Annotated in this window: 97 protein-coding genes (1 of these 97 cut by a window edge); 41 read left to right on the top strand and 56 right to left on the bottom strand. The window is 36.6% G+C overall.

Annotation, left to right across the window (positions count from 1 at the left end; translation table 11 throughout):
• Nucleotides 1-103: 103 nt before the first annotated feature.
• From ACL9RH_RS02315 to ACL9RH_RS02295, 5 genes are all read right to left on the bottom strand, one after another.
• Nucleotides 104-832, bottom strand: a complete 729-nt coding sequence (locus tag ACL9RH_RS02315) for a hypothetical protein (protein WP_422691713.1) — start codon at nt 830-832, stop codon at nt 104-106.
• 165 nt (nt 833-997) lie between these two features.
• Complete coding sequence (gene carB, locus ACL9RH_RS02310) at nt 998-4,180, bottom strand: carbamoyl-phosphate synthase large subunit (protein WP_422691712.1); 3,183 nt, start codon at nt 4,178-4,180, stop codon at nt 998-1,000.
• Nucleotides 4,181-4,239: 59 nt separating this feature from the next.
• Complete coding sequence (locus tag ACL9RH_RS02305) at nt 4,240-4,593, bottom strand: four helix bundle protein (protein ID WP_422691711.1); 354 nt, start codon at nt 4,591-4,593, stop codon at nt 4,240-4,242.
• A gap of 41 nt (nt 4,594-4,634) precedes the next feature.
• Nucleotides 4,635-5,708, bottom strand: coding sequence for a carbamoyl phosphate synthase small subunit (locus tag ACL9RH_RS02300; protein ID WP_422691710.1), 1,074 nt, complete (start codon nt 5,706-5,708; stop codon nt 4,635-4,637).
• Between the two features lie 81 nt (nt 5,709-5,789).
• Nucleotides 5,790-6,680, bottom strand: coding sequence for an aspartate carbamoyltransferase catalytic subunit (locus ACL9RH_RS02295; RefSeq protein WP_422691709.1), 891 nt, complete (start codon nt 6,678-6,680; stop codon nt 5,790-5,792).
• 241 nt (nt 6,681-6,921) lie between these two features.
• On the opposite strand from ACL9RH_RS02295, the gene ACL9RH_RS02290 reads away from it, so the two are divergent.
• Nucleotides 6,922-7,383, top strand: a complete 462-nt coding sequence (locus ACL9RH_RS02290; RefSeq protein WP_422691708.1) for an Lrp/AsnC family transcriptional regulator — start codon at nt 6,922-6,924, stop codon at nt 7,381-7,383.
• A gap of 361 nt (nt 7,384-7,744) precedes the next feature.
• On the opposite strand, the gene argH is transcribed toward ACL9RH_RS02290, so the two are convergent.
• From argH to ACL9RH_RS02250, 8 genes are all read right to left on the bottom strand, one after another.
• Complete coding sequence (argH, locus tag ACL9RH_RS02285) at nt 7,745-9,049, bottom strand: argininosuccinate lyase (protein ID WP_422691707.1); 1,305 nt, start codon at nt 9,047-9,049, stop codon at nt 7,745-7,747.
• Nucleotides 9,050-9,306: 257 nt separating this feature from the next.
• Nucleotides 9,307-10,389: a M20 family metallo-hydrolase gene (locus tag ACL9RH_RS02280; protein ID WP_422691706.1), complete on the bottom strand. Its 1,083-nt coding sequence runs from the start codon at nt 10,387-10,389 to the stop codon at nt 9,307-9,309.
• Complete coding sequence (gene argB, locus ACL9RH_RS02275) at nt 10,364-11,158, bottom strand: acetylglutamate kinase (protein WP_422691705.1); 795 nt, start codon at nt 11,156-11,158, stop codon at nt 10,364-10,366. Before argB ends, ACL9RH_RS02280 begins: the two co-directional genes overlap by 26 nt.
• Nucleotides 11,159-11,226: 68 nt before the next feature.
• Complete coding sequence (locus ACL9RH_RS02270; RefSeq protein ID WP_422691704.1) at nt 11,227-12,183, bottom strand: N-acetylornithine carbamoyltransferase; 957 nt, start codon at nt 12,181-12,183, stop codon at nt 11,227-11,229.
• A 229-nt stretch (nt 12,184-12,412) separates the two neighbouring features.
• Entirely contained in the window at nt 12,413-13,552 is a 1,140-nt protein-coding gene (locus ACL9RH_RS02265; protein WP_422691703.1) for an aspartate aminotransferase family protein, read from the bottom strand.
• Nucleotides 13,553-13,663: 111 nt separating this feature from the next.
• Nucleotides 13,664-14,629 carry an N-acetyl-gamma-glutamyl-phosphate reductase gene (gene argC / locus ACL9RH_RS02260; protein WP_422691702.1) on the bottom strand — a complete coding sequence of 322 codons (966 nt, stop codon included), beginning with the start codon at nt 14,627-14,629 and terminating at the stop codon, nt 13,664-13,666.
• 52 nt (nt 14,630-14,681) lie between these two features.
• On the bottom strand, nt 14,682-15,878 hold the full coding sequence (locus tag ACL9RH_RS02255) for an argininosuccinate synthase (protein ID WP_422691701.1): 1,197 nt from the start codon (nt 15,876-15,878) through the stop codon (nt 14,682-14,684).
• On the bottom strand, nt 15,850-16,449 hold the full coding sequence (locus ACL9RH_RS02250) for a GNAT family N-acetyltransferase (protein WP_422691700.1): 600 nt from the start codon (nt 16,447-16,449) through the stop codon (nt 15,850-15,852). Before ACL9RH_RS02250 ends, ACL9RH_RS02255 begins: the two co-directional genes overlap by 29 nt.
• Before the next feature lie 160 nt (nt 16,450-16,609).
• Between ACL9RH_RS02250 and ACL9RH_RS02245 the strand changes: the two genes are divergently transcribed.
• The 12 genes from ACL9RH_RS02245 (at nt 16,610) to nhaA (ending at nt 32,003) form a co-directional block, all read left to right on the top strand.
• Entirely contained in the window at nt 16,610-17,026 is a 417-nt protein-coding gene (locus tag ACL9RH_RS02245) for a transposase (RefSeq protein ID WP_422691699.1), read from the top strand.
• Between the two features lie 170 nt (nt 17,027-17,196).
• On the top strand, nt 17,197-18,576 hold the full coding sequence (locus ACL9RH_RS02240) for a porin (RefSeq protein ID WP_422691698.1): 1,380 nt from the start codon (nt 17,197-17,199) through the stop codon (nt 18,574-18,576).
• Between the two features lie 62 nt (nt 18,577-18,638).
• Complete coding sequence (locus ACL9RH_RS02235; protein WP_422691697.1) at nt 18,639-20,219, top strand: MFS transporter; 1,581 nt, start codon at nt 18,639-18,641, stop codon at nt 20,217-20,219.
• 43 nt (nt 20,220-20,262) lie between these two features.
• A complete protein-coding gene (locus ACL9RH_RS02230) occupies nt 20,263-20,490 on the top strand; it encodes a DUF6814 family protein (RefSeq protein ID WP_422691696.1) in 228 nt (75 codons plus the stop codon).
• Between the two features lie 77 nt (nt 20,491-20,567).
• A complete protein-coding gene (locus tag ACL9RH_RS02225; RefSeq protein ID WP_422691695.1) occupies nt 20,568-20,762 on the top strand; it encodes a hypothetical protein in 195 nt (64 codons plus the stop codon).
• Nucleotides 20,755-23,457: an ATP-binding protein gene (locus ACL9RH_RS02220; RefSeq protein WP_422691694.1), complete on the top strand. Its 2,703-nt coding sequence runs from the start codon at nt 20,755-20,757 to the stop codon at nt 23,455-23,457. Before ACL9RH_RS02225 ends, ACL9RH_RS02220 begins: the two co-directional genes overlap by 8 nt.
• A 9-nt stretch (nt 23,458-23,466) precedes the next feature.
• The gene (locus ACL9RH_RS02215) at nt 23,467-23,826 is read left to right on the top strand and encodes a response regulator transcription factor (RefSeq protein WP_422691693.1); all 360 of its coding nucleotides are present in this window, start codon (nt 23,467-23,469) and stop codon (nt 23,824-23,826) included.
• A 59-nt stretch (nt 23,827-23,885) separates the two neighbouring features.
• Nucleotides 23,886-25,772 carry an AMP-binding protein gene (locus ACL9RH_RS02210; protein ID WP_422691692.1) on the top strand — a complete coding sequence of 629 codons (1,887 nt, stop codon included), beginning with the start codon at nt 23,886-23,888 and terminating at the stop codon, nt 25,770-25,772.
• 61 nt (nt 25,773-25,833) lie between these two features.
• Nucleotides 25,834-27,741, top strand: coding sequence for an acetate--CoA ligase (acs, locus tag ACL9RH_RS02205; protein ID WP_422691691.1), 1,908 nt, complete (start codon nt 25,834-25,836; stop codon nt 27,739-27,741).
• Between the two features lie 399 nt (nt 27,742-28,140).
• Nucleotides 28,141-28,503, top strand: coding sequence for a hypothetical protein (locus ACL9RH_RS02200; protein WP_422691690.1), 363 nt, complete (start codon nt 28,141-28,143; stop codon nt 28,501-28,503).
• 108 nt (nt 28,504-28,611) lie between these two features.
• Nucleotides 28,612-30,822: a RelA/SpoT family protein gene (locus tag ACL9RH_RS02195; protein WP_422691689.1), complete on the top strand. Its 2,211-nt coding sequence runs from the start codon at nt 28,612-28,614 to the stop codon at nt 30,820-30,822.
• 2 nt (nt 30,823-30,824) lie between these two features.
• Nucleotides 30,825-32,003 (top strand): Na+/H+ antiporter NhaA, encoded by a 1,179-nt coding sequence (gene nhaA / locus ACL9RH_RS02190; RefSeq protein ID WP_422691688.1) that lies wholly within the window; start codon nt 30,825-30,827, stop codon nt 32,001-32,003.
• Here the strand turns inward: nhaA and ACL9RH_RS02185 are convergent.
• Entirely contained in the window at nt 32,000-33,010 is a 1,011-nt protein-coding gene (locus ACL9RH_RS02185) for a YihY/virulence factor BrkB family protein (protein ID WP_422691687.1), read from the bottom strand. The two genes, nhaA and ACL9RH_RS02185, sit on opposite strands and share 4 nt — an antisense overlap.
• A gap of 231 nt (nt 33,011-33,241) precedes the next feature.
• Between ACL9RH_RS02185 and ACL9RH_RS02180 the strand changes: the two genes are divergently transcribed.
• A complete protein-coding gene (locus tag ACL9RH_RS02180; protein ID WP_422691686.1) occupies nt 33,242-33,715 on the top strand; it encodes a 23S rRNA (pseudouridine(1915)-N(3))-methyltransferase RlmH in 474 nt (157 codons plus the stop codon).
• 77 nt (nt 33,716-33,792) lie between these two features.
• On the opposite strand, the gene ACL9RH_RS02175 is transcribed toward ACL9RH_RS02180, so the two are convergent.
• The 7 genes from ACL9RH_RS02175 to secD form a co-directional block, all read right to left on the bottom strand.
• Nucleotides 33,793-34,248: a tRNA (cytidine(34)-2'-O)-methyltransferase gene (locus ACL9RH_RS02175; RefSeq protein WP_422691685.1), complete on the bottom strand. Its 456-nt coding sequence runs from the start codon at nt 34,246-34,248 to the stop codon at nt 33,793-33,795.
• 120 nt (nt 34,249-34,368) lie between these two features.
• Nucleotides 34,369-35,181, bottom strand: a complete 813-nt coding sequence (locus ACL9RH_RS02170; RefSeq protein ID WP_422691684.1) for a tetratricopeptide repeat protein — start codon at nt 35,179-35,181, stop codon at nt 34,369-34,371.
• Entirely contained in the window at nt 35,178-35,744 is a 567-nt protein-coding gene (locus tag ACL9RH_RS02165) for a phosphatase PAP2 family protein (protein ID WP_422691683.1), read from the bottom strand. The genes ACL9RH_RS02170 and ACL9RH_RS02165 overlap by 4 nt, the downstream gene beginning before the upstream one ends.
• 6 nt (nt 35,745-35,750) lie before the next feature.
• Nucleotides 35,751-36,086, bottom strand: coding sequence for a Sec-independent protein translocase subunit TatA/TatB (locus ACL9RH_RS02160; protein ID WP_422691682.1), 336 nt, complete (start codon nt 36,084-36,086; stop codon nt 35,751-35,753).
• Nucleotides 36,087-36,202: 116 nt separating this feature from the next.
• Complete coding sequence (locus tag ACL9RH_RS02155) at nt 36,203-37,012, bottom strand: arylamine N-acetyltransferase family protein (RefSeq protein WP_422691681.1); 810 nt, start codon at nt 37,010-37,012, stop codon at nt 36,203-36,205.
• Between the two features lie 123 nt (nt 37,013-37,135).
• A complete protein-coding gene (locus ACL9RH_RS02150; RefSeq protein ID WP_422691680.1) occupies nt 37,136-38,356 on the bottom strand; it encodes a TCR/Tet family MFS transporter in 1,221 nt (406 codons plus the stop codon).
• A gap of 167 nt (nt 38,357-38,523) precedes the next feature.
• Nucleotides 38,524-41,433, bottom strand: a complete 2,910-nt coding sequence (gene secD / locus ACL9RH_RS02145) for a protein translocase subunit SecD (RefSeq protein ID WP_422691679.1) — start codon at nt 41,431-41,433, stop codon at nt 38,524-38,526.
• A 216-nt stretch (nt 41,434-41,649) separates the two neighbouring features.
• On the opposite strand from secD, the gene ACL9RH_RS02140 reads away from it, so the two are divergent.
• Nucleotides 41,650-43,017: a PQQ-dependent sugar dehydrogenase gene (locus tag ACL9RH_RS02140; protein WP_422691678.1), complete on the top strand. Its 1,368-nt coding sequence runs from the start codon at nt 41,650-41,652 to the stop codon at nt 43,015-43,017.
• An 87-nt stretch (nt 43,018-43,104) separates the two neighbouring features.
• Here ACL9RH_RS02140 and hemN read toward each other — a convergent pair whose 3' ends face one another.
• From hemN to ACL9RH_RS02125, 3 genes are all read right to left on the bottom strand, one after another.
• Nucleotides 43,105-44,463, bottom strand: coding sequence for an oxygen-independent coproporphyrinogen III oxidase (gene hemN / locus ACL9RH_RS02135; protein WP_422691677.1), 1,359 nt, complete (start codon nt 44,461-44,463; stop codon nt 43,105-43,107).
• A gap of 174 nt (nt 44,464-44,637) precedes the next feature.
• Nucleotides 44,638-45,648 (bottom strand): WD40/YVTN/BNR-like repeat-containing protein, encoded by a 1,011-nt coding sequence (locus ACL9RH_RS02130; RefSeq protein WP_422691676.1) that lies wholly within the window; start codon nt 45,646-45,648, stop codon nt 44,638-44,640.
• A 39-nt stretch (nt 45,649-45,687) separates the two neighbouring features.
• The gene (locus ACL9RH_RS02125) at nt 45,688-47,205 is read right to left on the bottom strand and encodes an amino acid permease (RefSeq protein WP_422691675.1); all 1,518 of its coding nucleotides are present in this window, start codon (nt 47,203-47,205) and stop codon (nt 45,688-45,690) included.
• A 165-nt stretch (nt 47,206-47,370) separates the two neighbouring features.
• Here ACL9RH_RS02125 and pnuC point away from each other — a divergent pair, with 165 nt between their 5' ends.
• The 5 genes from pnuC to ACL9RH_RS02100 all read left to right on the top strand — a co-directional run bounded on the left by pnuC (nt 47,371) and on the right by ACL9RH_RS02100 (nt 53,339).
• Nucleotides 47,371-48,048: a nicotinamide riboside transporter PnuC gene (gene pnuC / locus ACL9RH_RS02120; protein ID WP_422691674.1), complete on the top strand. Its 678-nt coding sequence runs from the start codon at nt 47,371-47,373 to the stop codon at nt 48,046-48,048.
• The gene (locus ACL9RH_RS02115; protein ID WP_422691673.1) at nt 48,045-48,746 is read left to right on the top strand and encodes a hypothetical protein; all 702 of its coding nucleotides are present in this window, start codon (nt 48,045-48,047) and stop codon (nt 48,744-48,746) included. Before pnuC ends, ACL9RH_RS02115 begins: the two co-directional genes overlap by 4 nt.
• A gap of 91 nt (nt 48,747-48,837) precedes the next feature.
• Nucleotides 48,838-49,605 carry a diaminopimelate epimerase gene (dapF, locus tag ACL9RH_RS02110; RefSeq protein WP_422691672.1) on the top strand — a complete coding sequence of 256 codons (768 nt, stop codon included), beginning with the start codon at nt 48,838-48,840 and terminating at the stop codon, nt 49,603-49,605.
• Nucleotides 49,606-49,637: 32 nt separating this feature from the next.
• Nucleotides 49,638-50,663 (top strand): endolytic transglycosylase MltG, encoded by a 1,026-nt coding sequence (mltG, locus tag ACL9RH_RS02105; protein ID WP_422691671.1) that lies wholly within the window; start codon nt 49,638-49,640, stop codon nt 50,661-50,663.
• Nucleotides 50,664-50,795: 132 nt separating this feature from the next.
• Nucleotides 50,796-53,339: a TonB-dependent receptor domain-containing protein gene (locus ACL9RH_RS02100; RefSeq protein WP_422691670.1), complete on the top strand. Its 2,544-nt coding sequence runs from the start codon at nt 50,796-50,798 to the stop codon at nt 53,337-53,339.
• A gap of 44 nt (nt 53,340-53,383) precedes the next feature.
• On the opposite strand, the gene ACL9RH_RS02095 is transcribed toward ACL9RH_RS02100, so the two are convergent.
• The 3 genes from ACL9RH_RS02095 to ACL9RH_RS02085 form a co-directional block, all read right to left on the bottom strand.
• Complete coding sequence (locus ACL9RH_RS02095; protein ID WP_422691669.1) at nt 53,384-53,836, bottom strand: adenylyltransferase/cytidyltransferase family protein; 453 nt, start codon at nt 53,834-53,836, stop codon at nt 53,384-53,386.
• 142 nt (nt 53,837-53,978) lie between these two features.
• Nucleotides 53,979-55,001, bottom strand: a complete 1,023-nt coding sequence (galE, locus tag ACL9RH_RS02090) for a UDP-glucose 4-epimerase GalE (protein ID WP_422691668.1) — start codon at nt 54,999-55,001, stop codon at nt 53,979-53,981.
• Between the two features lie 461 nt (nt 55,002-55,462).
• Entirely contained in the window at nt 55,463-56,587 is a 1,125-nt protein-coding gene (locus tag ACL9RH_RS02085) for a DegT/DnrJ/EryC1/StrS family aminotransferase (RefSeq protein WP_422691667.1), read from the bottom strand.
• Between the two features lie 89 nt (nt 56,588-56,676).
• Between ACL9RH_RS02085 and ACL9RH_RS02080 the strand changes: the two genes are divergently transcribed.
• Nucleotides 56,677-58,278 carry a S8/S53 family peptidase gene (locus tag ACL9RH_RS02080; protein ID WP_422691666.1) on the top strand — a complete coding sequence of 534 codons (1,602 nt, stop codon included), beginning with the start codon at nt 56,677-56,679 and terminating at the stop codon, nt 58,276-58,278.
• A gap of 61 nt (nt 58,279-58,339) precedes the next feature.
• On the opposite strand, the gene ACL9RH_RS02075 is transcribed toward ACL9RH_RS02080, so the two are convergent.
• A complete protein-coding gene (locus ACL9RH_RS02075) occupies nt 58,340-60,874 on the bottom strand; it encodes a phosphoenolpyruvate carboxylase (RefSeq protein WP_422692649.1) in 2,535 nt (844 codons plus the stop codon).
• Between the two features lie 127 nt (nt 60,875-61,001).
• Here ACL9RH_RS02075 and ACL9RH_RS02070 point away from each other — a divergent pair, with 127 nt between their 5' ends.
• From ACL9RH_RS02070 to ACL9RH_RS02045, 6 genes are all read left to right on the top strand, one after another.
• Nucleotides 61,002-61,727 (top strand): hypothetical protein, encoded by a 726-nt coding sequence (locus ACL9RH_RS02070; RefSeq protein WP_422691665.1) that lies wholly within the window; start codon nt 61,002-61,004, stop codon nt 61,725-61,727.
• 304 nt (nt 61,728-62,031) lie between these two features.
• Nucleotides 62,032-62,598, top strand: a complete 567-nt coding sequence (locus tag ACL9RH_RS02065; protein ID WP_422691664.1) for a Crp/Fnr family transcriptional regulator — start codon at nt 62,032-62,034, stop codon at nt 62,596-62,598.
• 56 nt (nt 62,599-62,654) lie between these two features.
• Nucleotides 62,655-63,233 carry a peptide deformylase gene (gene def, locus ACL9RH_RS02060; protein ID WP_422691663.1) on the top strand — a complete coding sequence of 193 codons (579 nt, stop codon included), beginning with the start codon at nt 62,655-62,657 and terminating at the stop codon, nt 63,231-63,233.
• Between the two features lie 147 nt (nt 63,234-63,380).
• Entirely contained in the window at nt 63,381-64,049 is a 669-nt protein-coding gene (locus ACL9RH_RS02055; RefSeq protein ID WP_422691662.1) for a hypothetical protein, read from the top strand.
• Between the two features lie 49 nt (nt 64,050-64,098).
• Nucleotides 64,099-64,503 (top strand): hypothetical protein, encoded by a 405-nt coding sequence (locus ACL9RH_RS02050; RefSeq protein WP_422691661.1) that lies wholly within the window; start codon nt 64,099-64,101, stop codon nt 64,501-64,503.
• Between the two features lie 34 nt (nt 64,504-64,537).
• Nucleotides 64,538-65,143 (top strand): hypothetical protein, encoded by a 606-nt coding sequence (locus ACL9RH_RS02045; RefSeq protein WP_422691660.1) that lies wholly within the window; start codon nt 64,538-64,540, stop codon nt 65,141-65,143.
• 175 nt (nt 65,144-65,318) lie between these two features.
• Here ACL9RH_RS02045 and lpdA read toward each other — a convergent pair whose 3' ends face one another.
• Nucleotides 65,319-66,719, bottom strand: coding sequence for a dihydrolipoyl dehydrogenase (gene lpdA, locus ACL9RH_RS02040; protein WP_422691659.1), 1,401 nt, complete (start codon nt 66,717-66,719; stop codon nt 65,319-65,321).
• Nucleotides 66,720-66,819: 100 nt separating this feature from the next.
• Here lpdA and ACL9RH_RS02035 point away from each other — a divergent pair, with 100 nt between their 5' ends.
• The 5 genes from ACL9RH_RS02035 to ACL9RH_RS02015 all read left to right on the top strand — a co-directional run bounded on the left by ACL9RH_RS02035 (nt 66,820) and on the right by ACL9RH_RS02015 (nt 70,977).
• The gene (locus ACL9RH_RS02035; protein ID WP_422691658.1) at nt 66,820-67,224 is read left to right on the top strand and encodes a winged helix-turn-helix transcriptional regulator; all 405 of its coding nucleotides are present in this window, start codon (nt 66,820-66,822) and stop codon (nt 67,222-67,224) included.
• A 128-nt stretch (nt 67,225-67,352) separates the two neighbouring features.
• The gene (locus ACL9RH_RS02030; protein ID WP_422691657.1) at nt 67,353-68,516 is read left to right on the top strand and encodes an iron-containing alcohol dehydrogenase; all 1,164 of its coding nucleotides are present in this window, start codon (nt 67,353-67,355) and stop codon (nt 68,514-68,516) included.
• Nucleotides 68,517-68,810: 294 nt separating this feature from the next.
• Complete coding sequence (locus ACL9RH_RS02025; RefSeq protein WP_422691656.1) at nt 68,811-69,272, top strand: lipocalin family protein; 462 nt, start codon at nt 68,811-68,813, stop codon at nt 69,270-69,272.
• 64 nt (nt 69,273-69,336) lie between these two features.
• Nucleotides 69,337-69,993, top strand: a complete 657-nt coding sequence (locus ACL9RH_RS02020) for a GDSL-type esterase/lipase family protein (RefSeq protein ID WP_422691655.1) — start codon at nt 69,337-69,339, stop codon at nt 69,991-69,993.
• Nucleotides 69,994-70,002: 9 nt separating this feature from the next.
• Complete coding sequence (locus tag ACL9RH_RS02015; RefSeq protein ID WP_422691654.1) at nt 70,003-70,977, top strand: tetratricopeptide repeat protein; 975 nt, start codon at nt 70,003-70,005, stop codon at nt 70,975-70,977.
• Between the two features lie 36 nt (nt 70,978-71,013).
• Here the strand turns inward: ACL9RH_RS02015 and ACL9RH_RS02010 are convergent, their stop codons facing one another.
• The 3 genes from ACL9RH_RS02010 to ACL9RH_RS02000 all read right to left on the bottom strand — a co-directional run bounded on the left by ACL9RH_RS02010 (nt 71,014) and on the right by ACL9RH_RS02000 (nt 74,722).
• Complete coding sequence (locus tag ACL9RH_RS02010; RefSeq protein WP_422691653.1) at nt 71,014-72,366, bottom strand: DEAD/DEAH box helicase; 1,353 nt, start codon at nt 72,364-72,366, stop codon at nt 71,014-71,016.
• Nucleotides 72,367-72,495: 129 nt separating this feature from the next.
• Nucleotides 72,496-73,005 carry a hypothetical protein gene (locus ACL9RH_RS02005; RefSeq protein ID WP_422691652.1) on the bottom strand — a complete coding sequence of 170 codons (510 nt, stop codon included), beginning with the start codon at nt 73,003-73,005 and terminating at the stop codon, nt 72,496-72,498.
• Nucleotides 73,006-73,072: 67 nt separating this feature from the next.
• A complete protein-coding gene (locus ACL9RH_RS02000; RefSeq protein ID WP_422691651.1) occupies nt 73,073-74,722 on the bottom strand; it encodes an ABC1 kinase family protein in 1,650 nt (549 codons plus the stop codon).
• An 86-nt stretch (nt 74,723-74,808) separates the two neighbouring features.
• Between ACL9RH_RS02000 and ACL9RH_RS01995 the strand changes: the two genes are divergently transcribed.
• Entirely contained in the window at nt 74,809-75,621 is an 813-nt protein-coding gene (locus ACL9RH_RS01995) for a tetratricopeptide repeat protein (RefSeq protein ID WP_422691650.1), read from the top strand.
• A 128-nt stretch (nt 75,622-75,749) separates the two neighbouring features.
• Nucleotides 75,750-75,920, top strand: coding sequence for a hypothetical protein (locus ACL9RH_RS01990; protein ID WP_422691649.1), 171 nt, complete (start codon nt 75,750-75,752; stop codon nt 75,918-75,920).
• Nucleotides 75,921-75,978: 58 nt separating this feature from the next.
• Here ACL9RH_RS01990 and ACL9RH_RS01985 read toward each other — a convergent pair whose 3' ends face one another.
• On the bottom strand, nt 75,979-77,481 hold the full coding sequence (locus tag ACL9RH_RS01985) for a nitrilase-related carbon-nitrogen hydrolase (protein ID WP_422691648.1): 1,503 nt from the start codon (nt 77,479-77,481) through the stop codon (nt 75,979-75,981).
• Nucleotides 77,482-77,535: 54 nt separating this feature from the next.
• On the opposite strand from ACL9RH_RS01985, the gene ACL9RH_RS01980 reads away from it, so the two are divergent.
• Nucleotides 77,536-78,030, top strand: a complete 495-nt coding sequence (locus ACL9RH_RS01980) for a hypothetical protein (protein ID WP_422691647.1) — start codon at nt 77,536-77,538, stop codon at nt 78,028-78,030.
• Nucleotides 78,031-78,156: 126 nt separating this feature from the next.
• Here the strand turns inward: ACL9RH_RS01980 and guaA are convergent, their stop codons facing one another.
• The 10 genes from guaA to ACL9RH_RS01930 form a co-directional block, all read right to left on the bottom strand.
• Nucleotides 78,157-79,704: a glutamine-hydrolyzing GMP synthase gene (gene guaA, locus ACL9RH_RS01975; RefSeq protein WP_422692648.1), complete on the bottom strand. Its 1,548-nt coding sequence runs from the start codon at nt 79,702-79,704 to the stop codon at nt 78,157-78,159.
• A 155-nt stretch (nt 79,705-79,859) separates the two neighbouring features.
• Nucleotides 79,860-81,098: a phosphoribosylamine--glycine ligase gene (gene purD / locus ACL9RH_RS01970; protein ID WP_422691646.1), complete on the bottom strand. Its 1,239-nt coding sequence runs from the start codon at nt 81,096-81,098 to the stop codon at nt 79,860-79,862.
• 89 nt (nt 81,099-81,187) lie between these two features.
• Nucleotides 81,188-82,705: a bifunctional phosphoribosylaminoimidazolecarboxamide formyltransferase/IMP cyclohydrolase gene (gene purH, locus ACL9RH_RS01965; protein WP_422691645.1), complete on the bottom strand. Its 1,518-nt coding sequence runs from the start codon at nt 82,703-82,705 to the stop codon at nt 81,188-81,190.
• Between the two features lie 138 nt (nt 82,706-82,843).
• Nucleotides 82,844-83,407: a phosphoribosylglycinamide formyltransferase gene (purN, locus tag ACL9RH_RS01960; RefSeq protein WP_422691644.1), complete on the bottom strand. Its 564-nt coding sequence runs from the start codon at nt 83,405-83,407 to the stop codon at nt 82,844-82,846.
• 75 nt (nt 83,408-83,482) lie between these two features.
• Nucleotides 83,483-84,475 carry a phosphoribosylformylglycinamidine cyclo-ligase gene (gene purM / locus ACL9RH_RS01955; RefSeq protein WP_422691643.1) on the bottom strand — a complete coding sequence of 331 codons (993 nt, stop codon included), beginning with the start codon at nt 84,473-84,475 and terminating at the stop codon, nt 83,483-83,485.
• Between the two features lie 282 nt (nt 84,476-84,757).
• Complete coding sequence (locus tag ACL9RH_RS01950; RefSeq protein ID WP_422691642.1) at nt 84,758-85,309, bottom strand: NADPH-dependent FMN reductase; 552 nt, start codon at nt 85,307-85,309, stop codon at nt 84,758-84,760.
• A gap of 37 nt (nt 85,310-85,346) precedes the next feature.
• The gene (locus tag ACL9RH_RS01945; protein WP_422691641.1) at nt 85,347-86,075 is read right to left on the bottom strand and encodes a pirin family protein; all 729 of its coding nucleotides are present in this window, start codon (nt 86,073-86,075) and stop codon (nt 85,347-85,349) included.
• Between the two features lie 444 nt (nt 86,076-86,519).
• Nucleotides 86,520-87,902 (bottom strand): MFS transporter, encoded by a 1,383-nt coding sequence (locus tag ACL9RH_RS01940; RefSeq protein WP_422691640.1) that lies wholly within the window; start codon nt 87,900-87,902, stop codon nt 86,520-86,522.
• Between the two features lie 15 nt (nt 87,903-87,917).
• Nucleotides 87,918-88,439, bottom strand: coding sequence for a nuclear transport factor 2 family protein (locus ACL9RH_RS01935; RefSeq protein ID WP_422691639.1), 522 nt, complete (start codon nt 88,437-88,439; stop codon nt 87,918-87,920).
• A gap of 8 nt (nt 88,440-88,447) precedes the next feature.
• Nucleotides 88,448-90,307, bottom strand: coding sequence for a glycoside hydrolase family 13 protein (locus tag ACL9RH_RS01930; RefSeq protein ID WP_422691638.1), 1,860 nt, complete (start codon nt 90,305-90,307; stop codon nt 88,448-88,450).
• 190 nt (nt 90,308-90,497) lie between these two features.
• On the opposite strand from ACL9RH_RS01930, the gene ACL9RH_RS01925 reads away from it, so the two are divergent.
• The gene (locus tag ACL9RH_RS01925; RefSeq protein WP_422691637.1) at nt 90,498-91,493 is read left to right on the top strand and encodes a sterol desaturase family protein; all 996 of its coding nucleotides are present in this window, start codon (nt 90,498-90,500) and stop codon (nt 91,491-91,493) included.
• A gap of 258 nt (nt 91,494-91,751) precedes the next feature.
• Here the strand turns inward: ACL9RH_RS01925 and ACL9RH_RS01920 are convergent, their stop codons facing one another.
• The 4 genes from ACL9RH_RS01920 to ACL9RH_RS01905 all read right to left on the bottom strand — a co-directional run bounded on the left by ACL9RH_RS01920 (nt 91,752) and on the right by ACL9RH_RS01905 (nt 99,425).
• Nucleotides 91,752-93,908 carry a glycoside hydrolase family 97 protein gene (locus ACL9RH_RS01920; protein ID WP_422691636.1) on the bottom strand — a complete coding sequence of 719 codons (2,157 nt, stop codon included), beginning with the start codon at nt 93,906-93,908 and terminating at the stop codon, nt 91,752-91,754.
• Nucleotides 93,909-93,988: 80 nt separating this feature from the next.
• Nucleotides 93,989-95,065: a SusE domain-containing protein gene (locus ACL9RH_RS01915; protein ID WP_422691635.1), complete on the bottom strand. Its 1,077-nt coding sequence runs from the start codon at nt 95,063-95,065 to the stop codon at nt 93,989-93,991.
• A gap of 19 nt (nt 95,066-95,084) precedes the next feature.
• Nucleotides 95,085-96,683 (bottom strand): RagB/SusD family nutrient uptake outer membrane protein, encoded by a 1,599-nt coding sequence (locus ACL9RH_RS01910; RefSeq protein ID WP_422691634.1) that lies wholly within the window; start codon nt 96,681-96,683, stop codon nt 95,085-95,087.
• 6 nt (nt 96,684-96,689) lie between these two features.
• Complete coding sequence (locus ACL9RH_RS01905; protein ID WP_422691633.1) at nt 96,690-99,425, bottom strand: SusC/RagA family TonB-linked outer membrane protein; 2,736 nt, start codon at nt 99,423-99,425, stop codon at nt 96,690-96,692.
• 333 nt (nt 99,426-99,758) lie between these two features.
• On the opposite strand from ACL9RH_RS01905, the gene metG reads away from it, so the two are divergent.
• The gene (gene metG, locus ACL9RH_RS01900; RefSeq protein WP_422691632.1) at nt 99,759-101,795 is read left to right on the top strand and encodes a methionine--tRNA ligase; all 2,037 of its coding nucleotides are present in this window, start codon (nt 99,759-99,761) and stop codon (nt 101,793-101,795) included.
• Nucleotides 101,796-101,859: 64 nt separating this feature from the next.
• Nucleotides 101,860-102,525, top strand: a complete 666-nt coding sequence (locus tag ACL9RH_RS01895; protein WP_422691631.1) for a hypothetical protein — start codon at nt 101,860-101,862, stop codon at nt 102,523-102,525.
• Here the strand turns inward: ACL9RH_RS01895 and ACL9RH_RS01890 are convergent.
• From ACL9RH_RS01890 to ACL9RH_RS01865, 6 genes are all read right to left on the bottom strand, one after another.
• The gene (locus tag ACL9RH_RS01890; RefSeq protein WP_422691630.1) at nt 102,498-103,202 is read right to left on the bottom strand and encodes a class I SAM-dependent methyltransferase; all 705 of its coding nucleotides are present in this window, start codon (nt 103,200-103,202) and stop codon (nt 102,498-102,500) included. The two genes, ACL9RH_RS01895 and ACL9RH_RS01890, sit on opposite strands and share 28 nt — an antisense overlap.
• Nucleotides 103,203-103,390: 188 nt before the next feature.
• Entirely contained in the window at nt 103,391-105,601 is a 2,211-nt protein-coding gene (locus ACL9RH_RS01885) for a TonB-dependent receptor (protein ID WP_422691629.1), read from the bottom strand.
• 338 nt (nt 105,602-105,939) lie between these two features.
• Nucleotides 105,940-107,532, bottom strand: a complete 1,593-nt coding sequence (locus ACL9RH_RS01880; RefSeq protein ID WP_422691628.1) for an MFS transporter — start codon at nt 107,530-107,532, stop codon at nt 105,940-105,942.
• A 94-nt stretch (nt 107,533-107,626) separates the two neighbouring features.
• Nucleotides 107,627-108,739 (bottom strand): HlyD family secretion protein, encoded by a 1,113-nt coding sequence (locus tag ACL9RH_RS01875; protein WP_422691627.1) that lies wholly within the window; start codon nt 108,737-108,739, stop codon nt 107,627-107,629.
• A 24-nt stretch (nt 108,740-108,763) separates the two neighbouring features.
• The gene (locus tag ACL9RH_RS01870; RefSeq protein ID WP_422691626.1) at nt 108,764-110,074 is read right to left on the bottom strand and encodes a TolC family protein; all 1,311 of its coding nucleotides are present in this window, start codon (nt 110,072-110,074) and stop codon (nt 108,764-108,766) included.
• Between the two features lie 89 nt (nt 110,075-110,163).
• Nucleotides 110,164-111,009 (bottom strand): helix-turn-helix domain-containing protein, encoded by an 846-nt coding sequence (locus tag ACL9RH_RS01865; RefSeq protein WP_422691625.1) that lies wholly within the window; start codon nt 111,007-111,009, stop codon nt 110,164-110,166.
• A 72-nt stretch (nt 111,010-111,081) separates the two neighbouring features.
• Between ACL9RH_RS01865 and ACL9RH_RS01860 the strand changes: the two genes are divergently transcribed.
• Nucleotides 111,082-111,555: a DUF962 domain-containing protein gene (locus ACL9RH_RS01860; protein WP_422691624.1), complete on the top strand. Its 474-nt coding sequence runs from the start codon at nt 111,082-111,084 to the stop codon at nt 111,553-111,555.
• 14 nt (nt 111,556-111,569) lie between these two features.
• Here ACL9RH_RS01860 and ACL9RH_RS01855 read toward each other — a convergent pair whose 3' ends face one another.
• From ACL9RH_RS01855 to dnaA, 3 genes are all read right to left on the bottom strand, one after another.
• Nucleotides 111,570-112,268 (bottom strand): SAM-dependent methyltransferase, encoded by a 699-nt coding sequence (locus ACL9RH_RS01855; protein WP_422691623.1) that lies wholly within the window; start codon nt 112,266-112,268, stop codon nt 111,570-111,572.
• 127 nt (nt 112,269-112,395) lie between these two features.
• Complete coding sequence (locus ACL9RH_RS01850) at nt 112,396-112,845, bottom strand: low molecular weight protein-tyrosine-phosphatase (protein ID WP_422691622.1); 450 nt, start codon at nt 112,843-112,845, stop codon at nt 112,396-112,398.
• Nucleotides 112,846-112,950: 105 nt separating this feature from the next.
• Nucleotides 112,951-114,405 carry a chromosomal replication initiator protein DnaA gene (dnaA, locus tag ACL9RH_RS01845; RefSeq protein ID WP_422691621.1) on the bottom strand — a complete coding sequence of 485 codons (1,455 nt, stop codon included), beginning with the start codon at nt 114,403-114,405 and terminating at the stop codon, nt 112,951-112,953.
• A gap of 136 nt (nt 114,406-114,541) precedes the next feature.
• Between dnaA and ACL9RH_RS01840 the strand changes: the two genes are divergently transcribed.
• Together ACL9RH_RS01840 and pheA are read left to right on the top strand one after the other, a co-directional pair.
• Nucleotides 114,542-114,958, top strand: coding sequence for an acyl-CoA thioesterase (locus ACL9RH_RS01840; protein ID WP_422692647.1), 417 nt, complete (start codon nt 114,542-114,544; stop codon nt 114,956-114,958).
• 211 nt (nt 114,959-115,169) lie between these two features.
• Nucleotides 115,170-115,343: the beginning of a prephenate dehydratase gene (gene pheA / locus ACL9RH_RS01835; RefSeq protein ID WP_422691620.1), read on the top strand. The gene runs 675 nt beyond the window's last position; the window shows 174 of its 849 coding nt (coding positions 1-174); it begins with the start codon at nt 115,170-115,172; the stop codon falls past the right edge of the window.

The following is a 115,343-nucleotide window of genomic DNA, read 5'->3' as shown; positions in this document are numbered from 1 at the left end:
CCATTTTTATAACAAGCAACCAATTAAGGAAGGTATATGCTAGGATAAAACCTATTGCTATTAACAGAAATGATTTATAAATAATTTGTAGTTTATCTTTCATTTAATTCTTAATACATTCATATAAAACATTCAGGTCATTTGCATCTTTATCATCCAAATCATTTTCAAGAATAATTACCTTTTCAAGGATAAGGGCAAAATTTTGTCTGATTTCAAACATTTCCAGCCAGCTTCCTAAAATTCCTGCCAATACATGATCACCAAAAACATTAATAAGCCTGGAAAAATTGTGATTTTTAAAACTATAAAAATACAAATCACGAAAATGTAAAATACTCTCTCTCGTTTTTATATTTTTCCAGTTTTCAAGTAATTTCTCTATGTTAAAACCAGCTTTCCAGAGCATAATTATAATGGTATCAATATGAAGATCAGAAGATGGCAAAGGGTATATCGAGAGACAATGTTTGAAATATTCTGTTGAAAACTGATCCAACAGTTCAAATTCTTCTGTAGTCCATTGGAGTTTATCTAAGTGAATCAGACGTGAAAATGAGAGCTCCGCGGAATGTGATGGAAACTCAAATTGGCCAACCAAATCCAGATATCTTGGCAAAAAATGTTTCACTTCCTCAATTCTGGGTTTGTCTGTTTTTGCCCCATCATTGTATTCAGCTAGCAAATCTTTGGGAATCATTCTGACCTGAAATTCTGCTAATCTTTGTTCATCCTCTGCCGTCATACAACAGTCAGTACATATATCCAAAGGTCTTGTTGGATTGTATTTCGCAAAAACGTTGTAAGACTTATCAATGACTTCGGTTAACATATTTTCATGGCATTAGTTTAGTTTAAATCCAGATACCTGTTTTGTGACAACAGTCTATCTGTTCATTAAGTTTCAAAGGTACTTATTTCTAAAAAAAATGTCATTAAAAAACCCTCATAGATTTTGAAAATCTATGAGGGCTGATATATATATTCTTAGTCGAAATTACATCGTCTCCATTTTGAAGCTCATGCTTTCGATTACTTTTAGAATTGCTTCTACCGTATCCATTGAAGTTAAACAAGGAACACCGTTCTCTACACTCATCCTTCTGATCTGGAATCCGTCTCTTTCAGCCTGTTTTCCTTTTGTAGTGGTATTCACAACATACTGTACTTTTCCTTTCTGGATCAGATCGATAAGGTTTACACTTTCTTCTCCGATTTTGTATCCGATTTTGCAAGGAATTCCTTTTTCTTCGAAGAATTTCGCTGTTCCTTCTGTAGCCCAAATCCTGAATCCTACTTCATGGAATCTTGCGGCAAGAGCGGCTGCCTCATCTTTATGCTTATCTGCTACCGTGAACAGGATAGAACCGTGCATAGGAACTTTTCTTCCTGCTGCAACCAATCCTTTGTAAAGTGCTTTTTCAAGAGTGGTATCTTTCCCCATTACCTCTCCTGTAGACTTCATTTCCGGGCCTAAAGAGATATCAACTTTCGTTAGTTTAGAGAAAGAGAATACAGGAACTTTTACAAATACTCCTTCTTTGTTTGGAACCAATCCGTTTTCGTACCCTAAATCTTTCAGTTTTTGTCCAAGGATTGCCTTTGTTGCAAGGTTTGCCATTGGAACTTCTGTGATTTTGGATAAGAAAGGAACTGTTCTTGAAGAACGAGGGTTTACTTCGATCACATATACATTTCCTTCAAAAAGAACGTACTGGATATTCATTAATCCGATAACTTTTAATCCTTTTGCCAGTCTTTGTGTATAGTCTACCAAAGTATCAATCTCGCTCTGAGAGATATTTTGTGGAGGATATACTGCAATTGAGTCTCCGGAGTGAACTCCTGCTCTCTCGATGTGCTCCATAATCCCTGGAATCACTACAGTTTCACCATCACAGATGGCATCTACTTCAATCTCCTTTCCTACCATGTATTTGTCTACCAATACAGGGTGCTCAGGGCTTGCTTCTACTGCATTTTCCATGTAGTGAGCCAGTTCTGCTTCTGCGTATACAATTTCCATCGCTCTACCTCCAAGAACGTAGCTTGGACGTACCAATACCGGATATCCGATTTCGTTAGCGATTTTTATTGCTTCTTCTTTCGAAGTTGAAGTTCTTCCTTTTGGCTGAGGAATTCCTAATTCCTGAAGTGCTTTTTCAAATTTATCTCTGTTTTCAGCTCTGTCAAGATCCTCTAATGATGTTCCTAAGATCTGTACTCCGTGAGAAGCTAATTTATCGGCAAGGTTAATGGCAGTCTGTCCTCCGAACTGTACTACAACTCCTTTTGGTTTTTCAAGCTCGATGATGTTCATTACATCTTCTTCTGTAAGTGGCTCGAAGTATAGTTTGTCTGAGATAGAGAAGTCTGTGGAAACTGTTTCAGGGTTGTTGTTGATGATAATCGCTTCGTAACCCATTTCTTTGATCGCCCATACTGAGTGAACGGTTGCGTAGTCAAATTCAACTCCCTGTCCGATTCTGATAGGTCCTGAACCCAGTACGATGATTTTTTCTTTGTCTGAAACAACACTTTCGTTTTCTTCTTCGTAAGTTCCGTAGAAATAAGGGGTTTCAGATTCAAATTCAGCGGCGCAAGTGTCTACCATTTTGTAAACCGGCATGATTCCGTTTTCTTTTCTGAAGTTGAAAACCTCACGCTCTTTCACATCCCAAAGAACTGCGATGTTGATGTCTGCAAAACCTAATCTTTTAGCTTCAATTAGAGTTTCTTTGTCAAATTTGTTTTCAGCGATTACTTTTTCGAAGTCAACTAGTTTTTTAAGTTTCCAGATAAAGAATTTGTCGATTTTACTCCATTCTACAATCTGCTCCCAGTCGTAACCTCTTCTTAAAGCATCTCCGATGATGAATAATCTCTCATCATCACACACTCTGATTCTTCTTTCGATTTCTTCAGCAGTAAGGGCCTGAGCTTGTTTAGTTTTTAATCCTAAATGCTTGATTCCTGTTTCTAATGAACGGATTGCTTTCTGTAAAGACTCTTCAAGGTTTCTACCGATTGCCATTACTTCACCAGTTGCTTTCATCTGAGTGGAAAGTCTTCTGTCTGCCGTTTCGAATTTATCGAATGGGAATCTTGGGAATTTCGTTACTACATAGTCAAGAGCCGGCTCGAAACATGCATATGTTTTTCCTGTTACAGGATTCATGATTTCATCCAGCGTTAATCCTACCGCAATTTTTGCAGCGATTTTTGCAATCGGGTACCCTGTTGCCTTACTCGCTAATGCTGATGAACGGGAAACTCTAGGGTTTACCTCGATGATATAGTATTCGAATGAATGTGGATCTAAGGCTAACTGTACGTTACATCCCCCTTCAATTCCTAACGCTCTGATGATTTTCAGCGAAGCATTTCTCAGTAACTGATACTCTCTGTCTGAAAGCGTCTGAGAAGGTGCCACTACGATAGAGTCTCCTGTGTGAACTCCTACCGGGTCAATATTTTCCATGTTACAAACTACAATGGCATTGTCGTTTGCATCACGCATTACTTCGTATTCAATTTCTTTGAAACCTGCGATTGATTTTTCGATAAGACACTGGGTAACCGGGCTGTGCTTCAGTCCCAATTCAGCAATCTCTTTCAATTCTACTTCGTTGGAAGCGATACCTCCTCCGGTTCCTCCCATTGTAAAGGCAGGGCGAACAATGACAGGGTATCCGATATTATCAGCAAAAGCAAGTGCTCCTTCTACCGTATTTACGATATCAGATTCCGGTACCGGCTCATTCAGTTCTCTCATCAACTCACGGAAAAGGTCTCTGTCTTCTGCTCTGTTGATCGCAGAAAGCTTTGTTCCCAATACTTCCACTTTGCACTCTTCAAGAATTCCTGATTTTTCCAATTCCACCGCCATGTTAAGACCTGTTTGCCCTCCCAAAGTTGGTAATAATGCATCCGGACGTTCTTTTCTGATGATGTGGCTTACAAACTGTAATGAAATCGGCTCGATATATACTTTATCAGCGATTTCCACATCCGTCATGATCGTTGCAGGGTTTGAGTTGATCAGAATAACCTTGTAGCCTTCTTCTTTCAAAGACAGACAAGCCTGCGTTCCTGCGTAATCAAATTCAGCTGCCTGACCGATGATGATAGGTCCTGAACCGATTACTAAAATTGTTTTTATATCTGTACGTTTTGCCATTTTTCTTTTTTTAGATACAAGATGCTAGATGTCAGATTTCAGACTTCTAACATGGTGTTTTACTTTTTTAAATTAGATTTGAATGTATAAATCATTCTTTGAATTTCATTCAGATTTGATATTAAACTATTAACTTTTTCTACATCAAGTAAATTTAATTCTCTAGTTAAAATTAACTGTGTCTGCAACTCAAAAGAGGAAGCGTTTGCAATACCAAGAAAATGATAAAATTCTCTATCATTATTTCTTCCTGCCCCTTCTGCTATATTTGAAGGAATAGAGACTGCAGATCTTTTAATTTGAGAAATTAAACCAAACTTTTCATCTTTAGGTAATTCTGAGCAAATGATGTAAACCTGTTTTGCAAGTTCAATTGATTTTTGCCAAAAAACTAATTTTTCAAAATTGTGCATGATAGAGTCTGTTATCTGATGTCTAATATCTGAAATCTTCCTTACTTTTTAAAGTCCTCCATCATTTGAATGAACTCATCAAACAGGTAGTTTGCATCTTCTGGACCAGGGCTCGCTTCAGGGTGATACTGAACTGAGAAACAAGGGTGGATTTTGTGTTTTAATCCTTCGTTTGTTCTGTCATTCAGAGCGATGTGCGTTTCGATAAGGTCTGTTCCTTTTAAACTTTCCTGATCTACAGCGTATCCGTGATTTTGAGAAGTGATTGCTACTGTGTTTTTCTCCAGATCTAATACAGGATGGTTTCCTCCTCTGTGTCCGAATTTCAGTTTGAACGTTTTTGCTCCACAAGCAAGACCTATTAACTGATGTCCTAAACAAATTCCGAAGATGGGAACTTTTCCTAATAATCCTCTGATCATGTCTAAAGCGTGCGGTACATCTTCCGGGTCACCAGGACCGTTGGAAAGCATGATTCCGTCCGGGTTCATCAACAGGATATCTTCTGCTGTTGTATCCTGAGATACTACGATGATATCACAGTTTCTTTGAGACAACTCTCTGATGATTCCCAATTTTGCCCCGAAATCTACCAATACTACCTTGAAACCTCTGTTTGGGTTGGCATAAGGTGTTTTAGTAGAAACTTCTTCTACCTGATTGGTTGGGAAAGTCGTTGTTTTCAGCTCTGTAGCAACTGCAGCATCGTCAGCATCTGCATTTACGATTTTTCCTTTTACCACTCCGGAATTACGAAGAATCCTTGTTAATCTTCTTGTGTCAATTCCTGAAATTCCTGAAAGGTTTTTCTTTTTAAATAATTCATCTAAAGTAATCTGAGTACGGAAATTGGAAGGTAAATCGCAAAGTTCTTTTACGATAAGTCCTTTAATTGCCGGTTCGATACTTTCATAATCATCACGGTTAATACCATAATTCCCGATAAGCGGATAGGTCATACAAACTATCTGACCGCAGTAAGACGGGTCAGAGATCAATTCCTGATACCCTGTCATTCCGGTATTGAAAACTACTTCCCCTGCAGTTTCCAATTCTGCTCCGAAACCTTCTCCATGAAACACTTCACCGGACTCCAGTATTAATTTTTTCTTCATTTTTAAAAATTAGATTTTCTATTATTTTCTTTTTTGTACAATGTATTCGTAAATACTTTTTACATTTTACTTTTTTACAACTTATTTAAAGGTAAACCCTTTTTCTTCCAGCGCTTCTTTTAAAATCGCCATTCTCGCAAAAACACCGTTCTGCATTTGTTTGAAGACTCTTGATCTTTTGCATTCCACCAGGTCTGAATCAATTTCTACATCTCTGTTGATGGGTGCCGGGTGCATAATGATCGCTTCTTTTTTCATTCCCTGCTCTCTTTCTTTTGTCAACCCATATCTTTTATGGTACTCTGAAGCGGTAAAACTCATGGCTGCATCGTGTCTTTCATGTTGAATCCTTAATAACATCAGAACATCTACTTCTGCGATCAGTTCGTCAACTGACATATATGTTCCGTTGATCAAAGCTCCTTCGTCAAACCATTGCTCTGGTCCGGAGAAGTATACTTTTGCGCCCAGTCTTCTTAATGCTTCTGCGTTTGAGTTGGCAACACGGCTGTGTTTTACATCTCCTACGATCCCTACTTTTAATCCTTCGAATTTTCCAAACTCCTGATAGATGGTCATCAGATCCAGCATACATTGAGAAGGATGATTTCCTGTTCCGTCTCCGCCGTTGATTACCGGTATTTCAATATTTTTTAATTCTTCAAAATATCTGTCTTTTTTATCTCGAATCACCACCAGGTTTACCCCAAGGCTTTCGATAGTTCTCACTGTATCATAAAGACTCTCGCCTTTGTTTACCGAACTGTGTGATGCATCAAAAGGAACAACCTGTAATCCTAGTTTTCGTTCTGCAAGATCAAAGCTTGTCTTTGTTCTTGTACTGTCTTCGAAGAAAAGGTTTGAGCAAAAAACTTCTCCTTCAATTTTGGCAGTTTTACCATTTGCAAAAGCAAGTGCTTCTGTCAGTATACTGTTGATTCTCTCGGTGCTTAGTTCTGTAATCGTAAACATAATTCTTAATTTTTGAGCATAAAAAAAGCGAAGACAACAATCTTCGCTTAATAACAATAAATATCGTAAAGGGCGCTTTCGCCCGGTAAATCTAATGATATAAATGCTTTTTTATTCATTAGGTGCAAAGATACAACAATTTTATGAACCTACAAAAATTAAGTTTGAAATAAATTAAAAACTTTAGTATTTCCTTATTCTCATTTAAAATTAATATTTTTGTTACAACTCAAATTAGTTTATGGATTTAAAAGACAAAATGATTCTCAGTATTATTCAGGAAGACTCCACATTATCTGTTAAAGAAATTTCAGAAAAGATAGGTCTTACCTTTACTCCAACGTATGAACGCATCAAACAACTGGAGAAACAAGGGATCATTGAAAAATATGTAGGTCTTTTAAACCGTGAAAAACTGGGCCTGAATATCATCGTGTATTGTAATGTCCGTCTTAAAGAACAATCCAAGAAAGTATTGGAAACCTTTGAGGAAAACATTGGAAACTATGATGAAGTTCAGGAGATCACCAGCCTTTCCGGGGAATATGACTATATGTTGAAAATTATTGCAAAAGACATCAATTCTTATAATGAATTTGCGGTAAATGTGATTTCAAATCTTCCCAACATTGGGCAATATCACAGTTCTATAGTATTGCACGAGGTGAAAAAATCAACCAAGTTTAAAATTGACCTGGAATAGACCCTTTTACTTTTAACCACATTATTATCCAGGTTTCACTTGCTGAAAATCCTTGATTTTCTTGCGTACTAGAATAATATACATTATTATCGTTTTGCTTTAAGGCGTTAAGATTTTATCTCCGATAAAATGGTAGGCAGTAGATTTTCATAAAGTAACCTTAAAGTATTATCGACCTTAATGGTTCAATTTATCAATCATCAAATTCAAAGAACAAAATAGAATCCAGCCATTAAGATTGTTTAAGCAGGTAAGATTTATTAAGATTAAGGGGTTCACAAACGAATGCAAGGCAGAAAGCTAAAATAATTTTAGGTTCTACTGATTCTGCTTTAGTTACTCAATCTTAATGGCTTAGATTCTAACCCAATAATTTGTTTTTCAGTTTATTGAACTGATATTCTATTTTGTCCAAACAAAGATTTCCAATACTTCCCTGGTGAGTATGATTTAGATTTCCTGGTTCAAAATCGAATGCATTGTTTTCAATTTCCTGCCCTACTTTCACATAAGCATCACGGAAAGAACTTCCGTTTTTCACTTCTTCATTGATCTTTTCTACGCTGAACAGATATTTGTACTTTTCATCTTCAAGAATCCCGTCTTTTACCTGGATATTAGGTAAAGTATAACTCAGAATTTCAAGACATTCTTTTAAAGAATCTATCGCCGGGAAAAGGATTTCTTTAGTGAGCTGTACGTCTCTGTGGTATCCTGAAGGCAGGTTATTGGTGAGAAGAATCAGTTCATTCGGAAGTGACTGGATTCTGTTGCATCGTGCGCGAACCAGTTCAAAAATATCCGGATTCTTTTTGTGTGGCATAATGCTGCTTCCGGTTGTAAATTCCTTTGGAAAACTAATGAAATCAAAATTCTGACTCAAATACAGGCAAACATCATAAGCAAACTTCCCAAGTGTTCCCGCCAGTGTAGCCATTGCCATTGACAGCATTTTTTCCGACTTTCCGCGGGTCATCTGTGCATACACAGAGTTATAGTTCATCGACTGAAAGCCCAGATTATAAGTAGTGCTTTCACGGTTAATCGGGAATGAGGAACCATATCCTGCTGCAGACCCCAATGGGTTTTTGTTGATGATATTTTTTGTGGAAAATAGCATTTCAACATCATCTAAAAGAGCTTCGGCATAGGCTCCAAACCACAATCCGAAAGAAGAAGGCATTGCGATCTGAAGATGGGTATACCCCGGAAGTAAAACATTTTTATGCTGATCTGCCAACCGAATCAAGATCTGGAAAAACTCGTCTGTAAGTACTGTAATTTCACGGATCTCATCCAATAAATATAACTTGATATCCAGCAAAACCTGATCATTTCTTGATCTTGCGGTATGAATTTTCTTTCCTGTATCTCCTAATTTTTCAATTAAGATGGCTTCTACCTGAGAATGGATATCCTCAGCTTCTTTATCAATTTCAAAACTGCCATTTTCAATTTCATGTAAAACAGTATTTAAAACAGCTAACATCTGCTCTGATTCTTCGTGAGAAATAATACCGGTTTCTGCCAGCATTTTGCAGTGTGCCATTGAACCTTTGACATCATATTTTGCCAGACGTTCATCAAAGTCGAGATCTTTCCCGACGGTGAATGTATTCACTAATATATTGGTGGCAAGGTCGTCCTTCTGCCATATCTTTTTCATATTGATTCGATTTAAAATATTTGATTGGTTTTGACTTGCCCAGCAAGGCATTCCTTAATTTTTAACTATAAAAAAACATCTCCTCATTAAAAGTTTTTCTTTTTAATATTCTTTTTTGCATAAATCTTTATTAAAAATGTCAACTTTTCGCCTGCTGAGCGGAGTCAAAACATATATTGAGCTGGAAGTTTAAGATTGAAAGCAGAAAGCAAATTACAAACGATAAAACTCCCTGATTCCATCTTCGTCTTCCATTTTTATAACACTTTTTCCAAAATTCGGATATAGATATCAATCCCTTCTTCTATTTCATTGATATAGATGAATTCATCCGCAGTGTGAGAGCGCCTACTGTCTCCAGGTCCCATTTTCACAGAGGTGCATGGAATGATTGCCTGATCTGAAGAAGTTGGGGAACCATAAGTGGTCCTTCCTATTTCCAAGCCTGCTTTCACAAATGGATGATCCATTTCAATTTTTGAAGAATTCAACCTGAAAGATCTCGCCGTAAGGGTGGATTTCATTTGAGACTGAATCATTTCGAAGGCTTCTTTGTTGGAATATTCATCTGTTACTCTTACATCCAGTGTGAAGTTGCATGATTCGGGCACTACGTTATGCTGTACTCCGGCATGAATTCCTGAAAGGGTAATTTTAACATCTCCCAGATATTCCGATACTTTTGGAAATTTAAAGTCTAAAATATGCTGCAGATCCTGCATACATTTTACAATCGAATTATCGTCATTAGGATGAGCAGCATGAGAAGGAGTTCCCTTCATTTCCCCATCTATCACCAGCAGCCCTTTTTCTGCAATCGCCAGATTCATCTGCGTGGGTTCTCCTACAATGGCGAGTTCAATATTGGGAAGCTGTGGAAACAGGGCTTCAATTCCGTCAAAACCTGAAATCTCCTCCTCTGCCGTCAAAGCAATAACTAAATTATATTTTAAATCTTCTTTTTCATAGAAATGTAAAAACACCTGTGCCATAGAAACCAACGATGCTCCCGCATCATTACTTCCCAACCCGTACAATTTACCGTCTTTTTCAACAGGAACAAACGGATCAAGGGTGTAAGCTTTGTTCGGCTTCACAGTGTCATGATGCGTATTCAGCAAAACGGATGGTTTGAATACATCAAAGTTTTTATTGACTGCCCAAATGTTGTTTTTGAAACGTTTGGTCGGAATCTGGTGTTTGTTGAAGAAATTTTCAATTTCTACCGATGTATTGAATTCATCTTTGCTGAATGAAGGAATTTCAATCAGATTTTTAAGCAACTGCACGGCATTGTCTAGCAATTCTTCTTTATTATAAACAGATTTCTGTTCCTGCATGATGATTTTCTATATGGTTTTTAAGTTCGGTTTCTTTGATCAGAAACACTTTATTTACATTATTTTTTACTGCTCCAAGAGCATTTTCCAGTTTGGGCAATATCCCTTTGTGAAGTTTTCCCTGTTCTTTCAGTGCTGAAAACTCTTCTTCAGAAACACTTTTTATCACAGAATCCGGATCATTAATATCTTCTAAAACACCTTCTTTATCGAAACAATACAGTAGTTCCACTTCATATTTCTCTGATAAAGCCTGCGCCATCACAGAAGCAATGGTATCAGCATTGGTATTGAAGAGATTTCCCTTTTTGTCGTGCGTTATCGCCGAAAATACCGGAATGAGATCGAGTTTTATCAGTTTTGAAAGCAGTTTTTTATTAACACTTTTCTTACTGATATCACCTACAAATCCGAAATCTATTTCAGGATGCTCTCTTTTTTTAGCTTTAATCAGATTTCCGTCTGCTCCGGAGAACCCTATGGCATTACATTTCTTCTGCTGCAGCTTTTCAACAATATTCTTATTGATTCCTCCGGCGTATACCATTGTTACAATATCCAGCGTATCTTTATCGGTAATCCTCCTTCCATTGATCATTTTCTGTTCAATCCCCAGTTTATCAGCAAGCGTTGTAGCCAATTTCCCTCCTCCGTGTACAAGAATTTTCTTTTCCTGGATTTCAGAAAACTGTTCTAAGAATTGGTTTAATAATTCTTCATCATCAATTAAAGCTCCGCCAATTTTTATGATGTATAACTTTTCTTTCATTGTAAACTTTTGAGATATTTACCTCTTTTTATCCTTGTTAAAGTTTAAAAACCTTAACAAGAAACATTCTAGGCTTTTAATTCATCTAAAATTTCGCTGAACACAGCCTGCGCTGAGAAGATACGATTCTTTGCCTGCTGGTAAATGATAGAGTTTCCTCCATCCATTACCTCATCACTCAATTCCACATTACGACGAACGGGTAAACAGTGCATTACCTTTCCGTTATTGGTATTTTTCAATTTCTCATTGGTAAGCATCCAATTCTCTTTTACCTCCGGCATTTGTGCATAATCATCAAAAGACGACCAGTTTTTCACATAGATAAAATCTGCATCTTTTAATGCTTCATCTTGATCATGGATCACCTGTACATCTTTGGTAAAGTTTTTATCAAGATCATAGCCTTCAGGATTAGCAATAACGAAATCTACATCCATTTCCTGCATCCATTCTGCAAAAGAATTTCCTACGGCCTGAGCGATAGGCTTGATGTGAGGAGCCCAAGTTAATACAACTTTCGGCTTATGATCTTTTTTCCAGTTTTCTGTAATAGTAATACAGTCTGCCAAACTTTGTAAAGGGTGACGGGTTGCAGATTCCAAAGAGATAACCGGCACTTTAGCATGTTGCTCAAACTGACTTAAAATACTTTCGTTAATATCGTCTTCTTTGTTTTTCATTCCTGCGAAACAACGTACCGCAATGATATCGCAATATTGATTTAATACTTCTATCGCGTCTTTGATGTGCTCTACCGTATCTCCGTTCATTATGGCTCCATCAGCGAATTCCAGATTCCAGGCTTCCTGAGCAGCATTAAGGGTTAGAACATTTAATCCAAGATTTTGTGCAGCAATCTGGCTGCTTAAACGGGTTCTCAGACTGGAGTTTAAAAATACAAGTCCTATTGTTTTTCCTTTTCCTTTTTCAGTTTCTGAAAGAGGGTCAGCTTTGATCTGTAAAGCTTTTTTTATGATGTCCTGTAAGTTTTCTACATCACTTACAGAGGTGAATTTTTTCATTTTAAATTGATTTTAAAGATTTTTCTACACATTGATTGTTGATCTAAGCACAAAAGTTTTTACTAAAACACTTTATAACACTTAAGTTTTAAAAGTTGATTATTTTGAAAATATATAAGCTCACATAAGAAGAAAATCAAAGATTTTCGAAAACTTAAGTGCACTTCTTAAGCCTTTATTATTTTCTTAAATCACTTAAGTGTTTAAATTCTTTTGTGACTTTTGTGGTTTAAATTTTTCCAAGCACGGCTTTCAAAGCATTGATGAAAAGATCTGTTTCCTCTTTTTTGATATTCAGTGCAGGAAGAATCCTCAACACAGTCTTATCATTTGAGTTTCCCGTGAAAATATGATGATCAAAAAGTAGTTCTTTCCTTACTTCTGAACAGTCTCTATCGAGTTCTATTCCGATCATCAAACCTTTCCTTCGGATAGATTTGATATGTGGTAAATCTTTAATTTCATTTTCTATATACTCGCCCATTTGCTGAGCATTTTCAACAAGATTTTCATCTTTCATTACGTCCAAAACGGCAATGGCAGCAGCACAAGCAAGATGGTTTCCTCCGAATGTGGTTCCTAATAAACCGTTACTTGCTTCGAATTTAGGATGGATAAGAACTCCTCCGATTGGAAATCCGTTCCCCATTCCTTTTGCTGTTGTAATGATGTCTGCTTCAATCCCAAACTCCTGATGTGCAAAGAAATATCCGCTTCTTCCATATCCGGACTGTACTTCATCTAAAATAAGGACCGTGTTGTATTTTTCGCAGAGTTCTTTGATTTTAGACAAAAACTCAGCGGTTGGAATCATAATTCCTCCTACTCCCTGAATTCCTTCGATAATTACTGAAGATATCTCGTTTCCATGAATAGCAAAGGTTTCTTCAAGTTGCTTTACATCATTCCATTCTGATTTGATAAATCTTTCTGAAAAGTTAACCGGAGCAACGATTTTCGGATTATCCGTTACAGCAACAGCTGCTGATGTTCTTCCGTGGAAAGATCCCGAAAAGTAAAGAACCTTACTTTTTCCGTTATGAAAAGAAGCCAGTTTTAAAGCATTCTCATTGGCCTCAGCTCCTGAATTGCACAGGAAAAGATTATAATCTTCATGACCTGAAAGCTTCCCCAGTTTTTCTGCCAGCTCAGTCTGTAATTCATTCTGAACGGAATTGGAATAGAAAGAGATCCTTTCCAGCTGGTCTTTTAATTTATTTTGATAGTGCGGATGATTGTGCCCGATAGAAATCACTGCGTGTCCTCCGTAGAAATCTAGATATTGTTCTCCTTTATCATCCCAAAGAAATGATCCCTGAGCTTTTACCGGATTTATGTTGAATAATGGATATACGTTGAATAAATTCATTTTTGTTGCTAGTTGTTAGTTGGTTAGCTGATGGTTCAAAGTCTGCAGCTGTAAATTTATTCTTCACACTACTGCAACCTATCATCTACAACCTTCTACCTTATTAATAATTTAAAATGCTATCGGCTTTAGGTTTAATCCTGCATTTTCTTCCCAACCCATGGCAATATTCATGTTCTGTACTGCCTGACCTGAAGCTCCTTTTAACAAATTGTCAATCGCTGAGTGAATAACCGCTACATTTCCACTTTTTTCAATCTGAATCACACAGCGATTGGTATTGACAACCTGCTTTAAATCAATTGCTTTTTCACTTACCTTTACAAAAGGTTCATCTGCATAAAAATCCTGATACAATTGATAGATGTCAGAAATTCCTAAATCTGTTTTCACTGTAGAACTTGTAAAAATCCCTCTCGCAAAATCTCCTCTCCATGGTACAAAATTCAGGCTGACCTCTTTATGATTAAACAAAACTATATGTTTCAAAATCTCATCTACATGCTGATGGGTCAAAGTTTTATAGGCTGATATATTATCATTCCTCCACGTAAAATGTGTAGTAGCCTGCAAAGACTGCCCTGCACCTGTAGATCCTGTAATTCCTGTAGTAAAAACCTCATCCAGCAATCCTTTTTCCGCTAATGGTAAAAGTGCAAGCTGAATAGCTGTTGCAAAGCATCCAGGATTGGCAATACTTTTTGATCCTTCCAGTTGTTTTTTATTGATTTCAGGTAATCCGTAGATAAATTCTCTGTTTCCAAAATTTCCATCCAAACGGAAATCATTTCCCAGATCTATAACCAGCGTTTCTTCTTTAACAGGATTTTGCGTTAACCAATTCTGGCTTTCTTTGTGAGGAAGACACAGAAAAAGAACATCCACTTCTTCCGGCTGATCTGTTAAAACATTATCACAAACTGTCGCTAAATCCGGGTACAAGTCTGATATTTTTATACCCGAATTCGAACGACTATATAAAAAACTCAATGTCACATGGGGATGAAAAGCCAGCAAGCGTATCAACTCACTTCCTGTATAACCGTTTGCTCCTACAATTCCTACTGTTTTCTTCATATTGTAATGAATAGAACCATGTTCTATCTTTTGTTAAATCGCTCCTTTGGAACTAGTTGATATTTTGATTGATCTGGTGATATATATTTAAAGAATTGCTTACAATTTTTGTATATCCTTTTACATCATCTCCTGTCCATGCTCTGTTCGCTTCTCCATAGCTTCCGAATTTATCAGACATCAAATCATGATCGGATTCAATTCCGTTTAAGATAAATCTGTACGGATGAAGGGTTACAAAGACTTTTCCGCTTACTGTTTTCTGAGAATCCACTAAGAAAGACTCAATATTTCTCATTACAGGATCTAAGAAAAGTGCTTCATGAAGCCAGTTTCCATACCAGTCGGATAACTGAGATTTCATCATCTGCTGGTATTTTGACAACGTATGCTTTTCTAATAAGTGGTGAGCTTTAATGATTACTGAAGCTGCTGCAGCTTCAAATCCTACTCTTCCTTTAATTCCCACAATCGTATCTCCTACGTGAATATCACGTCCAATACCGTAAGCAGAAGCCAATTCTTCTATTTTCTGAATGGCATATACAGAGTGTTCAAAACTTTCTCCGTTCACAGAAATCACTTCTCCGTTTTTAAATTCAATCTCCAATTCTGAAGGCTGAGTTTCTTTCAATTGTGAAGGAAATGCTTCTTCAGGTAAATAATTTCTTGATGTCAACGTTTCTTTTCCTCCTACAGAAGTCCCCCAAAGACCTTTATTGACAGAATATTGAGCTTTATGGAACTCCATTTCATATCCGTGGTTCTTCAAAAATCTAATTTCTTCTTCACGGGATAACGCCATATCTCTGATCGGTGTAATGATTTCTACACTTGGGCACATTACCTGAAAGATCAGGTCAAAACGAACCTGGTCGTTTCCTGCGCCTGTACTTCCGTGAGCAATAGCATCTGCATTTACTTCTATGGCATATTTTGCAATTTCCTGCGCCTGGATCGTACGTTCTGCACTTACAGAAAGAGGATAGGTGTTGTTTTTCAGCACATTTCCGAAGATCAAATACTTCACACAAGAATTATAGTAGTCCTCCTGAGCATCTACGCACCTGTACTCTTTTACTCCAAGATTTAAAGCTTTTCTTTCTAATTCTTTTTCTTCTTCTTTTGAAAAACCTCCTGTATTTACAGTAACGGCGTACACATCATACCCTAGTGTTTCACTAAGATATTTAGCACAGTAGGAAGTATCTAAACCTCCGCTAAACGCTAAGATGACTTTCTTGTTCATTGTTATATTTAATTTCCGGCTGCTTATTAACAGCACCATTTACTTTATTATTCTCCGGAACGAAAAGCATTGCTGTACAAAGACAGTTTTTACGTTCCTTCATCATTAGAATTTCATAATTCACACAGTTCTTACAGCCATTCCAGAATTCTTCATCCTGAGTCAATTCAGAATAAATGACCGGTTTATATCCCAAATCGCTATTAATTTTCATAACCGCAAGACCTGTTGTAAGCCCAAATACTTTCGCATCCGGATATTTATCTCTAGATAACTGGAAAACCTTATGCTTAATTTGAGTCGCTACTCCCCCGTTCCTGAATTTCGGAGACACAATCAGTCCCGAATTAGCTACAAACTTCCCATGTGACCAGGTTTCTATATAACAGAAGCCTACCCATTCTCCATTTTCAGTGGCCACCACAGCATTGCCCTCTGAAATCTTCTTACTCAAATATTCGATGGAACGTTTTGCGATTCCCGTTCCTCTACGCTGTGCAGAATCATACATTTCCTGCTGTATTTCACTCACATACATTAGATGTTCGCATGAGGAAATTTCTATTTCCATTTATTTATCTAAATTTTTTGGCAAATTTAAAATATAATTTCTTTTAAAACCAAATAAAAAAGATATTTTTTTTGTTTAAAAAAATTACACAGGTAAAATTATCTTTAATCAAAAATGTATATTTGCTAATTTATTATATATTTGCTAAAATACTATAGTTATGGAAAATACATGCCCAAAATGTCACAGCAATAAAGTAGTAAAAAGCGGCATTGTAAATGAGAAACAACGCTTTCACTGTAAAAGCTGCAACTATTATTTTACCGTAAAAAAACTGGGAAAACAAATTGACGACTATTACGTAACAAAGGCACTACAACTCTACCTTGAAGGATTAAGCTATCGTGAAATAGAGCGTATTATAGGTGTTTCTCATGTTACAATCAGCTCATGGATCAAAAAATACAACATCACAAGACCTCCCCATTCGGAATTCCATCCGGTTTATAAAATACTAAAACAAAGTGAGCTCATTGAATACATTGCTCAAGAAGAAAATATTAAAAACTCAGGGATTATCATCACTCAATTTGCAGATAAGTATATGCTGATCAAATGGGAAAGATTTAAAAAATAATTAATTCCCGAAAGCAAAAAAAACAAATACAATCAACTAATTATCAATACATTAAATTTACAAATAAATTATAACTATATCATTAGCAATAATATATATTAAATTTTCATAAATAAATTATTAATTACAATTTGGCATTCACAAAAAACAACGCCAAAAATTGATAATTTATGAAGAAATTACTTACATTCATTGGAGTTGCCTTAATCAGCAGTTCTCTATACTCTCAAGGTTCTCCTGATTATGGCAGTGGATTAAAAGTAAACCTCAACCCTGAGGGAGACAAATTCATCAGATTTATTTTATGGGACCAGCTGTGGTTGAGAAACACTTCCATGAATCCGGGAAGTATGGTTGGCGGAGAACCCACCGACAACTCCTGGAGCATAGGAAACAGGAGATTGCGGGCCCTCACCTATGCTCAGATCTCTAAAAGATATATGATTCTTCTTCATTTTGGAATCAACAATCAAACCTTCATCAATGGGGGTGCTACAGGAACATCGGGAACAGGCGGTTACGGAAACGGAAAGAAAACACAATTGTTTTTTCATGATGCCTGGAATGAATATGCAGTGATTTTACCTGGAGAAGCGGGAAAATTCAGTTTATCTTTAGGGGCAGGGCTTCATTATTATATGGGATTATCCCGAATGACAATGGCCTCTACTCTCAATTTTCTTACGATAGATTCACCAGTTTTTTCATGGCCTTTGATTGACCACTCCGACCAATTTGCCAGACAGCTTGGAATGTTTGCCAAAGGAAAATATGGTAAACTTGAATACCGTTTCAGTCTCAACAAACCTTTCGCAACAGATTTAACACCGGTAAACGTTACCGATCCTTCAAAAGCAGTTGCTGTAGACAATAACGGAAATCCTAGCTTTTCAAAAGCCGGTTATGTTGAATATCAATTCCTTGATGAAGAATCCAATACACTTCCTTTTAAAGTAGGTTCTTATCTGGGGACTAAAAAAGTATTCAACATCGGAGCAGGCTTCTATCATCAGGCAGATGGCACCAGAACGTCTGTTAATTCCAATATTGAAAAGCACGACATCAGTCTTTTTGCTGTAGATGCATTTGCAGACATTCCGCTGGGAGAAGCAAAAAATAAAATGGCCGTTTCGGCGTATGCAGGATATTATAACTACAATTTCGGCCCGAACTATGTAAGAAATCTGGGAACCATGAACATTGCAGCATCCGACCCTAATTTTATCGGCAATAAAGCAATCGCAGGCCCAGGAAATCTACAGCCTACCATCGGAACAGGTAATATTATCTACGCCCAGGCAGGATTGCTATTACCCAGCCAGGCCGAAAAGCCGAAAATAAGAATACAGCCTTTTGCCGCTTACACTCATAAAAACTTTGAAGCATTTGACAAATCATCATCACAGTTTGATATTGGCGCAAACTGGTTTATAGATGGCCATCATGCAAAAATAACGACTCAATATTCAACAAGACCGGTTTATACAAGTCCTACAGAAAGTCCATCTTCAAAAGGGGAATTTATTGTACAGTTTCAAATTTATCTATAAAAAAGCATAACATTTCAGCGAATGAATTAACTACTATTCCACAAACATCAAAACTAATCAATATGAGCGAAAATCATCACGAAAGCTACGAAAATATGACCGATAAGCAGAAAAACCGCACAATTTGGAGCGTTATTACTGCTTCATCACTCGGAACTCTGATAGAATGGTACGACTTCTATATTTTTGGAAGTTTAGCCATCGTATTGGCCACCAAATTCTTTCCTGCAGATAATCCTACTGCTGCATTTTTGTCTACGCTGGCTACTTTTGCTGCCGGATTTGTTGTAAGACCTTTCGGAGCGTTATTTTTCGGAAGATTGGGAGATATTATCGGGAGAAAATACACCTTCCTTGTCACTTTATTAATCATGGGCTTCTCTACGTTTCTTATTGGATGTATTCCCAGCTATGAAACGATTGGTTTTATGGCTCCTGTTTTAGTTTTAATTTTAAGACTATTGCAGGGATTAGCTCTTGGAGGTGAATACGGAGGTGCAGCCACTTATGTCGCAGAATACGCACAACCTCACAGAAGAGGTTACTGGACTTCCTGGATCCAGACAACGGCAACTGCAGGACTTTTTATCTCCCTGATTGTCATTCTGGTCACCAAAAATTCTCTTTCTCATGACGAATTTGATAACTGGGGATGGAGAGTTCCTTTCTGGATTTCTATTTTAATGGTGGGAGTTTCTTACATCATCAGAAAAAATATGAAGGAATCTCCTCTCTTTGCAAAAGCTAAAAGTGAAGGAAAAACGTCTAAAAATCCTTTAAAAGAAAGTTTTGGAAACAAATACAATTTCAAATTTGTTCTTCTTGCCTTGTTTGGAGCTGCCATGGGACAAGGGGTCATCTGGTATACCGGTCAATTCTACGCAATGAGCTTCCTGCAAAAAGTAATGAATGTAGAATCAGCACAGGTAGATTCTCTGATGGCAACCGCTCTTTTCCTGGGAACACCTTTCTTTGTATTCTTTGGATGGCTTTCGGACAAAATTGGACGAAAAGCTGTAATGATGACAGGAATGCTGGTTGCAATTTTAGCCTACCGCCCTATTTATGACAGCATGTTTAAAAGTGTAAATCTGGAAAATAAAACAATTGCCGCCAATGGAATTTCAGAGAAAAGAACAGCTAAGATTCATAATAGCATTACAACAGACAGCCTTGTTACTTTTCATCATGAAGCTCTCTATACAGACGGAACGTTAATCAAAAAAGACAGCATTGTTCACTGGTCTCCTACAGAACCTGCTATGAAAGACGGAAAGCCCGAAGAAGCAAAAGTTTCCCAAAGTGTTACCCTCAGCGACAATACGAAATGGTATCTTGTATTCCTAGTATTTATTCAGGTTATATTTGTAACAATGGTGTATGGACCTATTGCCGCGTTCCTGGTTGAAATGTTCCCGGTGAGAATACGTTACACCTCTATGTCTTTACCTTATCACATTGGAAATGGGGTATTTGGAGGATTATTACCTGCTGTGGCCACCTATCTAGTTACCACAGGAAAAGAAGCCGGCCATGCGACATGGTATCTTGAAGGACTTTGGTATCCTATTGGAGTTGCTGCAGTGTGTTTAATCATTGGATTGATTTATCTTAAAAATAAGAACAATAATCTTCACGATTAAGCATTCAATCACTTAATTTTTTATTAATTTTAAAACAACTAAAATGAACGGACTAAAAAAAATATTAGGTATACTCTGGATCGCCGTAGCGGTGATTGTAGGATATTTCGGAACTACGGTTTTGGGAATTCCAAAGATTACTTCAGGAAAACAGGAAGATCTGGTTTTCGGCATCATCATTTTGTTTGTACTGATGCCCATTATCTCTGGTGGAATGGCTATTTTCGGATATTATGCCTTAACAGGAGAATATTCTGACGACAAAATATAATTTAAAAAAATTGATGATTGATGAACGGATGACATCATAGCTCTCGTTCATCAATTATCTTTTACTGATCATCATTTATGAAAAAAAGACACGAACAAAAACTGATCATCTTAAGCATCGGGCTCATGATTGCTTTCAGCATTCCTATATCTCTTCTTTTCAACAGTGACAAAGAAGTTTTGGGCTATCCTATGATCCTGGTTTACCTGTTCGCTGTATGGATGTTCTCTATTGTGGTTTCATTAGTAATTGTAAAAAGATACGATGAGTAGTGTTTCATTATTTTTTGTAGTCTTGTTCTATCTGGCTCTTCTGTTCTTAGTTGCCCATCTGGCAGAGAAGAAAAGAAGTAAAATTTGGATCAACAATCCCTACATTTACGCACTCTCTCTTGCTGTATACTGTACAGCCTGGACGTATTACGGAAGTATTGGAGTGGCTGCCACCAGCGGATTAGATTATCTGACGATATACATTGGTCCCATCATGATTATTCCTGCGTGGATCTACATCAATACGAGAATTGTAAGAATTTCGAGAGTTAATAAAATCAGTAGTCTGGCCGATTTTATTTCTTTACGATACGGAAACAGCAGAAGCCTGAGCGCCATCATAACGATAGTCTGCCTTTTAGCTATTGTTCCCTATATTGGACTTCAGATAAAAGCGATCTCCGAAACTTTTCACCTGGTAACAGAAACCCCGATGTCGCAGGACATCCTCACAGATAATGCAACATTCGTGGTTATTCTGATTGCCTTATTTTCTTCGTATTACGGAACCAGATATGTTGATGCTTCAGAAAAACGTTTAGGAATTATTTCCGCCATTGCCTTAGAAAGCTTTTTGAAACTTTTCTTTATCATTATTTTAGGTCTTTTTGTGATATATTATGTATTTGACGGCTTTTCCGACATTTACCAAAAAGCCAGTCATTTTAAGGATTTCAAAGCTAAAAACACCTTCAACGGAATTGAAGGCGCTATGAACTGGATGGTACTTTGTATGATTTCAGCCACGGCAATCTGCATTCTTCCCAGACAATTTCACACTGCCATTATTGAAAACAGACAGGAAAAACATATCAAAACTGCCGTTTGGTTTTTCCCCCTTTATCTTTTAATTTTCACTCTATTTATATTTCCGATTGCCTGGGGAGGAAGATTGATTTTTGACGGACAAAAAGTAAATCCGGAGTTCTACTCAATTCTCATTCCACAACATTTTGGCAACACCCTGATTACTGTATTGGTATTTCTTGGTGGATTAAGCTCATGCATTTCGATGATCATTATCTCTGCCATCACCCTATCCATCATGCTTTCCAATAACCTCATCATTCCTTACGGATTGCTTGGGAAGCTCAAATCTGAAAATGAAGAACAAAACACCAGAAGCATTACCAATATCAGAAAGTTCAGCATTTTTGCTCTGATTATCATGGCTTTTGCTTTTTACAAATATTTTATCCTGAAAACCTCTCTGGATTCTGTTGGTTTAATTTCTTTTGTAGTAATTGCCCAATTAGCTCCTGCTTTTTTTGGAGCAATATTCTGGAGACGGGGAAGCTACAAAGGTGCTCTTACAGGACTTGCTGCCGGACTTGCCATCTGTTATTTCGGATTGATTATTCCACAGTATTATTTCTCGTATAATCAGGAATTGAAGGGCGCTCTTAGAGAAATGTACAATGCCTTCGGATTCTTTTCAATATCTTATCTGGATAGGATTCCACAGATCTTTTTCTGGTCTATTCTAGTGAACACCAGTTTATTCACGATTGTTTCAGTAAGTATCAAAGGAAATTATCGTGAAAGAAACTTCGCCGAACTGTATGTAGATATCGATAAATACATTCAAAATCATGAAAATGCTTTTATCTGGCGCGGAACAGCTTATATTTCCGACATTCAGAATATTTTGGAAAGATTTTTAGGAAAAAATAAGACCGAACAGGCCCTAAGGATATTCAATTTAAAATACAATATCGATTCTAAAACCGAAACTGCCGATTCAAGGTTTATCAAATTTTCAGAAAACCTTCTAGCAGGCAGAATAGGAACCGCTTCTGCTAAAATCTTAATTGAAGGCGTAACAAAAGAGGATAAAATTTCATTAAAAGAAGTTTTAAATATTCTTGAAGAATCAAAAGAAAACATCACTCTTAATAAAAAGCTCACAGAACAGTCCGAAGAACTGCAAAAGCTTTCCGATGACCTGCGAACCGCCAACGAGAGTCTTATTATTAAAGATCGCCAAAAGGATGATTTCCTGGATTCGGTAGCGCATGAATTGAGAACCCCAATCACTGCCATTCGTTCTGCCGGGGAAATTTTAGCAGATGATGATGACATTCCTTTCGAAATAAAACAGGAATTTTTAAATAACATTATCACGGAGTCCGACAGATTGAGCGAGATTATTAATGATATTCTTTACCTTGACAAGCTTCAACATGGTGAAATTTCATTAAATATTCAGCCCTACAATATTATTGAAACTTATAAAAAGGCATTAAGCCCCATTCTTCATCTCATACAGCAGAAAAACATTCATTTAAGCGAAGTTGATCTGTTGAATCAATTCGTTTTTGATTATGATGAAGCAAGAATGATCCAATTATTCCAGAATATTTGGGGAAATGCGCTGAAATTTACAGACGAACAGGGAACTATACAAACGAAATTATTTGAAAAAGATAAACATCTGATCATTACCATTTTCAATACCGGGAAACATATTCCGGATGAAGATCTTGAAATGATCTTTGACAAATTTTATCAATCCCGAAATCAGAATATTTTAAAACCTACAGGAAGCGGACTGGGACTGGCAATTTCCAAGAAAATTGTACAAGCCCATGGAGGAAGCATAAAAGCCGAAAACAGCGGGCTGGGTGTTACCTTCACGATCAGCATTCCTAAAAAAATTATACAAGAAACCAAGAATGAAGTTGAACATCATTAAAAACGAACTATGAAAAAGATAATTATTGCGGATGACGAACACAAAATATTAATGTCACTGGAATACAGCTTTAAGAAAAACGGCTACGATGTCTATATTGCAAGAGACGGGACGGAAGTTCTTGAGTTTCTGAAGACCATGGTTCCCGATATAATCCTCCTCGATATTATGATGCCCAATCTTGATGGATATAGCACTTTGGACATTATAAGACAGGACGAAAAACTGAAGGACACCAAAGTTATCTTTTTGAGTGCCAAAAACAATCCACGGGATATTGAAAAAGGGTTGGAAATGGGAGCTGATGCTTATGTCACCAAACCTTATTCCATCAAAAAACTGATGCAGCAGATTGAAGAGATGTTTTAAAGCGAAGCTTCGCAATTTACCCTTGTCAAGGTAAAAAAATCAAACACACGACTATTGATATGAATACCGAAATTTTATTTAAACAAAGCATAGAAAACAAAGAAGATTTCTGGAAAGAACAAGCCGGACAAATACAATGGTTTGAGTTTCCGGAAAAAATTCTTTCTACAGATGAAAATGACTACCCTCAATGGTTTGCCGACGGACAGCTCAATATGTGCTATTTATGTATTGACAAACACATTGAAGACGGTTTTGGAGATCAGATTGCTATTGTTTATGATTCTCCTGTAACGCAACAGAAGAAAACGTATACTTTCAGTCAGGCAAAAGAAGAAATTTCAAAATTCGCGGGCGGATTACAATCGTTGGGACTGCAAAAAGGAGACACCGCTGTTATTTATATGCCTATGATTCCCCAGACACTGTTTGCGATGCTGGCCTGTGCAAGAATTGGAGTAATACATAATGTTGTTTTCGGAGGTTTTGCACCTCATGAGTTGGTCGTAAGAATTGACGACTGCAAGCCCAAAGTACTCATCACCGCGACTGCAGGAATAGAAATCGCCAAAAGAATCCCCTATCTTCCTTTAGTAGAAAAAGCGATTGAACTTGCGCAGGATAAAGTAGATCATATTGTTGTTTATAACAGAAAGCTTGTTGACAATCAACACGAAATGTTTGAAGGATTAATTGACTATGAAGAATTAGTTGAAAAATCTAAACCTGTTGACTGTGTTTCTATACCATCTACCCACCCACTCTATTTGTTATACACATCAGGAACTACCGGAAAGCCAAAAGGAATTGTTCGAGACACCGGAGGATACGCCACAGCGCTGAAGTTTTCTATGAAATACATCTACGGAGTGGAACCCGGAGAAACCTACTGGGCAGCATCAGATTTCGGATGGGCTGTAGGACACAGCTTTTCCGTTTACGGACCGTTGATCAACAGAAATACCACCATCATTTTTGAAGGAAAACCCATTATGACTCCAGATGCGGGAACGTTTTGGAGAATTATTTCAGAATATAAAGTTTCAGTGATGTTCACTGCTCCTACTGCCATCAGAGCCATAAAAAAAGAAGATCCTAACGGTGAACTGGTTAAAAAATACGATTTGTCTCATTTCAGAAAACAGTTTCTGGCAGGTGAACGATGCGACGTAGCCACCTTGGACTGGTTTGCAGAACATATTGGAGTTCCTGCAATTGATCATTGGTGGCAGACAGAATCCGGCTGGCCAATGCTTGGGCTTATGACCTTTAACGATGAGTATACCATCAAAAGAGCTTCAGCAGGGAAACCCATCCCCGGATATGATATTAAAATCTTCGACGAAAATGGATTGGAACTCGATCCACACCATGAAGGCTATCTCGTTATCAAATTACCGCTTCCTCCAGGAGCGATGCTAGGAATCTGGAAAGACCATGAGCGTTTTCAAAACAGTTATCTGTCCCAGTACAATGGTTATTATTTTTCAGGAGACGGAGCGATACAGGATGAAGACGGTTATATTTTCATTACCGGAAGAGTTGATGACGTGATCAATGTTGCAGGCCACAGGCTTTCCACTTCTGAAATGGAAGAAATTGTTTCTTCTCACCCTGATGTTGCAGAATGTGCTGTGGTAGGAGTAGATGATGATTTAAAAGGACAGGTTCCTTTCGCCACCGTTGTTTTGAAAAATGGTTCTGCGATTTCTGAAGAAGACGTTGAAAAAGATATTATTCAGATGGTTCGCAACAAAATCGGGGCGGTAGCTTTTCTGAAAAATGCAATGGTTGTGAAACGCTTACCCAAAACAAGATCAGGAAAAATTTTAAGAAAACTCATCAGAACCCTATTAGATGGGAAAGATTTTCAGATTCCTTCCACTATTGATGACGAAAAAATCATCGAAGAAATTCAGCAAAAAATCAATGAATATAGGGCTTAAACGGGAAATTAAACATAAATTTAAAATATAATAAATTCAAATTTCAAAAAACGAAAGGGATATGAGAAATTACTTAATAGAAGATTTACCACAGTATTTCGAAGACTATAAAAAATCCATCAAGAATCCTAAAAAATTCTGGGATAAGGTTGCAGATCAAAACTTTGTGTGGTATCAAAGATGGAGCAAGGTTGTTAAGTACGATATGAATGAAGCCAAGATCACCTGGTTCAAAAATGCCAAACTCAATATTACCAAAAACTGTATAGACAGACACCTTGCCGTAAGAGGTGACAAAACAGCCATCATTTGGGAGCCCAACGACCCGAAAGAAGAGGCTCAGCATATTTCCTACAACGAATTATATACAAGAGTCAACAAAACAGCCAATGTTTTAAGAGAGATGGGAATTGAAAAAGGAGACAGAGTATGCATCTATCTCCCTATGATTCCTGAACTGGCTATTACCATGCTTGCCTGTGCTAAACTGGGAGCCGTTCACTCTGTTATTTTTGCTGGATTTTCCGCCTCTGCAGTCGCCTCAAGAGTGAATGACTGTGAAGCTAAAATGGTTATCACCTCAGACGGAAGCTATCGTGGAAACAAAGTTTTAGACCTGAAAACCATCGTAGATGAAGCTTTGGAAAAAACACCGACTATTGAAAAAGTATTGGTGGTAAAAAGAACGCATAACGAGATCAAAATGAAAGAAGGAAGAGATTTCTGGCTGGCTGATCTCTATGAAAAAGCGTCTCCCGACTTTGTCACAATGATCATGGATTCTGAAGACCCCCTTTTTATCCTTTATACTTCCGGCTCTACCGGAAAACCAAAAGGAATGCTTCACACCTGTGCCGGTTATATGGTGTATACAGCCTATACATTCAAAAATGTATTCAACTATAAAGAGAATGATATTTACTGGTGCACCGCTGATATCGGATGGATCACAGGACATTCCTATATTCTGTATGGTCCGTTATTAAATGGAGCTACCACTGTTATTTTCGAAGGCGTTCCTACTTATCCGGAACCGGACCGTTTTTGGGAAGTTATTGAAAAACATAAAATTACTCAATTCTATACAGCACCAACAGCCATCCGTTCCTTAGCAAAAGAAAGTGCAGAATGGGTAGATAAACATGATTTGAGTAGCTTAAAAGTAATTGGTTCCGTAGGAGAGCCTATCAACGATGAAGCATGGCATTGGTTCAACGATCATGTGGGAAAAAAGAAATGTCCGATCGTGGACACCTGGTGGCAGACAGAAACAGGAGGTATCATGATTTCGCCACTACCTTTTGTTACACCAACCAAACCTACTTACGCTACTTTGCCTCTACCAGGGATACAGCCTGTTTTGATGGATGATAAGCGTAACGAAATTACAGGTAATCAGGTAACGGGTAATCTTTGTATCCGTTTTCCATGGCCAGGCATTGCGAGAACCATCTGGGGAGATCACCAGCGATATAAAGAGACTTACTTCACGGCATTCCCTGGGAAATATTTCACGGGAGATGGTGCTTTGAGAGACGAAGTAGGCTATTATAGAATTACAGGGCGTGTAGATGATGTTATCATTGTTTCCGGGCACAATCTGGGAACTGCTCCTATTGAAGACAGTATCAACCAGCATCCTGCTGTAGCAGAATCGGCTATTGTTGGTTATCCTCATGACATTAAAGGAAATGCTCTTTATGGATATGTCATGCTTAAAGAAATTGGGGAAGGCCGTGATAAAGACAACCTTAAAAAGGAAATCAACCAGCTTATTGCAGATCAGATAGGCCCTATTGCAAAACTGGATAAAATTCAGTTTGTATCCGGACTTCCGAAAACACGTTCAGGAAAAATCATGCGTAGAATATTGAGAAAAATTGCAGAAGGTGACTTCAGTAACTTCGGAGATATCAGCACGTTATTGAATCCGGAAATTGTTGAGGAAATTAAGAACGAAAAAATTTAAGCTATTTTTAATTAACCCTAAAAAGAGAGGCAGTTCCCACGAGTTCTGTCTCTCTTTTTTTATAATTATTAACTAAAATTCCACTTTTTTCCGTAAGATCCCCGTAATAATCAGGCAGGAAAGTCCCACAACAATTTATCTACAGAAAATTAGAGTTAAATACATTTCATCATAGATCATTCTTTTATAGAAGAGCTATTCAGAAGATTGGAATACATCAATTGCTCTTATTTCAATTTTACCAAATTGACAAAATTAAACACGCGTTCAATAAATATTATCAAACAATCACCCGTTATTATACAAATGAAATGTTAATTAACAAACTTTACCGACAGAAAACACAATAAAATAGGAAAATAATGACTACCTTTAGTCATAACTTTAAACCAATTAACTATGTCAAATATACTAGCGGGGCTATTCGAGCACCACAGCGATTACAAAAAGCTTGAAAGTGATCTGGAAAACTCAGGTTTTGCCAATTCAGATTATGTGATATACCTTTGTGACAACGGTACTTCTCAATACTTGGCCAGTGTTACGGTAAAAGATAACGATCAGGTTGAAAATGCCAGAAGTATCTTCCATCAAAATGCTGCTTTAAAAGCATACTTATTTGAAGGAATGAATGTGAAAGAAACCAACTATGATACCATTAAAAAGTACATAGACGCAAGAAACAGGGCAGAAATACACAACAGTCCTGATGTAAAAATCAAAACATCCAGTGATGGTATGAATTCAGAAGTAAAATTCTAACCGCACTAAAACTTATACTCAAAAATCCGTAGAACGTTCTGCGGATTTTTTATGTTTGAAAAAAGCAAAAATTTTCGTATTTTCGTCTAATTATAGGCATTAGCACAAATGAGTTACGACTTAGAACAAGAGAACAAGGAGATCCTTGCAAGATATAAGGATCTGATTTCGAATACATACAGAACTTTGGATGAGGAAAATAACAAACTTATCCGAAAGGCATTTGATATTGCTTTAGATGCCCATAAAGATCAAAGGAGAAAATCTGGAGAACCCTACATCTACCACCCTATTGCGGTTGCCAAAATTGTAGCGACGGAGATTGGTTTGGGGGCAACGTCTATTGCCTGCGCCCTGTTGCATGACGTCATCGAAGATTCAGATTATACCTACGAAGATCTCAAGAAAATCTTCGGACAGAAGATTGCCAACATCGTGAATGGGCTCACCAAGATTTCTATCATGAATCATCAGAATATTTCTGTACAGTCTGAAAACTACAGAAAACTTCTGCTGACCTTATCTGAGGATTTCAGAGTTATCCTGATCAAGATTGCAGACCGTCTTCATAATATGAGGACGCTGGAAAGCATGGCTCCTGACAAACAGAAAAAGATCGCTTCAGAAACAGTTTATATCTACGCTCCAATGGCACACCGTCTTGGTTTGTACAACATCAAATCTGAGCTGGAAGATCTATCATTGAAATACAACAGTCCTGAAGTATACAACGAAATCACGGAAAAATTGGAGCTTGCCAAAGAAAGCCGTGAAAGATATATTGAAGAATTTAAGACCGAAGTATCTGAAAAACTTCGTGAAGAAGGATTGAATTTTAAGATCAAGGGACGTGCAAAGGCGATTTCTTCTATCTACAGAAAAATGCTGAAACAAGGAGTTTCCTTTGAAGAAGTTTTTGATAATTATGCGATCAGAATTATTTATAAATCCGATGCTAAAAATGAAAAATTTCTCGCCTGGAAAATCTATTCCATTGTTACAGATGTTTACCACAGTAACCCGTCAAGAATGCGTGACTGGATCACTCAGCCCCGTTCTACAGGTTACGAAAGTCTCCACTTAACCGTTCTGGGCCCTGATAAAAAATGGATCGAAGTACAGATTCGTTCCGAAAGGATGGACGAAATTGCCGAAAAAGGGGTGGCAGCACACTACAAATACAAAGAAGGCTACAAGCAAAGTTCTGATGACAGGAATTTCGAAAAATGGGTAACAGAAATCCGTGAAGTTCTTGAGCAGCAACAGAACCTTTCCACGTCTGAATTGTTAGATAATATTAAGCTCAATTTGTATTCGAAGGAAGTATTTGTCTTTACTCCGAAAGGGGAAATTAAAATTCTCCCTACCAATGCAACTGCTTTAGATTTTGCGTTTTCGGTTCACTCCGATTTAGGTATGAAATGTCTGGGCGCAAAAATCAATGGAAAACTGGTGCCTATTTCCTACGTTCTTCAAAATGGAGATCAGGTTGATATTCTTTCCTCTCAGAATCAGAAGCCTAAATCTGACTGGCTGGAATTTGTGGTGACCTCAAAGGCAAAGTCAAAGATCAAAAGTTATCTAAACTCTCAGAAAAACCAATTGGTAGAAGAAGGGAAAGAAACTTTACAGAGAAAACTCCGTCATGCGAAAATTAATTTCAATGATGAAGAAGTGAATAAACTTCAGAAGTTTTTCAATTTAAAATCATCTCAGGAGCTGTTCCTAAAATTCCAGAGCAATGAGCTGGATGCAAGCAGTCTGAGAAAATACATAGAAAGTAAAAACGTTTTCAATAATTTACTTTCCAGATTCAGAAAATCCCCAACGAAGAATACGCATTTCGAAGAGCCTAAAGAGCAAAATCTCGACATGATCGTCTTCGGAAAAGATGAGGAAAAACTGAATTATACCTATGCAAAATGCTGTACAGTAATTCCTGGAGACAAAATCTTCGGATTTATTACGATTTCAGATGGAATCAAAGTACACAGCGACAACTGTCCTAATGCCATTAACCTTAGAGCACAGTATGACTATCGTGTCATTCCTGCCAAATGGGTAAATGCTGAAAGCTTCAAAAATAGAGTCAAAATCGAGATTGAAGGATTAGACAGAATGGGTATGATCAACGATATTACCACCGTCATCAGTGGAAGTATGGGAATGGATATGAAAAGCATGTCTATTGAATCCAACAACGGCGTTTTCACCGGAAACATCAACTTGGAAGTAAAAAATAAAGGTCAGCTTGAAGAGACCTTCAAAAAACTTAAAAGTATTAATGGCGTTTCAAGAGTGAGGCGATTACAATCTTAAACATGAATTTATCTCTTTATTTTAAAAAATTTTTCAACAACAGCCAGTCTTCAGGAATTATCCTTATTTTCTGTGTGCTCGTTTCATTATTCATTGCCAATTCATCTGTTGCTGAAAGTTTTCAACGGTTTTTAGATCAGCAGGTTGGCACTCACCTTTTCGGGTTGGAATATCCTGTCAGCATATGGATCAATGACGGATTAATGGCTGTGTTTTTCCTGTTGGTAGGACTTGAAATAAAGAGAGAACTTGTAGAAGGAGAACTGTCTTCGTTCAAAAATGCCTCCCTGCCTATCTTTGCAGCAGTGGGAGGAATGCTTGTACCGGCTGTAATTTACACCCTTTTTAACGCTGGTACAGAATACGGCAACGGATGGGGAATTCCTATGGCTACCGACATTGCCTTTTCACTCGCCATCATCTCTATGCTGGGGAAGAAAATTCCGAACTCTATTAAAATATTTTTGGCGGCTTTGGCAATTGTAGATGACCTGGGAGCTATACTTGTGATTGCGATCTTCTATACGGAACAGATTCATTGGACTTATCTTTTACTGTCATTTGGAGTTACGGCGCTATTGTTTCTTTTGAATTTTTTAAAAGTCACAAAAATCATATTTTACCTTATTCCGGGGCTATTTTTATGGTATTTCCTTCATCATTCCGGGATTCATGCCACAATAGCTGGTGTTTTGCTGGCGTTTTCTATTCCAACCAATGCATCCAATGTAGAAATTTCTCCTTTAGAAAAGCTGGAACATAGGCTTCATATTCCTGTAAGTTTTATGATCATGCCTATCTTTGCTCTTACCAATACCAATATTACTTTTTCCAATGATATGGTAGCGGGAGTTACCAGTACGTTGGGGCTAGGAATTATCTGCGGTTTGATATTAGGTAAGCTGATTGGAATTAATCTATTTTCTTTAATCGCTATTAAATTAAAGCTCAGTTCTCTGCCTCAAAACAGCAACTGGACCCAAATGATTGGCGTAGGTCTACTGGCCGGAATTGGGTTTACCATGTCTATCTTTATTGCGCTATTGTCATTTAAAGAAGAAGTTCTTATTCAGGACGAAGCTAAGTTTGCTATTCTTATTGCTTCCTTTATCGCCGCTATTTTGGGATATATGATTTTAAGTATAAGTTCCAAAGGAAATAGTGAACCGGAGGAGGATTAATCTTTCTTCAGGTCACTCAATTTTCTGCGGTGTTCTTCATTGTTGTCAAAATCCGGTTCCGCAATCTGATGATATTGAGTAGTTTCTTTCTCTATTTCGTCTGAAAGAAGTTTTTCTATTCTGAGTTTTCGGATAGCCATATTCAATTCATTTCCGAATAGAAGAAGATATACGTTCACATTTACCCAGACCATCAGTAAAATCATACTTCCGATGGAGCCGTAAAGAACGTTATAACGGGCGATATCTTTTACATAAATAGCGAAGATATAAGTCGTAACCAAAAACAGGACAGTCGTTAAAATTGCTCCGGGCACCGCCTGTCTGAATCTGGTAATCTTTACCGTTCCCAACCAATAAAATAAAGTCAGAAGAATAAAATAAAACAACGGAAACGACACAAAACCAATGATACTGGAAAGGTTGTCTACCAGCCAGGTAATGTCGTAGGCAGGGGTAAAAAGTTTCATAACAACTTCCACATAATACACCCCGAAAAGCGTTAAAAAGACAATGGTAATAAATCCTATTGTAATAAAGAATGAAAGGATAAACTCCTTCACATCACTTAGCTTTTCTGCTGTATTTTCATTAAATCCATTGATCAGGGAAAAAGTACCGTTAGTAGCAAAAACAAGAGCCAGAACAATCGTAAGATTACTGATCCCTTTCATATTGGGAATAATATTGTTTTCAATATATCCTCTTACATCACCTTCCATATTCGAAGGAAAAACATTATGCATTAGTACATCAAAAATATAGAACTGCAATTTATCATAATGCGGCATATAAGGAAGTACCGAAAGCAAAAACAAAATAAATGGAAATAAACTGATGGTAAAGCTCCAGGAAATAGCAGCGGCTTTACGTCCTATTTTCCCTTTGAAAATCCCCGAGATATAGATCTGAAACATCTGCCAAAGCGATATTCCCAAAACAGGAATATGAATGCTATCAAAAAAATCTTGAATCTTCAAAATAAAATTAGGAACCTTTACACCCATCTATTTGTTTGTTTAATACAAATGTAGGGGAATTAAATTAAATAGGGAAAAGATAGGTGGGAGATGTTAGGGAGTTTGAATATGAGTGCGCTTGAGGGGGGCAAAAACAGTTCCCACCCCATGCTCTACAACTAGCAACCAGCCACTAATACCCCACATCCCGAAATCCACACTCAAAACTTGACCTTTACCCTTTGAAATCCTATCTTTGTATTCTGAAACTTCTTATAAATGCGCATCAGTTTACTTTGTATCGGAAAAACAGACGACAAGGAAATCACTTCTTTAATCAATTATTATCTCAACAGGTTACCTAAACACTGGAATTTTGAAATTACAGAAATTCCTGATGTTAAGAATGCTAAAAACCTGTCTTCAGATCTCCTTAAAAAGGAAGAATCTAAGTTATTTCTGAATCATATTGACAAAAATGATCTCGTTGTGATTCTTGATGAAAAAGGAAAACAGTTTACGAGCCGTGAGTTTTCTCAAAAAATTGACACGTGGATGAATTCTTCTGTTAAAAAAGTACATATCCTTATTGGAGGAGCTTATGGTTTTTCAGAAGAAATGTACAGCAGAGCCAACGAAAAGATGTCTTTATCTAAAATGACATTTACCCATCAGATGATCCGTTTGTTTATCGTTGAGCAACTGTATCGGGCTGATCAGATTCTACAGGGAAAACCTTATCATAATGACTAAAGAAACCTTCTGCTTCCAGAAGGTTTCTTTTTTATTGTATACGTTTATTATTTTGAGTATAGCGGTAAATCAATATTTTATATTTTCAAACCGATCTGTCTTTTCGCCTCTCCTACCACAAAAGCCACAGAATTAGCAATATTAAAGCTTCGGATGAGTTTTGACATCGGAATGGTCAAATGGTTTTCAAAACGGTCTAAAACCTCTTTGCTCAACCCTACACTCTCCTTTCCGAATACCAGCCAGTCTCCATCCTGAAAATCTGTCTCCAGGTACGATTTTTCAGCATGTGAGCTCATTAAAAAAACCCGTGACATATCAGGAATCTTTTCAATCCACTCTTCAACGTTGGCATATTCGGTAACATCAAGATGAACCCAGTAATCTAAACCGGAGCGCTTCAGGTTTTTATCGTTAATGATAAATCCAAAGGGATGAATCAAGTGCAGCTTACATTCTGTACCGACACATAATCTTCCGATATTTCCTGTATTATTGGGTATTTCGGGTTCTACAAGAACAACATTCAACATTTTTATGAGTTTTAAAACATTTATACTAAGTTGTTACTTAGCATGGGTATTGATGATCAGAGCATTTTTCCATAAAACGTTTCACTTCATCAGCAAAACATATTATTTAAAAACTATCAATTATTTCTTTATGCATTTGGCGTAATATTCTATCAAAACAGCTTTCTCATAGCCTAACGCGACGGCTTTATCCAGGTTTTCACAAGCTTCTTTAGATTTAGCCGTTTCGAACAGGATCAAGGCTTTACTTACATATGATGGTGCAAATTTAGTATCAATAGATATTGCTTTATTAATGTCCGTAAGAGCTTCTTTATATTTTTTCATTTTAAAATAAACATCTCCGCGACCGTTGTACAACAATGATTCCGGTTTCTCAGCAATAAGCTTGTTGTAGTCTTTTAAGGCTCCATCAAGATCTCCGCTATTTTTCTTTAGATTGGCAAGTCCTGTTTTGGCGAAAATATTATCTGGTGCAAATGTAAGAATCTGATTAAGATCTTTCATAGCAAGATCTGTTTTTCCCTGGCTGTCATAAATCTTGGAACGCGTAAGATACAAATCAGGGTTTTCTGCATTCACTTTAAGCCCTTTTTCTACGTATTCCAATGCTTTGGCCTTATTTCCTTTCTGGCTGTACAGAGAAGCAAGATTTGCATATACGGACACCGACATTGGGTTTGCCTTTAAAGCTGATTCGTAAGATTTAAAAGCAAGAGCCGTTTTTCCCAGCCTCCTTTGAGAAGTTCCCAGGTAATCGTAATATTCAGATTGAAATTTCTGGATTTGTTCTTTTTCTGCCAGTTTAAGATATTGCTCTTCGGCGCATTTATAATCGGCCTTATTGAAACATTCTTCTGCCAGTTTTTTGTCTTGAGCTTTAGCGTTGGATAGGAAACAAATAAATGCTGCAAGTAATAAAGATTTTTTCATGAGTTTATAGTTTGCTTGTTGATCACTTTCTTGGCGAGTGCACCAAATACCACTCCCAATAAAGATCCAACAAACGCTCCCACCAAAATATCAATTGGAAAATGCACTCCTAAATATATTCGGCTGTAGGATACTACTATAGCCCACACAAATATAGCATAAGGAAACCATTTTAGCTTATTTTTCAGCAAAATACTTAAAAAAGAAGCCAAAAAGAAAGTGTTGGAAGCATGTGCGGAATAAAAACCGTACTGCCCACCACATTTTACAATCCTCATATGATGCTCCAGTGTAGGATCGTGACAGGGTCTTAGCCTTGCCACACCATATTTGAAGACACTAGCCAACTGATCTGAAACCGTTGCCCCAAGTGCCAAAAATATAAGAATAAAAACTAAAGATCTTAGTTTGTAATTTTTGTATAAAAAATAAAGGAATATAATATACAGGGGAACCCAGATCCATGTACTGGAAATCAACATCCAGAACTGATCAAAAGAAGAGTCTCCCAAATTATTAAGGTAAAGAAATACCTTTTTATCTTCCTGAATGAGTTCCTCCATACCCTATTATCTGCTTACAGGTCCTTCGTGAGTGTCGTCTTCTGAAGGTTTTAGTTTTGGAGGTTCATTGGTTGCAGCCGGCTCTGTCAGAATATCTTTTTGGATATCGTTCATAGGATTAAAATCCTTGGCAGCATCTTTTACCTTTTCAATTTCACGTTTGATTTCAGATACAGGGTTATCTGTTTCTTTCATAATCTCCGTTTTGATATCTTCTACAGCCCCACGCATTTTTCTAACACCTGCCCCTAGGTCACGTGCGATCTGAGGAAGTTTATCCGGTCCGAATAATACAACGATTGCAATGGCAATGAGTGCCATTTCTCCAATGCTTAATTCCATTCTGTAAAATTACGAAAGATTATACATTTATTTGAGATAAAGTAAAAATTTAAACAAATTTTAAGAATTTTATTCCGTGAAGTAAACAATGCCCACCGGTAATTATATCCTTAATTTTATAGAGGATTAATTTTCTGCTCTTTTTTCAGAGCTTCAATTGCATTTTCTTTGAGTCCGAAAGTATTGGTGAGAATTTCAAACAATTGGGTCTCATTTTTTATAGAAACCGATTCTTTTATTCCATCGTTGGAACGTATGTTCAGGGTGTGATCTGCATACGTATAACGAGCATTGGGATCTACTTTTGAAAGAACTAGATTTTTCCTGAAATTGGACTCCGGATGGGTAGACAAATACCAATTGGCAATTTCCAGATCGAGAGGCTCTACAAATTCCAGCCTAAAACGATAAATAGGAAGCCATTTTTCTTTCCATGTCCAAAGGATATAGACTTCTTCATTTCTGGAAACTTTAAATAAACCGTTGGGAGTTTGTTGCTGGTTTTCTTCATTCAGTAAAATTGGAGCAGTGAGAGTTGCTGTACCAAAACCGCAGTCTGTAATATATTTTTCTCCATTATAATCTACAATGAGTAATAAATGTGTCTGTGCAGCACTGCTGTTTTCGTCTCTTTTCCAGACTACCCTTCCCAGCTGTAATTTAACTTTGAATCCCAGATATTGTAACACTTCGCTTAAAAGAAGGTTTTGCTCATAGCAATATCCTCCTCTGCCATCAGTAACCAATTTTTTAAAAACATTTTCCGGATCTAAGGAAGGGACAACACCTGTATAGGAATCAATATTTTCAAAGGGAATGTATTGGGGATGTAGCTGATGTATTTTAGATAATGTTTCCCAATCAGCTTTAGCTTCACCTGAATAATGGATACGGTTCAGGTATTGTTTTAATTTCAGCTCATCCATACGATCAATTTTAAGAAGATAACTTCATTACAATTTACATAAAATTACCACAGGAAAGCAAAAAATAAGGTTAAGATTTATATTCACCTTAACCTTATCTATTTTAATCCTTAATGGATCTTATTACAACTTTCTTTTTTTCTGAAAAGCAGAGTAAGTCACCACCACACTGATTGCCATTAAGATGAATGCCAAAAAGAACGGTGCTCCTGAAAACTTAAACGGCGCTTCATCATGAGTGAAAAAGTAAAACAGGTTCGTCATCATCGGAGGTCCGATAATAGAGGTCGCACTCATTAAACTCGTTAATGCTCCCTGAAGTTCACCCTGTTCATTGGAAGGAACACTTTTCGTAATAACGGACTGTAATGCCGGCCCACAGATTCCTCCTAAGCAATAAGGAACTAAAAATACAAACATCATCCATCCCTCTGAAGCAAACGCAAACAACAGCATTCCTACGGCATAGAAAGCAAGTCCGTAATAGATGCTTTTCTGCTCTCCAAGTCTGGGAGTTGTCCATCGGATAAGTCCTCCTTGTACAAGCCCTACTAATAATCCTACAACACCTAAGGAGATTCCCACCATTCTTTCTGTCCAATTGAACTTGTACATGGTAAAGAAACTCCAGTTACTTTGTACGGCATGGCCTGCAATATAGATCAGTATTAATGAAACAATCAATCCTGAAATTTCCGGGTGCTTCCCTAAAAACTTGAATGAACCAATAGGATTGGCTCGTTTCCAGTCAAATTCTCTTCTTTTACCTTTATCTAAACTTTCGGGTAGAATAAAGTATCCATAAAGGAAATTAAGCAGACAAAGTCCTGCTGCAGCATAAAAGGGTACTCGGGCCCCATAATGTCCCAAGACACCACCCACAACTGGCCCAATGATGAATCCAAGGCCGAATGCAGCCCCAATCAGGCCAAAGTTTTTGGCACGGTCTTCATCAGTAGAGATATCGGCGATATAGGCACTGGCTGTGGTGACACTTGCCCCAGTAATTCCTGCAATAATTCGTCCTAAAAACAGCCACCAAATTGTGGGAGCTAATGCCAGGAAAATATAATCTACAGCGAATCCGAAAAGTGAGATCAGAATGATAGGTCGTCGCCCATATTTATCACTTAGATTTCCTACCAGCGGTGAAAATATAAATTGTGTAAATGCGTAAGCAAATCCTAACCAGCCTCCATATTTTGCGGCTTCGCTGATGTCTGCATGAATAAGTTCCTCAATAAGTTTAGGAACTACGGGAATGATGATTCCCCATCCTGTAATATCAATCAGTAAAGTAATAAATATAAAGCCAATAGCCGCTTTTTTCTTTGAATTTTCCATGATGGTGCAAAATTAATCAAATCTGAAAAATAATGATTCTAAATTATGAAGAGTTAATGTAAATCTGAAAAGAAGAATCTGAAGTGAATAGACTGTTTTTCTTTTCAAAGGTCATAAAAAAGGCCGTTTCTTTCGAAACGGCCTTTCCTAATTTATTGTAGTTCGTATTACTTTGAAGCAAGTACTTCTTTATCAGAAGTAGTTTTTCCGTGTACTTCATCTTCTTTTCCTGTTTTCAGGAAGTCATAAGCAATTGCTGATGCAATAAAGATGGACGAATAAGTACCGAATCCAATACCGATTAACATCGCAAACATAAATCCTCTCAGGTTGTCTCCACCGAAAATGAAGATTGCCAAGATTACCAGGATCGTAGTAAATGAGGTGTTGAATGTTCTACCCAATGTACTTGAAATAGAGTCATCAAATAAACCTGCCAATGTTAATGATTTTTTCTCTTTCAGATATTCTCTAATTCTGTCGAAGATAATTACCGTATCGTTGATTGAATAACCTAGTACTGTAAGAATCGCAGCGATGAAATCCTGATTGATCTCCATGTTGAACGGCATAAATTTATGAAGCAATGAATATGCTCCTAAGATAATAACCGCATCGTGGAATAGAGCAGCAACCGCTCCTAAAGAGAACTGCCATTTTCTAAATCTCACCAAGATATAGATGAAAATACCCGCTAATGCTGCCACTACAGCAAGAATACCGTGAGTTTTGATATCGTCTGCAACAGTAGGTCCCACTTTCTCAGAAGAAATGATTCCTGCGTGATCTTTATCTGCAGATTTAAACTCAGCTATCGTCATATTTCCAGGTAAGCTGGATTTTAATCCTTCGTATAGTTTCTGCTCAACAGTTTGGTCAGCTTTCAAGGATTCGTCTTCGATAAGGTAATCTGTAGAGATTTTCAACTGCTTGTCGTTTCCGAAAGTTTTAGCTTCTACAGAAGAGTTTTTACCATCTTCAGTCTGGAATACTTTTATCAACTTAGCTTCAACATCTTCAGCGTTTACAGCCTTATCAAATCTTACCACATAGTTTCTTCCTCCTGTAAAGTCGATCCCGTATTTAAATCCGTGGATTGCAATAGAGGCAACACATACAATTGTTAAGATACCAGAAACGATATAAGCATATTTTCTTTTTCCAATGAAATCGATCCAAGTGTTTCTGAAAAGATTTTTTGTAGCTCCTGTCCAAACAGAAAGGTGTTTTCCTTTGTTTAATCTTGAGAAGATCATTACTCTTGAAATCAATACCGAAGTAAAGAATGTCATCAAGATACCGATTCCTAATGTTAATGCGAAACCTTTGATAGGCCCTGTTCCGAAAAGGAATAACACACCTGCTGTTAACAATGTCGTTAAGTGACCATCAACAATTGCATTTAATGCGTGTTTGAAACCGTCTTTGTATGCTTCAAGAATACTTTTTCCTGCGAAAAGTTCTTCTTTGGTTCTTTCATAGATAATTACGTTCGTATCTACCGCCATGGCCATTGTAAGTACAATACCTGCGATACCAGGAAGCGTAAGTGTAGCGTCTACGGAATCCATAATTCCGAAAATGTAGAACAAGTTGATGATCATTGCAATTACTGCATAAACACCTGCTCCACCGTAGTAGAAAATGATATACCCAATAATTAATAAGAATGCGATACCAAATGAAAGAACACCAGCATCAATAGACTCTTGTCCTAATGAAGGACCTACAACTGTAGCCTGAACTACTTTTGCACCTGCTGGTAATTTACCTGCTCCTAATACGTCTACCAATTCTTTAGCTTCTTCCTGAGAGAAGTTACCGGAGATCTGTGTTCTACCGTTAGGAATAGCACCTACAACATTCGGCGCTGTGTATACTCTACCGTCAAGTGTTACAGCAACTGGCTTCCCTACATTCTTCTCAGTTAATGTTTTCCATTCTTTTGCTCCTTTAGAGTCCATCTGCATATCTACTACCACTCTGCTCAACTCATCATAGCTGATGTTTGCGGTTTCAACAGCACCATCTACCGGAGCTTTTTGGTTGATGTTACCTCTGATAGCGTACAATACTAAACTTTCAGTATCAGTAGCTTCAGGCTTGTAACCCCACATAAACTGTGTATATTTAATGTTAGCCGGACGTAAAGACTGACCTACTTTGCTGTTTAAGATTTTGTTTACAGCTGCAGTATCAGATAGTTTTACGTTAGCAACACCATTTGTTCTTAATTTGTCAAGATGTAAAAGATTCATGAAGTTCACATTCTTTGCTACTCCCATAGAATCTCCCTTTGCAGCAACCATAGTTGTCAAAGTCTGGAAATAAGGCGCAATTTCAGGAACCTGCTGTACTTCCCAGAACTGAAGTTTTGCAGAAGTCTGAAGCATTTTCTTCACTTTATCGATGTCCTTCATACCAGGCATTTCCACAGAAATTCTAGCAGTACCAGGAACTCTCTGAACGTTTGGCTGCACAGCACCCATTTTATCAATTCTCGTTCTGATTACCTCAAAAGCTGTTCCTACAGATGCATCAATTTTTCTTTTAACAATGCTTTTTACCTGCTCATCAGGCGTGTTGTACTTTACCTCAGTAAGAGTGGTATTTCCGAAGATTTCCGGATCTGCCAACTTCAGGTTGGTACCTTTAGCTTTGTTTACTACATCGAATTGCTCAAAGAAATTATCAATGTAAGCTTTTGTAGAATTCTTCTGTGCTTCATCAGTTTTGTTTAAAGCCTCGATAAGAACAGGGTTTGTAGAATAATTGGTTAAATCATTCACAAGATCTCTTTGGTTGATTTCCAAAAGAACGTTGATCCCTCCTTTCAAGTCAAGACCAAGTTTCATTTCCTTGTCTTTGGCTTTAGTGTAATAAAGTTTTGTGAATCCTAGATTCAAAGTATCCTTAGAAAGTTTTGCAATTTCTTTCTGATACTTCTCCGGATTGTCTCCTGCAATAGCAGTTGCCTGCTTTTCAATTTTGCTGGCGTACCATGTTGGTAATAGCTCGTTTAAGCAAATCAACCCTAGTACAATAGCGACAATTGTAATAAGTCCTTTTCCTTGCATTTTGTTATAACTACGTTAAATTAAGTCGGCAAATATAATGATTTTCTTGTATTTTATGAATTTTTGGCAACAGAAATGGTTTATTTTCAGATATATTGGTATTCTGATTTCGATTTAAGATTCAACAATTTTTCTATAATATCATAATGAAGTTTTCAAAATCCGATTGGTATAAAATTTTCATACATAATTCAACACACTAATCATCAAGATATTATGAAAAAACTACTTTTTACCATTAGTATTTTTTCTTCCTTAATTGTTAATTCTCAAAGCATTAATTTGGAAGAATTTGTTACGGGGCTTACCAGTCCTGTAGAGATTACGAACGCTAATGACAGCAGGCTTTTTGTTGTCCAGCAGAACGGTATCATTAAAATTATTCAACCCAACGGGACAATTAACACGACTAATTTTCTGAATATTGGTTCGAAAATTGTTTTTGGCGGCGAAAGAGGTCTTTTGGGACTTGCGTTTCATCCACAATACTCTACCAACGGGTATTTTTTTGTGTATTACAACAACCCTTCAGGAAACATTACTGTTGCCAGATACAGTGTAAGCTCCACCGATCCTAACGTAGCTGATCCTGCCTCCGAAAAAATACTTCTGAACATCCCCAAGCCATTCGATAATCACAATGGAGGAAGCATTCATTTTGCTCCTGACGGAAAATTATGGATCATTACCGGAGATGGAGGAAGCGGAAATGACCCGAACAATAATGCCCAAAACAAAAATTCTTTCCTCGGAAAAATGTTAAGAATAGATGTGGACGCTACAGGTCCTTACAATATTCCTCCAGACAATCCTTTTGCAGGAGCAGGTGTAGATGGTTTGGACGAGATATGGGCATACGGCTTACGAAATGCATGGAAATTTTCCTTTGATCTTACTACCGGAAATGCCATGATTGCAGATGTGGGACAGGGCGCTATAGAAGAAATCAATAAAATGCCTATTACACAGGCCGGTTTAAACTATGGCTGGCGCTGCTATGAAGGAAATACCCCCAACATTACTGGCGGTTGTGCGGCACAGTCTACGATGACATTTCCTGTTGCGGTATATGATCATTCAGGGGGAAAATGTTCCATTACAGGAGGATATGTTTACCGGGGAACACAATATCCGGCACTTCAGGGAAAATATTTCTTTGCAGATTACTGCTCTACCCAAATCGGGATACTGGATTCTAATAATGCTATCACATGGACTTCTGCTTACAGTGGGAATAATTTTTCAACCTTTGGGCAGGATTATCAGAAAGAATTATATGTAGCAGCCGTAAACAGCGGAAAAATCTTTAAAATATCAACAGGCACTTTAAGCACTCAGGAAAATACATTAACGAGTATTAAAGTTTACCCTAATCCTGCCTCAAAAGAGATTTTTATTGATGGAATTAAAGATAAAAAAGCAACACTGGAAATCATTAGTGCAGAAGGAAGAAAAGTACTGGAAACAGATCAGATTATTAATGGAAAAGGAATTAATATTTCCGGAATTCCAGCAGGAGTTTATTATATTAATTTAAAATCCGGGGAACTGAAATCCTATAGTCAAAAATTAATCATCAAATAAAACCGGTGTAAACGGAGCGCTAAGTTTTTTAAAATTCTGTAAAAAGAACTCAATAAAAAAGCGGTTCAAAACTGAACCGCTTTTATTTTATATTGTCATTGAGAAAATCCTCGTTTCCGGTTTATTTCTCATCATTCTCAAGTCAAAAACCATGGCAACATTTCTGGTGAATGCTCTTCCGGCTTCGGTAATTTTCACTTCCGTTCCATTGATCTCCACCAATCCGTCATTTTCCATTTCTTTCAGCATATCCAATGCGTTTTCAAGTTCAGGGAAAGAATTGTTTACATCGAATTTGGTTTCAAGCTGGCACATCAGGTTCAGAATATGTCTTCTCACCGTTAAGTCTTCTTCATTCAGAATATGTCCTTTTACTACAGGAATCTGACCTTCTTCCACCATCTTTTGATATTCTTCCACCGTTTTCACATTCTGTGCAAAAGCATACCATGAATCTGAAATAGCAGACATTCCAAGTCCTACCATCAGTTGGGTATTGCTTGAAGTATATCCCATGAAATTTCTGTGCAGTTTTTTATGAATCAAAGATTGGTACAGATCATCATGTTCTAAAGAGAAATGATCCATTCCCACCTCGATATATCCTAAATCCTGAAGCAGTTTTTTACCATCTTCGTACAGACGGCGTTTTTCTTCTCCACTTGGCAAATCATTTTCATCAAACCCTCTCTGTCCTACTCCTTTCACCCATGGAACGTGTGCGTAAGAATAAAAAGCTAATCGATCCGGCTTCAGCTCCATTGTTTTTCGGATCGTATGCTCCATCGCTTCCCAAGTCTGATGAGGAAGTCCAAAAACAAGATCATGGCTGATTCCTCTATATCCAATTTCCTTTGCCCATTCTGTCACATTTTTAACGTTTTCGAACGGCTGGATTCTGTTGATGGCTTTCTGTACTTTCGGATCGTAATCCTGAACCCCAAAGCTTACTCTTCTGAAACCAAGATCATATAAAGTCTGAAGATGCTCTCTTGTCGTATTATTGGGATGGCCTTCGAAAGAAAACTCAGGATGTTCTGCAATATCTACGGATGAAAAAATCCCCTCCAGCAATGTTCTTAAATTTTCAGGCGAGAAAAACGTAGGAGTACCGCCTCCAAGATGTAATTCTTTTAATTTCGGTTTTTCATTGAAAAGCTCTAGATAAAGTTTCCACTCTTTTAAAACACTTTCCAGATAAGGTACTTCAACACTATGCTGTTTGGTAATACGCTTATGGCAGGCACAGAATGTACACAACGCCTCGCAGAAAGGCAAATGGATGTAAATAGAAATTCCCTCCTCTGCATTACTTTCATGAAAAGACCTGATTACACTTTCCTTCCATCCTTCCGGTGAAAATGTTGTTTCATCCCAATAAGGAACGGTAGGATAAGAGGTGTAACGTGGCCCGGGAATATTATACTTATCTATTAAAGAGTTCATTTTGAAAATTAAAATTTTAGGGTGTGGAATGTAACTGTATTAAATTCCATCCTACAAAATTAACCATTAGTTATGAATTTTAGCCTATGAATTATATTAGGTTCTATTTTATAATGAGTCTAAATACGTATGATCAGCCTTTTGCAAAATAGTGATAAATTCTATTCCTGATATTTAAAATTTTAATGTCATGACCGCTATTCTATCTTTTCCTGCAAAAACGACATGATTGCCATCGATCCATTGACAAACAAAAAAACCTTTTTCATCCGAAATTTTCTTCCAGGTCTTTCCGAAATCTGAAGAATAGCTGACATGCTGATCACCTACCGCAATAATCTCCTTCCCTTTTGAACCGGGTTTTATTTTAACACAGGTCGTATATCCTGCATTCTGTCCTGAAGCCTGAATCTGCCAGGTTTCTCCAGCATCGTAGGTTGTTGCAATATTGTTGATATTGGCCTCCTGTTTGGTATAATCTCCTCCTACGGCTATTCCAAAACGATCGTCATAAAAATCGATAGAATACATTCCCTGAGAAGATTCTCCCTGAATAAAAGGAGTATTGAAAATCTCAAACTTTTCATCTTTTAGATTCATTCTTAAGATTCTCGAAGCTTTCCCTCCTGTTGCAACCCAAAGATATTTTTTAGAGGATGAAATATTGGTATTACTGGCAGCAAAAGCAGCTTCACCTTGGTTTAGTTTTATATTGTTCTCAAAGAAGCTCCACTCTCCATTTTTGTACATCGTCAGCTTTAATCTATTATCATCAGTATCACTAAAAGCGAAAGCCAGTTTTTCATCAACAAAATGAAAAGCATCATAAAACGCGGCTTTACTTACATCCGTAAATACTATTCTGGACTTTAAACTCTTCTTATCAATCTTAAAAAAATACGCAGGACTAGCAATATTCGCAGCATACATTGAATCTTTGTCCTGAGCTAGTGTTCTAAACTCAAGTTTATCTTCAAAAAGCCTCAGTTGTTTCTTCTTTTTATAATCTTTAAGATCCACAAACCCAAACTTGGAATCTGTACCGCTGTACCATACTTTATGATCATACAGTTCAAGGGCTCTGATGCTTATCTTATCATTTAAAATGGTTTCAATACTTTCTACTTGTTGTGAAAAAGCGTTGCATCCTAGCGATAAAAGTAAAATGGTGATTATTTTTTTCATAGTGATTCAATAAAAAAACCGCCGAAGCGGTTTGTGTTATTATTCTGCGTCCTGATATTTTTCAGGGTTGTTCAATTTACTGTTTGATTTTCCATAAAGGAAATAAACCAATCCTCCTAAGAATAGCCATACTGCAGACAATTCCAATGCATGAGCACTTAGGTTCAATATTAAATATAGGTTGATTACAACACCTAATGCCACAACAACTTTATAAGCAGGAACTTTGAAAGGTCTGATCAAATTAGGTTCTTTTTTTCTCATTACCCAAACGGCAATACAAACCAGTGTAAATGCAAACAGGGTTCCGAAACTTGTCATGTCAGCTAATGTTGAAATAGGCGTGAAAGCCGCAATAAATGCCACTACAACTCCTAATAAAATAATTCCTTTGTAAGGTGTTTTTGTCTTTGGGTGAAGCTGTCCGAAGAATTTCGGGATCAGACCGTCTTTAGACATTCCGATGAAGATTCTTGACTGTCCCATCATCATTACCATTACTACGGAAATCAATCCAACAGTAGCAGCAATCGTTACAACATTACTCGCCCAGTGTTTTCCTGCGATTTCAAATGCATAGGCTACAGGAGCTTTAATAGCGTCAGGATATTTTCCTTCAGGATTAAAGTCTGTATAATGCATCATCCCTGTTAATACTAGAGATACACAGATATAAAGCGCAGTACATACCAATAATGAAGCAATAATCGCGAAAGGTACATCTTTCTTAGGATTGATGGCCTCTCCTGCTTGTGTAGAAACAGCATCAAAACCGATATAAGCAAAGAAAATAGCCGCTGCTCCGGAAATAATTCCTTTAATACCATAAGCCGATACCAAATCTCCTTCAGAATTCTTAATTTTTATCTGATCCGGAATAAAAGGTTTCCAGTTTTTCACTCCGTCAACAGCGTTATAAAGATCTGTATTAGAGAAAATAATATATACTCCGGCAATAATCACGAAGATTACAGCAGAAGTTTTCATTAAAACAATCAGGTTATTGGCTCCTGCAGCTTCTTTAGTTCCTTTTACCAATAATGCGGTAATCAAAAGAACAAGAATAAAGGCAGGCAGGTTCATAGAGAAACCGTCTCCCGTATAACTTGCCGGGTCAGAAGTAAGATAAGCCGGCAAATGAACATTGAAAATTTTCAGAAATTTGTTAAAATAGCCGGACCAACTCACCGAAACGGCCATACTCGCCATGGCATATTCCAGAATGAGACACCAGCCCATGGCCCAGGCAAAAATTTCCCCTACTGTTCCATACGCATAAGCATAGGCAGAACCTTCTACAGGAATAATAGATGCAAACTCAGCATAGCATAATGCCGCAAAAACGCAGGCGATCCCTGCAATGATAAAGGAAATTGCAAGTGCAGGACCTGCGTGATAATAGGCTCCTGTTCCCGTAAGAACAAAGATTCCACCACCAATGATAGCGCCCACTCCAATTGCTGTTAAACTCCATTTTCCAAGGACTTTTTTCAGCTCACTTTTCTTCATATCTGCCTCATAGGCACTTAGTGGCTTTTTAACCCAAATTTTCGACATGTTTTTTTATTTATTAAGGATTTACGAAAATATAAAAATTTTAGAAACTCTCACGTTTATCGGCAAATTTTACTCATTTATTTTACATTAAAGGTTCAAAAACCTGACTAACACTTGGTTGAAAAGTATTTCTCAGAGTCTTAATTTTTGTTTAATTTTGATCGCATGAATGTATATGATCTTTTTGTAAAGCCCTATGAAGACTACAATGCTTTACAGATTATACTGGAAGCTTCGGGAGCAATCTTCGGAACGCTGAGTGTTTATTTCTCTATCAGAAAAAATATCTGGGTATACCCTACCGGAATCATTTCTACGCTGATTTATGTTTATATTCTGTTCAACTTTGGGTTATTGGGTGACTGTCTCATCAATGTTTATTATTCTGTGATGAGTATTTATGGATGGGTTCTTTGGGCAAAAAACTCCGAAGATCATGTACATGTGGATGTCACCTGGGCGAGCAAAAGAGAATTGTTCTTTGCGGTGATCCTTTTCATTCTGAGTTTGGCGCTCGTTACTCTTATTTATTATTATAAACCTTATATAGATAATCAATTTTCAATGGAAGGAACCAGCCTAGGATTATATCATTTGGATTGGGCCAATTGGATGGATGTCTTCACAACTTCCATATTTTTAGTCGGAATGTGGTTTATGGCCAAACAGCGCATTGAGAACTGGATTTTCTGGATTATAGGTGATCTTATTTGTATCCCAATGATGATTTTTAAGGGACTTGGAATCACTTCGGTTCAATATTTGGTATTTACTATAATGGCTATCGTAGGATATCTCAATTGGAAAAAAAGTTTTAAAGAAAAAAAGTACATAAAGTCATGAAAAATTTATTAAAAATAGCACTCAGTATTTTTGCTATTACCAGTTTAACATCTTGTTTAGCATACAGCGACGGATATGGAAGCAATGGTGGCTATGGAGATCCTTATTACAATAACGGATACTACTACGCACCTTCCGGATATTACGGAAGTGGTGGATATTGGGGTAATGACGGCTATTATTACAGAAATAATGTGAATTATTACTATGACAACGGCATCCCTTATTATTACTACAACTATAATAACACCAGAAGAAAAGTATATGTAGAAAGAAGATCCAACACCATTACTACACAGAGAGAAAATAATGGCTTCCGAAATAGTGGAAATTCTTATAACAATAATGGTAACAGACCCAACAACAGTGGCGGGTTCCGAAATTCAAACAGCGGATATCAGAACAACCAGGGCAATCAAAACACTGGAAGTTTCAGAAACCAAAACAGCGGAAGTACGAACAGCGGCGGATTCAGAAATTCGAACAGCGGCTATCAGAACAACCAGGGTTCTCAAAACAACGGCAGCTTCAGAAACCAAAGCAGTGGTTTCCAGAACAACCAGGGAACTCAGAACAGTGGCGGATTCAGAAGTACTGAAAGCACAAGATCAGAATCTTCCGGAAGTTTCAGGAATAACACAAGCACCCAAAGCACTGAATCAAACAGACAACAGAGCGGCGGACGAGGCTTTAGATAAAACGATTATAAATAACAAAACGAACAGCTAACACTGTTCGTTTTTCATTTTAAATATACTAATTTTGCTTCTTCATTTTAGACAAAAAAATATGGAATTTTATAAATATCAGGGAACCGGGAATGATTTTGTAATGGTAGACAACCGTGATCTTCAATTCCCTAAAGATAAAAATACAATAGAAAAGCTTTGTGACAGACGTTTCGGAATAGGTGCCGATGGACTTATCCTTCTTGAAAACGATCCTCAGTACGATTTCAAAATGGTGTATTACAATTCTGATGGTGGCGAAAGTACCATGTGTGGTAACGGAGGAAGATGTCTTGTGGCTTTTGCCTTCTTTCTTGATATTTTTGAAGATAAATGCAAGTTTATCGCCATAGACGGAGAACATGAAGCTGAAATTCATAACGGAATCATCAAACTCAAAATGATCGACGTAGATACTGTATCTCATGACGGAAATGACTTTGTTCTGAATACCGGATCTCCTCATTATGTAAAATATGTACAGGATCTTAAAGATTATCACGTCTATGATGAAGGATATGCTATCAGAAATTCTGAAAATTATAAAGAAAAAGGCATCAATGTCAACTTTGTGGAAAAAATTTCTGATCAGGAAATATTTGTAAGAACCTATGAACGAGGCGTTGAGGACGAAACTTACAGTTGCGGAACAGGAGTTACAGCTTCTGCTTTAACTTTTCTTGAAAAACATAATCTAACCTCTGTAAAAGTTAAAACCCTGGGTGGAAACCTTAAGGTATATGCTGAAAAAAACGGAGATTCTTTCCAGAAAATATGGTTGGAAGGTCCGGCAAAGCAAGTTTTTAGAGGTAAGGCAGATCTTCTTTAAAAACAGAAAACTTTTAATCAACATATTTAAGAATGAAAAAAGCAATTCTCATTATCATTCTGCTTGTATTTGTAGTGGCAGGATTTTTTGGTTTGAGATTTTATAATAAATATTTAGGAAGCAACGTAGAAAAAGAAGGCTATGTTCTGATCCCTCATAAAGCAGGTTTCAAACAGATTCTGGATTCTATTGCTCCTTACATCAAAGACAGGGAATCTTTTGAAGCAGTAGCGAAAGAGAAAGGTCTTGATGCCAATTTTAAGGCTGGGCGTTATCATATTCAGAGCGGAACAGGAAACAAAGACCTTGTGAATATGATTAAAGCTGGAAATCAGACGGCTAATTCTTTCAGAATCGGAGATTTTGGAGATATGTACCAGATGATTGGCAAAGTGAGCAAAAAAACAGAACTTGACTCTTTGCATTTTGTAAAGGATCTTGATGCTGTAGCAAAAGAGAAAGGCTATAAAGATGTGGAGGATTTGAAAAAATATTTTTTCATTGATACCTATAACTTCTTCTGGACCGTAAGTCCGAGAGAATTTTTCGCAAAATTTGAAAATCAGTATAATGATTTCTGGACCAGCGAAAGAGAAAGTAAAGAAAAACAGTCGGGACTTTCAAGAGACCAGATTTATGCTCTGGCTTCTATTGTATACAAAGAATCCGGCGGAAAAAAAGACGAAATGAGAACAATTGCAGGATTATATTTAAACCGTTACAGAAAAGGCATGAAGCTTCAGTCTGATCCTACGGTAATCTATGCGATCAATAAACAAACTAATTTTAAAGAATCTATTAAAAGAGTATTTTATAAGCATTTGTCTACACCATCACCTTATAATACCTATGCTAATGCAGGAATTCCTCCGGGACCTATCTGTGTTGTAGATAAAAATTCGGTGGATGCTGTTTTGGATGCGGAAAACAACAATTATATATTCATGTGTGCTGACCCTGCAAGACTGGGATATCATAAGTTTACAGCAAGTGCTGAGGAACACGCAATTAATGCTAAAGCGTATCAGGACTGGCTCAATTCAAAGAATATAAAATAAGCTTAAAAAGCACCTAAAAAATTTAACAGCTAGAAAAAATAAAAAGATCATAATATTTTGAAAATCAAATAAATACTGAAATTCAAAATATTAAGGGTTATCCTTTCACGATTTTATACAAAAAAATAACCTATGAAGAATAAGACAGAAATTGTCAATATTTTCACAAGAAAAACTTTAGGACTTACCTTCGTACTTTCGGCAGCCGCGCTAGCTTTTGCTCAGGAAAAGGCAGGGGTTTCGGGAACTATTGTCAACAAGAAAAATCAGCCGGTTCCTTATGCCTCTGTAACATTCAGCAACAAAGCTAACAAATCTTTAAGTGACGCTGTACTTACCGATGAAAAAGGACAGTACAAAATTCAGTTAACTCCCGGCGATTATGACATTGCGGTAGAAGCTATCGACTACAAAAAAAGCATCGTTAATAAAAGCATCGCAGCATCCGGTAATATTGGAGCATTATCTATAGAGCCTGAAGCGACGACAACCCTTGACGGCAAGACTAATGAAATCCAAGGAATCGTAATCACTGCTGCTTCTACTAAGCCTTATAAAGTAGAGCTTGATAAAAAAACCTATGACCCATCACAGGATATTGTCAGCAAAGGAGGAAATTTACAGGATGTCCTTACCAATGTTCCATCAGTTTCTGTAGATACAGACGGAACGGTTTCTATGAGAGGAAGTTCTAATGTGAAGTTCCTTATTAATGGTAAACCTTCAGCATTATTGGGGATTGATGACGGAGCCAATGCTTTACAGAGTATTCCTGCGGATCAGATCGACAGAATTGAAGTTATCACCAACCCTTCATCCAAATTTGAAGCCAGTGGAACAGCAGGTATCCTGAATATTATTTTAAAGAAAAATAAAAAGACAGGATTCAACGGAAGTGTAACCGGAACATTAGGTTATCTTCCACAGACTGCACTTAACACCAACTTAAGCTGGAGAAAAGGTAAATTCACGTGGTTCCTGAATGGAGGCGGTGGCTATAGAGAGTCTAAGAACACCAATAGAACTGATGCGTTATTCAGCAGTGGTATCAACAGAGAGACTCATAACGAATCCATCAGCAAAAGCAAAAACGACAATTATAATGCTACCGGAGGAATTACCTATGATATCTCTGAGAAAACATCAGTAAATGCTTCGGGAACGGTAAGAACTTTCGACAGCGATAATACAGGAAATATCAATTATTTTGATAGTCCTTTTGCGGGAGGAACTATTTTCAGACAGAGAGCAAGTTTAGGAAATGGAAATAATCTTGCTTTTCAGGGAGATTTCGGTTTAGATCACAAGTTTGATGATAAAGGACAAAACTTATCTCTTTCATTAAGTTTACAGAGAAACCGATCCAATACAGACAGCAATATCAACGATACTAAAAATGGTGAATTTCAGCTTTTAAATCTTATAGATCAGAATACAATCAATAAGTCTGTTATTGCCAAGGCTGATTATGAGCTTCCTCTTGGGGAAAATTCCAAACTGGAAGCAGGTTATAGGTTAGATACCAATAATAATGATTACAGCAATCAAGTACAACAAAGCACTACTAATAATCCGTCAGCACCTGGTCTGGATTATCTTAAAAAGTATACATATGATGCTACTTATAAAGAAATGTTCAATGCTTTCTATCTCCAGTTTAAAAGCAAGATAGGGAAATTGGGCTATCAGCTTGGTCTTAGAGACGAGGTTTCCAATGTGGACATCAATTATGTGAACCGTGATGGTGATGCAATCATCAAGTCTAAAAATTACAATAATCTTTTCCCAAGTGTGTTTTTAAGCTATGACATTGCAAAAGATAACCAATTCTTAGTTAACTACTCAAGAAGAATTGACCGTCCGCGTTCTTTTTTCCTAATTCCTAATCCGAATTATAGCGACAACCAGAACATCTTTGACGGGAATATTGATTTAAACCCTTCTTATGTTGATTCTTATGAGATAGGATATAACTTTTCCAAAAAGACTTTCAATATCAATCCTACATTATATTACAGACACACTACTGATGATGTAAAAATGTTGGTATATGATCAGGAAGCAACTACTACTATAAATGGGGTTAACCAGACTTTAACGACTTTCCATACAAAGCCTATCAACCTTGGAACGGATGATCGTATCGGTATGGATCTTAACTTCAGCTGGGACGCTACGAAATGGTTAAAATTCTTAGGAAATGTTGATGTGTTCAGATATAAAACAGATGGTGTTTATTTTGACCCGGAGATTATGAAAGAACCAACCTCTTTTGAAGGTAAAGGCTTTTCTTCAAGAGCAAGACTGACTTCTACCTTTAAGGTTGACAAAACATTCAGCTTCCAGCTTCAAGGGTTCTACAGAGGAGCTCAGAAAACTCAAAGTATTGACAGAAAAGATATGTATGCATTAAGCCTTGGTGCCTCCAAAACAATATGGAGCGGAAATGGTACAATAAGCTTCAACATTCAGGACATATTCAATACAAGAGCTATGAGATCTACAGCCTATGGACCGAACTACGTAAGAGACAACTACATGCAGTGGCAACCGAGACAATTCGCGCTATCCCTTACATATAGATTCAAACAAGGAGAGAAAGTTGATCAGCCTAAAAAGAAAAAAGATATTAATTCTAATGCAGCTGGTGACGACCAACAAGGTAGCCCGATGTAATACAAAAAAATCCCGAAAATTACTTTTCGGGATTTTTTTATGTTTTATTTTACAGATTCTGCGCGTGCATCTTTTTCTTTTTCTGCTTCGTAGATTCTTCTTCTCAAATCACTGGTGGAAAACCTGTGATCTCTTTTATTAAAAAAAAGTTCAATTCCTTTTTCTTCACAGTACTGTTTACCGGTAAAATCTCTGTCCATGTAATCGTCTCCGATGATTCTTACATCAATTACAAACGACTTTAAAATATCCAACAGATCTTCTTCCGTATAGTAAGGAACAATTTCGTCTACGGCGTTTACCGCCTTCAGCTGAATGTATCGCTCTACAATAGTCTGACTTGGTTTATTTTTGTTGGGACGGTCGTGGGACGGGTCAATCTGAAGTCCTACGATTAAATAATCACATACGGTTTTAGCTTCTTCAAGCATTTTGATGTGCCCTGCGTGTAATAAATCAAATGAGGAAAATGTAATACCTATTCTTTGTGTCTTCATATTAATTTTAAATTAAAACTTTACTGAAAAAGTCTTTTAAACAGATAAAAGGTTCTATTCTCAGCAAAGGTGTTTTTGTAATTCGTTTTTATAGTCGTTTTTAGTTATTATTTCATAATGATAAGGAAAGTTTTCCAATTCTCTATGAATTTCTGGTGTTTAAATATTTTTGCCATTCCCAGACTGTTTTTAAAGATTCTTCCAAAGAAGTCTCCGCTTTCCAGTGAAGTTCTTTCTGAGCTTTTTGCGGATCGGCATAGGCAATGGTAATATCCCCTTCCCTTCTCGCACAGATCTGATAAGGAACTTCTACGTTATTGGCTTTTTCGAAAGCTTTCACCACTTCCAATACAGAGGAACCTTTCCCGGCACCCAGATTGTAAGTATCAATTACTGTATGCTCTTCTGAATCTTCCATTAGCTTTTTCAGTGCAGCAACGTGAGCTTTTGCAAGATCAACCACGTAGATATAATCTCTAACCGCTGTTCCATCCTCCGTAGCATAATCGTCTCCCCAAACATTCAGTTTTTCGCGAACACCTGCGGCGGTCTGCATAACGTAAGGAACCAAGTTATTAGGAACACCAATAGGCAATTCTCCAATCTTAGCGGATGGATGCGCACCTATAGGATTAAAGTATCGCAATAAAGATATTTTACGCTGGTAAGCGTTTGCAAAATCGATAAGGATCTGCTCTCCCATCTGCTTTGTTTTTCCATATACACTTTCAGGAAGTTTTAAAGGCGTATTTTCATCAATTGGCATTACATCTGCCTGCCCGTATACTGTACAGGAAGAACTGAAAATGAAATTGGAGATCTTTCTTTCTTTAAATTCCTGAAGAATATTGATCAGTGAGAACAAATTATTTTCGTAATAATCTACAGGTTTTATCTGGCTTTCTCCTACAGCTTTAGAAGCCGCAAAATTGATACATCCATCAATCGGGTGTGCATCAAAAACCTGGGTAAGAAGTTCTTTACGTCTTAAGTCAAAAGGATAAAAAGCGGGTTTTTTACCTGTAATTTCTTCTATATTATTTAAAATAAACCTTTCTGTATTGGATAAATCATCTACAATAACCACTTCAAAGCCGTTATTCAGAAGTTCTACTACGGTATGAGAACCAATATATCCAAGCCCTCCGGTAACAAGTATTGCCATTTCTATTTTTTCTTTGTATTTTTCTTACTCTATGTGTTTTCCTATATCATCTAATTCTAGAAATCGCACTTTTTTATTTTTAAAAATATTCGTCATCAAAAGAAATGCTGATGTTATAAAAAAAACGATAAAGAATATCAAAACATCAACTCCCTCAAAAGAGGTTTCCATCCTCAACTTTATATATTCAAAAATAAAAAATAATAAAACTAAAATATAGTTTACATTTAAATATAGTATTGCTTTTTTGCTCTTCAATAAAAAAGTAATGGCACTTAACAATGAACTCAAAAATATTATTGAAGTAAAAAGAAAGATAAAATTTTCCATAGAAAATATTATCTCTGCATTGATCTCCAAAGCTGATCTATAAGTACCAAAGCAAAAAAAGAAGAATAAAAACAATTGGAATAAAAATATGACTATTCCAATTATTCTATATTTAAATACTGTATTCTTCATTATCCCATAAACTCAAGTACAGCATCTGTAATATACTTCAGCTGCTCTTCGTCTAATTCTGTATGCATCGGTAAAGAAATTACCTGATCCAGAAGTTTATCTGTATTCACGAAATCTGCAGCATTGCTTTCCTGATAGTATGCTTTCTGCTTTCTAAGTGCTACCGGATAGTAGATCATCGCAGGGATTTCTTTTTCTGTAAGGAATTTCTGAAGTTCATTACGTTTTCCGTTCAGAATTCTTAATGTATACTGGTGGAATACGTGTGTAGAATTTTCAGCTCTCTTTGGAGTAAGGATATTAGGATTTCCTTCAAATGCCTCATCATAATAATCTGCTGCTTTTCTTCTTGCTTCGTTGTAAGAATCAAGATGAGGAAGTTTCTTTCTTAGAACAGCAGCCTGAATACTGTCTAAACGAGAGTTTACTCCTACTTCATCATGATAGTATCTTTCGTACATTCCATGGTTTACAATTCCTCTTAAACGGTGTGCCAGTTCATCATTATTGGTGAAAATAGCCCCTCCATCTCCATAGCATCCCAGGTTTTTTGAAGGGAAGAAAGAAGTAGTTCCTACCGTAGACATTGTTCCTGCCTGCTTTACAGTTCCATCAGAGAATGTATATTCTGAACCGATTGCCTGAGCGTTGTCTTCAATAACATATAGATTGTGCTCTTCAGCAATTTTCAGAATCTCTTCCATATTGGCACACTGTCCGAAAATGTGTACCGGAATAATCGCTTTTGTTTTAGGTGTAATCGCTTTTTTAATCTGCTCCGTAGAAATGGTGAAAGTATCATAATCAACATCTACCAATACAGATTTCAGTTTCAACAGATGAATCACTTCTACTGTAGCAGCAAAAGTAAAATCAGCGGTAATAATCTCATCTCCTTCTTTCAGATCTAACGCCATCAGGGCAATCTGCAATGCATCTGTACCATTGGCACATGGGATCACATGTTTTACGTCTAAATAAGACTCCAATTCATTCTGGAAAGACTTTACTTCAGGACCGTTAATAAATGCCGCAGAATCCATTACATTCAACACTGCATTGTCTACATCATTCTTTATTTTGTAATACTGACTTTGCAAGTCAACCATCTGAATTTTTTTCATATAGATAAATATTTCTGTAAAAATAAGGAATTTAAAATCCTATCAAAAATTTTATTGATTTTGTTTTTATCTTTATACAAAATAATCTTATGAAAAAACTTTTACTCATTTGTTTCCTAACTGGTTATATTACCCTCTCTGCACAAACAGAACTTGTTTTTGTTTATTTTACAGATAAGCCTAATAAAGCTGCGTTCTATGCAAATCCGCTCTCTGAGCTGTCTCAAAAGTCGCTCAACAGACGTACCACACTGGGAATTTCACTGAATGATCAGGATGCGCCTATTGAACAGTCTTATCTCCAGAATCTCCAGAATCTGGGTTTTACGGTTACAGATTATTCCAAATGGCTCAACGGAGCTGCTGTAAATGCAACACCGGCACAGAAAGTACTTCTTCAGGCCCAGCCTTTCGTTTTATCTGTAGAAAGTTTTGCCAGAAATAGTTCAACAGGAGTAAAAACAACTCTGAAAAAAGGGAAAGATCAGACAATTACTAATAAAACTCTTACCAGCTTTAATTATGGACAGGGAACTACACAGATTGACCAGGTTAACATCCGCCCGCTCCATTTGGCAGGATACACAGGAACGGGTATTTCTATTGCTGTGATTGATGCCGGATTTCCTATGGTGAATACAGGATCTGCTTTTTCAAGATTATGGACTGGTAATCATATCAAAGCAACTTATGATTTTGTAACGAAAAGCAATAACGTTTATACTACAACGCTAAGTCCACACGGATCTGTAGTTTTGGGGGCTATCGGAGGATTTTTGGAAGACACCTTTGTAGGTTCCGCTCCTGACGCTGATTTTTATCTTTACCGAAGTGAAAATGCAACGGTAGAAATTCCCGAGGAAGAGTTGTATTGGATTGAAGCTGCCGAAGAAGCAGACAGAAAAGGAGTTGAAATTATCACCTCATCACTGGGATACGGTGAATTTGATGATACCCGATACAATTATACCTATGCAGATATGAACGGAACGACTTCTTTCATTGCAAGAGCTGCACAGATTGCTGCAGAAAAAGGAATTTTTGTTCTTGCTGCTGCAGGAAACTCCGGGGCAGCCCCGTGGCATTATCTTTTGACCCCTTCTGATAATGCTAAAGTATTTTCTATAGGGTCTGTAGATGCTGCAGGCAATGCTTCTGATTTTTCTTCTTTCGGACCCAATTCTCTGGGCATCATCAAGCCTGATGGAAGTGCTCAGGGTTCCAATACGACCACCGTTTATGACAATGCAACAGTTACGGTAAGTGGAACTTCAATTTCTACCCCTATTGCAGCAGGTGGTGTCGCTTGTCTTATACAGGCTTTTCCAACCATGAACAGAGAGCAAATTAAGACAAGACTAAGACAGACGGCATCTCTTTATCCTAACCATAATAATCAGACAGGATACGGTATTCTTAATTTCGGAAGTTTGTATAATTTGGTTTTAAACACTTCTGAGGTCGGAAAAAAAGAAAAACTGGGTATATATCCAAACCCGGTTAAAAATATGTTGAATATAGCTTATGAAGGCAACATTCATTCTGTAGAGATCTATGATAATCTGGGAAGACTGATCCGAAAAAGTTCCAATCAGAAATCGGTAAAAGTTGAAGATTTTGCAAAAGGAACCTATTATCTGAAGATTCAGACTCAGGATAAGTTATACTATGAGAAATTTATAAAGGAATAAAAAAACGGGCAAAAGCCCGTTTTTTTATGATCTATTATGTAACAATTTTCTGCAAAATCATTTAAGCAGAGTTCCTGCTTGCGTTGATATTTCCAAATAAAGAACGGGTCACAAGCTTTTCATAAGCTTCTTTATTGCCTTCTCCTTTCTGAATTTTCATCAAAGCATATTGTTGAATACTCAACAGCGGAAGTACAATTTTCTCACGAATCTTTACCGATTTTCTCGACAGCGGGTCTTCCTCTTGCAACATTTTGAATCCTGTAAGTTCCAACATAATATCTCTCGAAAGCTCATATTCTTCGAACAAAACATTCCAAAAAGCACCAAACTTCGGATTGTTCTTAATGTAATAAGTCAAAGGGAAATAAGATTTGTTCATACTCATCATAGAGTTTAAGACCAGTGTTTTGAAGAAATCGGAACCTTTGTACAATTCTTTTACTTCTTCAAATCTTCCCTGTTCCTTCATTTGGGCCATGGCATATCCAAAACCAAAAAATCCGGGTACGTTCTGTTTCAGTTGCGACCATGATCCTACAAATGGAATTGCTCTTAAATCCTCAAATTTCAGTTCGCTTCCATTTCCTCTTTTGGAAGGGCGGCTTCCGATATTGGTTTTTCCATAATATTCCAACGTACTCATTTCCTGCAAATAAGGAACAAACATCGGGTGAGCCTTTAGGTCAGAATATTTCTGATAACTGATATCTGCGAGTTCAATAATTAAGGTTCTTTCCTTTTCGGTAAGGTCTTTTTTGGCATTTTTAAATACATCATTTTCAACACCGGCCGTCAAAAGCTGTTCAAAATTATACTGAGCTTGTTCTTTATTTCCAAAGATGCTGGTAATGGTTTGTCCCTGAATGGTAAGTTCAATTTTATTATTGGCAATTGTTTTTCCCTGTGAAGCGTAGAAATCGTGGGTTTTTCCGCCTCCTCTTGCCGGTGGTCCTCCACGTCCATCAAAGAATACTACTTTAATATTATTCTGTTCGGATAATTTCGTCAATACTTCTTTTGCTTTGTAGATCTCCCAGTTCGCTTTTAAATATCCACCGTCTTTGGTTCCGTCTGAGAAACCAAGCATAATGGTCTGCTGATTTCCTCTTCTCTCAAGATGTTTTTTATAAACCGGATGCTGATAGAGCTCATTCATTACGCTTTCAGCATTGGCAAGTCCTTCCATGGTCTCAAAAAGGGGAACAATATCCATCTTGATCTCTTCATCCTGATAGCCGCACACTTTGAAAAATGCGAATACATTCATCACATCTTTTACAGCGTCAGAATTGGAGATAATGTATCGGTTCATTCCTCGCAGACCGTTCAGTTTCTGGATTTCTGAAACCTGAGAAACCGTCAGCAATGTATCTTTTACAATATCCTCAAAAACTTCCGGACTCACTTTGTCTGATACCTGAATAAGTCTGGTGAATTTCTGCTCATAATCGGCTTCATCATTTCCAAATACTTTGGCAAAAACCTCATCGATTACTTTCTGATGAATTCTGCTGTCCTGGCGAATATCCAGCGTGGCAAAGTGGGTTCCAAAAATCTTCACACGATCTCTGAAGTTAAGCAGCAAATCAAGAAATAAAGCATTATGCTCATTGATCAATATGTGTTCTGCTTCATCTGTTTTTTTCAGAATATCTTCTGCTGTAATATTTTTTCCTTCAAAAATTGCCGTGTATAATTCCTCACTCAATTGAGTCAATACTTCAGAAACGCCTCTGAAACTTAATCTTCTTCTGATAAATTTCAAATGGCTGTAATATGATTTTAAAATAGCTGAGCGTAATTCTTCGGCTACTCTTTTCGTAACTTCTGCTGTTACAAAAGGGTTTCCATCTCTATCACCTCCCGGCCAGAATCCTAACTGAATGATATCTTCGTGCAGGTGGAAATTTCCGTTTCCAAAGGTCTTTTTAATCTTCGTAAACAGTTCTCCAATGGTATCGTAGTATACATATCTCAGGTATGAAATAATGCTCAGCGCCTCGTCTATTGGAGTGGGCTTTTCTTTATTCACGAAAGGGGTTTTCCCCAATTGCTGCAACAGCATATCGATCTGGGTAACAGAATCGCTGGTAATGGCTCCTCTCAAATCCTGAATAATCCTCTGCACGGAACTTGGATAGAACTGTGTAGGGTGTGCCGTAAAGACTACTTTTACACTAAAATCCTTTAGTTTTTCACGCACTTTTTCAATCTTATGATCCTGAAAAGAGCGTTCAAATAAATTGGTTACTGTTCCACTATCACTTTCGGAGTGTAGGCTCGGAAATGCGGCATCTTCAATACTGTCGAATAATACCACCTGCCTTTCTATATACTGGATGATCTTGAAAAGAAGTTCCAGTTTCTGGTCTTCCGTTTGAAGATCTGTATGGTTTTTAAAAAATTCTTCGACGATTTCTTCAGGGGTTTTTCCTGCATCATAACCGGTTCTGCTTTCTTCATAAAGAAACGGAAGCAGCATTCCGATATTCGTCATTTTATCATAGGGCAGGCTCATAAATAATGAGTTGTAGATCTGGAATTTGTTTTCCACGATCTGCCTGAACTTTTCTGTGCGTTGGTCGTGTCTCATAATAACAAATGTAGGAGATTTTGGAATGAGTTGAATTGACAAATGACAAAATTTCGGGTCAAAAAGCAAAAAATTGTATTAATTTTTGTTTAAAATTTGACTAGTTTTGGCATCCATGTAAAATTCTATGATTAAATTCAATTTCAACGCGAATGTAAATATTCAAAATAAAAGATCGTCCATTGATAAGAAAGGGATTAAAATCATCCTGATTGTATTTGGTGTATTTATTTTTATTTGCGTAGCATCCGTCATAGGAGTAACTTCTTTTATAACGGGTACCATTACTTCTATGGAGAAACAGTCTGAAGAACATAGCAGACAAAGGGAATATGTTCTATCACTTCCTGTTTTAAAATGTGTTATTCATAGTGATAAAACAATTTCCGCACCTTTGTCCGGGCAGAAAGCTGCTTTATGTCTGTTAAGTTTCGGAAAAGCCAAAATATACTCCAAAAACTCTTATCGCATATACGAGAATTTTGATTACAGTATGGCGGCAGATTACCCGGAAGGAACAAAACTTTCTGTCAATGGCAAGCTGTATGATATAGATTTTAAAATGTGTATTATGGACAGCCTTGGAGATGGAAAATATCATCTTACAAAAGGAATTTATGGAAAAACCTATAAAGCATCCTACCTTCTGAACAACTATAAGCCTGTAGAAAATGAAAAGGTAGCCACGCTTAAAGGAAAACATCCATTAGTCAATTCTTTTGGGGAATCCAGCGGGCCTAACAATATTTTGGTGAATGAATATGTTTTTAAAAACGGAGATTCTCTTTATATAAAAGGTAAGATTGAAGGTAACCGAATTGTTCCGTTTGTAGAGCATGTCATTTTTTATTAAGTCTGTTTTAAGCTTAACCGCAAAAGTCACAAAAGATTTTTTTAACACTTAAGTTATTTAAGCTATATACTTGATGCATAAGAAGTACACTAAAGTTATTTTGAAAAACAAAGATTTTAGTCTTGTGTGAACTTGATTGTGTAGTATTTCTTTGCGCTTTCTAAAGTGTACTCAAGTGTTTTAAAAGTAAAAAATTTTAAACAGCTTTATTAGTTCAAAAAAGTACAATCTCATCATTATCAATAAATTAATCATCTCTCTATTTGAATTGAATTTCACTACCTTTGTAATATAATTCTATCCTATGGGCTACATTAAAGAATATTACGAACAGATTGTCAAGCTGCAGGAATCAGAATGGGCTTTTATTGCAGGACATTTTCATCGGAAAGTTTTTGCCAAGAACGAGATCATTACCCAACATGGAGATACTGAAAATTTTTTGTCTTTCATAGAATCAGGGTTGGTAAGATTCTATATTCCTGATGATGAGCACGGCTATACATTCAGTTTCAGCTTTGAGAAAGAATTTACCTGTGCCTATGATTCTTTTCTTACACAAACGCCTTCAGAATACGAAATGCAGGCTTTAACGGAAACAGTAGTATGGCAGATTTCTTATGATGATCTTCAGAAAATATACAGTCAGACGAATGTAGGAAACCATTTGGGGCGATTTGCTTCTGAAAAACTATTTCTGGCAAAAAGTAAAAGAGAACTTTCTTTATTGAAACTTACGGCTAAAGAGAGATATTTGAAACTATTCACCGAACAGCCCGAAATGATTAGACGTGTTCCTCTGAAATATATAGCTTCTTATATTGGAATTACTCCTCAGGCTTTGAGCAGAATCCGCAGACAGATTAATTAACATAGGTTCATTGTACATTTTTCCAATTCTACAGAACTTTGCAGGAAAATAAGATAATGAAATTACCTATCTCCGCATATGGCAGCTCTGTTTTAAGACAAAAATGTACTGAGATCAACAAAAATACTCCTGAGATCCAAACTCTCATTACTGATATGTGGGAAACGATGGAAAATGCTAATGGATGTGGACTTTCTTCCTCTCAAATCGGAAAACCGTTACAGCTATTTGTTGCCGACAGCCAAATTGCCTTTGAAAACCTGGATTCAGAAGACCAGATTCTTTATTTTAAAAAAGATGATAAAGGAATGAGAGAAACTTTTATCAATGGAAAGATCATTCACCGCTCAGAAGAGACGTGGGACGATTATGAAGGATGTTTAAGTATTCCCGGTCTTTCTCAAAAGGTAACGCGACCTTGGGAAATTACGATCGAGTATCTGAATCAGGATTTTATCAAACAGACTAGAACTTTCTCCGGACTTACTGCAAGAATCATTCAGCATGAATACGACCATACTCAAGGTATTTTATATACAGACCGCCTCAAACCTCTTACCAAAAAGATGATGGAATCTAAACTGAAAAAGATTGCTTCCGGAAACATCACAACGGGATATCCTATGAAGTTCTGAAATATTTTTTTGAATATTCTCTAATCAATATTTAAAGCCTTAACATCGAAACAAAAATTAATACGAACAGCTTTATCAAAGGAATATTTCAACGAATTCATCCTACATTAAGTTTAAAATGTATCTTCGCAAAAACTTTAATTAAAAATGAAATTCGGAATTATTTTTTATGCGATTTTTGCAATATTAGCCTTCTTTTTAGTTGTTTATTTATTACAATATTTCATTCCTTTATCTATTATTTTCTTCATTGGTGTATTTATCAATATCGTTTTCATTCATAAAGAATATTCTCTTCATAAAAGTGATAAAATTGAATATACTGAGCATTCTATTCCTGAGGAGATTATAGTCAAATATTCGCGTTCAGGGAGAATTATTGCGATTGCTACTTACAGTATATTTGTAACTCTGGGGCTATTTTTTCTTTTGGGTCTTAAGTTTAAATTCAATGGAACGGCAATGTTTGTATTATTTATACTTCTTGGACTTACGGGTTATTTTATTTTTAAAATAATTTCAGAGGTCAAAAATATGTCACAAATTATCATCTCCATCAATGGAAAAGGAATTCAGATCAAAAACAATCCAAGATATTTGTGGAATGAAATTCAACTTGAAAAGATTATTGCAAAACGTCTAGTAAGCCGTGAACCTAAAAATGATTACAAGCCTGAAATAAATTACTTATACTTTTTTCATAACGACGAAAAAATAGAAATCAACATTGATGATTTTGATATTACAGATTATCAGCTTGCACAGGTTTTGAAAATATTCAGGGCTCGTTTTAATAATTCGGGCTTACCCATTTGATTATAAAAGTATTAATAATTACTTTTGTTCTTCACCTCATCCATAATCCATGAAAAAAATATACACTTTCTTTCTCATAGCACTTCTCTTCATTTCTTGTGAAAAAGAATGCTATAACGCTCCTCAACCCATCGTTTTTGAATTTGTAAATTCCAATAATGAAAACCTTATTACCAACGGAACATTGACATCTTATTCCATTAAAGACGAAAATAACGTCAGCATATCATTAACAAAAACCACTGATGATATGATTATTTTGGAAAACGTGGGAGCTTATAATGGGGTGAAAAAGTACTCTTTCTCTTCTAATGTTAAGCCTTTTGATTTTTCAATACAGTCATCCGAATTTAAAGGAGGTTGTGATGGCTACCAAATTAATAAATTAACATTTACAGGCATCAATATTGATGTAACAGATGAAAAAGGACATTATAGAATTGTACTGAAATAATTCTCTTTACCTTTGCACTGTAAACACATTTTCTATGAAAGTAATCATCGTATTTTCCCTTATCTTCTCCAATCTGATGTACAGCCAGATGAAGGTTCCTGATGATTATAAAAAAATTCCTGATATTCTGGATACTACAGATTACCTCTACCCTTTTATTGTTCCGGACAAAGGGTATGAATATTGGAGGGTTCTCAGCAATGACACAGATCCTGACAAAGCCGTTATCTATGAAAGCCAGGCTCCGGATTTTATGACGATCAATGAACCGGTTCCTGAAAGAGGATTTTTCCAAAAATGTGTTGGAAATAACTGTTTTTCCTATATTCTGGCCTGCAAAAAAGACCGAGCTTCTTATTTTTCCAACGAACAGCAACTCAGAGATTTTATCGGAACGGTAGATAATCTTCCTGAAGCATTACTGATTGCCAAAACGTATGGGTTTACCATCGATACTAAAAACCTTTTTACAGGAGCCTATAAAATTGACGACCGCCATATCTCGATGTACGTCTTACAATCCAGAGGTTGTCCTGTGGTTAAAGAATCCTTTTGGGTGAAAATTAGCAGAAAAACCGGAAAACTGGAATCAAAAAGTAATGGTATTTATGCTAAAAGTGAAGACTGCACTTCTTTTTAGATCTGAGCAGACACTACAACCAATAAAACCATCAAGACCTTTAGGGGTTTTAAATGAATAATGAAAATATTACTTTTTATTCAGTTATAGACCTCATTCTTTTATTAAAAAAGCTTCATTACTCTTCTTCCTTTCCTATTGATCTTAATGGTTTGTGTATTTTCCCAGATAGTTCTTATATATTCACCGCCCCTTGTCCAGATGCTATCAGATAGGCTTCCTTCAATGTTTCTGAATAGGTTGGATGGGCATAAGAAATACGGAACATATCTTCAGCCGTCACTTCATATTCCTGTGCAATAACTCCCTGTGCAATAAGGTCAGCAGCTCTTGCTCCAATAATATGCACTCCCAGAACCTCTCCATATTTAGGATCTACCAATACTTTGGCAAACCCGTCCATATCCATGGAAGCCCTGGCTCTTGCACTAGCAGAAAACGGAAATTTCCCTACATTATACGGAATGTTATTTTTCTTTAAATATTCTTCGGAATACCCTACAGAAGCTACTTCAGGCCATGTATACACTACAGATGGAATACGACTGTAATGAATATGACGTTTTTGTCCATTGATTGTTTCTGCGACCAAAACTCCTTCTTCTTCGGCCTTATGAGCCAACATTGCCCCACCAATCACATCACCAATTGCATAAATATGGGAAACAGAAGTCTGATTATTTTCATTAACTTTGATAAATCCACGCTCGTCCGTCTGAACCTCTGTATTTTCAAGTCCAAGACCTTTTGTATAAGGACTTCTTCCTACAGCAACTAAGATATGTTCAGCTTCAAGTTGATCTTCAGCTCCATTCTTATCTTTGAAAAAGACTTTAGCCTCACTGTCTGAACTTTCGGTTTTATATACAGCGTGGTTCAAACGGATGTCTATACCTTCTTTTTTCAGAATTTTCTGTAGATTTTTCCCTAGGTCATGGTCCATTGCAGCAATCAGATGATCAGCATATTCAAGAATCGTCACCTGTGTTCCTATACGGTTAAAAATAGAAGCCATTTCTACCCCAATCACTCCACCGCCAATGATGACCATAGATTTTGGTTTTTCATTCAAAGATAAAGCCTCTGTAGAGGTAATGATTCTTTTTTTGTCGATTTCCACTCCTGGAATTGTTGAAGGTTTTGATCCTGTTGCCACGATATAGTTTTGAGCTGTGATATGAATGGATTCAGCTTCATTTGTAATTTTCAACGTAGTATTATTGACAAAAGAAGCGGTTCCTTTCAGGCGGGTAATTTTGTTTTTGTTCATCAGAAAATCGAGTCCTCCGGTGTTTTTTGAAACTACTTCAGCCTTTCTTTTATACATCTGAGAAAAATCAAGTTCTATTTGATCCAGCTTAATGCCATGTTCCTGAAATTTATGATGAGCTTCTGCATAATGATGAGTACTGTCCAATAAAGCTTTTGTCGGAATACATCCTACGTTTGTACAAGTTCCTCCCAAGCTATCATATTTTTCTATAATTACAGTTTTATAACCAAGCTGTGCACTTCTTATAGCGGCTACATAACCTCCAGGTCCTGAGCCGATAACGGCAATATCATATTGTTCCATTCTATTTATTCATTTTTTATGATTAATTTTACTTGCAAAATAAAAGCAAATTTAAATCAAACACTTTCAATTTGCAAGTATTATATAAAAAATTAACAAAATGAATAAGAAAAGATCAGACTGCCCCATCAGCTGTTCATTGGAGATATGGGGTGATAAATGGTCACTTCTCATCATCCGAGACCTGATGATAAAGAAAGAATGTACCTATGGAGATTTTTTGAAAGCAGATGAGAAAATTGCCACTAATATTCTGGCTTCAAGACTTCAGAATTTGCTGGATAACGGAATTATTGATAAAAAAGATCATCCGGACAGCAAGTTAAAGATACTCTATCATCTTACTGAAAAAGGAACAGATCTAATCCCTGTGATTGTAGAGATCAATCTTTGGGGGGATAAATATCTGACAATTCCTGATGACAGAAAAAAACTTCTGGAAGATATTAAAAAAGATAAAGAAGACTTTGTAAAACGGGCTAAGGCTTATCTTCTAAGCAATTAATCAATAAATTCGGAAAAGCAATTATGACGCAATAGCTTTCATGAAAATGAATCATAGTAATTTTAAAATTTCCTTAACTCAATTTTCCTTTTTCATTCCGTAAATTTGGGTTAAAATAAATTTAGACAATGCTTAATTTCGAATTTAAAAATCCGACTAAAATACTTTTTGGAAAAGGTGAAATTGCTAAGATTTCCAGTGAAATTCCAAAAGATGCTAAAATATTAATGATCTACGGTGGTGGAAGCATTAAAAATAATGGAGTGTATGATCAGGTAAAAGAAGCGCTTAAAGATCATGAACTCTATGAATTTGGAGGAGTTCCTGCCAACCCTGAATATGAAGTACTGGTTAATGCTTTAAGCTTTATCAAGGAGAAAAATATTACTTTCCTTCTTGCTGTAGGAGGTGGATCTGTAATTGACGGAACCAAATTCATTTCTGCCGCAGCCCATTATAATGGAGAACCTTGGGAAATTCTAAAAAAACCGGTAAGAACTTTTGAAGGAGAAGGAATGCCTTTCGGAAGTATTTTAACGCTGCCTGCTACCGGATCTGAAATGAATTCCGGATATGTGATCTCAAGGAGAGAAACTAATGAGAAACTGGCTTCTGGGGGTCCGGGACTTTTCCCTCAGTTTTCAGTGTTAGATCCGGAAGTAATCAAATCTATCCCTAAGAACCAGATTGTCAACGGAATTACTGACGCTTATACCCACGTATTGGAACAGTATATGACAGCCCCTTCTTCCGCTGATCTACAGGAAAGAATTGCAGAAAGTATTCTGATCAGTCTACAGGAAACAGCACCTAAAGTATTGGCAGATGATTTCAACTACGATGCTGCAGGAAACTTTATGTGGTGTTGTACAATGGCTCTCAACGGATTGATTCAGAAGGGAGTGATCACAGATTGGGCTGTACACGCTATGGGGCACGAACTTACAGCTTATTTTGGTATAGACCATGCAAGAACGCTTGCCATTATCGCTCCTTCTCACTACCGTTACAATTTTGAAGATAAAAAAGGAAAACTGGCTCAGTATGCAGAAAGAGTTTGGGGAATTAAAGACGGAACAGTAGAAGAAAAAGCTGAGCTGGGAATCAAAAAGCTTGAGGAATTCTTCCACAGCCTTCACATCAAAACCAAACTATCTGAATATACAGAAGATTATAAAGGAACAGCTGAAAGAGTTGAAAAAGCTTTCACAGACAGAAACTGGCTTGGACTTGGAGAATATAAAAAACTGACTCCAAAAGATGCTTTGAAAATTGTTGAAATGAGCTATTAAAATAAGCTCTGTTCAAGATTTTTAATTATCACATTGTCTGGTTTAGTTAATCTGAACCGGATCTCAATTTATATCAGAAGCGGGCTAAAGCCCGCTTCTTTTGAATAGTTTTTGGTATTCCTATTGAAACAATTCATCATCAATAATTATTCTTTTTTTCATATTTAACATTCTAAAGTCCGGGGTACATTTTCAATAATGCACTTATTTATAAACATTTGTTTAGAAAATCATGATTTCATTACGGATATTTCAAATTTATTTATATTTTAGCATATTCTTAAATTTGTGAAAATGAAAAAACAGCTACTTTTATTTGCCTTTTCAGCCCTGGCACTTACTTCTTGTAAAGATGATAATCTCGATGCATACGAAATGGACATCATGAAAGGGGATTGGAAGGAAGTAAAAAGAGAAATAATTTCCGGAAAAGATAATAAAACAGTGCTTTACAGTGAAGTTTTAACAGGGTGTGAAACAAAAAATACACTCTTCCTAAGAACAGATTATTATGTAAGTTACACCGCTTATACCGGAACCGGAGCAGACTGTCACCCTTCCGACAAAACCGAAGGAACTTATACTTATAGTGCTGACTCAAAAATTTTAGGGATTAAATTTGATAAAGAAGCTCCTTCAAATTATAAAATTGAAGTTCTAACAAACAAAGACCTGAGAATGGCTCAACAATTCGGAAACATAGATATCAACGGAGATAAAATTCCGGATATTCCTTATGTTACTTACAAAAGATAAATGATAAACTCCCGCTGATCGGGAGTTTTTTATTACTTTTATCTGAAATTTAAATTTGAAAATAATGAAGAAGATTCTATCAGCATTTCTATTGCTGTATTTTACCATTGCGTTTTCACAGGAAACGAAACCTATGTTCTGGCAGGACATTCAGGAATTCAAAAAACTTGATCAACAAAATCCTCCGGCAAAAGATGCCATTCTTTTTATAGGAAGTTCATCTTTTACAAAATGGACAGATGTAGCAGATTACTTCCCGGGAAAAACCATTATCAACAGAGGATTTGGTGGCTCCCGACTGATGGATCTTAACTATTTTGCGAATGATCTTCTGTCACCTTATCAGCCTAAACAAATCATTATCTACTGTGGTGAAAATGATTTTGCAGACAATCATAATCTAAAAGCTGATGAAGTTGTCAACAGATACAAAGACTTCTACCAAAAAATACGTGAGAAATTTCCTACTATTGAAGTAGATTATATCTCAATGAAGTACTCTCCGAGCAGAGAAGAACTTTGGCCTCAAATGAAGGAAAGTAATAAAAAAATTGCCGCTTTTATGAAAAAACAGCGCAACGCTAAATTCATTGATGTCACCAAGGCCATGGAAGACTCAAACGGAAAAGTAAGGAAAGATATTTTTGTGGAAGACATGCTTCACTTCAAACCTGAAGGATACAAAATCTGGGCAAAGATTCTTACTCCCTATTTAAAATAACCCCCAACCATGATAAAAAAACAAATAACCATTTTAACTTTTATTTTACTTTCATCTTTACTGTTTGCTCAGAAAAAAAATGACAAACCAGACAATGAAGCTGTGTTAAAAGAAATTTCAGATGGAGCCTGCAAATGTACAGATTCTATTAAATTAGCTAACAGAAAGAAAGAAGATATCCTGAAAGATGTGCACGACTGTATTGATAAACGTACAGGAGCTCTACAGGTTTCTACCCTTTTGCTAGGAGCGGAAGAATTATCCCAAAAAGCCCCTGAGGTGAACGGGAAAAAGCAGATTAATTTAACGTTCAATACAAATAAAGACTCGAAACAGTACAAAGAGAGTTATAACAGAATTGAGCGCTATCTGATGCAAAATTGCGAAAGTGTAAAAAGGGCTACCATGACTTCAGAAACCAGCTACGATAAGTTCTCAAAGAATGATACAGCGATTGATTTCTATCAGAAAGCGATAGATGCCTCTAAAAAGGAGAACTGGAAAGATGCCATTCAGAATTATGAGCAAGCTGTAAAGGCTGATCCAAAATTTATTTATGCATGGGATAATCTGGGAATCTGTTACAGAAGAGTTGGAGAATATGATAAAGCACTGAATGCCTATAAACAGTCATTAGCCGTAGATCCAAAAGGTAAAATGCCTTTACAGAACATACCGATAGCCTATATATACAAAAAAGAATATCAGAAAGCTATTGATGCCTATAATGATTTTGATAAAATATATCCCAATGATCCGGAGGTTTATTATGGAATAGGACAAATCTACTTCGCGAATCTGAAAGATCATGAAAAAGCGCTTGATTATACCTGTAAAGCATACAGAATTTACAATGATCAGAAATCTCCTTACCGTTCTGATGCAGAAGCTGTAATAAGCCGCATCTACAAGAGTATGAAAGAGGAAAACAAGACAGAGAAGTTCAGAGAAATTTTAAAGAGCAATAATATTAAATTTGATTAAAAATAAAACTCCCAGTTTAATCTGGGAGTTTTTGTTTTATTTCTTTCTCTTCGATTTAGAGATTGCTTTCTGTTGAGCTCTGTTAGCCCCAAATTTCTTAGGTGCTTTTCTCTTCGAAGGACCACCCCAGTTTTCTTTTGTATTTTTCGCTTTCTTTTCATGGAAAGCACCTCCTCCTTCATTCAGTTTTACCTGAGCAGGGTTTTTCATAACCACCTGATCTTCCTCTGCAGCGATCTTTTTAGGATTAATTTTCACCCCTTCAGGGAAGTCGATAAACTTCAAATCTTTGTCCATCAACAATTCGATGTCCAGAATTAAAGCTTCTTCTTTTTTAGTTACAAACGTAACAGCCTTACCTTCTTTATCTGCTCTACCGGTTCTACCGATTCTGTGAATATACTGCTCAGGAATATCCGGAGTTTCAAAGTTGATGACATGGGTAATGTTTGAAATATCCAGACCTCTTGCCATTACATCAGTGGTAATAAGTCCGCGGATCTCTTCATTTTCAAATCTCTTCATTGCCTTAAGTCGGTAATTCTGAGACTTGTTGGAATGGATCACATCAAACTGTTCCGGGAAAAGTTCATCAATTTTAGTAAAAAGTAAATCAGCGTGTCTTTTATTATTATTGAAAATCAAAACCTTAGACATATCTGTATCATTCTTCAACAAATGTTCAAGAAGGTTGATTTTTGTATTGAAGTTTTCAACTTTATATCCTGTCTGTTCAATTTTTTCAAGTGGAGTTCCAGATTTTGCCAATGAAATTTCTACCGGACTGGCGAAATATACATCCAGCATTTCATCTACCGCTTCTGTCATGGTTGCTGAGAAAAGGATATTCTGTCTTTTCTCTTTCATCATTTCAAAAATATGACTAAGCTGTGGTCTGAAACCAAGGTTAAGCATCTCGTCAAACTCATCTATGATCAGTTTCTGTACTTCTTTCAGAGAGATTGCATTATCTATAGCAAGATCCATTACTCTCCCCGGAGTTCCTACCAGAATATCACAACCATCATTGAACAACAATTTCTGGGTATTAATATTCTTTCCTCCATAGATACCAATAACTCTTGCAGTAATATTTTCTGTCAGTTTCTCAACAATTTCCGTTACCTGTACCACCAATTCTCTTGTAGGAACAAGTATCAAAACCGTTGGGTTTCCTGATTTGCTGTATTTCCAGGTTTTAAGAACGGGCAAAAGGTAAGCTAATGTTTTTCCGGTTCCGGTTTGTGCAATTCCCATTACATCTCTTCCGGAAAGAATAGGTTTCAAGCTCTTCTCCTGAATAGGAGTAGGCTCAAATAATTCCAAATCCGCCAAAACATCAAGAATTTTAACCGGCAGGTCAAAATCTGCAAAAGTGAGTTTTTCCATTTTGCAAAGATACGTATTTAATTAAAAGTTGAAAATTACAGGTAAGGAATTGGTGAATTGAAATTTCTGCTTACTCTTTACACGGCCATTTTTCTAGCAGTAACAGGGTAAAACTTCTATTTATTACGTCTAATTCACTTTAACGCTGTAGCTTTTTATTTTGATATCATCATCTTTCCATTTGCTGGTTGTAATAATAACATTTCCTTTCTTTTTGGGATCTTTTTTGATGGGAAACTTATCTTCCTCCCACTGGTTGCAGTGTGTAGATATAGGAGAAACGAGGGGTTTCCAAACTCCTTTGGTCAAGGTATAAACATAGAAAGGATGCCAGCAGCTTGTACACCAGTCGGGATAAAAGCCAATTTCATCTTTTCCATCTCCATTAAGATCTCCAAGGTTATAAATCGTCCCCGATTTTGCTGGGGAAATAGTAAAAGAAGGTATTTTTTTGTCGCTGAAAGAAATCGTGGTATCACACTTCCCATCACATTCATCACTACAATCGGTCACTTTTGCAGAAACATATTCTTTTGTCCCGTTTCCGTCAAAATCACCGGAAATCTTTTCTGAACTTCCTTCTTGGGCATTACAAAAGGAAGCCAATAGAACTGCAGATGTTATAATAAGGGTTTTCATTGTTATTTTATTGAAAAATATTAGAGTTTTTGTTTAAAAATTTATTAGGCTTTTTTCTGACTCTTTGTTATTTTCTTGTGACTCTCAGCAAAAGGATCAAAACCAGAACCATTGAAAAAATAAAACCAAGCACTGCAACCAGAGACAACTCTCCTATTCTAGGTCCCGATTCTGAAGCAAAAACAATAGCCGTTGCAATGATATTTGCTCCTAAAATCATGGCCAGGATTAAGTTAACAACACTGGATTTGATGAGCTGATTGGTCTTTTCAAGATTCTTGATCTCACCGGATACCGTAAATTTATTTTCATCCAGCTTTTGAAGAACAGAACGGAGCTCTTTGGGAATTTCATCTACATTGTCTGTGAAATTCATCATCCGGTCCATTCCTGTCTTTAAAAGGTTTTTAGGACTTATTTTTTTTGTGAAGATCTTTTTGGTATAAGGATGAAGGCTCTTTACAATATCCAAATCCGGATTGATAGTTCTTCCCACTCCTTCTATCAGGCTTATTCCTTTGAAAAGAAGGTAAAAATAATCCGGCATATACAGACTGTTGTCCTTCAGGATATCCTTCATCTTATTAATGATCACTTGAACGTTGATATCCTGTAAAGAAGAGCTATGAACAAAGTTCAGAATGTCTTCCACATCACCTTCAAATCTTCTTTCATCAGGTATTTCATAGCTTATGGCCATTTTTTTAAGGTAACGGACAATTTTATGCGGATTTTTGGCGACAAAGCTTACAATGAGATTTTCAAGAATTTCTTTATCGTTCGGTTGAATTTTCCCTACGGCTCCAAAATCAATAAAAACTACTTTTCCGTCTTTTTTAACGAGAATATTTCCGGCGTGCGGATCAGCATGGAAGAATCCGTAATCTAAAATCTGGGAAACGAAAAGTCTTAATCCTACTTCTGAAACTTTCACAGGATCAATTCCATTCTCCAGAAGAGCGGTTTTATCCGTCACCTTCACACCGTCAATGAATTCCATACAAAGAATATTGTTGTTGGAAAATTCTTCGTAAACCTTAGGAACGTATGTTTCTTTGTTATTTTTAAAATTGAGACGGAACTGCTGAATATTATTTCTCTCGTTGATCAGGGAAACTTCTTCCAGTAATGATTTTTCAAAGGTAGAAATTGCCTGTTTCAGATTGAGTTTCTCTCCTATTTCCGAATACGTGGAGATCAGTTTTTCGATATCTTTAATCAGCAGCAAATCGTCTTCAATAACTGACTGTACATCCGGTTTTTTGAGTTTCAGAATAACAGGTGAACCATCCAACAGAAAAGCTTTGTACACTTGCGCAATGGAAGCTGTAGCCAAAGGTTTCTTTTGAATTTCTCTAAAGTAATCTTTAACAGAAATATTGAATTCGTTTTCCAACGCTTCTTCAACATCCATTTCTATCATTTCTACCTTATCCTGAAGCTTTTGAAGCTCTTGAATAAGCTCGGGAGGTAAAAGATCTTCCCGATTACTGAATGACTGTCCAAGCTTCACAAAAGTAGGCCCCAATTCTTCCAAAGCCAATCTGATTCTTTCATAAACGGTTCCTTTTGAAATAATTTCATCAGAATTTCCTGAAGCATCTTCCTGCTTATTTCCTCCATTCATTCTTGCCAAAAGATCTTTAAAACCATATTTACTCAATACGGAAATCAATCTGGCGGACCTTTTCAGTTTTCTTTGCTGCTTGTCGAACATAATATATTAATAGTGGTGCAATTTACTCCAAAAACTATTCCTATTTTTCATTAAATTCGGAAACTTAGAACTAATAAACCTTACCCATGAGAAAAACTCTATTTCTATTATTTTGTCTGATCAATTTCCACTTCCTTTTCGCTCAATCCAATTATGATTTAGGTTATAAAGAATATGACAAGGAAAACTTTCAAAAAGCCATCTCTTATTTTGACAAAGCAATTAGTAAAAAACAAAATATTTTTGATGCTTATCTGTATAGAGGAATGTCCTATTTCTACTTATATGATGCCAAAAAAGCTAAAGAAGATTTCGACAAAGTTCTCGCATTAGATCCAAAAAATTCTATGGTATATTCTTTTTACGGAAAATATTATGCATTAACCAATCAGTTTGATAAAGCTATAGAAAGTTATACGATTGCATTGGAAAGAATGCCCGATGATTATAGATTATATGGAGAAAGAGGGGCTGCAAAAGCTGAAGTGGGCCAATATGCTGAAGCACTTGAAGACACCGATCTCTCTGTACAAAAGCTCCCTAACAATTACCGTGGGTATCTGAACCGTGGATATGTCAAAATGCGTATCGACAAATATGCTGATGCACTAGAAGATCTTACCACTTCATTATCAATAAAAAAATCAGAAAAAGGATATGAACACAGAGGTACCGCTTATGCTTTATTAAGAAAATATGATGCTGCATTACAGGATTTTGAAAAGGCTCTGGAATACAATCCAAATAATCCTCTGGTTCTTTATTATCAGGGAGAAGTATTATTATCTTCAGGACAGAAAGAAAAAGCGTGCAAAAGTCTGTTGAAAAGTAAACAATTAGGGAATAAAGAGATTGATGATGTTATTTCTAAAGCTAAATGCACAGAGAGTAATAATTAAAAACAATAACACATAATCAACATTTTAAAGAATAAAAATCAACCATAATAATAAAAACAATCATTTCTCATAAAATTTTATATATTTACGTCTTACAAATTAAAACAAACCAATAAAAGTATTACAACATGAAAAATTTACGTAGCAAACTTTCAAGAGAGCAGCTAAAAAGTATTTCAGGAAGCGGTCTTATTGATATCAATATCCCGAACTGCTCCAACCAGTGCTGCCCAACTGACGGAAGACCAAGATGTCCAAGACTGATCTGTCCGGCAGTAGTATGCCCTCACAACGATTAATTTGTTTTAAAAAAATTTTAGGTAAAATAAAAACAGAATGCTAATGCATTCTGTTTTGTTATTTAAGATAGGTATCATAAAGATCTCTTCGACGGTCTTTCATCACCTGAACGGAGCCATTGTGATGAAGATCTTTCAGTAAATTCAAATCGACGTCTACAATTAAGGTCATTTCCGTATTGGGTGTCGCTTCTCCTTTCACTGCATTGGATGGAAAAGCAAAGTCTGAAGGGGTAAATACGGCAGCCTGCCCAAACTGGATATCCATGTTATTTACTTTCGGAAGATTCCCTACACAACCTGCAATAGCGACATAGCATTCATTTTCTATGGCTCTTGCTGCGGCACAGTGGCGGACTCTCATATAGGCATTCTGTGTATCTGTAAGGTAAGGCACAAACAGAATTTTCATCCCCTGATCGGCCAATATTCTTGGTAATTCAGGGAATTCTACGTCATAGCAGATGACGAGACCTATTTTTCCGCAGTCGGTATCAAAAACTTTAATTTCGTTTCCGCCTTTCATACCGTAATATCTTTTCTCATTTGGGGTGATGTGGATCTTTCGGTATTCATCTCTCCGGCCGTCACGATGAAGGAGATAACTTACGTTATACAGTTCATTATTTTCAAAAACGGGCATACTTCCGGAAATAATATTTACATTATAACTGATGGCCAACTCTGAAATTTTTTCTTTGATCTGTTCGGTAAGTTTAGCCAGCTCTATCATACTGTCTCTTTCCGAAAGGTTGTTGAAAGGAGCAAGCAAAGGCGTATTGAACAATTCCGGGAAAAGCACAAAGTCTGATTTGTAGTCACCCATTACATTCACAAAAAATTCTACCTGTTCATAAAAAGCCTCAATATCTTTGAAATGTCTCATCTGCCATTGTACCAATCCCAGACGGATGATACTGTCCTGCATGGTATTGGGCCGTTTGCTGTAGTAAATATTGTTCCATTGCAGAAGAACGGCATTTTCTCTGGAAGCTTCATCCTCAGGAAGATATTTTCTCAAGACTCTGATGGGTAGAAAATTATTCGAAAGCTGGAAAGACAAAACCGGATCGTAAATTTCTTTATCTCTTACTCTTCGAATATACTCTCTTGGAGAAAGTTCGTGGCTGTATTTATGGTAATTCGGGATTCTGCCACCCAAGACAATTGATTTCAGGTTTAACAATTCACAAAGCTCTTTTCGGGCATCATATAATCTTCTTCCCAGTCGCAGTTCACGAAATTCCGGGTCAACAAAAACCTCAATTCCATAGAGAACGTTTCCTGTAGAAGAATGGGTGTTGAAGGTATAATTTCCTGTAATATCGCTGTAAGTATGGTCATCTCCAAATTCTTCATAATTGACGATGATAGAAAGGGCAACAGCGGCTAATTTCCCGTCAACAGTAATGCATATCTGCCCGTTTGGAAATATTCTTGTCAGTTTTTCAATACTTTTTTTAGACCATATAGATTCTGACATTTGAGGATATGCTCTCTTCATGGTTTGGGCCAGCTCTTCATAATCCTGAACGGTCAGAGGTCTTGTTTCTATTTGCATTTGATGTAATTTTACTTAAATTTAGGAAAAAAAAGACAAATCAGTCCATTTTAAATGATAAAGAGAGTCTTCAAATACTTAATCATAGGTACTATAAGTGTATTATTTTTTGTTTATTTATTCCTACCATTTGTTTCTAATTATGCGGGCTGGTATGGCTATAGTAAATGGAAATACAGAACAGCAACAGATAACATACAAGAGTCCAAAAACAGATATGTTTTTGTAAAACAATTGAATTATAAAATCGTAGATTCTGCAGGTTATAAAAATTTCCATTTTACTCCTTATTTTGAAAAAGGCTTTAAATATGGTAAACATTCTTCAGAAGACACCAGAATCATTCATAACTCTGCTTATCCATACAATATCTGCTATGAAAGGAATTTAAATGAATCTATTACTCTACGTTTTACTGAAGACAGTGTAAAAAAATTAGACAGTTCAGATGCTGTCTGGGGATATTCAAAAACTCCATACTTAAAAGATACTTTAACGTTGATTATCGAAGGGCGGCACAAACATACCGGATTAATAAAAATCTGGTAGGTAAAATTTTAGAAAAAGATAGCATCCAAAAAAATTCACATTCTATATAATCTTCTCAGATCATCAATTTTAACAAAAAAATCCCACCCAAAACGGGCAGGATTTATATTTAAATTCAAGTCAAAATTATTCCCACTCAATTGTTGCAGGTGGTTTGCTTGAAATATCGTAAGCTACTCTGTTGATTCCTCTTACTTCGTTGATGATTCTGCTTGAAACAGTATCAAGGAATTCGTAAGGAAGTCTGCTCCAAGTTGCTGTCATGAAGTCGATGGTATTGGCAGAACGAACTACAGCTGTATATTCATATGTTCTTTCGTCTCCCATTACTCCTACAGATTTTACAGGAAGAAGAACTACGAAAGCCTGAGATACTTTTTCGTAAAGATCGTTTTTGTATAATTCTTCGATAAAGATATCGTCAGCTTCCTGAAGGATTCTTACTTTCTCAGCATCTACCGCTCCCAATACTCTGATTCCTAATCCAGGACCTGGGAAAGGGTGTCTGTATACCATATGATGAGGAATACCTAATTCTTCTCCTACTCTTCTTACTTCATCTTTGAAAAGTTCTCTTAATGGCTCTAATAATTCGAATTCCATATCTTCAGGAAGTCCTCCAACGTTGTGGTGAGACTTAATCACTGCAGATGGTCCGTTGACAGACTGGCTTTCGATAACGTCAGGATAAATTGTTCCCTGAGCTAAGAATTTGGCACCTTCAATTTTATGAGATTCTTCATCAAAAACATGGATAAACTCATTTCCGATGATTTTTCTTTTCGCTTCAGGATCATCTACTCCTGCTAATTTGGAAAGGAATCTATCCTGAGCATCTACCATTTTAATGTTCATATGGAAATGTTCTCCATACTGATCCATTACTTTTTTCCCTTCATCCTTTCTTAATAATCCCGTATCTACGAAGATACAAGTCAACTGATCACCAATTGCTTTGTGGATCAAAACAGCAGCTACAGAAGAGTCAACACCTCCTGAAAGTCCAAGGATTACTTTATTGTCTCCTACTTTCTCACGAATTTCTTCAACTGTTTTTTCAATATAGTTGGTCAGTTTCCAGTTTTTCTCTGAATTACAGATTCCAAATACGAAATTTTCAAGCATTTTTGCTCCTTCTTCTGTATGAGAAACTTCCGGGTGGAACTGAACACAGTAGATTTTACTTTCTTCATTAGAGATAGAAGCAATTACGCCTGATTTCGCATTTAATTCAAAACCTGAAGGCAGTTCTCCTACTTCGTCAAAGTGGCTCATCCAAACTACAGAGTTCTGAGTTACCCCTTTCAATAAAGAACTTTCTTTAACGATTTCAAGATTAGCTTTTCCGTATTCTCCTTTTTCTCCTTTGTTTACTTTTCCTCCTAAAAGGTGAGCCGTCATCTGCATTCCGTAGCAAATTCCCAATACAGGAATGCCTTGTTCGTATAATGCTTTTTCAACCAGGTGAGCATTTTCTGCATTTACAGAACTTGGTCCACCGGAAAGGATAATTCCTTTTGGCTGTTTTGCTAAAATATCTTGTAATGGTGTATTGTAAGGTAAGATTTCAGAGTATACACCCATCTCACGGATTCTTCTTCCGATAAGCTGGTTGTACTGGGATCCGAAATCTAAAATAATAATACCGTTGTTCATTTTTGATAATTGATAAATGATGATTAATTTAAAAGCTTTAAGCTATAGGCTTCAGACTATAAGCTTTCTATACTGCAATAAGCATAATGCCTGTAGCATAAAGCTTATTGCTTACTTTACTGTTTTACAAAAAAAGACTTGGAATAGCTCCAAATCTTTTTTCGTGATTTTTATTAAAACTTTCCGATGTCTTCTCTGTAGAAGCCGTAATCGAAATGTACATGACTTGCGTCTTCATAAACTTTCTTGCGAGCGTCTTCGAAAGTAGCACCTGTAGCCACAATATTCAGAACTCTACCTCCATTGGAAACCACTTTATCTCCTTTGCTGATTGCTCCGGCGTATAAAAGTTTACTGTGTTTTACTTTATCTTCTCCTGTGATTTCGAAACCTGTTTCGATGTTTCTCGGATAACCTCCTGAGCACATTACCAGACACACTGCTTTTTCGTCTTTAAATTTAAGCTGAATGTCTTTTCCTTCCATACAGTCCTGGATCACATCTAAAAGATTGTTTTCCATAAGAGCCATCAATACCTGAGTTTCAGGATCTCCGAATCTCATATTGTATTCAAGAAGGTACGTTCCGTTTTTCGTAACCATCAATCCGAAGAAGATGATTCCTTTAAATCCGAAACCTTCTGCCTTAAGACCTTTGATGGTAGGCTCCAGGATATTTTTCTCGAAATCTGCATAGTGCTCCTGAGTAAATTCCGGGCTTGGTGCTATTGAACCCATACCTCCTGTATTAGGCCCTGTATCTCCGTTTCCGGCTTTTTTATAATCTTTTGCTGCTACGCAAGGGAATAATTTTTCACCGTTAGAGAAAGCAATGATAGAAGCTTCAAAACCTTGTAAATATTCTTCAATAACTAAACGGATCCCGGCATCTCCATAGATTCTTCTGATCATGAAATCGTGGATGGTAGCTTCAGCTTCTTCAAGAGTGTCACAAATAACAACTCCTTTTCCACCTGCTAAACCACTTGCCTTGATCACTAAAGGATATTGCTGTGTCTGCACATATTCTTTAGCTTCGTTGTAGGAATCAAATACAACAGCTTTTGCTGTTTTGATATCATAGGTCTGCATAAATTTCTTAGAGAAAGCTTTACTTCCTTCAAGGCTTGCTACTTTCTGAGTAGGACCGAAAACTTTAAGATCGTGCTTTTTAAATTCGTCCTTTAAACCTGCTACAAGAGGAGCCTCAGGACCTACGATCGTAAGATCAATCTTTTCTTTAATAGCGAAATCTCTAAGTTCTTTGATTTCTGATAAATGAACATTTTTCCCTATTACATCGGTAGTCGCATTCCCGTTAGCAAAAAACATTTTAGAAATTCTTGAGTCATTCTGTAGCTTTGCCGCTAAAGCAGATTCTCTACCGCCTTCACCTATGATTAATATTCTCATACTTTATTTATTATCTAGTCTTAATTTACAAATATATAATTTTGAATGCTATAAATACAATCCCTAATTATTTTTTAATTCTATTTTAATTAGTGGAAAAAGTGTCTAACACCTGTAAACATCATGGGTATATTGTGCTCGTTTGCCGCTTCTATACTGTCCTGATCTTTTACACTTCCACCTGGCTGAATGATCGCTTTGATACCTTCCTGAGCGCAGAAATCTACCACATCACGGAAAGGGAAAAATGCATCTGAAGCTAATACTAAATCTCCTGAGAATTTTTCTTTTGCTCTTTCGATAGCCTGTTGTGTTGCCCAGATTCTGTTAACCTGTCCGCCACCGATACCGAATGCCTGGATTCCGTTGGAAACCACGATCGCATTTGATTTTACATATTTTACCACTCTCTGAGAGAAAAGCAATGCTTTTTTCTGCTCTTCCGTAGGTTGAGTTTCAGTAACTACTTTAATATCATCAGAGAAATGAAGGTCATTATCCTGAACCAAAATACCACCGTCTACTTTTACCCAAGTCTGTTTGTCTGAAACCGGGTTTACGATTTTGATGATTCTCAGATTTTTCTTTTTTCTTAAAACTTCCAGCGCTTCTTCGTCAAAGTCAGGAGCCATTACAATCTCAAGGAAAGTTTTGTTGAGCTCCTCAGCTGTTGCTGCATCGATCTTATAGTTCATAGCAACAATTCCGCCAAAGATGGAAACCGGATCACATTCGAAAGTTTTCTGGTAAGTTTCCAATGCAGAAGTTCCGATGGCCACTCCACAAGGAGTAGAGTGCTTCACTGCGCAACAAGCCATTTCTTCTTTGAACTCAGTCACTACTTTCCAGCAAAGGTCCATATCACGAAGATTATTGAAAGAAAGCTCTTTACCTCCAAGCTGTTCGAAGTCTTTCATGGCTCCGTTTTCGAAAGTTGAAACGTAGTACGCTGCAGTCTGATGTGGGTTTTCTCCATATCTTAGGTCAGATACTTTTTTGTAAGAAGCGTTTAGATATGTAGGATATTCTTCATCTAAAAGCATTCTTGAGATAGCAGCGTCATAAGCAGAAGTAAGGTTAAATACTTTTCCTGCAAGCTTTTTACGGGTTTCGATGTAAGTATCCCCGTTTTGTTCCATTTCAATTTTTACAGTCGTGTAATCTTCTACGTCGGTAATTACAGTAACAGAATCAAAGTTTTTGGCTGCAGAACGAAGCATTGACGGACCACCGATATCGATAAATTCCACTTTCTCGTGTAAAGAAATGTTTTTATTCACATTTTCAAAGAAAGGGTAAAGGTTTACGATCACCATGTCTATCAGACCAATTCCGTGTTCCTGAACTGTTTTCATGTGCTCTTCATTGCTACGAACAGCCAACAATCCTCCGTGTACTTTTGGGTGTAATGTTTTCACCCTTCCGTCCAGCATTTCAGGGAAATTGGTTACCTCATCAATTTGAATAGGATTTAAACCAGCGTCTTTCAAATGTTTGAACGTTCCTCCTGTAGAGATCAACTCATAATTCTGAGCTTCCAAAAACTGCGCGAATTCTATTAATCCACTTTTGTCAGAAACACTGATTAAAACTCTCTTTTTACTCATTTTACTTTCAATTTTTTACTTTTTACAGCTATTTCAAACTGTGCTCGGGTCTTTCACCTCCGAACTTACTTTTATTTTACTTAGATTTTTTGCTAATGCAGCAATGCATTCCTATTTTAAGGATACACTGTTATATTTTTAATTTCCTAGGACCTTATTGATCGCTATTGGAAATATTTCATATTCAATCTCATGAACTTTCTGCGCCAGTGTCTCAGGCGTATCGTCAGCTGTTACTTCAAAAGACTTCTGAAGAATAGCTTCTCCTTCATCAATACCCGGTGTTACAAAATGTATGGTAGCTCCACTTTCTTTTTCTCCGGCTTCAATAACGGCATTATGAACGTTCATTCCCCACATTCCTTTTCCTCCAAATTTCGGAAGCAATGCCGGATGAATATTGATTATTTTACCATTCCAGTTGTCACAGAATTCCGATTTTAAGATGGATAAAAAGCCTGCCAAAACAATCAAATCTGTATTTTCTGGGATTACTTTAACCAACTCGCTGCTTAAGTTCTTTCCTCTCGGAATGAGTATATTTTCTATATTGTGATTCTTTGCTCTTTCCAGTCCGAAACATTCTCTGTCTGCGACTACCAATGTTACTTTTGCATTTTGAATTTCTCCTGCTTCAATAGTATCAATGATTCTCTGCAGATTGGTTCCTGAACCGGATACGAGTACAACGATATTCTTCATTATTTAGATGTTAGATGTCAGATTTAAGATTATAGACTTACCGTCTGATGTCTAGGATCTGAAATCTGATGTCATTTAAAATTTCAAATCAATTTTCTCTGCTCCTTCAGTGATTTCTCCGATTTCGTAAGCATCATCTAAAAGGTGTAACACTTTTTCAGCATGTTCAGCGTCTACAACGATTACCATTCCTACACCCATATTGAATGTTCCGTGCATTTCTTCACGTTTTACTCCACCTCTTTTTTCAAGCTCAAGCATTACGCTAGGAATTCTGATTTTTGTTTCGTCGATAGAAGCACAAAGACCTTCAGGAATAATTCTTGGAACGTTTTCGTAAAGGCCACCTCCTGTGATGTGAGCAATTCCTTCTACTTTTACTTCTTCCAATACTTTATGAATATCTTTATAGTATAGTCTTGTTGGAACTAAAAGGGTTTCATATAAAGGTTTTCCTTCAAATTCTTCTTCGAAGTTCGGGAATACTTTTCTTACTAAAGAGAATCCGTTGGAGTGGAATCCTGAGCTTGGTAATGCAATGATCTTATTACCTGCTTTGATTTTTGACCCGTCAATGATCTGATCTTTTTCTACGATTCCAACGCAGAATCCTGCAACATCATAATCTCCCGGTTGATACATACCTGGCATTTCAGCAGTTTCTCCACCAATTAAAGCACAGTTATTATCTTTACATGCTTCCACCATTCCTAAAACGATTTCAGCTGCGATTTCAGAATCAAGTTTTCCACAAGCTAAATAATCCAGGAAGAATAAAGGTTTTGCTCCGTGACAAAGGATATCGTTGGCACACATTGCGAAACAGTCTATTCCGATAGAGCCATATTTTTTAGTATCTAAAGCCACTTTCAGCTTGGTTCCTACTCCATCTGTTCCTGAAACAAGGACCGGATTTTTATATCCTCCGATTTCATAGAATGCACCAAAGCTCCCCAAATGATTCAATACATTGGAATTGTGGGTTTCACCGACCGCTTTTTTGATCTTGTCAACCGTTTTGTATCCTTCTTCTTTGTCTACTCCTGCTGATTTGTAAGTGTTGCTCATGTCTGCTTAGATTTTTAGATATTGGATTCAGATTTCAGATGATTTATTGTTGGCATCTGATGTCTTACGTCTTCTTATCTTTTAATATTTCAATTACTTTTTATACTCGATTTTAGAAAACAAAAAAGCCGACAATCTTTTCAGATTATCGGCCGTTATTTTATCTCAGAATTTCAGAGCCCACAATTTTCCCTTTATGAGAAAAACATTGTTTATAGGAGGTCTGAATTTTCATCTCTTTTCTTTTTGCAAAAATAGTAATTTTAAATGAATATTCAAATTCTATTTTTCAAGGATGGTTTCGATGGCTGCAATCTTCTTGATTTTTTCTTTTAATTCGCTGTTTTTCTCTTCATTAGAAATTTTCTGTTCAGCTTTATCAAAGTTATCATTAAAGAACGGAAGTGAAAAAGTTTCCACCACATTTCCACCGTGGAAAGGGAAACGCTTCGATGCTGCTTCCAAAACTCCTGCTCCACCTCTACCACCTGGGGATGTAGACATCAATAACATTGGCACCTCATTCCAAACGGTTCTGTCTTTGATTCTGGATACCCAGTCGAATACATTTTTGAATGCTGTAGAGTAAGTTCCGTTGTGCTCTCCCAAAGCCACTAATAATACCTCTGCATTATCAATTTTTGCTGCGAAATCGTGCGCTTCCTGAGGAACACCGTTTGCTAATTCTCTTTCATGTTTATAGATTGGCATTTCGAAAGGGTTCAAGTCAATCACCTCAACTTCTGCATTTTCGAATAATGTTGATGCATAAGCTACCAACTGCTTGTTCATTGAAACTTCTGAGTTGCTTCCTGCTATTGCTAAAATTTTCATATATGATACTTATTTTTAAGATTACAAATTTAGTTTTTTATTTAAGATAAGATGGTAATTCCATTGGGACTTCCATTAATAGTATTTCAGTGTCTTCTACAGCTTCGATATTAAAACTTTGAGTATCCCAGATGCCCAATCCGTCTCTTTCGTTCAGCACGCGGTCTCCCACTTTTGCGCTTCCTTTTAAAACAAAAGCATACACTCCGTTTCCTTTTTTGTTCAGCATATAGTTTTTACCATTTCCTTTTGTAAAATTGGCCAGATTGAACCATGCATCCTGATGAATCCAAACCCCGTCATCATTTTTATTGGGAGATAATATCTGTTGAAATCCATTGATCTTTTCTCCTTCTTTAATACTTTTCTGGTCGTATCTAGGCTCTACATTCAATTCTCTTGGGAAAACCCAGATCTGTAAGAACTTTACCTCTTCATCTTTATTCTTATTGTATTCGCTGTGCATTACTCCGGTTCCGGCACTCATCACCTGGATTTCTCCTTTTTTGATCACCGCAGTAGTTCCCATTGAATCTTTATGTTCCAAATCTCCTTCCAAAGGAATTGAAATAATTTCCATATCTCTGTGAGGGTGTGTTCCGAAGCCCATTCCCTGGGAAACGGTATCATCATTTAATACTCTTAATACTCCAAAATTCGTTCTGTCTCCGTTTTGATAGTTGGCAAAACTGAATGTATGGTAAGAATTTAACCAGCCATGATTGGCGTGGCCTCTTGAATCTGCTTTATGATATACTGTTTTCATTTTTGTGATTATTTATGGTACAAATGTACAGCATATGGCTGTGGGAATTGTTGATGTAGGTTAAGAAAGGAAATAGGAAGTAAAAAAGGCCTATACGACTTGTAAATTATGATCACAAAGAGGTTTAATCACGCAAAGGAATAAATAATTTTAAAATTACAATCCGTTTTTAAAGCGCAACGATATTATCTGCGATAAAATTTCATGCTAGATATCTTTTCTTCTGAAGATTTAGCAGAATAAATAAGCGCGACATTTCGGTTATCTATGAAAGAGTATCATATTCCGAATATAAAGGATAGATTTTAAGTTTTGGCTAAAGCCAATTGATGAATATATAAAGAGAAGACGGGCTAAAGCCCGTCCCTATTGAATTTTATGATGCTATTTCAAACTAAATTTAAAAACACATTTCTTTTCTAATTTTTACTCTCTAGTTTTTCATTAAAAATGTACCTGCTTGATTTCTTCTTCAATTTCCTTAGGAGTTTCATCTTCAGAGTTAACGAAAATCATAGTCACCAATGCACCTATCAGCATACAAACACCTCCTACTACAATATAATCCATCGCTTGCTTTCCAAAAACGCCACTTACAATCGGACCACCAAATAATCCGTTGATAATTTGCGGGATCACGATAAAGAAATTGAATATTCCCATATAAACCCCCATTTTCTTCTGAGGAATCACTTCAATCAGCATGGCATAAGGCATTGCCAGAATACTTGCCCAGGCAAATCCTAATCCAATCATGGAGATCCACAGATTGTCTGTTCCTTTAATAAAATACATAGAAATCAGCCCTAGTCCTCCGCAGAATAAAGCTAAAGCATGCGTCTGTTTTTTACCGATCCATTTTGCAATAGGTGTCAGTAAAAAAGCAAATGGAATTGCCCAAAGATTGTACATTCCGAACAGGTTACCTGTTAAATCTCCGGCATTATTGAACTCTTTAGAATGGGTATCTTCTGGAGACAGTCCCAAATGATGAGTCGCTAATGCACTGGTCGTAAATACCCACATGGTAAATAATGCAAACCATGAAAAGAACTGTACTATTCCTAATTTTTTCATTTGAGTAGGAATATTCCCAAAGTCTTTAAATATATCTGAGAATCTGGAAGGTTCTTCACTTTCTTTTTTATCTTCTTCAAATTCTTCAAACTCTTGTGGAGAATACTCTCTTGTTGTTATGATGGTGTAAAGAATAGAAAGGATGAGCAATCCTGCTCCGATATAAAACGAAAAAATCACATTATCTGCTACAAATCCTTTGGGTGCCTCGTTGGAAATACCCAGTTGGGTTAACCAATCCGGAAGATAAGAGCCAAGCACCGCGCCGATTCCGATAAGGATAGTCTGTACAGAAAATCCTATTGTTCCCTGGTGTTTGGGAAGCATATCTCCAACTAAAGCCCTGAATGGTTCCATCGCGATATTAACAGACGCATCCATCATCGCAAGGAATATTACCGCCAGCAATAAAGCATTTGCAGCAAACATCTGAGTAACCGAAGCAGCATTTGGAAGCAGCACCAAACCTATGGCACACAAAACAGCGCCAATCAGAAAGTACGGTTTTCTTCTTCCCAACGGACTCCATGTATTATCTCCCATATGTCCGATGATCGGTTGAACGATAAGCCCTGTAACAGGTGCTACGAGCCAGAACCAGGAGAGCTCATGGACGTCAGCTCCCAAGTTTCCAAGGATACGGCTCGCATTTCCGTTTTGGAGCCCAAAAGCCATCTGAATTCCTAAGAATCCCATACTCATATTAATAATCTGAGTAAGTGAAAGTTCCGGTTTTATTTTTTTAGCCATTGCTGTTGTATGCTGTTATTTTGTTTTTAATTCCTGAATAAGGATATCCTCCAGTGCAGTTTTTTCAGCTACTACTTTGTCTACAACATCATTCGGAATTGTCATAGAAAGTACATATTGTTTTACCTTCCATGTTCCGTTAATCTTTTCTACCACTCCGGAACCTCTGCATATTTTCATTTGAGTATCCAGTAATTCATCAAACCAAGCCAGTTTTCCATCATTGCTGAAATAGATATTCCTTTTTAAAGCTTTAAAATTCCAGGTTTTCTTTTTATCAAAATGAGGTTTTGCCCAAACCATAAATTCTTTTTTATTCCAGACTTCGGTGGCATCTGTACCAATAAACGTTGACTGATCGGCAAAGAAATCAAAGTACGTATTATAGTCGGCTTTTGCAGCGGCTACATTGAAGGCATCAAGCATTGTACTGATTTCCGTTTTCTCTTTTTGAAATCCTTTGTTCGACTGTGCCGAAAGCAGAGAGAAGCCAAAGAATAAAAGAATGATTGTATGAGCTGTTATTAATTTTTTCATAATGATTGCTATTTTTCTAGTTCAAGAATCAATGAGGTTTTAGCAGGTATCGTTATTGTATTTTGGAATAGAAGTTCTTTTCCTGAAATCACATCTTTTCCTTTCTTAAAATCTTTAATCGATTCTGCAAAGTATTTAAGATCTAACGTCTGATCTTTTTCATTATTGTTGATCATCACCATTACGCTTTCTTTATCATTGTATCTGAAGTAGGTAAAAACGCCATTCTGAGGAACAAAATTCTTTGTTTTCCCAGTATGAATAACTTCTTTCCCTTTTCTCCAATTCAATAATTTTTGAGTGAACTGGAAAAATTCTTTTTGTTCAGCAGTTTGAGAAGATGTATTGAATGCATTTTGCGGATCAGATTTCCAGCCTCCCGGAAAATCTCTACGAATATCTGCGTCCCCACCTTTCTGTTTATCTCCCCGCATTCCTATTTCTGAACCGTAATAGATTTGAGGTATTCCGCGAACGGTGGAAATAAGGGTAAGTCCTAATTTGTAGGCTTTGGGATCTGCCTTAAAGATTTCATTCCATCTTTCAGTATCGTGATTTTCGAAGAAAACCAACAGATTGTTGACATCAGGATAAAGGAAATCGCTGGTAAATGAATCATAAATTCTATTGATTCCCGTATTCCAACTTTCTTTTTCGTTAAAGGCTTTAGGCATTTCACTGAACAATACGAAATCCATCACCGACGGTAAATTGGAGTTGTATCCTGCCGCTTCTCCTGTTTTGGAGTTTTTTTGCCATGCTGAAATATGTCCGGCAGTAGAAAGCCATGTTTCTCCAACAATATTGAATTTGGGATATTCATCCGTAATAGCTTTGGCCCATTTAGCCATCGCTTCTTTATCATTGTAAGGATAAGTATCTACACGGAAACCTCCTAATTCCGCATATTCTATCCACCAGATTGCATTTTGGGTTAAATATTTCAGCACCAAAGGATTTTTCTGATTGATATCCGGCATTGTAGTATCAAACCATCCGTCCAAAGCATATTTTTTATCTATGCCAGAGGCGTTGGTATCGAACTGAGAGGTTATTTTGTAATTGGATCTTTTGAAACCTTTCTCTCCTTCATTAAACCAGTGGATCCAGTCTTTTGTAGGGAGATCTTTCATCATCCAATGAGAAATTCCCCAGTGATTGGTCACATAATCCATCACCAGTTTCATATTTCTCTTATTCAATTCCTGAGAAAGGGTTCTGTATTCTTCGTTGGTTCCGTAGCGGCTATCAATTTTGTAAAGATCGGTTTGTGCATACCCATGATAGGAGTATACTTTCTCATTATCTTCATTTACTGGAGTCAGCCAAACAGCGGTAGCTCCCAATTTCTGTATATAATCAATATTGTTGATGATTCCTTTCAAATCACCGCCATGCCTGCCATTAGGTAAACTACGGTCAGCTTTCTCTGTCAGTTCTGGTCTGGAATCATTTTTTTCATCACCGTTGGCAAAGCGATCCGGCATAATGAGATACATCACATCCTTTGATGTATAGGATTCCCGCTCTGCAGATCCGGAGTTACGCTGTTTCAGTTCGTAAGTATATGATCCAAGATTCTTTTTCTCTTTTTTAACATTGATGGTAAATTTCGGAACATTTATTTCGTTGGTATTGACGGTAATAAAAAGATAGTTAGGATTTTCAACCTTTTGGATATCTTTAATCTGGATACCATCTGAAAGGGTAACCTCATTATTTGCGATTCCTTTTCCGTAAACAAGAATCTGAAGTTCAGGGTTTTTCATTCCTTTCCACCAGAAAGCAGGCTCTACTCTTTCCAACGTTTTTTGGGAAAAAGCGGCAGAAGCTATAGAAAGGGCTAATGCGGCATATATTGTCTTCATATTAGTGTTCAATTTAGCATTAAATTTTCAAATGGAGTATTGAAACTTCTGTTTTTTTGTCACATTTCCTCTAAAATTTTAACATTTTTCATTCCTGTTTTTATTTTTCTAAAGATTATATGCCTTTTTACAAATAATTCATGCGAAAAAGCAGTTTTTTATAGGTTTTATTTTTAGCTTTACAGAAAAAATGTTTGATTTCAGCAGTATGTTCAAAACAGAGGGGCCAGATGTTGTTTACACATGGACCATTCCTGTATTTGCGGCTATCATTTTTATAGAAATGGCGTACAGTCATTTTAATAAAGAAAAAATTTATGAAACTAAAGATGTCGCAACCAATGTCCTTTTCGCCTTGCTCAATTATGGATTAGACATTATCATGAAGGGATTTTCCCTGTTTGTTATGATGTTTTTTTATGAGCATCGTCTTTTCGACTGGCAGGAAGGTATATGGTATTGGATCGCTGTATTTCTTGCACAGGACTTTGCTTATTATGTTCATCATTATGTAGATCATCACTCCAGAGTTTTCTGGGCAGTCCATATCACGCATCATAATTCTGATTATTTCAATATCAGTACAGGGTTCCGAAGTCCTGTATTTCAACCGCTGTACCGATATCTGTTTTTCTCTCCACTAGCGTTCATGGGCTTTCATCCATGGCATATTCTGGTAGCGTATTCTTCTATACAGATCTACGGAACGTTTGTCCATACTCAGTCGATTAAAAGCATGGGCTTTCTGGAATATATTCTGGTTACGCCGTCTCATCACAGAGTACATCATGCCTGCAATATCAAATACCTGGACCGTAATATGGGTATGGGATTGATTATCTGGGATAAAATTTTCGGTACGTTTGAAAAAGAAGACCCTGAAGTTCCTGTGAAATATGGTATCTATCCTAAAATGGAGTCTAAAGATCCGGCAACTACTCTATTCTATGAATGGCGAAGAATAGGCAAAGATATCAGGCAGCCGGGAATTTCTTTTAAAACCCGATTAAAATATCTTTTCTACTCTCCGGGATGGAGACATGATGGTACCGGAAAAACGGTAAAGCAGTTCCAAAAGGAATATAAAGAAAAGATCAAAAATGGCACTGCTCCGAAAATAAAGAAGCAGGTACAAGAACCGGAGTATCAGTACTCACAACTCAGCCAACAAACAGAGGATAAGTAAATACATCATTCAGATGATGTTTATATTATAAAACAAGAGGCGGAAAGTTACTTTATTCATAAAGAACAGCTTTCCGTCTCTTGTTTTTTTATTTTCTTAAAAGGCTAATTTTATTCTACAAAACAGCTTACAGCAATCATAATTTGGATCATTACCTTTTTTCAGGGCTCCGATCTCTTTACTTTTAACTTTATTATAAAAAAATACCCCGGTCATGGAAAAATCCAATGAGCCGGGGCACCTTAGTGTATCTTCAAATTATTTTACTGGTTTGATAGAGACTGCAAAACCGCCACTTCTTACCATTTTAAAATTAATTTTCGATTTGCTTGTAATCTCTTTCTTGTAGATATTATAGCTTTGAGGATTGTTGATGTAATCTGCATCTTTTCCATCTTCATAAATCGTTGCCTCATATTTCTTTCCTTTATCCAGGAATGAGAAATCTACCGTATACTCACGTTTGTTTTCATCGGTAATACCTCCTACAAACCAGTTTTCCGTTCCTTTTGCTTTTCTTGCTGTAATCACATAATCTCCTGGTTCTGCAGATAAAATTTTAGTATCATCCCAATCTGCCGCTACATCTTTGATAAACTGGAATGCATCCATATGCTTTTTGTAGTTTTCAGGAAGGTCTGCTGCCATCTGAAGCGGCATGTACATCGTTACATATAGAGCAAGCTGCTTCGCCAAAGTAGTTTTCACGAAACGGGTATCTCCAGGGAAATAATAATCCAGTTTTGTCTGGAAAATTCCCGGAGTATAATCCATAGAACCTCCCATCCATCTTGTAAACGGAAGAACCGTCTGATGATCTGGCTTGTTTCCTCCAAATGCTTCATATTCCGTTCCACGGGCTGCTTCTGCAGAAATGTAGTTTGGATATGTACGGCTTTCTCCTGTAGGACGTACAGATTCGTGAGAGTTGACCATGATCTTATAATCGTTGGCTTTTTCAGCAATTCTGTAAAAGTGGTTGATCGTCCATTGGGAATAGTGATGTTCTCCTCTCGGAATGATGTCTCCTACATATCCGGTTTTTACGGCATCATATCCGTATTTATTCATCGTTTGGAAAGCTTTGTCTGCCCATCTTTCGTAGTTTGTTGCAGAACCTGAGGTTTCATGGTGCATAATCAGCTTGATTCCTTTTGAATGAGCATAGTCGTTCAACATTTTGATATCAAAATCCGGATAAGGGGTAACGAAATCAAAAACAAATTCTTTGGAATGACCGAACCAGTCTTCCCAACCGATGTTCCAACCTTCAATCAGCAATCCCTGAAATCCGTTTTCTGATGCGAAGTCGATATATTCTTTAACTTTTGTATTGTTAGCAGCATGTTTTCCGTTTGGAGTCAGCTTACTAAAATCGGTTTTTCCTAAATGAACGTTTTCTGCTGTAGAATAGGCCCACTGAGATTTACCGATGATCATTTCCCACCAAACTCCCATGTATTTTGTTGGGTGAATGTAAGACGTATCTGTATACTTTGTAGGTTCGTTCAGGTTGAAAATCATTTTAGAATCCATCACTTCTTCTGCTTTTGGCGCAACAATAATGGTTCTCCAAGGGGTTACTGACGGAGTCTGAATATATCCTTTCGCTCCCTGTCTGTCTGCTGTGAGATGTGTTTTGAACTTAAAGTTCGCTGCATCTACTTCCAGATGTGAAGCAGGATAATCTAGCACAGCTGCTTCCGCTACGTTAATATATAAAGGTGATTTCCCTTCTTTCTTCAACATCAATGGAGACTGCACTGCATTTTTAATCAATGTCTGAGAGGCATTGGCATCATATGCCTTGTCCCACTGTGAAGGAATTTCAGAAACTTTTGTTTCCTGATACTGATATTCCTGAGAGTCATAATCTGCAACCATCCACCAAGCTTTCATATCGGTTGGAAAATCAATTTCAGAATCTTCTTCTCTGATTACGAAATAATTAAGGTTCTTTTGTTGTGGAAATTCATATCTAAACCCAAGACCGTCATTGAACAGTCTGAATTTCACCACAATGCTTCTGTCTGTAGAAGCCTGGTTCAGCGTAACCGCCAATTCATTGTAATTGTTGATATAATTTTTCTTCTCTCCAAGAACCGGTTGCCAGGTTTCGTTTTTAGAGTCTCTTTTTTCATCTACCTTTGCAAAACCGTTGTTAAGGTCATATTTTGCATCTTCCGGTTTGGCTATTTCGGACGCGAATTTTATGGCTGTGTCTTTAAATAATCTCAATCCCAATTTAGAATCTTCAACCACTACTCCCCCGTTATATTTCAGGTTATAGTAAGGTACTCCTTCTTTCAGCTGGAAATTCATTTCAAACTTCCCGTCCGGAGATTTTAAAGATTGTGCTTTCACACCTACAAACATCATTGAGAGCAATAACGCTCCAACTGTAATTTTCTTCATAATGACTATTTATTAACTTAAAATATCAAAGTGCCACAGTAAAGCAGCACTTTGATTTATTTTAAATTTGATTTTTATTATTATTTAAATATTGGAATTAAAGAATATTCTGCGGTAATATCATTGAAATACACATCATACTTGAAGGTTTCACTTACTGGAATATTTCCTCCACCAAGCTCTGCCACTCCAAAAAACTCCTGAGCTTTCCCCCAGTTTGTTCCCCAGTCGTGATTTGCTCTGAACTTGAATTCGCCAGAATTCATTGTCGCATTTTTCTTCACCCAAATATGAGGGTCAAAAGTGGACTTTTGAAGATCTACGTCAGTACTCCAATCTCCAGATGCTGTTCCGATCATTGAAATTGTAGTATAAGTAACTGTTGGAGCCGGTATCGCATTAAAAGTATATGTTAAAGCATTGGTATCAACCGTTAATTTATAATATCCTGCTGCCGATACAGAAATATTTCCAGAAGTACCACTTGTACTTAAAGTTCCGGCAGAACCACCCAAACCATATTGAATATCCCAAGAACCTGGAGTTCCAATCAATTTAAACCCGCCTTGTGCAAAATACCCTACATAAGAATATAATCCCGTTGCGGCTGTTTTCTGTAAAGGAAGGAACTTCGTATTATTTTCACTATTATCCCAACCGGCTGATGTAGCATCACCTATTAAGTAAAGATCTGTATATTTATAAATAGGTCCTAAAAGATATGGAGTTACGACTAAAGTTGTAACATCAGAATAAAAAGGCGCCGCCCCAACCAAAGTTCTTATTCTAACTTCAATCTCAGCTGCTACATTGGTAGCTGCCCCTAAACTCAACGCTATATTATTAAGCTGTTTATTGGTATAGGCTAATGGTGAAGTTGTTACTTCCGTAGTAGAGGCATCCTTAAAATTTTTGCCTTTGATTGCAAACTGTATTTGTTGTGTATAAACTACAGGTATGTTAAAGGTTGATTTATTCCAAGTGATATTCAGAGCTACATTATCAGGATTCGCCTTATCTAAAACCACAGTTGTTTTATCTGGTGTAACCTTGCTTTTTATCGTTTCAGTAATAACAGCCTGGTCCTCATCTTTTTCACATGAAATGATAAAAATTCCAATGAATGCTATTGCTAATATTTTAAAGAAATGTTTCATTTTTGATTCTGTTTAAAAATTAGTATCCAGGATTTTGAACTAAATTAGGGTTAGCTACAATATCATTAGCTGGTATAGGGAAAAGGTTTCTATATTCATCTACACCTTTACCTTCTTTTACGCCTCCTTTCCATGGCCATACATAAGAGCTTGAAGTGAACTTTCCATAGCGAATAAGATCCGTCCTTCTGGTTGCTTCCCAAGACATTTCTCTAGCTCTTTCATCTAAGAAAAAGTCAGTATTCACTGATGTTACCTGATTTCCTCCAGCTCTCGTTCTTAAAGCATTTACATATCCTAAAGCCGTTCCAGCATTACCTCCTGAACCACCTCTGGTCACTGCTTCTCCATACATTAAATAAATGTCTGCTAAACGGTAAAGTGGTATATCTGCATCTACAAAAGTACCCGTAGGGTCTGAGCCCTGAGTATTATCTGCATATTTTATATTCTTATATTTAACAAAAGCATATCCATCAGTAAATGCAGTTATATCATTAATCTCCAGATTTTGCCCATTTGTATAAAAGTTACCTCTCTGATCATTTGGATTTCCATTGAATAAGTTAACAAAAGATTTTGTTGTTCTTATTCCGCCCCAGCCCCCGTTGACTCCAAATTGTGCGGCTGGCATAGAACCACCAATAGCAGCATGTACCATAAAAGTTGAACCGCCATAAGTTTTTGTACGCATACCATCATAATTCACAGATAAAATCACCTCTGGATTACTCAAATTATTATCAGCCATAAACAATGAACCGTAATTTGGCTTCAGAGTATATCCTGTATTAATTATTTTATTACAATACGTAATACAGTCTGTATTTCTTTCTGTACCTGTATAAACTTTTGCATTGAGATATAATCTTGCTAATAAAGCCCATGCTGCCGCTTTATCCGCTCTACCATATTCATTAGTTCTAGCATCCTTTAAGTTATTAGCGCATGCTAACAATTCTGTTTCTACAAATTTGAATAGTTCAGTTCTTGTAATTCTTGGTGGTGGATTATTAATGACATCAGTAGTTTCCAATACAAAAGGAACATTTCCAAATAGGTCTAAAGCATGATAGTAAGACTGAGCTCTCAAAAATCTAGCTTCTGCATTCATATATTTCGCTTCAGTAAGATTACTTCCTGAAATTCCATTGGTTGCTAATTTTTCATCGGTTGTATTTTTGATAAACTCATTACTTACTGCAATAACATTATATATCCTATAATAAATAGCAGCAACAAATGGATTTGAAGAGTTCCAGGTCATATTATGCATTTCCGGAAGACCTGCATCGCTCCAAGCAATAACAGCCTCATCAGTTGTTAAAACCTGCATGCTGTACATTTGACGAAGATAATTAGAAAACCCACCATCAATACCGCCGATGTCCGTATTTCCATCACCATTATTCTCATCTCCCTGTCCACCAATTGCCAATCCGGCATAAATTTTTGCTAACGCAGGTTTATAATTATTAAAGTCCTTGTATAATACGGTAGAGGTTAACCCTAAAGTTGGCTCTCTTTCAAGATCTCGAGTACAAGATCCTATTGAAATTAAAGTGGACAATGTAATTGACCCAATAATTAGTTTTTTATATAAATATTTATTTTTCATAATAGATTAAAATTGGAAGTTAAACCCTACTGAATACACTTTAGGTCTTTGATAAAATCCATTATCAATTCCACCAAAAACTTCAGGATCTACACCTTTGTACTTTGTAATTACAAATACGTTCTGAGCCATTGCATTGATTCTTAAATTAGTTCCCTTACCTATTAACTCACCAGCATTGTAACCCACTGTAAGATTATCCATCCTCAGGAATGATGCATCTTCAATAAACATATCCGAAAATAGTTGTGTAGTAGCAAATTGAGTATTCAAAACACTTGAATTGGTATTGCTTAAGAAGTTATTGGCCTGAATATTAGCTATTGAACTGTTAGAAGCAGAGTTATTGTATACATAATTACCCAAAACTGCTCTAAGAGCCGTCCCAATCTCCCAGTTCTTAAATTTCACCTTTGTAGAAAATCCTAAAATAATATCGGGTGTAGGTGACTTGTAAAAGTATTTATCATCTTCAGTTATCTTCCCATCTCCATTTCTATCAATGTAAGCGCCATCTAATGGTTTTCCATTGGCATCATAAACTTGTTGATAAACGTAGAATGCATTCAGTGGTTGACCTACTGTAATTGCCTGAATATAATTATTAATTCCAGAAATACTTCCAGCAGGAATTTTATAGGCAGAATCTACATATTGTGAAAGACTTGTAACTTTAGGATTAAATTTGGTTGCATTAAAATTAACATCCCAAGTTAGATTTTGACTTTTAATCGGAATAATATTCAAATTCGCTTCAAAACCTCTGTTTGATATAATTCCAACATTTTTAATATTAAAGTTATTTAAATCTCCAGCCCAGGTTGGAACTTTTGCAATCAAGTTCTCCGACTTTTTGTCAAAATAATCTATAGATCCACTAATTCTACTGTTAAGAATTTCAAAATCTAATCCCAAATTTTTGGTTGTTGTTGTTTCCCAAACCAGGTTTGGATTATAAACATCAGGACGAAGCAAAGTATAAAAACTATTTCCAAGCTGATACTGAGCAGTACTGCTGTTACTATATGAATAGGAACCAAAAGCCGGATAAAAATTACCCGTTTCCTGCTGTCCAGTTTTCCCCCATCCTGCTCTTATTTTTAAGGAGTTGATACTTGAAATATTTTTAAGGAAACTCTCTTCGTTAATCTTCCAGGCAACTGAAACTGCCGGGAAATTCCCCCAAAGGTTATTTCTGTCTGTTCCGTTCCAGAATGTAGAAGATCCATCCCTTCTTATCGATCCATTAATAACGTATCTATTAGCAATCGTAAAAATACCTCTGGCATAGAATGACACCAATGTTCTTTGGGTATCACCTGGTGTAGAAAAATCTGTTTTCTGATTACCATAATACGTTGGAGCTTCCGGTGTTATTGAATGAGTATCTTGATAAGAATACCCAGCAATAACATCTACATTAGTATTAATAGCTTCAATCTTTTTTACGTAATTTAAATAGGATTCAAATAATTTACTTTTGATTTCCTGAGAATAAGAACGATAAGAGCCTAAACTCCCGATTCCTTGAGCATAATCCTTAGATACATTTACTGAGCCATCACTTTTAGCATAATCGTAAGATCCTGTAACATTTAATCTTAAATCAGGTAAAAAGTGGAATTTATAATCCAATTGTAAACTTGGGATAACTCTAAAAACAGAAGAAAGATCTCTTTTGCCATATAACAAACCTAGCGGGTTTCTAGTACCATTTACATTCAGACCTGTTGCATGATTTTGAGGATCCAGCCATTCATAATATCCCCCATAATTAGAGTTTCCAGAATATACAGGTTGGGTTGGATCGAAATATGTAGCTGCTCCAATAGCGCCCTTATCAGGAAATCTATTTTCCGTAAAAGTTCCTTTGAAATTACCATTAACAGTTAAATGATTATCAAAAAATTTAGGAGAGAAGTTTAATCCTAAAGATGTTCTTTTAAAATCATTCGTTCTTACAATTCCATTTTGCTCATTATATCCTAAGGATACTCTATATGGCAGTCCTTTAACACCTCCGGAAAAAGAAACATTGTTATCTGTTCCCCATGCCTGCTGATAAATTAGATCCTGCCAGTTTGTATTGGAAGTTCCTAAATAGCTTTTTTGTAATGAAGTTCCAAAAGTATTTACAAACTGCCTAAACTGATCTCCATTCAAAACATCAACATTGTTCATTTTGGTAGAAACGGAAAAATTGGTATTAAAATTTACTTTAAACTTGCCCGCAGTTCCTTTCTTTGTTGTAATCAAAATTACCCCGTTTGAAGCTCTGTTACCATAAATAGCTGCTGAAGAAGCATCTTTTAGGATATCAAAAGTTTCAATATCATTAGGGTTAATTAATGATAGTGGATTTGTGGCACCACTTAAACTGTTAAAATCAATGGGTACACCATCAATAACAATTAAGGGGTCATTATTTATAAAAGAAGAGCCTCCTCGGACCCTGATGGTAGAACCTGCTCCTGGGGCACCACTATTTCCAGTTATCTGCACCCCTGGTGTCTTTCCTACTATTAATTGGTCTGCAGTGGCTGCTCCACCATTAAAATCTTTGGAACTAACCGAAGATATTGACCCTGTAAGGTCTGTCTTCTTCTGTTTACCATACCCAATCAGTACAACTTCCTCAATTTTTTTTTCCTGAGGGAGAGAGTCCTTCTTCTGCGCATGCATTACTGTAGTGGCCAGTAAAAAGGCGGGCGCAATTTTTAATACTGTTGTAAAATTCTTCACAATCTTATTTTTATAGTTTCGTTTACAGTCATAATTTGGCTCCTAGCCATGCGTGCAATTTAAAAAAAAAATAGAATTATCATAATTTTAATATAATTTAAGTTAAAATTCTGTATATTACGAAACGAAAAAAAGTTAGTTCTTTAAAGTACAATAATTTATTCGATAGTATGCAATGCATAATATTGTATTATGTTTTAATAATTTGTTAAACATATGTTTAACTTTATTTCATCTTCAAGTCGCTCAATTACCCTTTGGGAGTATAAAAAATCTACTGATAGTAGTATTCGGCAGATAATCCTTATCTTTGCAGTTAAAACTTTACTATAAATGTCAAACAGAAAGATGATTACGGCAGCTTTGCCTTATGCAAACGGTCCGGTTCATATAGGACATTTGGCAGGTGTTTATATTCCTGCGGATGTTTACGCAAGATTTCAGAGAAGATTAGGAAAAGATGTAGCGTTTATCTGTGGTTCGGATGAGCACGGGATTCCTATTACCATAAGAGCTAAAAAAGAAGGAGTAACTCCTCAGGATATCGTGGACAAGTATCACGGAATCATTAAAAAATCTTTTTCTGACCTTGGGATTTCATTTGATGAATATTCAAGAACAACGTCTAAAAATCATTACGAAACCAGCCAGGATTTCTTCAAGGTTTTATACGAGAAAGGAAAATTCACAGAAGAAATTTCTGAGCAGTATTTTGATGAACAGGCTGGAGAATTCCTTGCTGACCGTTATATTGTAGGAACTTGTCCTAATTGTGGTAACGAAAATGCTTACGGAGACCAGTGTGAGAAATGTGGTTCTACCCTTTCTCCTTCTGAACTGATTAATCCGAAGTCAATGCTTAGCGGAAATGTTCCTATTCTTAAAGAAACAAAAAATTGGTACCTTCCATTAAACGAATATGAAGACTTTTTAAATGAATGGATCATTGAAGGTCATAAAGATGATTGGAAACCAAATGTATACGGACAGGTAAAATCTTGGTTAAATGACGGGCTTAAGCCTCGTGCCATGACCAGAGATTTGAACTGGGGTGTTCCGGTTCCTCTTCCGAATGCAGAAGGAAAAGTATTATATGTATGGTTTGATGCTCCTATCGGTTATATTTCTTTCACGAAAGAATGGGCTGAGAAAAACGGAAAAGACTGGAAAGATTACTGGCAAAGTGAAAACAGTGATTTGGTACACTTTATCGGAAAGGATAATATCGTATTCCACTGTATTATTTTCCCATCAATGATGAAAGCACATGGAGATTACATCATGCCAGCCAATGTGCCTGCTTTTGAGTTCCTGAATCTTGAAAATGATAAAATCTCAACATCAAGAAACTGGGCAGTTTGGGCTCATGAATATGTAGAAGATTTCCCTGGGCAGCAGGATGTTTTAAGATATGCTCTTCTTTCTTCAGCTCCGGAAACAAAAGACAATAACTTCACATGGAAGGATTTCCAGACGAAGAATAATTCTGAATTGGTAGGTATTTTTGGAAACTTCATCAACAGAGTAGCTGTTCTTATCCATAAATATTACGATGGTGTTGTTCCTCAAGGAGATGTAAACAGCCCGGAATTGCAGGAAATAAGTAAATCAGCAAAAGAAATTTCCGGATTCCTTGAAAATTATGAATTCAGAAATTCATTAACTGCATTAATGAATCTTGCCCGTTTCGGAAACCAGTACCTTCAGACAGAAGAACCTTGGAAAACGATTAAAGACAACCCTGAAAAAGCAGCTCAATCTTTATTCGTTGGAGCACAAATAGCGGTAGCATTAGCTCAGTTATGTGAACCTTTCATGCCTTTCAGCTCAGAAAAACTATTGAATATGTTTAATGTTGAGAAGAAAGATTGGAATACTATTGAAAATCAATCCGTATTAATTGAAACGGGGCATAAAATCAATGAATCATCTCTTCTTTTCTCAAAAATTGAAGATAACGTAATAGAAGCTCAGATCCAGAAACTGGAAGACACTAAACAAAACAATAAAAAAACAAACCCTAACGCAAACCCTATGAAAGAAGAAATCACTTTTGATGACTTTACTAAAATAGATCTTAGAACAGCTACTATTATAGAAGCTGAAAAAGTAGAAAAAGCAGACAAACTATTAAAACTTACTGTAGATACAGGAGTTGATGTAAGAACTGTTGTTTCTGGTATTGCAGAAAGTTTCTCTCCTGAGGACGTAATTGGGAAGCAGGTAATGATCCTTCTAAACCTTGCTCCAAGAAAAATCAGAGGAATTGAATCTCAGGGAATGTTATTATTAACAACAAAACCAGACGGAAAATTATCTTTCGTAACACCGGATGACAGCAATGTTGAAAACGGTATTGAGATTGGATAATCAACATCATAATAAAGATAACAGGCTGTTTCACTAGAAGCAGCCTTTATTTTGTATACAGCGTATGGTTAATAAAAGTGTTTTAAGAAAACTCTCTAATCAGGAATTGGAGGCTTATTTAAAAGAAGGCAATCGCTTTGTTCCAGAAGCTGTTCAGATTGCTTTTGAAATTCTGGAAGAAAGAGGACGCATTTTCAATGACCAGAAAAAAGCAACCGTTCAACAACTGATTCAGCGTAAAAAAGAAGCAGAAGAGGCAAAACTCAATGCAGAAAGAGAAATATGGCAGGATTATATCACGGAAGACCCTAGTGCTGTCAAATTATTTCCACGAGAGCTTATATTGATTATCAGTTTACTTTTAGGTACCATTCCTGGTTCCCTGCTACTAAATTTGAACTTTCTTAATCTCAAAAAATACGGAGCAGCTGTTCTGGCTTTGGTTTTTGGATTTATTTTTGTCCCTGTTCAGAATTTCGCAGTTCCTTTTATGTATGAACACAATTCTCAACACTTTTTTACTTACAGAAAAAGCCCGGAACTTCTAATGGGAGCAACTGGTGCTGTAATTTTTTTTGTATTCTGGGTATTATTTACCCCAAAAAAGCTGCCCTACAGAGCAGCTTCGTATATTTTTCCTATTCTTATTTCCTTAGTTATGTTGGTTTTGATGGTTACCAATGATCAAGGATGGTTTTCAGGTTATTTTTTAGTGAGCTTCGCCAAATAAGAGTCTTCATCTTTCAATACTCTTTCAATTTTGAATCCGTTGTTTTCGGCAGCATTTTTTAAAGTATTGAAATCAAGGTACAGCCAGGTGATGGGTTCTTCAGATTCTCCTTTATAGTGAACAATATACCCCAATTCTCCGTAATATCCTCCGGCCGGAATGTATACTCCGCCGTCTTTATCACGGTCAAACATATAAAGGATATCTGTACTGTCGATTAGGATTTGTCCATTATCGTTCAATAAGGTGTGTAATTTCTGAAGATAGGTATCTATTTTAGCCAGCTTTTCAAAAACTCCGGTACCGTTCATCAATAATAAGATGGTATCAAATGTTTCTTCAGAGAAATCAAGCATATTCTCACAAACTGCTTTTTTAATTCCTCTTAGCTTGCAGACTTCAATAGATTGGGGAGAAATATCCAGTGCAGTCACCTCAAGATTTCTTTCGTGTTGAAGGTATAAAGAATGAGAACCTGCGCCCGCTCCGATATCCAGAATTTTTCCTTCGGATAACTGCAATGCTTTCTGCTCTATGTCATTCATTTCTTCAAAATCTCTGAATAAATATTCTACCGGAAGTTCATCCAGCTCAGAAATCGACGTTTCCGTCTGCAGATCTTCAGGATTGTCATTGTGATAATAATCCCAGATCGCTCTGCCCATTAAATCTTTCATAAGGACAAAGATACGGGTTTAGAAGTGGAAAATTGAAAGTGGAACAAGTAAAATTATCAGTTCCCTACTTTCCTGAACATGTAAATTGAGAGCTGAAAACGGGAAAAAGGCCATAAACAGATCTGTGATTCATTTCCTGATTTTTTCATTCCCAACTCTCAATTTTTAATTTTTAATACTTTAAATTTTTAAAAATCAAAAGTATAAGAAAGGTTGAATGTTCTTCCTCTTCCTTTATAGTTAAACAATTCCGGAAGGCCATACGTAGAATACAACACCTGAGAACGCTTGCTCCAGATTGTCTGATAATCTGTATTGAACAGGTTTTGAATTCCCAAATTGAATTTACCCCAATTGAAACGGTAGCCAATCATTAAATCTGAAGTATTGTATCCTTCAATCACATTATTCAGCTCATCTTTCTGCTTGAAGTTTTGCAGAGACTGGAATCTGAATGACCAGTTTTGGATGTTATATCCAATATAAGTTACCAATTTGGAAGGTGAAGCGTTATAAATCTCCTGTTTCTGCCATTCTCCTTTATTATCTACTTCAGATTTGATCAATAATCCGCTTGCTCCGAAATAAACTCCGTTGTTTAAAGAATAGGAAACCTCAGCTTCAATTCCCATATTTCTCAGTTTCAAATCGTTCACCAGGATCTGGAAAGTTTTCTTATCTACAGTCACCGTTTTATCAGACTTACTCAAGAATCCGGCAGCCTGAGCTCTGAATCCTCCTCTATTGATACGGTATCCTACCTCGAACTGATTGGTTTTAATAGCCTGCAAAGGCTGTTCTTTTACGTTGATACTTGAAACGACATCCCAATTGGTTCCGTTAAGAGTATAAGACCCAATTCCATAAAATTTAGCCGGGTCAGCCAGACTTACTCCTTGAGAAAAAGTTCCCCAAATCTGCTGTTGTTCGTTTAATTTGTACAACAATCCTGCATTGGCTAAAGTCATATTGTAAGAGCTTTTACCTCCAGGTATTGCAGATGCTGAATTTCCGTATCCCATAGCTACCTGCGTCTGTTGTTCAGAACCTACAAAATCATCCATTGTAACGGTGATATTCTGATAACGAACTCCCGCGTTAAGTTGCAGTTTGGGAAGGATGTTATATTTTGCCTGAACATATCCAGCATAACTCTGAGAATGATTGGTAGGATATCTTCCTAAGCTGTATTTTGTTTCATTGATCAGCCCACCGCTTGACATTGTCTTAGCGATATCATAAACCGATTGGGTTCCTTCAAATTTTTCAAAGTCAACGTCTACTCCATACGTCACATTCAGACCTCTCCATGATTTTGACAATAACGCTTTGATTCCTGAGTAATAGGTATCCTGTTGGGAAGAAGACATATAAGGAATTTTTCCACTTTTTAAGGTTACATTTCCTGGGAATGGATAGAATCCTAATTTTTCTGCACGGGTAGCAAACTGTACATACAGATCCTGGCCGCCAAGAATTCCATTTCCGGTATAAGCCACAGTTCCCATATAACGTTCTGTTCCTACGTTTTTATCGGACGAGAAACCATCTTTCATTTGTAGCAATGAAGCATCTTTCTTGGTAAAAGCACTTAGATTTTCACCCAAAAATAAACTTTTATCACCGTTAAATTTAGAGTTGTAATATTGAAGGGAAGCTGTTATTTTATGTTTATTGTTAAACTGATATCCTCCTGTAGCCAAAATGTCAATCGACTGGTTGTACTGAAGGTCGGTTTGAGTAATATCGGTAAAAAGCTGTTTTTGATCTGCTCCATATACTCCACCGTTCTGCTGATAAGCAATTCCTAATCTTCCGAAAAACTTCTCGCCTTTTCCTGCAATGGATTGAGCTGCACGGAAATCATGGTCATCTTTACCCATAAAACCTGTACGTACTCCCAATTCAGTTTCTCCACTGATTCCTTTTTTGGAAGGAGATTTGGTGATAATATTGATAATACCTCCGGTAGCGTTTCCACCATAGATGGAACTGGCTCCGGAAAGGACTTCAATTCTTTCTATATTAAAAGGATCGATAGCATCCAGCTGACGGCTGATTGCACGAATACTGTTCAATGAAACCCCATCAATCATCACCAAAGCCGAACGTCCTCTCATGTTCTGTCCGTAATTGGTTCTTCCCTGAGGGCCGATATCCATACTTGGAATCAAAATGGAAAGCATTTCCTTAATAGGAACTCCACTTTTAGCCTGTTCCTGGATTTTTTCTTTCTGAACAACCCAAACGGTTCCTGGAATTTCGGAAATCTTGGTAGGTTTTCTGGAAGCGACAATCACCACATCATCAATACCTTTGGAGACTATAGAATCTTTAGCGGTCTGGGAAAATAGTACTCCCGATGCCAAAAGACCTATGAATACATACTGCTTTTTCATTATTTCTAATCAAAGTTTTATAATTCTACAAATTTAATTTTTATTATTTCTAAATAAAAATAGTGAAATATGAAATCTTTCATGATTTGATAAATTTGGAAGAAAATAACCGCTTTTTTGACTCAAAGGAATATATCCATTGTCTTATATAAGGAGAGCAAAGAAAGGAATCAACAAGTTCATTTGATGAAGCAGGTGTTAAAAAGAGAAAAGGAATAAAATATACCTAATTATCTGCATGATCTTAAGAACGACCAGAACGTTCATTTTTAAAAAACGTAAAATCCCGACCTTTCATGTAAGGTTCAGGATTTTACTGGTAAAAACAAGGTTATTTTTTATACGACAGGCCCAGCTGCGTCTTTAATTTCTTCTAATAATTTTTTTCTTTCGCGAAGTCTTCTTCTCGCAATCACAGATTTACCGCCCAATACCCGTACAAATCTGAAATACTGAAATCTTTTTGCTCCAAAATGATGGGTGATTACATAGAATAAAACTCCCAACCCAGCAATAATGATAAATCCGAAAATCTTTTTCGTGGCGATAATGATAGCATTCAGTTGGATGGCTTTCATGTTCGCAGCTACATTCTGAGGGGTAACCGTCATTCCATCCATATACACCGCAAGATCTCCTACCGCAGTAACCTGGAAACGATATTGAAACCATGAATATAGGGTTGAAAAAATACCTACAGAGAGAAATGTTCTCCAAACCAATACCAATCCTATCGCGGCCAGCATTTCATCCATTTCAAGTTTATCCAGCGTATAAAACCATACGGAAATAAACAGGGAACACATTCCATATCCTTTTAAGAACATGGGCAGGTACCAGTTGTCATAACTGAATTCCAATACCATAGAGAAATACATGATAATTGCATATCCAATCATTCCGGCAAACCCTGAAAAAATATACATCTTCAATGGTTTTTCTTTTTTAAACCAGAATACCGCAATAATTCCGGCCACAATAATCCCTGGAATCATGAGGATATTAAGTCCGGCATTTGTAACCTGATCATATCCCAGTACACCTACCGCAAAAGAAGTCTGAATGGAAGCCGTTCCTAAAAACATTCCCAGCCAAAACAACATAAATAACCCATGCTGCACATTGTTTTTGGTAAATATTTTGAAAGAAAGATAAGGTCTTTTCAAGGTGAGCTGGCGAATTGCAAGCAGGGCAAAACTCACGAAAGCAGCAATACTTGCATTGATGATATTTTTAGAATTCAGCCAGTCCTGTTGTCTTCCAAATGAATATACATACGCTGAAAACATAAATGTTGATATAAAAAGTAAAATGCTCAGCCAGTCAATATAATGCAGTGGAACTTTTAATGCAAAGTATTTATCATGCATAAAAATCCAATGAATCAATGCCAAAATAAAACACAGAACCGAAGTAAAGATATAAAACTGCTGCCAGTTGTAAAGCAATGAAAAATCTGCAGCATAATAAGCCGCCACCTGATTCATCGCCAATACAAAAGTATAGAATAAGCCATAAAACATTCCTCTGTTTCCGATCATTGCCATCAATGGAAGAAACAGTTCTATGGTTACCATCATTTTCATAAACCCAATCAATAAAGAAGTGAACACGAAGATCATCGGCTGTAATGTCGTTGCGTTCACATAGCTCAGCAACCCTAAAAGCACCAGCAGCAGTACCATTTTGTTTCTTACCTTAAATCTCATCTTAATTCTGAGAACAACAGGCATACAGGCTCCCATCCCTATGGTAGTCGCATAGTTTGCCCACATAAAATATTCCGTCATCGCTCCGGTACCGCTTACCAAATGGCTTATATTTCCTGTATACACTCCCCCAATCGGCATTACTACGGCAAGCAGCAGCACAATCAGCAATAGCTGTACAGGTTTGGGTACCCAATCGTTGTATAGTCCTTTGTTGTACATGTTTTTTAGGTAATAGATATCAGATGACAGATTTTCAACATTCAGCCTTAGCTGTCCTTATTTATAGTTTCTGACATCTGATATCTTTCGTCTTTTAGTTTTTATTAATATTTACATTCATATTCATCCCTGCACTCAGTTTATTCAGATCTTCTTTATTATTAGATTCTGTAAACTCTATTCTTACAGGTATTCTTTGTTGTACTTTGATGAAGTTTCCGGTAGAATTATCTGTCGGTACACTTGAGTATCTTGATCCGGTAGCTGCAGAAACGGCGGTTACCACTCCTTCGAATTTTTTCCCACCCAAAGCATCAGCGGTCATCATTATTTTCTCTCCTATTTTAATGTTCGGCATTTGGCTCTCAAGAAAATTAGCAGTCACCCACTTCTGTCCATTCAAAACAATGGTGGCAACTTGTTGTCCCGGTTGTATCAATTGTCCTTCAGAAATGGTTCTTCTTCCCATTACACAATCATAAGGAGCTGTAATCACGGTATAAGAAAGATTGATTCTTGCCATATCCAATGCAGATTTTGTTCTTTTGATCTCTGCATCGTTGATTCCTAGTCTGCTTTTCACTTCCGTGGTAGAAAGGTTAGCCGACTGTTTTTGATTGACTAAGGTTTCATAAGCTGCTTTTTGAGCATCATACTCTGTCTTTACCTGATCGTACTGTTGTCTCGTTACTGCTTCTGCAGATAAAAGGTTTTTGTACCGGTTTAAATTCTGTTCAGCATTCCAAAGCCTTGCTTTTGCCCCTGCAATATTGGATTCCATTACATTGATATTATTGGAAACCGTGTTTACCGAAGAACCCGTTGCTGTCTTTTGAGCAATTGCATTCTGATAAGCTGCTTCTGCCTGGCCAAGCTGTGTCAGAATTTCACGATCATCCAGAATCACCAAAGTATCTCCTTTTTTCACATTCTGATGCTCTATAAATTTAATTTCTTTGATATAAGCAGAAACTCTTGTATTGATCGGATTGATAAATTCTTCCACCTGAGCAGCTTCCGTATAGGTTTTATTTCCGATGTGAAAGTATTCACGGACCAGCCAGAATAATCCGAAACCAATCACCAAAAAGACGATAATATTAGAAATAATGGCTCTGATCTTATTGGTTTTATTTTTCTTTTTTTTGTGATCTGCAGCAGAATTTGCAGATGTTGTATTTTGAGTAGTTTGTTCCTTGTTTTCCATTGTGTTGATTTTCAGTTTTAAAAATTAAAGCGTTCCGGTAGATTTCAAAAGGTTATAGTATTGATACAAAACATTGATCTCCGCATTGGCATAATCCAGCTCCGATTGCAGCTTCTGGTTCTGAGCATCTATCATTTCCGCCTGTACTGCCAATTGATTCAGATATTTGGCTTCTGTAATCTTGTAGTTCTCTTCCGCCAGTTTTTTAGAATCATTCAGGATACCTGCCTGTTGAATGGCTTCCTGATATTTGGTATAGGCAGCATTTACTCCCATATCTATGTTTTGCTGTGTCAAAGTCATTGCATCATTCGCCTGATTCTTTTGCAGCTCACCTAATTTCACTTTTTCTTTTGTTCTGTACAGATTATCGATATTGTAACTGAGAGAAACACCGGTCTGCCATCCTCCTGAATACATATCCAAAACAGGGTTTCTTGTCGTAATAGGTCTTTGTAAGGTATATCCTCCAAAGCCTGCAACAGTCGGCATATTATCTGTTTTAATGATTTCGATATTCTTATCCGCTACATCCATATTCTTTCTGGCAGATTTCAGCAGAGGATTTTTTTCGTGGGCAAGATCTGTGTAATACTCCATTCCAATACCGGCGTCTTTATTTCCTAAACTTTCGGTAGGAATAATTTCTGTATCGGTAGGTAATCCCAATGCGATATCTAAATTATAGGATAAGATTTTTCTGTTGTTGAAAAGAGTAAGAATACCCTGATCAAGGTTTTTGATCGCCAATTCCCCACGAATCACTTCATTTCTGGTCACCATACCCTGCTGGTAGAATTTCTGAACATTTTTAAGACGTTCCTGAGCCAGTTTTTTGTTATTCTGAAAAACTTCTTCCTGATTGATGATTTTATAAACATCCAGATAGTTTGAAATCACTAAAAATTTCACATCCTGTTTGTTTTTCTCCAGATCCAGTTCAGAAAGCTGTTCACGAAGTCCTGCCATCTCAATAGATTTGTTCACCAAACCTCCTTTGAAGATAAGTTGGGTAGCCTGTACGGCATAAGAACTTCCGTAATGAGGCATCGGAACTTTTGTAGAGTTTGAAAAGTCTTTATCAATAGCAACCGCATCACCTAAATAGAATTGACTTGTAGATGCCGTTATAGTGGGTAATTTCTGAAGCTTTGTAATAGCAATGCTCTGTTTTGCAATATCAATATTCTGAGCAGAAACTTTTAACTGCTGATGATTTTGTACAGCCAGTTCAGCTACCTCATTTGCAGTCATCTGTTTGATCTGTTGCGAAAAAAACAGCGCAGGAAAAGCTGCTATCAAAAGAGATAGTGCTGTTTTTATTTTCTTTGTCATTTTACCTTGTTTTACAGATGCAAAGTTAGGTCAACAACAAAATCAATCAAATGTTTGATTTTTGGAAAAAGATGTTCAAATGTAAGATTTTAAATTTCGAACTGATGTCGGTATTGAGTAGGACTCACTTCAATATGCTTTTTAAAAAAGTGAGAAAATGAGTATTGATCGCTGAAACCAAGTATAGAAGAAATCTCTGAAACAGGTTTATTGGAAGAGTTTAAAAGCACTTTTGCCTCATTAATAACAATAAGGGCAATGATATGACTGGCAGACTTCCCTGTAATCGACTTCACTACTGAAGAAAGATGTCTGGTTGTAATTGACTGTCGTTCGGCATAAAACTCAACGGTTCTCTCGGTAAGATGATGTTCCGCAAGGTCTGTAAGAAATACAAATACGATTTCTTCCTGCCTGGACATCTGGTTCATAGAATTATTGTCTTCTTTAGAAATAATTCCCGCCATCTGATAACAGAAAACAGAGAAAAGATGTTCTACCATTTCTTTTTTATACAACATTTCTGTGTCAGAATCCAGGATATATTTAAGGAAATTGACGCTTTTCCATACCACTTCCATTTCATTTTCGGGAAAAGGAACCCCTTTGTTCATCTGCTGTCTGAAATAGCGGTAAGTAATGAGACGATTGAACTTTAGTGATAAAGCTGAGATAAATTCTCTTTTATAAGAAACCATTCTGGACTGAAAATCGTCGGTCACAGAAACTACTTCATAGATCGTCTGCGGATCGGTCACCATAAACATATTGGCAGAAACTTCCAGATCACTGAAATGCTGGCGAAGCTTTATGGTCCCGGATTTAATAAAAATAAATGCAGGATTGTCCGGCCGGAAAGGCTTATCAACAGCGATTCTTTCAAAGATATTACGTTCTGTAAAAATCTCAACTCCATACTTTTCTAAGGCAGACATAGCACAAATGTAAGCAATCTTATCAGTGATTACAAAATTTTATTATTTTAGCAATTATCAACTTCAGCTACGATGAGAAAGGTCGATTTATTATTTGCAGAATACAGCAAAAGTCACAGAAATGCCATCAATAAAATGATTCACTGGATCTGTGTACCCTTAATTTTCTGGACTATACTTGGATTTGTATCTCTTGTCCCCGCTCCTCATCTTTGCATTTCGTATTTCGGATGCATCAGTATTGTGAGCATCATCACCGTTATTCTGATTACCTTATTTTACATAAGACTTTCATTCAGAATCAGTCTTATCATGATCTTGATGATGTTTTTGGCAGAACATTTTATCTATCTTACCAATATCGCTTTGGGAAAACAATCCTGGATCCTCTACCTTTTGGTTTTTGTCATCACATGGGTTTTCCAGTTTATCGGACATAAAATTGAAGGGAAAAAGCCTACCTTTCTAAAAGATCTGCAGTTTCTACTCATAGGTCCGATATGGCTGTTGGGATTTATTCTAAAAAAGACAGGGATCAGATATTAATACGGTTCAAAAAACTACTTTCCTAATACAAATACTGCAGGAATCTTATGCAATTCCGGCTTCTGTTTCTGCCAGTCTTTTACAGTCTTGGTTTTAATAAATTCGTGTTCAGGATCGTTGATGTTGGCAGCAATACAAAGCTTGGTATTGGGTGACAAAAATTTACACAAATCTTCAAAAAGCTGATTATTTCTGTAAGGAGTCTCCATAAAAATTTGTGAATACCCTGTTTTTTGCATCATCGCTTCCAGATTGGTGATCTGTTTCTTTTTTTCACCTTTATCAATTGGAAGATACCCATGGAAAGTAAACTCCTGACCATTGAATCCGCTTGAGATCAGAGCCAAAATAATAGAAGACGGACCAGAAATTGGGATTACTCTGATATTTTTCTCATGGCACCATTTTACGATAAGGTTTCCCGGATCCGCAATACAAGGCAAGCCAGCTTCTGAAAGCAGTCCAAAATCCTGACCTTTCAACATCAGCTCCTGAGCTTCTTTAATATCCGCATTTTCAGTATATTTATCTAAAAGAAATAGTTTCAGATCGGATTGTTTCTTTTCAGGAGCGAAAAACTTCACTACTTTTCTGGCTGTTTTTTCATTTTCCACGAAAAAGTAGTCGGTCTGCATGATATATTCTTTGATCACAGGTGAAAAATGAGTGATAGACGTATTTTCTGAGAGATAAGCTGGAAGTAAAAAAAGCATTGTGTTATTATTTTGTTCTTTCTTGTAAAGAAGGTTGTTTGAAATGATGAGCAAACTTCATGGAAAAGATGACCTATGAAACTTTACTCATTGTTTATTTTACAAAGGTAAGAATTTCGCTGTCAGATCAGACTAAAATCTGCGACACAATAGCATCACATCCTTTATCCAATAGCTGGTAAACCTTTTCGAAATCTTCCATTCCACCCCAATAAGGATCTGGAACATCTGTATTTCCATGAGTTCCTGCAGCTTCTAAAAACAGCAAAACCTTTTGACGTTCTTCCTCAGTTTCTGCCCTAGACAGCACCTCTTTATATACTGAAGCATCCATACAGTAGATTTTATCAAAAGTTTTAAAATCATCTTTTGTAATGGGTCTTGATCTTTGTTGGGAAATATCAATAGTATGGTTAGCTGCCGTTTTCACCGCTCTTCTGTCAGGATGTTCTCCTTCATGCATCGAAATGGTTCCTGCAGAGTCAACAAGAAAATCACCCGTAAGTTTTGTTTTCATTATTCCTTCTGCTAACGGACTTCTACATATGTTTCCTAAACAGACCATTAATATTTTCATAGGATATTATTTAAAATAATCAGGTTGATGTGTGCTGACAAAACTAAATAAAAAATGAAGAATACAACGATTCTTCATTTCAAATATTTTAACTCAGTATGATCTCTACTGTTTGATTCTTTCGGTAAGATCTTTAACGTACTTTTTGATTTCTTTATCAATTTTCGATACGTCTTTGATGGTATCGCAAGCATACATTACCGTTGAGTGGTCTTTCCCTCCCATTTCTTCACCAATTTTAGTAAATGTAGAGTTGGTAAATGCTTTTGAGAAATACATGGCAAGCTGTCTTGGTAATGCAATTTCTCTTTTTCTTGTTTTCGATAGAAGCTGTTCTTTTTTGATTCCGAAATAGTCGCACACCACATCCTGAATATAAGGAATGTTGATTACCTTTTTCTGGTTAGCAGCAATTCTATTGATTGTTTCTTTTAACAGTTCAAGACTTAAGTCTCTCTTATATACTGTAGAGTAAGCGATCACCGAGTTGATCACTCCGATAAGTTCTCTTACATTGGTTTTTGCTTCTGCAGCAAGGAAATCTAACATATCATCAGGAAGAGCAATTCCGTCTCTGCTTAATTTGTCTTCGATGATCTGTCTTCTTGTAGATAAATCGGGAGATTTGATTTCTGCAGAAAGCCCCCACTTGAAACGGGAAACAATTCTGTCCTGAATATCCATAATATCTGCCGGAGCTTTATCGGAAGTAAGGATAATCTGCTTTCCATTCTGATGCAAATGATCAAAAATATGGAAGAAGCTGTCCTGTGTAGCCGACTTTCCTGATAAGAACTGAATATCATCAATAATAAGAACATCCACCATTTGGTAGAAATTCGCAAATTCCGTCTGCTTATGTGCTTTGGCAGCTGAAATAAACTGCTGAATGAATTTTTCAGATGACAGATAAAGAACCACTTTGTCCGGAAACTGGTTTTTTACTTCAAGACCAACGGCCTGGCCCAAATGCGTTTTTCCAACTCCATATCCTCCATATAGGAATAATGGGTTGAATGCGGTAGCTCCAGGTCTTTTAGCGATAGATCTTGCTACTGTTGCAGCAAATTTATTGCTTTCTCCTTCTACATAACTATCAAAAGAATAGTCAGGTTTAAGGTTAGAATCGATGTTTACTTTTCTTATTCCAGGGACCACAAATGGGTTTACAATATTAGCTGAAAATCCTTGTGGCATTGTTTCCTGTGTTTTTGGAGTAGGAACGCTTTGTCCCTTCATGTTCATAGTAACGGGTTTTTCAAGACCTTTTGGTCTGTTTTCCATTACAGAATACCATAATTTTACTCCTTTTCCTATATTTTTCTTCAGGGCAGCAGAAAGTAAGGACAGATAATTATCCTCAATATATTCCTTGTAAAAATCACTCGGTACGATAAGTGTAAGGTTGTTTGCAACTAATGAAAGTGGCTCAACCTTATCAAATAACATATCGAAAGATTTTTCAAGTTTTTTCAGGTCAGAATTGTCTTCAGCCGCGTTTAAGTTATCACGCATAAACTGAAGGCATTTCTGCCATAACATCATTAAATTATCATCCATTTTTTATGCCCCGATTATTCTTTGTTTGTACTGTTTTTAGAAGGAAGACAAAGGTCCAATTTTTTCTTTTCAAAAAAAAATATTGCACCTATTGATTATTTAAAAATATATTTGTATGTATAATTTAAGACCTAAAATGATACACACAACACACTCAATACGAGTACGTTACGCCGAAACAGACCCTATGAAATATGTATACTATGGCAACTATGCTCAGTACTTCGAAGTTGCCCGGGTTGAGCTCTTCAGAAGCATCGGAATTTCATACGATGAAATTGAAAACCAAGGAATTTGGCTTCCGGTTTCGGACTACAAAATTAAGTATTTACGACCAGCTTTGTATGATCAAAATTTAGAAATTCATACGTATGTAAAAAAAATCCCGGGAGTTAGGATTGAATTTGAATATGAAATTTATAATGAGGAGCATATTAAAATTACAGAAGCTTCCACTACGCTCTTCTTTTTAGATTCTAAAACGAATAAAGTTATCAAATGTCCGGACTTTTTAATGAAACTTATTGAGAAGAACTGGAATGAAAATGAATAGGTATAGAGGGTTTGAGAATGGGAGGCTTAAAATTCTGAGGTTAACGTTCTGGATAAACAGTAACTGAAACAACGAGCAATTCATACCCTACTTCAAAATAAATCCGCAACTGACACCTCTCAACAACAAAACAAACCCGAAACACCCACTCTATTTGTGAATTAATTCGCACCTTTGCATTTGTTTATCATACCTTATATATATATTATTTATGAAGATTGCATTTTTGGGGCCTCATGCCAGCTTCACCCAACTTGCCGCTGCACAGCTTTTCCCTAATGAAGAGCTTTTACCACAAGCCAGTATTCTGGATTGTTTCCATGCAGTGGAAAACGGAGAAGCACTGAAGGCCGTTGTTCCTTTGGAAAATTCTATTGAAGGAACT

The organism is Chryseobacterium sp. Mn2064 (assembly GCF_049319685.1).
Classification (GTDB): domain Bacteria; phylum Bacteroidota; class Bacteroidia; order Flavobacteriales; family Weeksellaceae; genus Chryseobacterium.
The sequence above is the reverse complement of the archived record's forward strand: the minus strand, read 5'-3'. Positions and strand labels throughout refer to the sequence as shown.

Excerpts from the sequence above, each read along its gene's own strand:
- ACL9RH_RS02315 (WP_422691713.1), bottom strand. The coding sequence starts at position 832 with ATGTTAACCGAAGTCATTGATAAGTCTTACAACGTTTTTGCGAAATAC.
- carB (WP_422691712.1), bottom strand. The coding sequence starts at position 4,180 with ATGGCAAAACGTACAGATATAAAAACAATTTTAGTAATCGGTTCAGGA.
- ACL9RH_RS02305 (WP_422691711.1), bottom strand. The coding sequence starts at position 4,593 with ATGCACAATTTTGAAAAATTAGTTTTTTGGCAAAAATCAATTGAACTT.
- ACL9RH_RS02300 (WP_422691710.1), bottom strand. The coding sequence starts at position 5,708 with ATGAAGAAAAAATTAATACTGGAGTCCGGTGAAGTGTTTCATGGAGAA.
- ACL9RH_RS02295 (WP_422691709.1), bottom strand. The coding sequence starts at position 6,680 with ATGTTTACGATTACAGAACTAAGCACCGAGAGAATCAACAGTATACTG.
- ACL9RH_RS02290 (WP_422691708.1), top strand. The coding sequence starts at position 6,922 with ATGGATTTAAAAGACAAAATGATTCTCAGTATTATTCAGGAAGACTCC.
- argH (WP_422691707.1), bottom strand. The coding sequence starts at position 9,049 with ATGAAAAAGATATGGCAGAAGGACGACCTTGCCACCAATATATTAGTG.
- ACL9RH_RS02280 (WP_422691706.1), bottom strand. The coding sequence starts at position 10,389 with ATGCAGGAACAGAAATCTGTTTATAATAAAGAAGAATTGCTAGACAAT.
- argB (WP_422691705.1), bottom strand. The coding sequence starts at position 11,158 with ATGAAAGAAAAGTTATACATCATAAAAATTGGCGGAGCTTTAATTGAT.
- ACL9RH_RS02270 (WP_422691704.1), bottom strand. The coding sequence starts at position 12,183 with ATGAAAAAATTCACCTCTGTAAGTGATGTAGAAAACTTACAGGACATC.
- ACL9RH_RS02265 (WP_422691703.1), bottom strand. The coding sequence starts at position 13,552 with ATGAATTTATTCAACGTATATCCATTATTCAACATAAATCCGGTAAAA.
- argC (WP_422691702.1), bottom strand. The coding sequence starts at position 14,629 with ATGAAGAAAACAGTAGGAATTGTAGGAGCAAACGGTTATACAGGAAGT.
- ACL9RH_RS02255 (WP_422691701.1), bottom strand. The coding sequence starts at position 15,878 with ATGAACAAGAAAGTCATCTTAGCGTTTAGCGGAGGTTTAGATACTTCC.
- ACL9RH_RS02250 (WP_422691700.1), bottom strand. The coding sequence starts at position 16,449 with ATGGAAATAGAAATTTCCTCATGCGAACATCTAATGTATGTGAGTGAA.
- ACL9RH_RS02245 (WP_422691699.1), top strand. The coding sequence starts at position 16,610 with ATGGAAAATACATGCCCAAAATGTCACAGCAATAAAGTAGTAAAAAGC.
- ACL9RH_RS02240 (WP_422691698.1), top strand. The coding sequence starts at position 17,197 with ATGAAGAAATTACTTACATTCATTGGAGTTGCCTTAATCAGCAGTTCT.
- ACL9RH_RS02235 (WP_422691697.1), top strand. The coding sequence starts at position 18,639 with ATGAGCGAAAATCATCACGAAAGCTACGAAAATATGACCGATAAGCAG.
- ACL9RH_RS02230 (WP_422691696.1), top strand. The coding sequence starts at position 20,263 with ATGAACGGACTAAAAAAAATATTAGGTATACTCTGGATCGCCGTAGCG.
- ACL9RH_RS02225 (WP_422691695.1), top strand. The coding sequence starts at position 20,568 with ATGAAAAAAAGACACGAACAAAAACTGATCATCTTAAGCATCGGGCTC.
- ACL9RH_RS02220 (WP_422691694.1), top strand. The coding sequence starts at position 20,755 with ATGAGTAGTGTTTCATTATTTTTTGTAGTCTTGTTCTATCTGGCTCTT.
- ACL9RH_RS02215 (WP_422691693.1), top strand. The coding sequence starts at position 23,467 with ATGAAAAAGATAATTATTGCGGATGACGAACACAAAATATTAATGTCA.
- ACL9RH_RS02210 (WP_422691692.1), top strand. The coding sequence starts at position 23,886 with ATGAATACCGAAATTTTATTTAAACAAAGCATAGAAAACAAAGAAGAT.
- acs (WP_422691691.1), top strand. The coding sequence starts at position 25,834 with ATGAGAAATTACTTAATAGAAGATTTACCACAGTATTTCGAAGACTAT.
- ACL9RH_RS02200 (WP_422691690.1), top strand. The coding sequence starts at position 28,141 with ATGTCAAATATACTAGCGGGGCTATTCGAGCACCACAGCGATTACAAA.
- ACL9RH_RS02195 (WP_422691689.1), top strand. The coding sequence starts at position 28,612 with ATGAGTTACGACTTAGAACAAGAGAACAAGGAGATCCTTGCAAGATAT.
- nhaA (WP_422691688.1), top strand. The coding sequence starts at position 30,825 with ATGAATTTATCTCTTTATTTTAAAAAATTTTTCAACAACAGCCAGTCT.
- ACL9RH_RS02185 (WP_422691687.1), bottom strand. The coding sequence starts at position 33,010 with ATGGGTGTAAAGGTTCCTAATTTTATTTTGAAGATTCAAGATTTTTTT.
- ACL9RH_RS02180 (WP_422691686.1), top strand. The coding sequence starts at position 33,242 with ATGCGCATCAGTTTACTTTGTATCGGAAAAACAGACGACAAGGAAATC.
- ACL9RH_RS02175 (WP_422691685.1), bottom strand. The coding sequence starts at position 34,248 with ATGTTGAATGTTGTTCTTGTAGAACCCGAAATACCCAATAATACAGGA.
- ACL9RH_RS02170 (WP_422691684.1), bottom strand. The coding sequence starts at position 35,181 with ATGAAAAAATCTTTATTACTTGCAGCATTTATTTGTTTCCTATCCAAC.
- ACL9RH_RS02165 (WP_422691683.1), bottom strand. The coding sequence starts at position 35,744 with ATGGAGGAACTCATTCAGGAAGATAAAAAGGTATTTCTTTACCTTAAT.
- ACL9RH_RS02160 (WP_422691682.1), bottom strand. The coding sequence starts at position 36,086 with ATGGAATTAAGCATTGGAGAAATGGCACTCATTGCCATTGCAATCGTT.
- ACL9RH_RS02155 (WP_422691681.1), bottom strand. The coding sequence starts at position 37,012 with ATGGATGAGCTGAAATTAAAACAATACCTGAACCGTATCCATTATTCA.
- ACL9RH_RS02150 (WP_422691680.1), bottom strand. The coding sequence starts at position 38,356 with ATGGAAAATTCAAAGAAAAAAGCGGCTATTGGCTTTATATTTATTACT.
- secD (WP_422691679.1), bottom strand. The coding sequence starts at position 41,433 with ATGCAAGGAAAAGGACTTATTACAATTGTCGCTATTGTACTAGGGTTG.
- ACL9RH_RS02140 (WP_422691678.1), top strand. The coding sequence starts at position 41,650 with ATGAAAAAACTACTTTTTACCATTAGTATTTTTTCTTCCTTAATTGTT.
- hemN (WP_422691677.1), bottom strand. The coding sequence starts at position 44,463 with ATGAACTCTTTAATAGATAAGTATAATATTCCCGGGCCACGTTACACC.
- ACL9RH_RS02130 (WP_422691676.1), bottom strand. The coding sequence starts at position 45,648 with ATGAAAAAAATAATCACCATTTTACTTTTATCGCTAGGATGCAACGCT.
- ACL9RH_RS02125 (WP_422691675.1), bottom strand. The coding sequence starts at position 47,205 with ATGTCGAAAATTTGGGTTAAAAAGCCACTAAGTGCCTATGAGGCAGAT.
- pnuC (WP_422691674.1), top strand. The coding sequence starts at position 47,371 with ATGAATGTATATGATCTTTTTGTAAAGCCCTATGAAGACTACAATGCT.
- ACL9RH_RS02115 (WP_422691673.1), top strand. The coding sequence starts at position 48,045 with ATGAAAAATTTATTAAAAATAGCACTCAGTATTTTTGCTATTACCAGT.
- dapF (WP_422691672.1), top strand. The coding sequence starts at position 48,838 with ATGGAATTTTATAAATATCAGGGAACCGGGAATGATTTTGTAATGGTA.
- mltG (WP_422691671.1), top strand. The coding sequence starts at position 49,638 with ATGAAAAAAGCAATTCTCATTATCATTCTGCTTGTATTTGTAGTGGCA.
- ACL9RH_RS02100 (WP_422691670.1), top strand. The coding sequence starts at position 50,796 with ATGAAGAATAAGACAGAAATTGTCAATATTTTCACAAGAAAAACTTTA.
- ACL9RH_RS02095 (WP_422691669.1), bottom strand. The coding sequence starts at position 53,836 with ATGAAGACACAAAGAATAGGTATTACATTTTCCTCATTTGATTTATTA.
- galE (WP_422691668.1), bottom strand. The coding sequence starts at position 55,001 with ATGGCAATACTTGTTACCGGAGGGCTTGGATATATTGGTTCTCATACC.
- ACL9RH_RS02085 (WP_422691667.1), bottom strand. The coding sequence starts at position 56,587 with ATGAAAAAAATTCAGATGGTTGACTTGCAAAGTCAGTATTACAAAATA.
- ACL9RH_RS02080 (WP_422691666.1), top strand. The coding sequence starts at position 56,677 with ATGAAAAAACTTTTACTCATTTGTTTCCTAACTGGTTATATTACCCTC.
- ACL9RH_RS02075 (WP_422692649.1), bottom strand. The coding sequence starts at position 60,874 with ATGAGACACGACCAACGCACAGAAAAGTTCAGGCAGATCGTGGAAAAC.
- ACL9RH_RS02070 (WP_422691665.1), top strand. The coding sequence starts at position 61,002 with ATGATTAAATTCAATTTCAACGCGAATGTAAATATTCAAAATAAAAGA.
- ACL9RH_RS02065 (WP_422691664.1), top strand. The coding sequence starts at position 62,032 with ATGGGCTACATTAAAGAATATTACGAACAGATTGTCAAGCTGCAGGAA.
- def (WP_422691663.1), top strand. The coding sequence starts at position 62,655 with ATGAAATTACCTATCTCCGCATATGGCAGCTCTGTTTTAAGACAAAAA.
- ACL9RH_RS02055 (WP_422691662.1), top strand. The coding sequence starts at position 63,381 with ATGAAATTCGGAATTATTTTTTATGCGATTTTTGCAATATTAGCCTTC.
- ACL9RH_RS02050 (WP_422691661.1), top strand. The coding sequence starts at position 64,099 with ATGAAAAAAATATACACTTTCTTTCTCATAGCACTTCTCTTCATTTCT.
- ACL9RH_RS02045 (WP_422691660.1), top strand. The coding sequence starts at position 64,538 with ATGAAAGTAATCATCGTATTTTCCCTTATCTTCTCCAATCTGATGTAC.
- lpdA (WP_422691659.1), bottom strand. The coding sequence starts at position 66,719 with ATGGAACAATATGATATTGCCGTTATCGGCTCAGGACCTGGAGGTTAT.
- ACL9RH_RS02035 (WP_422691658.1), top strand. The coding sequence starts at position 66,820 with ATGAATAAGAAAAGATCAGACTGCCCCATCAGCTGTTCATTGGAGATA.
- ACL9RH_RS02030 (WP_422691657.1), top strand. The coding sequence starts at position 67,353 with ATGCTTAATTTCGAATTTAAAAATCCGACTAAAATACTTTTTGGAAAA.
- ACL9RH_RS02025 (WP_422691656.1), top strand. The coding sequence starts at position 68,811 with ATGAAAAAACAGCTACTTTTATTTGCCTTTTCAGCCCTGGCACTTACT.
- ACL9RH_RS02020 (WP_422691655.1), top strand. The coding sequence starts at position 69,337 with ATGAAGAAGATTCTATCAGCATTTCTATTGCTGTATTTTACCATTGCG.
- ACL9RH_RS02015 (WP_422691654.1), top strand. The coding sequence starts at position 70,003 with ATGATAAAAAAACAAATAACCATTTTAACTTTTATTTTACTTTCATCT.
- ACL9RH_RS02010 (WP_422691653.1), bottom strand. The coding sequence starts at position 72,366 with ATGGAAAAACTCACTTTTGCAGATTTTGACCTGCCGGTTAAAATTCTT.
- ACL9RH_RS02005 (WP_422691652.1), bottom strand. The coding sequence starts at position 73,005 with ATGAAAACCCTTATTATAACATCTGCAGTTCTATTGGCTTCCTTTTGT.
- ACL9RH_RS02000 (WP_422691651.1), bottom strand. The coding sequence starts at position 74,722 with ATGTTCGACAAGCAGCAAAGAAAACTGAAAAGGTCCGCCAGATTGATT.
- ACL9RH_RS01995 (WP_422691650.1), top strand. The coding sequence starts at position 74,809 with ATGAGAAAAACTCTATTTCTATTATTTTGTCTGATCAATTTCCACTTC.
- ACL9RH_RS01990 (WP_422691649.1), top strand. The coding sequence starts at position 75,750 with ATGAAAAATTTACGTAGCAAACTTTCAAGAGAGCAGCTAAAAAGTATT.
- ACL9RH_RS01985 (WP_422691648.1), bottom strand. The coding sequence starts at position 77,481 with ATGCAAATAGAAACAAGACCTCTGACCGTTCAGGATTATGAAGAGCTG.
- ACL9RH_RS01980 (WP_422691647.1), top strand. The coding sequence starts at position 77,536 with ATGATAAAGAGAGTCTTCAAATACTTAATCATAGGTACTATAAGTGTA.
- purD (WP_422691646.1), bottom strand. The coding sequence starts at position 81,098 with ATGAGAATATTAATCATAGGTGAAGGCGGTAGAGAATCTGCTTTAGCG.
- purH (WP_422691645.1), bottom strand. The coding sequence starts at position 82,705 with ATGAGTAAAAAGAGAGTTTTAATCAGTGTTTCTGACAAAAGTGGATTA.
- purN (WP_422691644.1), bottom strand. The coding sequence starts at position 83,407 with ATGAAGAATATCGTTGTACTCGTATCCGGTTCAGGAACCAATCTGCAG.
- purM (WP_422691643.1), bottom strand. The coding sequence starts at position 84,475 with ATGAGCAACACTTACAAATCAGCAGGAGTAGACAAAGAAGAAGGATAC.
- ACL9RH_RS01950 (WP_422691642.1), bottom strand. The coding sequence starts at position 85,309 with ATGAAAATTTTAGCAATAGCAGGAAGCAACTCAGAAGTTTCAATGAAC.
- ACL9RH_RS01945 (WP_422691641.1), bottom strand. The coding sequence starts at position 86,075 with ATGAAAACAGTATATCATAAAGCAGATTCAAGAGGCCACGCCAATCAT.
- ACL9RH_RS01940 (WP_422691640.1), bottom strand. The coding sequence starts at position 87,902 with ATGGCTAAAAAAATAAAACCGGAACTTTCACTTACTCAGATTATTAAT.
- ACL9RH_RS01935 (WP_422691639.1), bottom strand. The coding sequence starts at position 88,439 with ATGAAAAAATTAATAACAGCTCATACAATCATTCTTTTATTCTTTGGC.
- ACL9RH_RS01930 (WP_422691638.1), bottom strand. The coding sequence starts at position 90,307 with ATGAAGACAATATATGCCGCATTAGCCCTTTCTATAGCTTCTGCCGCT.
- ACL9RH_RS01925 (WP_422691637.1), top strand. The coding sequence starts at position 90,498 with ATGTTTGATTTCAGCAGTATGTTCAAAACAGAGGGGCCAGATGTTGTT.
- ACL9RH_RS01920 (WP_422691636.1), bottom strand. The coding sequence starts at position 93,908 with ATGAAGAAAATTACAGTTGGAGCGTTATTGCTCTCAATGATGTTTGTA.
- ACL9RH_RS01915 (WP_422691635.1), bottom strand. The coding sequence starts at position 95,065 with ATGAAACATTTCTTTAAAATATTAGCAATAGCATTCATTGGAATTTTT.
- ACL9RH_RS01910 (WP_422691634.1), bottom strand. The coding sequence starts at position 96,683 with ATGAAAAATAAATATTTATATAAAAAACTAATTATTGGGTCAATTACA.
- metG (WP_422691632.1), top strand. The coding sequence starts at position 99,759 with ATGTCAAACAGAAAGATGATTACGGCAGCTTTGCCTTATGCAAACGGT.
- ACL9RH_RS01895 (WP_422691631.1), top strand. The coding sequence starts at position 101,860 with ATGGTTAATAAAAGTGTTTTAAGAAAACTCTCTAATCAGGAATTGGAG.
- ACL9RH_RS01890 (WP_422691630.1), bottom strand. The coding sequence starts at position 103,202 with ATGAAAGATTTAATGGGCAGAGCGATCTGGGATTATTATCACAATGAC.
- ACL9RH_RS01885 (WP_422691629.1), bottom strand. The coding sequence starts at position 105,601 with ATGAAAAAGCAGTATGTATTCATAGGTCTTTTGGCATCGGGAGTACTA.
- ACL9RH_RS01880 (WP_422691628.1), bottom strand. The coding sequence starts at position 107,532 with ATGTACAACAAAGGACTATACAACGATTGGGTACCCAAACCTGTACAG.
- ACL9RH_RS01875 (WP_422691627.1), bottom strand. The coding sequence starts at position 108,739 with ATGGAAAACAAGGAACAAACTACTCAAAATACAACATCTGCAAATTCT.
- ACL9RH_RS01870 (WP_422691626.1), bottom strand. The coding sequence starts at position 110,074 with ATGACAAAGAAAATAAAAACAGCACTATCTCTTTTGATAGCAGCTTTT.
- ACL9RH_RS01865 (WP_422691625.1), bottom strand. The coding sequence starts at position 111,009 with ATGTCTGCCTTAGAAAAGTATGGAGTTGAGATTTTTACAGAACGTAAT.
- ACL9RH_RS01860 (WP_422691624.1), top strand. The coding sequence starts at position 111,082 with ATGAGAAAGGTCGATTTATTATTTGCAGAATACAGCAAAAGTCACAGA.
- ACL9RH_RS01855 (WP_422691623.1), bottom strand. The coding sequence starts at position 112,268 with ATGCTTTTTTTACTTCCAGCTTATCTCTCAGAAAATACGTCTATCACT.
- ACL9RH_RS01850 (WP_422691622.1), bottom strand. The coding sequence starts at position 112,845 with ATGAAAATATTAATGGTCTGTTTAGGAAACATATGTAGAAGTCCGTTA.
- dnaA (WP_422691621.1), bottom strand. The coding sequence starts at position 114,405 with ATGGATGATAATTTAATGATGTTATGGCAGAAATGCCTTCAGTTTATG.
- ACL9RH_RS01840 (WP_422692647.1), top strand. The coding sequence starts at position 114,542 with ATGATACACACAACACACTCAATACGAGTACGTTACGCCGAAACAGAC.